We start from the raw sequence: 114,535 nt of genomic DNA on the forward strand, positions 1-114,535 counted from the left end.
GGATCTTCTGCACATCGGCGCTAAAGCCCATGTCGAGGATGCGGTCCGCTTCGTCCAGCACCAGGGTCTCGACCCCGGAGAGGCTCAGGTTGCAAGCGGTGAGGTGTTCGAGCAGACGGCCCGGGGTCGCCACGATAATGTGAGCGCCCGCTTTCAACCGCTTGGCCTGCACGTCCTGCTTGCCGCCACCAACGATGGTGAGGGTGGTGATATCCAGATACTTGGCGAAGTCATTGATGTTGCTCGCCACCTGGGCCGCCAGCTCGCGGGTCGGGGTCAGGATCAGCACCCGGGCGTTGGAAGGCTGTACCGGCGCCGGATTGTCCACCAGTCGCTGCAGGATCGGCAGGGCAAAGGCGGCGGTCTTGCCGGTGCCGGTCTGGGCGCTGGCCAGCAGGTCGCGGCCACGGCGCACGGCCGGGATGGCCTGGCTCTGCACAGGGGTCATCTCCTGATAACCGCACTCTGAGATGGCGCGCAAAATCTCGGGGGCAAAATCGAACGATTCAAATCTCATAATGGGTTCCTGTGTTCCAGCGGGACTGTGGCTGGCCTGGTTGGCTCGGCATGAGCAAGAAGTCGGCTATGACCACCGACGGCTGTGCCTGACATCAAGTCAGAGAGTGGCCGGAAAATGGCGGGCGCGAAGTGTAACAGATAGGCGGCGCAAATTCTGCCTCAAAAACGTCCCTTTTCACGGCGTCCCGGATCGCCCCCCATGGGCCGGTCCGGGCTGGCTCCAGCTTAGCCTTCCCGCCCGTTTCTGACCTGGAAATCGCGCTGAAACAGGCACATGCGGATGGCGGTACGGTAGTGACCATCGATGAAGAACTCCTCTTTGAGCTCCCCTTCCGGCTCGAATCCCAGCGCCTGATAGATGTGGATGGCCCGGACATTGTCCCGATCGACGATGAGATAGAGCTTGTGCAGGTTGAGCACGTTGAAGGCGTACGTCATCGCCTTTAGGGTTGCGCTCCTGGCATACCCCTTCCCCTGATGGGCGGGGGCGATGATGATCTGGAATTCGGCGCGGCGATGGATGCTGCGAATGTCCACTAGCTCCACCAGCCCCACCTGGCTGCCTGCCACCTCGAGGATGAAGCGGCGCTCATGCTGGTCGTGGATGTGCTTGTCATAGAGCTGGGCCAGCTCCATGTAAGCCTCGTAAGGCTCCTCGAACCAGTAGCGCATGATGCTGGCGTTGTTGTTGAGCTGATGAACGAACTTGAGATCCTCGCGCTCGAGGGGACGAAGGGTCAGGGTGTCGGGAGATGACATAAGGTACCTGCTTGCAGATTGGAAGGGCGCCGGCCAGCCAAAGGGGGCGGCGCCATGACATGAAGAGGGGGAGAAACGGGGACAAGGCCCCTGCCCCCTTAGCGGATGCGGTTGGTCGGTCGCTTGAGCAGACGGATGGCGATGGCCGCCATGGCAATAACGAAGAGGCCGAGCGAGGTTACCAGCAGGCACTTGGTCAGCAGCTCGTGGTGCTGGGCGAACACCGGGGTCGCCATCACGAACTTGCCCACCAGGCTCAATACCAGGGCCCAGAGGAAGGCGCTGGCGAAGCTGGCGATCATCACCCGTGGCAGATGCAGACGCGAGACCCCCATCAGCATGGGCGTCAACACCCGCACGAACGGCACGAAGCGGGAGGAGAACATGGCCCAGAAGCCGTAGTTGTGCAGCAGGCGCGAGGCTCGCGGCAGGCTGCCATCCGGTATCATTCGCTCCACGTGGCCCATGAAGGAGGTGCCGTGCAGCGCCTGGCCCTGCACGTAGGCGATGAGGCTGCCAAGCCCGGCGGCAAGCGGCATGTAGAGCAGCGTCACCTCGGGGCCGAGCACCCCCATGCCCACCAAGCCACCGGCCAGCAGCACCAGGCTGTCGCCGGGCAGGGGCAGGAACACGAAACTCGATTCAAGAAACAGGATCACCACCAGGCAGGTGACGAGCAGGCCCACGGCCTGCATCTGGATCAATTGGTCAAAGTCCTGTTGCCATATGGCAAGCAGCATCTCCTGCATCTGGTGACTCCCATCAACTTCATGAGGTGGCCCGACGGCCTCCGGTGCGGCAGACCCTCCCCTGTCGCCAACCCCTCTCTTCCCTGAGGGTGGCCCGTTATACACCCGGCCAAGTGAACAAGAAATTAATACAGGTCACGGATAGACGAGATAATCGGCTGCGGGCCCTAAAAAAATGAGGCCCGCATCTGTCGTGCGGGCCCCGGCCATCCAGCCACTCAGCTGTATTTGAGCCGCTGCAGCTTGGTGAGGGTGAGCAGGGTCTGGGCCGAGAGATCGCACACCGACAGCACGAAGGCAAGCTCGTCCGGGTGCCAGACCTCCTCCAGCCTGGCCCGCTCGGCGATGATGAAACCGAGCAGCTCATCCCCGTGCTTGAGGGGCGCCATCAGGATGGTGCCAGAGAGCCCCTCCAGCCCGAGCTGGGCCAGCATGGCGCCAAAGCGGGTCAGATCGTAAGGCTCGCGCAGGATGAGGCAGGGCTCGTGCTCGGGCTTGGAGGATTCGTAGCGCCCCTGGATCAGCGCATAGGGCAGGTGAAACCCCTGCTGATGGTGGAGCTTGGGCAGGAAGAAGAGATCCTGGCAGTACATGGATTGCCTGTCTTCGGCGCTGAACCAGACGCTGGCCCGCACCGCCCCGGTGCCGGCGCAGATCGCCTCGTTGATGTGACGGGCGGCCTGGCCCGGATCCTCGCCGGTCAGCAGATCGCTCTTGGCCAGGTGAATGAGGGCGCCGTGCTGCAGCTTCTGGCGGGCTTCGCTGTCGGCCTGCTGCTGGCGCAGGCTATCGAGGTGATCGAGCATCCGATTGCAGTCGACGGCCACCTGGGAGATCTCGTCACTGCCCTCCACCAGCAGGCGGCGCACCGCACCGTCCTCGCCGATGAGCCGCAGGTTGGCACTCAACCGCTGCAGGCGGGCGGCGATATAGCCGTTGAGGATCAGCAGCACCAGGCCGCCAAACAGCAACACCCCCAGGCTCAGCAGCCAGAAGATGCGCCGCTCGACGGCCTTGCCCTCCAGCATCAGATCCCGTGGCAGGGTGAAGCGAAAGATCAGGGGGTCTTCCTCTCGCAGGGTATCGATCTGGGCCAGGGTGAGCAGCCGCTCCTCCTGCGGCAGGATCAGGCTGTCATTGGCCCTGAGCCTGGCCAGGGTGGTGACCCCCAGGCTGGTGGCCAACTGCTGCGAACTGAGAAACGAGAGCGACAGATTGGTGCGCTTTTGCAGCTGATGAACCAGCCGGGTGTTGAAAGCCTTGAGCAGCAGCAGGGTGCCGCGGCTCGGCCCCTCCCCCTCGCTGGTCAGGATCTGGGTGGCAGCCAGCAGGTAGTAGCGCTCCCCGTCGAACCAGATGCCGCCATTGGGCTTGAGGCTGCCGTAGCGCACCAGATAGTCGGTGAGCGGCGCGAGCTCGTCCGGTGTCTGCGCCAGCAGCTTGCCACCGTGGTAGGCAAAGGCCACCTGCGGCTGCTTGTCGGCGTCATAAAGAGCCACCAGATCCACCGCCAGGGTCTCGAAGGTGCGGGCGTTGAGGTTGGCCGCCAGATAGGCGGGATCCCGGCTCGCCATGTAGGCGTAAGTGTCATCCCACTCGGACCAGTCCTGCCCCAGGATGGTGAGCTGATCCAGTTCGGCCTGCACCACGGCCCTGACCCGCTCGCGGTTGCGCTCCACGCTCAGGCGCTCCAGCTCGCCGAACTTGTTGCCTACCACATAATGAAGGCCGACATAACCGACCCCCAGCAACAGCAGCAGCGTCAGCACTATGGTCAGCGTAATCTTGCGGCTGATCTTCATCTTTACCCACACTCCCGGACAGGTGACCCATTGAGTTTAATGGATTTTGCCTCGCCATCCGCCTTGTGTGCGAAAAACCTCGCCAGGGCGCTCAGCCCTTCGCTGCGGGGAGACAACGTCGCCTGGAAAGGTTCATTCGACTCGGCATATGAGCTGCCAAGCCAGCCAAAAATCGCTACAGTGTAACCGTGCCTCAGCGCAAGAGGCGTCACGGAGCCCGCCATGCTCACACCACTCGTTCACCCGCTGCGCAGCGCCCTGCTGCTCACCCCGCTGCTTGGCCTCGGCCAGCCGGCCATGGCCGAGGAGGAGTCGCGGGTGCAACAACGCGCCAATGCGGTGGTCTCCCTGATGACCTTTACCGTGGTGCCCGACATCACCGCCAGCAACATCAACATCGGCAGCGGCACCAATCAATCCTCGGCCCTCAACATGACCCAGGTCGGCGGCGGCGCCACCATGAGCGAGAGCGTACCGGTTTATCTGGAAGGGACCCTGGGATTCAGCCGCTACGATCCCCAGTTCGTGATCAGCAACGGCAGCGAGAGCCGCACCCTCCCCACCAAGTGGAACAGCCTGACGGCCACCGGCGGGATCGGCTGGGACATAGGGCTGCACCGGGACAGACACGGCGGCAACCTGGTGCTGCGCCCCATCGGCAACGTGACCCTTGGCACGGTGGCGAGCGATCTGCGCATCGGCAACTGGCTGCTGGGTCAGTACACCGGCAAGAACCTCGACTTTCTCGATGGCGGCCGGCTCGACGTCTATGGCCTCGGCGGCGCCATGATGCTGGACTACGAGCTCTTCTCCCCCGCTCAGGACATCGACGCCGAGCTGCGCTACTCCTATCAGCACCTGCAGAGTTTTGGCGGCACCGCCGCCAGCGTGACCGGCCAGGCCAACGCCGAAAACCTCGGCCTCTATCTGCGCCGCCGCGCCCCCATCGGCAGTCTGACGCTGCTGGGCAAACCCGTGCGCTACGTGCTGGAGGGGGCTCGCACCGAATACCTGGGCGAGCAGCGCGGCCTGCTCGGCTTCAACTCCCTCAACTCCCTCGGCCTCGGGCTGGAGCTCGACAGCAGCAAGTACGATATCTTCGTCACCCGCACCCGGCTGGTGGCCCGCTATATGTTCAGCCACAACACCAGCGGCTACGGTGTCGGGCTGGCGATGAGCTTCTAGGCCAACCCCTGCACTTATTTGCCTGCGCCGCTGACTCAGGGCGTTGTGCCACCTTCCTCGTCAAAGGTGGCGGCCAGGGACACCAAATAGACCGTCATGCCCCGCTGGCTATCAGACACACCGCCTATCACTTTTGCCGGCCCCGGAGAGAGGAAGACCTGGTTGCTGAGCTCGCGCCGCTCGCCACTCTTGCCCAGCTGCAAGATGGTGATGTGGTAGACACCCGCGTCCTGACTATCGCGTGCCACCTTCACCCGCTCCCCCTCTCTTTCGAACTGCCACACGGGGCCACCCTGGGCAGGGATCTCGATGTAACGGCTTTGCGCTGACAGTGGCTGCACGGTCAATTCCGTCGCACTCGCGGCAGAGCCAGCGAGCAGCAGGCTAAAGAGTATGGCGTTTGTCATGATGACTTCCTTCCCGGTTCATATGGTATTGCCGTGGCACAAGGTAAACGGGTTGCCAGCAGGCAACCCGCTCTTGCTTTACAAAGGGTGGCAATCCTAACCAGTTTTCATCGCATAGCACAGGGGGCCTCCCTCAACGCGGTTCCCACGCCAGGCTATCACTACCAACCGCTTGATCCCGCTCGCACTTTTTCATCATTGAGTGATTTAACATTGCCAGATGACCCTGTATAAAAAGAGAACGCCCTTGTCTGCTGCACCAACCATGGATATCAGGGGTTCCCCAGACGGAAGAGATCGACAAGGACATCACCATGGCCAAGTTCCTCAATAGCAGTGCAACCAATTACTTTCTTGAAGAACTGATCAAGGACGCCAAGGAGCGACTGATCCTGATCAGCCCCTTCCTCAAGCTCAATGACAGGATCAAGGAGCTGCTGACCGACAAGAACCGCCTCAAGATTGATGTGCGGATCGTCTATGGCAAAAGTGAGCTTCAGCCGGAAGAGATCAGCTGGCTCAAGGAGCTCACCTATATCCGCACCAGCTTTTGCAAGAACCTCCATGCCAAGTGCTACCTCAATGAAGAGATGTGCATCATCACCAGCCTGAATCTCTATGAGTTCAGCCAGGTGAATAACAACGAGATGGGGGTATTGATCCAGCGTTCGGAAGACAGCGACCTGTATCGCGATGCCTACGATGAAGCCCAGCGCATTATCCGGGTGAGCGAGGAGGTGCGCATCACGTTGGAGCGCGTCGCAAGCGACAGTGACCAGCAGGACACCATGGCCGCCCATGCAGGTCCCGCGCCGGTTTGTCCCAAATGCGGTACAACCATGGTACTGAGGACCAGCAAACGGGGAGATACCAAGGGCAACAGCTTCTGGGGCTGCCCCAGCTATCCCAAATGCCGCAGCATCATCCCAATCGAGACACATCCTTGACCCAGGTCTGTGAAGGCTAAATCACATGGATATCACTGCGGCCATAGCGCCGCTGCTGACTCAGCTCTGGTTTCTCCTGCCACTGCTGTTGATTGCCACCCTGATCAAAACACCCTGGTTCAAGGGGATGAGCGGGGAGTGGTTTATCAATCTCAGCCTCCATCTCTTTCTCGACAAGCAGGAATATCACCTGCTCAAGGACGTGACTCTGCCCACCCCGCAGGGCACGACCCAGATTGACCATGTGCTGGTGTCACGCTTCGGGGTCTTCGTGATAGAGACCAAAAACATAAAGGGGTGGATATTCGGCAATCCTGCCCATAAGAGCTGGACCCAGCAGATCTATCGCCGCAGGCACAGTTTTCAAAATCCCCTGCGCCAGAACTATCTGCATGTGATGACCCTCAGATCCCTGCTGGGGCTGGCGGATCACCAGCTTCACTCCGTCATCTTCTTTATCGGCGACTGCACTTTCAAAACCCCTGTGCCAGACAACGTGATGAACCGCGGGCTCATTCGCTACGTCAAGGGGATGACCACACCGGTATTGGCCGAGAGCGAGGTCGCTCGCGTTGTCGATACCATAGAGCAGGGCCGCCTCGCCGCCAACTGGCAGACCCACAGACAACATGTGGCGCAGCTCAAGGCCCGCCACGGGGAAGCCCTGGCCAAGCCTGTGCCCACCAGCCCCCCGACCGCTTACAACCCTGCTCCGCCAACGGCCATCCATCAGGCGAACATCCAGAGCCCCATGTGCCCCAACTGCGGCAACCTCATGGTGCTGCGCACCGCCAGTCGAGGTGACAACAAGGGAAACCAGTTCTGGGGATGCAGTGACTTCCCGAAATGCAGGGGGGTCAGAGTGCTGATGAAGTAGAGGGGGAAACAAAACGACGGGGGCATAAGACAAAGGCGGCCAATTGGCCGCCTTTGTTGTTGAAAGGTATCAACGGATCGTCGCCATCTTCTGCACGCAGCGCTGCTCGCGCTCATCCACCCGCTTGGCAAACCAGGCGGTAGTGAGGTTGCGGGTGATCTTGGGGCTTTTCAGCTGGATGCCGGGCAGGATGGCGCGCGGCAGCCGTTTGCCCACTTTCTGGTCTGCCAGCGTGAACACGCGATGATAGAGGTCGCTCTGGCCAAATTCGGCAGTATCGCCGAGCTTGAGGCTCTGGTGGATGGCCTGCTTGCTCATGCTGAGCTGGCCGGCGATGGCATGAACCGCGAGCTCGGTCTTGCCCGGCAGATCGGAGTCGTAGCGAATAAGATCCCCGTCCAGCGCCAGGTTCTTGCCACTCAGCCGGCTCACTGCGGCCTGGAAGGCGGCATTGCGGCTCGCATACCAGCCCGCATTGAAGTCGGCGAAGCGGTAGAGGGTATCGGGGTAGTCAGCCGGGTAGCCGAAGATATGTTTGGTACCAAACCAGATGCCACCGCGGCGGGTGAACACCTCGTGGCGAATGGAATCCTTGACCGGATAGGGGTAGCCGCGGGTGTTGGCCTCGGCAAAGGCGACGCTCACCTGCATGGGGCCGCCGGTACGCACCGGGTTCATGTTGCCAAAGAGCTGCTTGCCCATCGGCACCTCCCCGATCATGTCTTCAAAGATCTCGCTCATCTCCCGCTCGGTACGCAACTTGTCGATGCGCTCAGCGTAGGTTTTGCCGGTGGGGGATTTGATAGAGAGCGCGGTGCGCACCATGAACTCGGGAATGAGCAGCTTGCCAGCGCGGGCGTTGATCTCCTTCCAGGCTATCTTGCCAAGACCCGGCACCACGGGGTCGGCCTGGTAGGTGGCCTCCTGCTCGGCCACCGCCAGCACGGTACAGACGTTGTGATCGCTCACCGTCAGCCCCTGGCTGGTGAGCGCCGTCACCACGTCGTTGGCCCAGCCCGGCTTGTCCACCACATTGCGCGGCAAGAAGGTGACGATGCGGCTCTTCATGTCGGCCGGCTTTTGCGGCTGCATCGCCTTGGGAATGGGACGCCCCGCCGGGGTCACCGAGGTCGACGGCGTGGCCGGTACAGGCGGCTCGCTGGCACAACCGGCGAGCAGCAAGGTGACGAGCAGCGGCAACCCGCGCACGACCACAGAAGGAGAGAATAGAGACATGATCATCAAGGCATCCGGTACAGAGACTGTGCCCGACCTGTATCAGGCGAGCAAATGGTCGCTCATTGTAGAGGATTGATCCACAAGGCTAAAGCCTGATGGCCGCGGCGTTCTATTGTGCCTGACAGCCCCTGCCGTCATCCCCTCGCAAACCAGGATGACAAAGGCCCATTGATAAGCTTTTATCGAGAGTGATTTACATTTAGAATGCCGCCGCCCGGACGCTCACGGTATGGACCCCATGGACAGACTGACCCTTCTCTTTGACCCCGTGCAGCGGTGGCTGATCACGCCGCTCTGGCACTGCCTCACCGGATTGCTCGATTTCAATGGGCGCCTGGGTGTCCCCTTCTTGCTGATCTCGGGCACGATCGCCTACCTGCTCTATCGCTATCGACGCCGCCAGGGAGATCCCGGCGCCCGCAGCTTTAGCAGTTTCCTCGGGGGCCGGGCCGTCTGGCTGCACCCCTCGGCTCTGCTCGACTACCAATACTATCTGGTGCGGGCGCTGCTCCATGTGGCGCTGATCCTGCCGATCCTGGCCCTGCTCCACCCCTGGCTGCTGCAGGCTGAGGATGTCCAGTCTGCCCTGACCCGGCTGTGGGGGGAGCGTCCCCGGCTGGCCGAGGCGAGCTGGCTGATGATGCTCTACGGTCTGGGCGTCTTTCTCATCAGCGATCTGGTGCATTACTGGCTGCACCGCGCCTTCCACAGTCGCTGGCTCTGGGAGTTTCACAAGGTACACCACAGCGCGACCGTCATGGTGCCGCCGACAGCGAGCCGCATCCATCTGGTGGAGAAGCTGTGCGAGATGCTGGCCAAGGGGAGCTGTCTTGCCCTCTACGCCGGCGCCTTCCACTGGCTGTGTGGCGGCACAGTGCGCCCCTACACCCTGTTCGGGGTGAGCTACCTGGTGCTGCTGTTTAACTCCCTGGCTGCCAACCTGCGCCACACCCATGTCTGGCTCTCGTTTGGCCCGCGGCTCGAACATGTCTTCAACAGCCCGGCCCAGCACCAGATCCACCACAGCCGTGATCCCCGCCACTTCAACCACAACTTCGGCACCAACCTCTCGCTCTGGGACTGGTGGTTCGGCACCCTCTATGTGACCAACAGCCAACCCGAGCCACTCTCTTTCGGGGTCGGTCCCAGGGACAACGAGCGCTACAGCCACCTGAGCGCGCTCATCCTGCGCCCCTTCCTAGTCACCGCACTCAAGCTGTGGCGCACCCTGCCGCGCCCGCGCGGGCGTAATGCGATGGCCGATTGAGCCTGGCAGCCATAAAAAACGCCACCTTGCAGTGGCGTTTTTTATTGGCGAAGAAGCGTGCTGGCTCAGGCGCTCTGGCGCAGCGCCTCTATCTGGGCGGCGCCATTGATCACCGCCTGCAGGGAGGCGCTGACCACGTCGCGGCCGATGGCCACCCCGCAGGTGCGGGTCCCGTCGACGCTCAGCAGCACATAGGCCGCCGCGCGGGACTCGGTACCGGCGGTGAGGGCGTGCTCGGAGTAGTCGAGCACGTCGATGTGCATCCCGGTCTGGCGCTGCCAGCCGTTGACCAGCGCCGTGATGGCCCCCTCCCCTTCACCACTCAATTGCAGCGAGCCGGTCGGGGTCTGCAGCTCGAGGCGCAAACTCTCCTGGCTGTCGCGACCAAGCTGGAAGCGGCCGATGCGATAGCCGTGGGCAGGCTCGAGGTAGTGGCGCTCGAACAGGGTGCGGATCTGCTCCGGGCTGATTTCGCTGCTGCTGGCTTCGGCCTCGGCCTGTACCCGGCGGCTGAAGTCAATTTGCAGCCAGCGCGGCAGCTGCAGGCCGAGGTCGCGCTCCAGCAGATAGGTAACCCCGCCCTTGCCGGACTGGCTGTTGATGCGGATCACCGCCTCGTAGCTGCGCCCCAAGTCTGCGGGGTCTATGGGCAGGTAAGCCACGTCCCAGTAGTGGTCCGGTTTTTCTGCCGCGAGAGACTTGCGGATGGCATCCTGGTGGCTGCCGGAAAACGCGGTGTAGACCAGCTCGCCGGCATAGGGGTGGCGCGGGTGCAGGGCAATCTGGGTGCAGGCCCCTACGGTGGCGACGATGGCATCCATGTCGGAGAGGTTGAGCTCGGGGTCGATCCCCTGGCTGTAGAGGTTCATGGCCATGGTGACGATGTCCATGTTGCCGGTGCGCTCGCCGTTGCCGAGCAGGGTGCCCTCGATGCGATCCGCCCCCGCCAGCACCGCCAGCTCGGCAGCGGCCACCCCACAGCCCCGATCGTTGTGGGTGTGAATGGAGATGCTCACCTCGGGGCGCGCCTTGAGATTTCGGCAGAACCACTCCACCTGATCCGCAAACACGTTGGGGGTGCTCACCTCCACCGTGGCCGGCAGGTTCAGGATCATGGGGCGAGCCGCCGGGCGCCACTCGTCGATGACGGCGTCACATACCTCGACGGCAAACTCCACCTCTGTGCTGCTGAAGCTCTCCGGCGAATACTGGAAGCTCCACTCGGTGCCCGGGTTGCGGGCCGCGTACTCCCGTACCCAGCGCGCTCCCTGCACGGCGATCGCCTTGACCCCGTCGCGACCTGTGTTGAACACATAGTTGCGCTGGGTCGGGTTGACCGAGTTGTAGACGTGGACGATGGCCCGCTTCGCTCCCTTGAGGGCCTCGAAGGTGCGGGCTATCAGATCTTCGCGCGCCTGCACCAGCACCTGGATGGTGACATCGTCCGGAATCAGGTTGCGCTCGATAAGCTCGCGCACGAAGTCGAAATCGGGCTGGGAGGCGGCCGGGAAGCCCACCTCGATGTGCTTGAAGCCGATGTGCACCATCAGCGCCCACATCTGCAGCTTCTGGGCCACCGTCATGGGCTCGACCAGCGCCTGGTTGCCGTCGCGCAGATCCACGGCGCACCAGAGCGGCGCCCGCTCCAGTACCCGGTTGGGCCACTGGCGATCCGCCAGATTGATGACGGGGGCACGGCGGTATTTGCGATGATCGAAGCTCATATTCTGATTCCCTTGGCTGATAGACGAACGGCTGACTGGCGGCTGACAGAGGGACGAAGAGAGGGAAGCGGGGCGGCGCGGTAATGCCGGCCCTGACGAGTCGCGAGGCGGTAACCCCACGCCCGGTATCCTGTGGCCCTTCCCGGTAAGAAGGGTCGGCCGCACAACCCGATAAGGCTGCGGGCCCGATCTGTTCGCCCCTGCATCGGCAGGCGCAGACGATCTGATCCGTTGACTCCTGTGACGAGAACCCAGTATAGAGAGGCGACGCGGGTGAGAGATTGCAAAGAGCGCTGTCAAATACATCTATTGCACAATCATTGTGATGTTTTATCTGATTATTGAGTGACTATCTCCCTCAGGTTCCCTGACCAGGCATTTTCCCCTCTGTCCCGCAGCCTTCGGCCAATAAAAAACCCCGCCATCGCTGGCAGGGTTTTATCGGGTCACGAAGGAGGCGTCCCTCCTTCATCACGCGCTCTTAGCGGCTCTTCAGCTGGCTCTCGACCTTCTGGTGCAGCTCCTGCACCGAGCTCACGTTGGCGGTAGCATCGACTGTGATGGCCATGCAGGTGGCGAACGCCGCGTGCAGCGTGGTGGTGTACGCCACCTTGTGCTGCAGGGCGCCACGGCGCAGCTGCTTGGAGTCCTCGATGGCGCGGCGGCCCTCGGCGGTGTTGACGATGTAGGTGTACTCGCCATTCTTGATGCGATCCAGAATGTGCGGGCGACCCTCGTGCACCTTGTTGACCAGGCGCGGGTTGATGCTCGCCTCACCCAGGGTCACCGCAGTGCCGTGGGTGGCGTCGAGGTCATAGCCCAGCTCCAGCAGCTTGGCGGCCAGGTTCACCACCCGCTCCTTGTCGCCGTGGCGCACGGAGAGCAGGGCGCGACCTTCGCGCGGCACCTGGTGACCGGCGCCCAGCTGCGCCTTGGCATACGCCTCGGCGAAGCTGCTGCCCACCCCCATCACTTCACCGGTAGAGCGCATCTCCGGGCCCAGCAGCGGGTCGACACCCGGGAACTTGGCGAACGGCAGCACCACTTCCTTCACCGAGTAGTAAGGCGGGATGATTTCAGTGGTGAAGCCCTGTTCTTTCAGGCTCTGACCGGCCATGACGCGGGCGGCGATCTTGGCCAGCGGCGCACCGGTGGCCTTGGAGACGAACGGCACGGTACGGGCGGCACGGGGGTTCACCTCGATGAGGTAGATCTCGTTGTCTTTCACCGCGAACTGCACGTTCATCAGGCCCACTACGCCAAGCTCCAGCGCCAGTTTGCGTACCTGCTCGCGCATCTCGTCCTGAATGGCCTTGGACAAGGTGTAGGGCGGCAGGGAGCAGGCGGAGTCACCGGAGTGGATACCGGCCTGTTCGATGTGCTCCATGATGCCGCCGATGACCACATCCACGCCGTCGCAGATGGCGTCCACGTCCACCTCGGTGGCGTCGTCCAGGAAGCGGTCCAGCAGCACCGGCGATTCGTTGGAGACGCTCACCGCCTCGGCGAAGTAGCGACGCAGGTCCTGCTCGTCATAGACGATCTCCATGGCGCGGCCACCCAGTACGTAGGAGGGGCGAACCACCAGCGGGTAGGTGATGCGCTCGGCGGTCAGCACCGCCTGCTCCAGCGCGGTGACGGTGCCGTTTTCCGGCTGCTTGAGCCCCAGGCGCTCGACGGCGGACTGGAAGCGCTCGCGGTCTTCGGCGCGGTCGATGGCATCGGGGCTGGTGCCGATGACCGGCACGCCGTTGGCCTCCAGGGCGCGAGCCAGTTTGAGCGGAGTCTGGCCGCCGTACTGGACGATGACGCCCTTGGGCTGCTCGACACGCACGATCTCCAGCACGTCTTCCAGGGTGACCGGCTCGAAGTAGAGGCGGTCCGAGGTGTCGTAGTCGGTGGAGACGGTTTCCGGGTTGCAGTTGACCATGATGGTCTCGTAACCGTCTTCGCGCAGGGCCAGCGCCGCGTGTACGCAGCAGTAGTCAAACTCGATGCCCTGACCGATGCGGTTCGGGCCGCCACCGATGACCATGATCTTGTCGCGGTCGGTGGGGTTGGCCTCGCACTCCTCGTCATAGCTGGAGTACATGTAGGCGGTGTTGGTGGCGAACTCGGCGGCGCAGGTATCGACCCGCTTGTAGACCGGGAAGATGTTGTGGCGGGCACGCAGCTTGCGCACTTCCCCTTCGGCCACACCGAGGATCTTGGCCAGACGCGCATCGGCAAAGCCCTTGCGCTTGAGGGCGCGCAGGAAGTCGGCATCGAGACCGGCCATGCCGCGCTCTTTCACCTCTTCTTCCAGCTTCACCAGCTCTTCAATCTGCACCAGGAACCAGGGGTCAATCTTGGTCAGCTTGAAGATGCCGTCCATGGAGAGGCCGGCGCGGAAGGCGTCGGCGATGTAGAAGATACGCTCGGCACCGGCATCCTGCAGCTCGTGACGGATGCGGGTCAGGGAGTCCGGGGCGTTCAGATCCACCATGGGGTCGAAGCCCGCCTTGCCGGTCTCGAGCCCGCGCAGTGCCTTGTGCAGGGACTCCTGGAAGTTGCGGCCGATGGCCATCACTTCGCCGACGGACTTCATCTGGGTCGTCAGACGGTCGTTGGCACCGGCGAACTTTTCAAAGTTGAAGCGCGGCACCTTGGTCACCACGTAGTCGATGGCCGGCTCGAAGGAGGCCGGAGTACGACCGCCGGTGATGTCGTTCATCAGCTCGTCCAGGGTGTAACCGATGGCGAGCTTGGCGGCGATCTTGGCGATGGGGAAACCGGTCGCCTTGGAGGCCAGCGCGGAGGAGCGCGACACCCGCGGGTTCATCTCGATGATGACCATGCGGCCATCTTTCGGGTTGATACCGAACTGGACGTTGGAGCCGCCGGTCTCGACGCCGATCTCGCGCAGTACCGCCATGGAGGCGTTGCGCATCAGCTGGTACTCCTTGTCGGTCAGCGTCTGGGCTGGCGCGACCGTGATGGAGTCACCGGTGTGGATACCCATGGGGTCAAAGTTTTCGATGGCGCAGACGATGATGCAGTTGTCGTTACGATCCCGCACCACCTCCATCTCGTACTCTTTCCAGCCAATCAGCGACTCGTCGATGAGCAGCTCTTTGGTCGGGGAGAGATCCAGACCGCGCTCGCAGATCTCGACGAACTCTTCGGTGTTGTAGGCGATGCCGCCGCCGGAGCCGCCCATGGTAAAGGAGGGGCGGATGATGCAGGGGAAGCCGACCATCTGCTGCACGCCCCACGCCTCTTCCATGTTGTGGGCGATGCCGGCACGCGGGCACTCGAGGCCAATGCTGCGCATCGCCTTGTCAAAGCGGGAGCGATCTTCGGCCTTGTCGATGGCATCGGCAGTGGCGCCGATCATCTCGACACCGAACTCGGCCAGCACGCCGTGCTTCTCCAGCGCCAGTGCGCAGTTGAGTGCAGTCTGGCCGCCCATGGTGGGCAGGATGGCATCCGGGCGCTCTTTCTTGATGATTTCGCGCACTACTTCCCAGCTGATGGGCTCGATGTAGGTGGCGTCCGCCATCTCCGGGTCGGTCATGATGGTGGCCGGGTTGGAGTTGACCAGAATGACGCGGTAGCCCTCCTCGCGCAGGGCTTTGCACGCCTGGGCGCCGGAGTAGTCAAATTCGCAGGCCTGGCCGATGACGATGGGGCCGGCGCCGAGGATCAGGATGCTCTGAAGGTCATTACGTTTTGGCATGAAACTCTTTCCTCTTTTCCTTAGGCGCGATACTGCTTAATCAATTCAATAAAGTGGTCAAAGAGACCGGCACAATCGTGCGGGCCCGGGCTCGCTTCGGGGTGACCCTGGAAGCTGAAGGCCGGACGGTCGGTGCGATGGATGCCTTGCAGGGAGCCATCGAACAGGGAGACGTGGGTGGCGCGCAGGCAATCCGGCAGGCTGTTCTCATCTACCGCAAAACCGTGGTTCTGGGCGGTGATCATCACAGTGTTGTCGTCCAGACTCTTGACCGGGTGGTTGGCACCGTGGTGGCCAAACTTCATCTTGACGGTCTTGGCGCCGGAGGCCAGACCCAGCAGCTGGTGTCCCAGACAGATGCCGAACACCGGCGTGTTGGTATTAAGGAAAGCCTTGATGGCCTCGATGGCGTAGTCGCACGGCTCGGGGTCGCCGGGGCCATTGGAGAGGAAGATGCCATCCGGGTTCAGCGCCAGTACCTCGGCAGCCGGGGTCTTGGCCGGGACTACGGTCAGGCGGCAACCACGGTCAACCAGCATCCGCAGGATGTTGCGCTTGACGCCGAAGTCGTAGGCCACCACGTGGTATTTAAGCTGGTCGGCAGCCGGGGTGACGTGCCCCTTGCCGAGCTGCCAGCTGCCCTCGGTCCAGTTGTACGCCTCACCAACCGTCACCTCTTTGGCCAGATCCATCCCCTTCAGGCCGGGGAAGGCGCGGGCCTGTTCGAGGGCATAGGCCTCATCAACCTGTTTCCCGGCCAGAATGCAGCCAGCCTGGGCGCCTTTCTCGCGCAGTATGCGGGTCAGTTTGCGGGTGTCGATGTCGGCGATGCCAACGATATTGTGAGACTTGAGGTATTCGGAGAGGGATTGCTGATTGCGGAAATTGGAGGCAAGTATCGGAAGGTCCCGGATGATCAATCCCTGAGCATGGATTTGACTGGACTCTTCATCTTCGCTGTTGGTGCCGGTGTTGCCTATATGGGGGTAAGTGAGGGTGACTATCTGACGGGAATAAGAGGGATCGGTGAGGATTTCCTGATAGCCCGTCATCGACGTATTGAAAACCACTTCACCAACGGAACATCCCTCGGCGCCTATCGACACGCCTTTGAATACAGTTCCATCTTCCAGCACTAGCAATGCAGTGTGATTCAAGACAACCTCCAGTTATTTAGCTTTAAATTCAGCAATTTACCTGGGTGTTGCGGGCTCGGTTCCGGCCTTGGACAGGACTCGAACCCGGCAGATTTCTGGCAAATTGGGCGCATTCTACTTAAAAAAAGTGGCATTTCAACGTCTTTTCTCAGACGAAATGCATCTAAATTCAATAAACAAGCAACATTACCCATTATCTATGCACTTCATTGCTTTGCAAGCCCCTCCCTGAAAAGAAAAGGCAAAAGTTGCTACCAATCCAGACAAAGAGACCATTATTGATACAAAAACCAATTTTTAATCCTTAAAAAACAATACAATGAAGTTTCACATAAAAAATCTCAACGCCTGCAATCAGCTTTTTTAGGGAGGATGAGTGGCCTTGAAAAATGGAAAACGTTTTTCCGCGTTTGAATTTTTAGTCTGTTTTGGTGGATGTAAAGAAATGCCCTGAAAGGGGCTATTGAGGCCCATTTTCGTTACCAGCCGATGACATTCATGCAATGCAGGATCAGGTAAAACAGCGGAGAGAGGAGATTTATCTCATTTCGCGCAAAAATCACCGTGTAAGTGCCATTTATACAAAATCACCAATAAAAAACCCCGCATGAGCGGGGTTTTGAGCAGACAAGCGGGCCGGGCCGCCCTTCGTGCACATCACGGGTGCCGTGATGTCAGTGGATGTGGTTACTTGAGGCCGAGCACGTCCTGCATGTCATAGAGGCCGGCGCCCTGCCCCTTAAGCCATTTGCCGGCGCGCACCGCACCGTTGGCGAAAGTGAGACGGCTGGAGGCCTTGTGGCTGATCTCCACCCGCTCGCCGATGTCGGCAAACATGACGGTGTGCTCCCCCACCAGATCGCCGGCACGAATGGTGGCAAAGCCGATGGTGTTGCGATCCCGCTCGCCGGTGATCCCCTCGCGGCCGTAGACGGCGCACTCTTTCAAGTCACGTCCCAGCGTCTTGGCCACCACCTCCCCCATGGAGAGGGCGGTGCCGGACGGGGCATCCACCTTGTGTCTGTGGTGCCCCTCGATGATCTCGATGTCGGTGTAATCCCCCATCACCTTGGCAGCCTGCTCCAGCAGTTTGAACACCAGGTTGACGCCCACCGAGTAGTTGGAGGCGAAGACGATGCCGATCTCGCCGGCGGCGGCCCTGAGCGCCGCCTTGCCCGCGTCGTCAAAGCCGGTGGTACCGATCACCATCTGCTTGTGATGGGCCCGGGCGAAGGCCAGGTTGGCCAGGGTCACCTCGGGGCGGGTGAAGTCGATGATGAGATCAAACTCGTCCCGTACCTTGTCCAGGCTGTCGCTGATGATGACACCGAGCCGACCCAGCCCGTTGAGTTCGCCGGCATCCAGCCCGATCACGGCGGAGCCCGGTCGCTCCAGCGCCGCCCCGACCACCACGCCCTCGGCATGGCTGATCGCCTCCAGCAGCACCTTGCCCATACGACCATTACAGCCCATCACGGCCACACGGATCGGATTGTCCATCTCCACCCTCTCAAATCTCTATTAAGGAAAGAGACCGTTTTACCAGCCTGCGCCCGCTTTGAAAAGCCCGCCGTGGCCGTCGTTGGCAACCCGAAAAATCAACAACATATTTACTGAAATCCGAATATTTAACGGATTTAATCAATTAAGCAAAATCACCAGACAAAAAGCAGCATCCATCTGGACGTCTATCTTGACCGGGCGGGCGCGACTCACTACTGTAGGCACCCCATAGCGGCAGGATGCCCGCCACGCTCACCCCACTGCGGGCTGGCTGAGACAGGGAGGTCATGTACAACCATCGAGGAACACATGATCCAGACTCAACCCAGCGCCAGAGCCCTGCTGCCTCTGCTGGTCTTTCTTGCTCTCTTTATCGGTACCGGCACCTGGCTGACCCTGCAGGGGGTCGAGTTCGCCTTCTATCAGCTGCCCGCCCCCGTCGCCGCCCTCCCCGCCGTCATGCTGGCGCTGGTGCTGGGCAAGGAGGGGTTCAACAAGAACCTCGAGACCTTCTTCAAGGGGGTTGGTGACAGCAACATCATGGCGATGTGCCTCATCTATCTGCTGGCAGGCGCCTTCGCCACCGTGGCCAAGGCCACCGGCGGGGTGGATGCCACGGTCGCCCTTGGCCTCTCCCTCATCCCCGGCTGGTTCCTGCTGCCTGGGCTGTTCCTCATCTCCGCCTTCATCGCTACCGCCATGGGCACCTCCATGGGCACCATAGGCGCCGTGGCACCAGTGGCGCTGGGCGTGGCCCAGGCCGCCGGCATCGATCCTGTGCTGATGGCGGGCACCATCCTCTCCGGCGCCATGTTTGGCGACAACCTCTCCATCATCTCCGACACCACCATTGCGGCCACCCGCAGCCAGGGCTGCGAGATGAAGGACAAGTTTCGCGAGAACTTCAAGATTGCCGCCCCGGCCGCCATCGGCGTGATCCTGCTCTATCTGACCCTGGGGTCGGTCGGGGATGCCCCCGCCACCGAGGCCCATATCGAGCTGCTCAAGGTGATGCCCTACCTGCTGATCCTGGTGCTGGCCCTCTCTGGCATGAACGTCTTCATGGTGCTGGGGCTCGGCATTGTGGCCGCTGGCGGGGTCGGTCTGCTGGGGGATTACCCCCTCGGCCAGTTCAGCAAGGACATCTATCAGGGCTTCACCGGCATGCAGGAGATCTTCCTGCTCTCCATGCTGATCGGCGGCCTCGGCGCCCTGATGGAACGCCAGGGGGGACTGGCCTGGATCAGCACCCGCATCAGCGCCCTCATCGCCCGCTTCACCCGTCAGCACGACGGCGAGCAGAACGAGAAGGCGGCCGAGCTCGGCATCGCCGGGGTAGTGAGCCTCACCAACCTCTGCACCGCCAACAACACGGTGGCCATCATAGTCGCCAGCAAGGTGGCCAAGGAGCTGGCGGATCATCACGGGGTCACCCCGCGCCGCGCCGCTTCCATGCTCGACATCTTCTCCTGCGTGGTGCAGGGGCTCATCCCCTGGGGTGCCCAGGCACTGCTGCTGGGCTCCATCTTCGCCCTCTCGCCGCTGGCGGTGGTGAGCATGAGCTTCTATCCCATGGCGCTGGCGCTGGCCGCCCTGGTGGCGGTGTTCGTCAAGCACCAGATGCGCAAAGCCGCCCACGCCTGATAGTGCGGCTGCCGGGCCCCACCCGGCGGCCGAGCCGCGCTGTTCAACCCGGCGCGGCCTTGTTAAGGTGATCGCCTGCCAGCGCGATCCACGTATCGTCCCGTCGCCCGTTCATCAGAGGAGCCCCCATGCCGGATACCCAGCCTGAAAGACAATCCCTGCGCCAGCTCATCCGCCAGCGCAGAAAGAGCCTGACCCAGGCCGAGCAGCAGCAGGCGGCCCAGCAGCTGGTTGCCCAGTTCAAGCAGCATCCCGAGATCCTGGCGGCCAAACGTATCGCCCTCTATCTGGCCAACGACGGCGAGCTCAATCCCCTGCCCGCCATCCACTGGCTGTGGGCCCAGCAAAAAGAGGTCTACCTGCCGGTGTTGCACCCCTTCACCCCGGGCCACCTGCTCTTCTTGCGCTACACCGCCACCAGCCCCATGACCCGCAACCGTTACGGCATCGCCGAACCTGAGCTCGACATGCAGCAGGTGGTGCCCCACAGCACCCTTGATCTGATTTGTACCCCCCTGGTGGCGTTCGACGCGGCAGGCAACCGGCTCGGCATGGGCGGCGGCTACTATGATCGCACCCTCGCCTGCTGGCACGAACACAGGCTCGGCCCCAAGCCGCTGGGGATTGCCCACGACTGCCAGCAGGTGGACGCGGTGCCGCAGGAGGAGTGGGACGTGCCGCTGCCCCAGATCATCACCCCCAGCCGCTGCTGGCACTTTCCCGACTGAGGCCGGAAGCGCCCTTGCCGCACTGATCCGCTCTTGCTGACACAGCCATGACGCAATGACATGGCGCAATAAACAGGCAAACGATTTACATCTTGCGGGTTTTTGGCTCGGAACGTGAGCTGGGTGGTCGCTCTGGAGGGGCGGCTTGGATATAATGCGGCCGCTTTTTTCCAAAGGATCGATCATGACTCAAGATGAAATGAAGAAGGCGGCCGGTTGGGCTGCGCTCAAGTATGTGGTTCCCGGCACCATCGTCGGGGTAGGCACCGGCTCTACCGTCAACCACTTCATCGATGCACTGGCGACCATGAAGGACGAGATCAAGGGGGCGGTATCCAGCTCCGTGGCCTCCACCGAACGCCTCAAGGGTTTCGGCATCCCCGTGTATGACCTCAACGAGATCGACGCCCTCTCCGTCTACGTGGACGGTGCCGACGAGATCAACGGCACCCGCGACATGATCAAGGGCGGTGGTGCGGCCCTGACCCGCGAGAAGATCGTCGCCGCCGTGGCCGACAAGTTCATCTGCATCATCGACAACACCAAGACGGTCGACGTGCTGGGCACCTTCCCGCTGCCGGTGGAAGTGATCCCCATGGCCCGCGAATACGTGGCCCGCGAGATCAAGAAGCTGGGCGGCAACCCGGTCTGGCGTGAAGGGGTGGTCACCGACAACGGCAACCACATCCTGGACGTGAAAGGCATGGCCATCACCGATGCCAAGGGGCTGGAAGTGCAGCTCAATGCCATTGTCGGCACCGTCACCAACGGCCTGTTCGCCCACCGCGGGGCAGACGTGGTGGTGATTGGTACTCCCGACGGGGTCATCACCCAATAAGGTTGTCTGCCAAAACGCAGCTCAACGGCATCATGGTCGGCACCGTCACCAACGGTCTGTTTGCCCACCGCGGGGCAGACGTGGTGGTGATCGGCACCCCGGACGGCGTGATCATCAGCTGACCTCCGATGGACAGGATCAGGTCACCCATGATCCCTTCGCAATGCAAGACGGCGCCCCATGGCGCCGTTTTTATTTGTTGCTCAATGAGTTGCAAACCCTCGTTTACAACTATCGTTGAAAACTTCAAAGAATTTGACTTTCGTCACAAATATTCCCTCTCCCCAACGTTTTTGCTACTTTACGGTTTTCTTCACACACCATATCTGCACTCACTTTTGCAAACATAGAGGGATCGTCATGACCGCCAAGTTTTCACTGGACAAGGATAAAATCAAGGTGCTGCTGCTGGAGGGGGTTCACCCCAATACAGTGGAAACCTTTCGTGCCGCAGGTTACACCAGTGTGGAGTATCTGAAGACCTCTCTCTCCGAAGAAGAGCTGATCGAGCGTATTCGTGACGTGCATTTCGTAGGGCTGCGCTCGCGCACCCAGATCACCGAGAAGGTGCTGGATGCCGCCAACAAGCTGGTGGCCATCGGCTGCTTCTGCATCGGCACCAACCAGGTCTCCCTGGATGCCGCCCACCTGCGCGGCATCCCGGTGTTCAACGCCCCCTTCTCCAACACCCGCTCGGTGGCCGAACTGGTGCTGGGGGAGATCCTGCTGCTGCTGCGCGGCATCCCGGAGAAGAACGCCAAGTGCCATCGCGGTGTGTGGGAAAAGCTGGCCAACCGTTCGGTGGAAGCCCGTGGCAAGAAGCTCGGCATCATCGGCTACGGCCACATCGGCACCCAGCTTGGAATCATCGCCGAGAGCATCGGCATGAAGGTCTACTACTACGACATCGAGAACAAGCTCTCGCTCGGCAACGCCATCCAGGTGCCGAGCATGGTCGAGCTGCTCAACATGTCCGACGTCATCAGCCTGCACGTGCCTGAGACCGCCTCCACCAAGGATCTCATCGGTGCCGAGCAACTGCGCATGATGAAACCGGGCGCCATCTTCATCAACGCCTCCCGCGGCACAGTGGTGGACATCGATGCCCTGGCCGACGTCATCAAGAGCGGCCACCTCGCCGGCGCAGCCATCGACGTTTTCCCGGTCGAGCCCAAGTCCAACGACGAGGAGTTCCTCACCCCGCTGCGCGGCCTGGACAACGTGATCCTGACCCCGCACATCGGCGGCTCCACCCAGGAGGCCCAGGAGAACATCGGCCTGGAAGTGGCCAACAAGCTGGTCAAATACTCCGACAACGGCTCCACCCTCTCCGCCGTCAACTTCCCCGAGGTCTCCCTGCCGGGTCACAAGGGCTCCAGCCGCCTGCTGCACATTCACCGCAACCAGCCCGGCGTGATGAACCAGATCAACCAGATCTTCGCCGACGAGGGGATCAACATCGCCGGTCAATACCTGCAGACCAGCAGCCACATCGGCTACGTGGTGATCGACGTGGAGACCGAGCACAGCGAGAAGGCGCTGGCCAAGCTCAAGGAGATCGGCGGCACCATCCGTGCCCGCATCCTCCACTGATAGACCCGTTTTTCAGAACAGCAAAAAGCCCGTCGCAACGACGGGCTTTTTTATGCTGCGATGCGCAGCGCAGATCCGCATCCTTGCGCCTTTGCCCCCTTCTCCCCTCGCGGGAGAAGGGTTGGGGATGAGGGGGAGATGAAACCTCCCTCATCCTCCCTCTTGCAAAGAGAGCGGGAAAAAACGCGACAGACAATGAGGCCCGGCTTACCACCAACCCAGCAGGTTGCGGCCCACCAAAGCGCCCCACACCAGGGCGTTGAGGGCCAGCGCGATGAAGACGGCGGCGGAGCCCAGATCCTTGGCGCGACCGGAGAGCTCGTGATGTTCGGAGCCGATGCGATCCACCACCGCCTCGACCGCGGAGTTGAGCACCTCGACGATCACCACCAGCCAGCTGATGCAGATGAGCAGCAGGATTTGATCGAGGGTATCGCCGATCCAGAACGCCAGCGGCATCAGCAGCAGGATCAGCATCAGCTCCTGCCGGAAGGCGGCCTCGTTGATCCAGGCTGACTTGAGCCCCTTCATGCTGTAACCGGTTGCATTGATGATGCGGGTGACCCCGGTTGCCCCTGGCTTTGCCACGCTATCTACCTCATTTGGAATCGTTTTGGGGCTCACATCCTATCAGAGCCCCTCGAGGTTTCCATCAGGGGTTTTTTGCTTTATTTTATCCCTTTGCCTTTTCTGGCACTCAGTCATTGCTACTGCCCACGCCACCCATTTCGAGAATCGAGTCGTATGTCCATTCACACCGATGAATTGCGCACCCGTCGCCTGGAGTCCCTGATCACTCCCAGCGAGCTGGCGCACGCCTTCCCGTTAAGCGACACCGTAGCCCAGAACCTGCTGGATGCCCGCCGCGAAGTGGAAGCGATCCTGGCCGGTGAGGATCAGCGCCTGCTGGTCATCGTCGGTCCCTGTTCCATTCACGACCCGGCCGCCGCCCACGAGTATGCCCTGCGCCTCAATGCCCTGCGCGAGCAGTATAAAGAGAGCCTGTGCATCGTGATGCGCACCTATTTCGAGAAGCCGCGCACCATCGTCGGCTGGAAAGGCCTCATCAATGATCCGCGCCTCGATGGCAGCTTCGACGTCAACGAAGGGCTGAAACTGGCCCGCAAGCTGCTGGTGGACATCAACGCCCTTGGCATGCCCACCGCCACCGAGTTTCTCGACATGGTGACCGGCCAGTACATCAGCGACCTCATCACCTGGGGTGCCATCGGCGCGCGCACCACCGAATCCCAGGTGCACCGCGAGATGGCCTCCGCCCTCTCCTGCCCGGTCGGCTTCAAGAATGGCACCGACGGCAACACCCGCATCGCCATCGATGCGGTGCGTGCCGCCCGTCACAGCCACATCTTCTACTCCCCGGACAAGGACGGCAAGATGACCATCTACCGCACCGCCGGCAACCCCTATGGCCACGTGATCCTGCGCGGCGGCCACAGACCCAACTACGATACCGCCAGCATCGATGAAGCGTGCGAAGCGCTGGCCGACGTCGGCCTGCCCGAGCGGCTGGTGGTGGATTTCAGCCACGGCAACAGCATGAAGGATCACCGTCGCCAGCTGCTGGTGGCGCAGGACATCTGCGATCAGCTGCGCCGCGGCCGCACCGGCATCGCCGGTATCATGGCCGAGAGCTTCCTGGTGGAAGGGCGGCAGGATGTGGAGAACGGCTGCGCCGCCACCTTCGGCCAGAGCATCACCGATGCCTGCCTCTCCTGGAGCGACACCGAAACCCTGCTGGCCATGCTGGCCGAGGCCGCCCAGGTGCGCCTGCACAAGCTGGGCTGAACAGCCAACAAGCAAAGGGGCCAGTATGTTCGATACTGGCCCCTTTTTCTTGGGCGGCCGACTAGGCCGCGCCCCGCTCCTACAAACTGGGCATAAACCAGACCCGGCCGCCCGCCTCGATGCGATCGGTCTTGATCTGGAATACCTCTGCCAGCAGCGCCTCGTCCACCAGCTCGACGCCCCCCTCCCGCACCACCCGGCCCTGTTGCAGACAGAGCAGGCGATCGGCCCAGTCGATGGCCAGGTTGATGTCGTGAATGGCGAGCACCACCAGCAGCCCCTGCCCGGCCAGCTGCTTGAGCAGCCGCAGCAGCGCCAGTTGATGGTGCAGATCCAGCCCGGCCAGCGGCTCGTCCAGCAGCAATACCCGTCCGCCCGGGTTGAGGCTCGGCCACACCTGCAACAGGGTGCGGGCGATCAGTACCCGCTGCTGCTCCCCCCCAGACAGCCGGCTGAAGTCCCGCGCCAGCAAGGCTTCCAGCTCCAGCGCCTGACACAGCGCCTGAATAGCCTCGTTCTGCCTGGCCGCGGGCTGCGTCTCATCGAGCCCCAGGCTCAGCACCTGAAACACCGGGATATGGAACAGCTGGGGCTGGCGCTGGGGCAGCATGGCGCGCCGCTGTGCCAGCGCCGGCCAGCTCAAGTCCGCCAGCGACTCCCCGCCGATGTGCACCTCCCCTTGCCCCGACAAGAGGCCGGCCAGGGCGCCGAGCAGGGTCGACTTGCCGCTGCCGTTGGGGCCGAGCAGGGCCACCAGCTGGCCCCCCTGCCAGGCAAGGTCGAGGGGCGTGAGCCGGTTGGCGACGGCGAGGGCGCGGGCCGCCAGCAAGGGAGGCTGGCCCCCGAGGTGATCAGGTGCTGGCATGGGCATCTTGCCTCAACAACAGATAGATGAAGAGCGGGGCACCGACCGAGGCGGTGATGACCCCGATGGGCAGCTCCCCCGCCTGCAGGGCGGAGCGGGCGATGAGATCGGCCGCCAGCAGCAGGGCGCCGCCCCCCAGCGCCGAGGCGGGCAGCAGGAAGCGCTGATCGCTGCCGCCGCACAGGCGCAGCAGATGGGGCACCACCAGCCCGACGAAGCCGATGACGCCGCACAGCGCCACCGCCATGCCGGTGAGCAGGCAGACCGCCAGCACCAGCCGCACCCGCATCTTGTCCACATCGAGCCCCATCAGGCGGGCCTGGGTCTCTCCCAGCAGCAGTTGCTGCAGCGCCTTGCCCTGCCAGCCGAGCCAACCGAGAGCGAGCGGGAACAGCAGCCACCACCAGGCGAATTGCTGGCTGCCATAGGCGAGGCTCCCCATCATCCAGAACATGAATTCACGCAAGGAGCCGTCATCGGCAAAGTACATCAGCCAGGTCATGGCGGCGTTGCTGAGGATGCCGATGGCGACCCCAAACAGCAGCAGCCTGGCATGACCGAGCCGGGCCCGGCGCGCCAGCCGGATAAGCAGCATGGTCACCAGCAGGGCGCCGCCAAAGGCCGCCAGCGACAACCCCCAGCCCGGCAGATAGACGCCGAGGGCCTTGGCCACCGCCATCGCCACCATGGCGGCCAGTCCCGCCCCGCTCGAGACGCCGAGCAGGCCGGGTTCGGCCACAGGGTTGTGCAACATCACCTGCAGCACGGCGCCACCGCAGGCGAGCGCAGCCCCCGCCAACAGGGCCAGCAGGGCGCGCGGCAGACGCAGCTCCAGCAGAATGCGCTGCTCGAGCTCCCCCAAGGGGTGCCAGGGCAACAGCAGGAATTCGCCCCAGATCAGGGAGAAGAGGAACAGCGCCAGGGTCAGCAGCAGCAGGCCGAGCAACCAGCGCCGCTGCCAGCGCTGCTGGCGGGCGAGCAAAGAGAGATACACAGAGGCTCCCCGAAGGTGAGAGTGACCCGTGCCCGGGCGGCGTCAGCCACCGGGCACCAGCATGAAAATGTCATGATAACAGCGTGTTACCACCCAAGGTCAAGGCTGGTAAGGCTTGGCGAGGGTGGCGATGTCACCGCTTGCCACCAGCTCCTGCAGGGCCAGCGCCAGCGGTTGCTGCAGCGCCTGGTGGGGAGAGCGCTTGCTCATGCCCAGATAGAGCACCACGGGCTGGGATGGCTGGTAGGCCGCCTTGCGCAGCCCCGCCTCCTTGCCCCGACTCAAGGCATAGTCCACCTGGCAGTCGGTGCCGATCATCAACGGCAAATGGCCGCGCTGCACCATGCGCAGCAGTTGCTCCTCGGTGGGCACCCCGTGCTTGTCGAGCCGGCTGTCGGAATCGAACGGTTCGAAATAGGCCGAATTGAGCACATAACCCACCCTGTGCCCCTGCAGATCGGCATAGCTGCGCAGGGTCGAGACCTCAGTTCCCTTGCCATAGAAGGCGGGCCGGCACTGGTAATAGGCCGGCTGCAGATAGTCGATGAAGGTCGCCCGCTCCGCCGTCATGGCCAGCCCGATCATCAGGTCCACCTGGCCGGTCTGCATCTGTTTGAGCGCCCTCCCCCAGGGGACCTGCTTCACTTCGAAGTGGATGCCGCTGCGCCGCTGCAACTGCTGCAAGATATCCATGTCCAGTCCGCCCAGCCGGCCGTCCGGCATTTCAATTCGAAACGGTGGCCAGACATCGGTGGCTACCGTCAGGGTCGGCGCACCGTGCACCTGGCAGGCAAACAGCAGACCAAGCACACCCCAGCTTGTCTTGCCCATCTCGTACAACCCTCTGTCTCTTCATCCTTGATGGATTAAAAATACCCTGCCGCCCCACTTATGAGAACCCATGGTTCGGCGATAAAATGCGATTGATTTTAAAGGAGAACCTAATGAACCCTATCTTTACCAGCATCGGCCTGCTGCTATGCAGCAACGTTTTTATGACCTTCGCCTGGTACGCCCACCTCAAGAGTATGAATCACAAACCCTGGATCATCGCCGCCCTGGTGAGCTGGGGAATAGCGCTGTTCGAATACCTGCTGCAGGTACCCGCCAACCGCATCGGCCATACCGTGCTCTCCGTCGGCCAGCTCAAGATCCTGCAGGAGGTGATCACCCTCACCGTGTTCGTCCCCTTCTCCATCTTCTATCTGAAAGAGGATCTGAAATGGGATTACCTGTGGGCGGGCCTCTGCATCCTGGGCGCGGTCTTTTTTGTCTTTCGCGAGAAACTCACCGGCGCCTGACGCTGTACACTCAATAACATCCCCAGCAAGGCATCTCCTTGATAGACGAGGCAAAAACCATGGAATTGCGAGACATGCTACAGATCCTGGCCAAGCAGGACGGCTCAGACCTCTATCTGTCGACCGGCGCGCCCCCCTGTGCCAAGTTCAACGGCGGCCTGCGCCCCTTGAGCGAGACGCCGCTCGAGCCCGGCGAGGTGGCCAGCATAGCCGACGCCATCATGGACGGCGAGCAGAAGCAGCAGTTTGAGAAGGAGCTGGAGATGAACCTCGCCATCTCCCTGCCCCAGATAGGGCGCTTTCGGATCAACATCTTCAAGCAGCGCAACGAAGTCTCTCTGGTGGCGCGCAACATCAAGACCGAGATCCCTCGCTTCGAGGACTTGAAACTGCCCACCGTGCTGCTCGACACCATCATGGAGAAACGGGGGCTGGTGCTGTTCGTCGGCGGCACCGGTTCGGGCAAATCCACCTCGCTCGCAGCCCTTATCGACCATCGCAACCGCAACAGCGGCGGCCACATCATCACCATCGAGGATCCGGTGGAGTTCGTGCACCGCCACCGCAAGAGCATCATCAACCAGCGGGAGGTGGGGGTGGATACCCGCAGCTTCCACGCCGCCCTGAAAAACACCCTGCGCCAGGCGCCGGACGTGATCCTTATCGGCGAAATTCGCGATCGCGAAACCATGGAGCACGCGCTGGCCTTCTCGGAAACCGGCCACCTGGCCATCTCCACCCTGCACGCCAACAACGCCAACCAGGCGCTGGACCGCATCATCAACTTCTTCCCGGAAGAGCGGCGGCCCCAGCTGCTCAACGATCTTGGCAACAACCTCAAGGCGTTTGTCTCCCAGCGGCTGGTGAAAACCACTGATGGCGGCCGCCGGGCGGCGGTGGAGATCATGCTGGGCACCCACACCATCCGCGACATGGTCAAGCGCGGCGAGTTTGGCGGCCTCAAGGAGGTGATGGAGAAGTCCAAGGCCCTCGGCATGGTCACCTTCGACAGTGCCCTGTTCGATCTGGTGGTGGAAGGGGTGATAGACGAGGAGGAGGCAGTGAAGAACGCCGATTCGGCCAACAACCTGCGCCTCAAGATCAAGCTGTGGAAGGAGAAGGGCCAGATCGCCAGCAGCAGCGATGCCACCGGCTGGAGCCTGGAACCCACCAAGGACGAAAAGGACGATCTGTTCTGACCCACCTCCCCCCTTGTGCCTGCAAACACCCGCCCCGGCGGGTGTTTGCATATCCCGGCTGCCTCCCCCCTCCTCGCTCGCCCGTAGCAGACAGTGACATCTGGTGAACGAACGGCCCATCTGCGACAAAATCTGTCACCAAAAATGATAAAACCATCACTTGACCGAAAAACCATGCGAGAAGTGTGAGTGAAAGCTCTTTCATACCGGCTTCAAAGGAGGCACTATCAAAGGGTTCTATCAATAAAGGGGTATTAAATGTCGTTACAACCTGCCAATACAGCACAGTCAAGACAGTTGCTGAACGAGACCATGGCCTTGGTTCTCGCAGGAGGGCGGGGCAGTCGCCTCAAACAGTTGACGGACAACAGGGCGAAACCGGCAGTACACTTCGGCGGCAAGTTCCGCATCATCGACTTCGTACTCTCCAACTGCATCAACTCCGGCATTCGCCGGGTCGGGGTGGTGACCCAGTACAAATCCCACAGCCTGCTGCGCCACCTGCAGTCCGGCTGGTCCTTTTTGCGCTACCAGATGAACGAGTTCATCGACCTGCTGCCCGCCCAGCAACGGGTGGACGAGGTCACCTGGTATCGCGGCACCGCCGATGCGGTCTACCAGAACCTGGACATCATTCGCGATCACGGCCCCAGGTATGTGGTGGTGCTGGCGGGGGATCACATCTACAAGATGGATTACGCCGCCATGCTGCTCGATCACGTCAACATGGGGGCCAGGGTCACGGTGGCCTGCATCGAGGTGCCGCGCCAGGAGGCGAGCGCCTTCGGGGTGATGGCGGTGGACGGGGATCGCAAGATCAACGCCTTCGTCGAAAAACCCGCCAACCCACCCGCCATGCCGGGCAAGCCCGATACCGCGCTCGCCTCCATGGGGATCTACATCTTCGAGGCGGACTACCTCTACCAGTTGCTGGAAGAGGATCTCGCCAACCCGGCCTCCCACCACGATTTCGGCATGGACGTGATCCCCCGGGTGGTGCAAGAGGGCACCGCCTACGCTCACCCGTTCGGCATGTCCTGCGTCGGCTGCTGCCCGCAAAAGCGCCCCTACTGGCGCGACGTGGGCACGGTGGATTCGTTCTGGGAGGCCAACATGGATCTCGCCTCCGTCACCCCCGAGCTCGACATCTACGATCAGGACTGGCCCATCTGGACCAGCCAGAACATGACCCCGCCCGCCAAGTTCGTGCAGGACAGAAACGGCCAGCACGGCATGACCATCAACTCCATGTTTGCCGGCGGCACCATCGTCAGCGGCTCCTTCATCGTGAGCTCGGTGCTGTTTACCAATGTGCGGGTCGACTCCTTCTGCACCCTGGATCAGGCGGTGATCTTCCCCGGAGTCGAGATAGGCCCGGGCTGCCGGCTGCGCCGGGTGGTGATCGACAAGGGCTGCAAGCTGCCGGAAGGGCTGGTGGTGGGGGAAAACGCCAGCGAGGATGCCCGTCGCTTCTACCGCTCCGAACAGGGGATAGTGCTGGTCACCCAGGAGATGCTGGCCAGGCTGTGATGCCGCCGCGCCGGCAAGCGGGAGCCCTGTCGGCTCCCTTTTTACATTTGCTTACCGCTCGCGCCTTGTCCGGCCGCCCCCGGTGCGTGCTACTCTGCCCTCGGCCCTTGCCTTCGTCCCACCATGGAATCGCATATGAAAAAACTGGATGTTGCCCGCCTTGCCAGCCTCGCCGACGAGGCCGCCCACTCCCCGCGCCTGCGCATGAACCACAACCTGCACCAGGAGCTGGCCGACCCCATCCAGCGCCTGGCCATCGCCATGGAGCCGGGTACCTATATCCGCCCCCATCGCCACCTGCAGACCTGGGAGCTGCTCACCGCGCTGCAAGGCCGCTTCGTGGTGCTCAATTTCAATGACGAAGGCACCGTCGTTGCTCGCGCCGTGCTGGGGGAAGAGACCTCGGTGCTGGAGACCCCCGTCGCCAGCTGGCATGCGGTGCTATCTCTGGATCCCGGCGCCGTCATCTTCGAGGTGAAACACGGCCCCTACGCCCCCTTTCGGGAAGAGGACTTCGCCCCCTGGTCACCGGCGGTGGACGACATCCAGGGCCAGCAGGCGCTGATGGCCTGGTATCGCCACGCCGAGGTGGGCCAGCGCTGGCCGGGGCGCTGATCTGCCCCCCCCTTCTACGCCAATCCAGCGAACAGGGCGAACACGCGCCAATAAAAAGACCCGCCAGCGGCGGGTCTTTTTATATCTGAATGCGGAGTATCGAACACAAGCAGGCGCGCTGGCTCACCCCTTCTGTACCAGGCCAATCTGGCCCGGCTCGCACCACTCGAACATCACCTCCTGGCTCTTGCCGCAGCAGGAGCCGCCGCACACCTGAGTCTCCCGCTTGGCGACCCGCCCCTTGCGCATCCAGACGCCAAGCATGGCCTCCACCGCATCTTCCGAGGTGTGGAAGTGGCGGGCCAGCTCGCGCCGGCTCGCCTTCTGCTGCGCGGCGAGGTACTCCCCCAGCTCGCGCAGGATCATAGGGCCACCACCTTGCGAGCGACGATGTCGCCGTGGCGACGGCCCAGCCACCAGAGCAGCAGCAGGGAGAGACCGTAGCTCGCCACCCAGAACAGGCTCTGCTCGGGGTGGGCGGCGAAGGTGGCCAGCTGATAGAAGACGGTGGCACACATGAAGGCCATGTAGTTGCACCAGGCGGCGGTCAGCAGGGCCCACTGGCGGCCGGTCTCCCGCACCAGGGCGCCCATGGCGGCGGCGCAGGGCATGTAGAGCAGCACGAACAACAGGTAGGCGAAGGCACCGGCCGCCCCGTCGAAGTGACTCTGCATGTTGCCGTAGGTGGAGACGTCCACCTCCTGCGCCTCGGCGGCGGCCTGCTGGTCATCCAGGTTGCCCACCGCCAGCCCCATGGGGTCGGTCGGGTCGATGTCGGCCAGATTGGTGGCCACTGCGGCGATCGCCTCCTGGAAGCTGCTTACCAGGGAGAACTCGCTCGCCTCCTCTTCCCCGTCGCCGCTGCCGGCGTAGAGGCTGTTGAGGGTACCGACCACCGCCTCTTTGGCGAAGATGCCGGTGACGATGCCGACCGTGGCCTGCCAGTTGTCATCGCGCACGCCGATGGGGTGCAGCACAGGGGTCACCGCCTGGCTGATTTTGCTCAGCACCGAGCTCTCCTGATCCTGGTGGCCGAAGCTGCCATCGGTGCCGAGCGAATTGAGTACGCTCAGCACGGCGACCACCAGTACGATGGTTTTACCGGCGCCAAACACGAAGGACTTGAGCTTCTGCCAGGTCTTGATGCCGACGTTGACCGGGCGCGGCCACTCGTAGTCCGGCATCTCCATCAGCATGGAGTCGCTCTTGCCCGGCAACAGGGTGCTGCGCAGCAACAGGCCGGTGAGCACCGCCACCAGAATGCCGATGAGGTAGAGACCGAACACCAGGTTCTGGCCCGACTCGGGGAAGAAGGCCACCGCGAACAGGGCGTAGACCGGCAGGCGAGCACCGCACGACATGAAGGGGGCCATGGCCGAGGTCATCAGCCGCTCGCGCTCGGAGTTGAGGGTGCGGGTCGCCATCACCGAGGGCACTGTGCAGCCAAAGCCCATCAGCATGGGAACGAACGCCTTGCCCGGCAGGCCGAGGCGGCGCATCAGGGCATCCACCACAAAGGCGGCGCGGGCCAGGTAGCCGGAGCTCTCCAGCACCGCCAGGAACAGATAGAGGCAGCCGATCACCGGGATGAAGGTGGCGACGGTCTGCAAGCCCACCCCGAAGCCGTCCGCCAGGATGGCCCCCAGCCAGTCCGGCGCATGGACCAGCCCCAGCAGGTGGTGCACCCCGTCGACAAACAGGGCGCCGCCCATGATGTCGAAGAAGTCGATGAAGGCGCTGCCCACCTTGATGGCGAACATGAACATCAGGTACATCACCAGCAGGAAGAAGGGGATGCCGAACCAGCGGTTGAGCAGCACCCGATCGAGCCGCTCGCTCTGGGCCGCGGTGAGCTTGCCCTTCTGCTGGCACGCCTGGGCGGCCCACTGGTGGATGTGGCCGTAGCGGATGTCCGCCAGTTGCAGATCCACGTCCTGCCCGTGATGAGCGCGGGCCACCACGTTGGCGGCGGCGGCCTGCTGGCCGGGCAGCAGGGTCTCCTGCATCACCGCATCCTCTTCCAGCAGGCGCAGGGCGCGGCCGCGGGCGGTGAGGTGGTGCGGGGCAAGCAGGGTCTCCAGCTCCGCCAGATCTTTTTCAAGATCTGTGCCGTAGTCCAGCAACAGCGCCGGTTGCGGCTGGCCGATGAACTGCTGGATCTGGTTCTTGAAGGCGGCGACCTGCTGGCGATTGTGGGCCGAGAGGGCCACCACCGGGCAGCCGAGGGTCTTGGCGAGCTTGCTCTCGTCGATGGTGATGCGCCGCTTTTGCAGGATGTCCATCTTGTTGAGCACCACCACCATGGGCAGCCCCAGCTCGCGCAGTTGCAGCGTGAGGTAGAGGGAGCGCTCCAGGTTGGCGGCGTCGATGACGTTGAGCAGCAGATCCGGCTGCTGGCCCTCCACGAAACGGCTGGCGATCTGCTCGTCCAGGCTCCCCTCCTGGTTGGCCAGGCTGTAGATGCCGGGCAGGTCCATCAGTTTGTAGTCGTGGCCCTGAGCACTGAATTCGCCCATCTTCTTGTCGACGGTGACGCCGCTCCAGTTGCCCACCTGCTGGCGGGCCCCGGTCAGGGCGTTGAACAGGGAGGTCTTGCCGCTATTGGGATTGCCGACGGTTACCAGGGAGTAGTTCATACCGGCTCGACCTCGATTTGCTGGGCAAGGCTTTTTTGCATGGAGAGGCAGATCCCCTGACACTGGATCTGCAGCGGATCCCCGAGCGGGGCCGCGCGCAAATAGATGACTTCAGTCTGGGGCAGCAAGCCCATCACCATCAGCTTGCGCCGCAGGGGACGGGTCAATTGATTCATGTTCTTGATGCGAGCACTCTGTCCCGGTGACAACTGCGCGAGTACCATGACTGACTCCTGAAGTTAAACAATAATAATTCTCTTTTACTTGGGGCATTATAATCCGTGTTTTCAACGCTTATTTGAGTAAAATCAAACTCCGCTTAGCTAACCCACAAATAACTGCCATGAGTCACGACAACAACAGCCGTCTGGTTTACAGCACGGACGGCGGCATCATCAAAGAACAGAGCCAGCCGCAATCCGCCTCCCCCTTCCCCACCGATGGGGTGGTGCGCATCCGCCGCGAAACCAAGGGGCGCAAGGGCGCCGGGGTCATCACCATCCACGGCGTACCGGCCGACCAGCAAAAGAGCATCGCCACCCTGCTCAAGAAAAAGTGCGGCACCGGCGGCGGCCTCAAAGAGGGGGTGATCGAGATCCAGGGGGACAAACGGGATCTGATCAAGGCCGAGCTCGAGAAGGCCGGTTTCAGCGTCAAGCTGGTGGGCGGCTGATCCCGACTCCGCCCGGCTTGCGTCACTTTCGCTTTTTCCCTAGAATGCCCGCTCCCATCGAGGGGGAGTAGTCTCGCCAGCCGGCCCCAAACCGGTTCGCGACCCTGATCAACATACTTGGTGCCAACTCACCATGGTCAGGGTGATCCACGCCAGCCGCGGATTTGACAAGACCTTTGACGGGCCAGTGCCAATACCGGGGACGGATGGCGCAGGCTTGTCTCAGGTATAACAATTCCGTCCCCCGGTCATTTTTATGGAAGCCTTGTTAACCTCAACCCTCAGCGTGGCCATCGCCGAAATCGGCGACAAGACCCAGCTGCTGGCGCTGTTGCTCATCTGTCGTTTTCGCAAGCCCTGGCCCATCATCGCCGGCATGCTGGCGGCCACCCTGCTCAACCACGCCGGCGCCGCCTGGCTTGGCGAGTTCATCAGCCGCTGGCTCGATCCCAAGGTGATGACCTACCTGGTGGCCGGTGCCTTCATCGCCATGGCCGCCTGGATCCTGGTGCCGGACAAGATGGACGACGAGGAGAGCCCGCTCGACAAATATGGCCCCTTCATGGCCACCTTCGTGCTGTTCTTCATCGCCGAAATCGGCGACAAGACCCAGATCGCCACCGTGCTGCTGGCAGCCAAGTACGACTCCCTGACTCAGGTCATCACCGGCACCACCCTCGGCATGATGCTGGCCAACGTGCCTGTGGTGCTGCTTGGCAAGCTGGGGGCCGATCGCCTGCCCCTCAAGGGGATCCGCATCGCCTGCGCCATCCTGTTCGTGGGCCTCGGGGTGAGCACCCTGCTGTTCGCCTGACCCGGCCGGATCAGAAGGTGGCGAGGCAAGGGTGAGCACTTGCCTACGCCACTCCCGCGCCCATGTCGTCTCCTTACAAGCAAGCCCCGTCCTCTGGTGGGGCTTTTTGCTGCCCGCGAGCCAGGCCGGCTGCCCGCAGACGGGGGCTGCCAACCGGCGCCATGGCCGTGGCATAATGCGGCAAACCTGATGGAGCATCCCATGCACTTCACCTCAAGACAGACGCTGCTCGACTGGGTCAGGCGCGGGCGTCTCGACCGGGCCCAGTTGCCCGCCGCCCTCACCCTGTGCGAGCTGCCCCCCGGCCCTGCCCGCTGGCAGTGGCTGTTTGATCGGCTGCTGCTCTGGCTCGGCAGCCTGTGTCTGGGCGCCGGTCTGGTGTTCTTCGTCGCCTTCAACTGGCAGGAGCTCGGCCGCCTCTCGCGCCTCGCCCTGCTGGAGCTGCCACTGCTCGCCATGCTGCTGTTGCTGTGGCGCAAGCCCCTCGCCGACAGCCAGCGCCAGGCGCTGCTGCTCGCCATCGCCCTCAACATCGGCGCCCTGCTGGCGCTGGTGGGCCAGACCTACCAGACCGGCGCCGATCCCTGGCAGCTGTTCGCCACCTGGGCGCTGATGCTGCTGCCGCTGGCGGCGCTCGGCCAGAGCCCGCTGCTGTGGACCCTGAGCTGGCTGCTCGGCCAGCTGGCGCTGGTGCTCTACTGGCGGCTCGGCCTGTTCAACTTCTTCTTCGCCTTCGACGAGGAGGCCCTCGGCTGGAGCCTGACCCTGTTCAACGCCGCCCTCTGGGGCATACTTCTGCTGGTGCCCGCCCGCTACCGGCTGATGCCCTCCTGGCTGGCGGGGCTGGCCGCCGGGCTCGGCGTCACCCTGCTGACCCTGCTGGCGCTGTTCGATGCCGCCTCCCCCTGGGTCTGGCCGGCCTGGCTCGGCTGGCTGGCGGCCGCCTACCTGCGCTGGCACCACAGGTTCATCGCCGGGCTCGCCATGGGCTGCCTGAGCCTCATCGTGGTGCTGCTGACCGCGCTCGGCAAATGGATGGAGCCGGACGTCGACGGCTTCCTGCTGCTCTGCCTCATCGCCATCGGCCTGTCGGTGGCCGCCAGCCGCTGGCTGCAACAACAACGGAGGTCCCATGAGTGATCTGACCCCCTGGCAGCGACTGCAACAGGCCCGGCTGGTGGAAGGGGATGCCCCCCGCGACGACCAGCCCCACTGGTCGAGCCGCTTTCTGCTCGGCATGGTGGGCTGGATTGCCGCCCTGTTCCTGCTGTTCTTCCTGTTCATGTCGTTCTCCCAGCTCACCCGGGATGCCGACAGCGCCCTGCTGATGGGCGCCGTGCTGATGGCCATCGCCTTTTGCCTCAATCGCTTCGCCACCCGCAGCGATCTGTGGGATCAGTTCGTGCTGGCGCTGGCGCTGGCCGGCGACGCCTGGCTGCTCTACGGCCTGCTCGATCGGCTGGATCTGCACTCGGCCCCACTCTGGCTCGGCCTCGCCCTGCTGTCGCTGGCCATCGCAGCCCTGTTCGAGCACTGGCTGATCCGGCTGTTCCACAGCTTCGCCGCCGCCATCCTGCTCACCCTTGGACTGGCCTGCCTCGGCCTGCAACTGCTGGCCCTGCCGCTGGTGATGACGGCCCTTACCCTCTGCTGGCTGCAGGCAGAACGCGATCCAGCGCGCCATCAGCTCTTTGAATCCCTCACCCTGGGGCTGGCGCTCTCCCTGCTGGTGCTGGGGCGCCTGCACCACCCGCTGTGGGAGGGCGGCGCCAGCATGCTCGACGAGCTCGGCCACTCCCGCCTGCCGCTCTGGCTCAACCCGCTGCTCTGCGCCGCTCTGTTGCTGGGGCTGATGATCCGGCTGAAACTGCCGCTGCTGTACGGGCTGCCACTGGTGCTGCTCAGCGCCCTCATCCCCGGCATGGGGGCCGGCGCCCTGGTGCTGGTGCTCGGCTTCTATGCCGGCAGCGTCGGCCTGATGACCCTGGCCGGCCTGCTGCTGGTCGGCTTTGGCTCCCTCTATTACTACGATCTGGGGCTGACCCTGATGACCAAATCCTGGCTGCTGCTGGGCTCGGGCGCCCTGCTGCTCGGCGCCCGCCAGCTGCTCAAACGGCTGAGCCTGCGGAGCCCCTCATGAGACGACTCGCCCTGCTGCTGACCGGCCTCGCCATCCTGGCGGCCATCAATGTCACCGTCTGGCGCTACGAGCACGCCATGAGCAGTGGCGAGGTGGTGCTGTTGCGCCTCGCCCCGGTCGACCCGCGCTCCCTGATGCAGGGGGATTACATGCGCCTCAACTACGAGCTGGCCCGCCAGCTCGGCAACCGGCGCCACGACGAGGCCCCCGCCGATACCCTGGTGATCCGTCTCGACGAGCAGCAGGTCGCCAGCTGGGTGGAAGGGGGCAAGCCGGAACAGCTGGCCCGGGATGAGCGGCGGCTGCAGGTGCGCCAAAGCGATGGCCAGTGGCGCATCGGCCCCGACGCCTACTTCTTCGAAGAGGGCACCGGCGAGCAGTACGAGGCGGCGCGCTACGGCGAATTTCGCCTGCAAGAGAGCGGCAAGGCCCTGCTGGTGGGGCTGCGCGATGAGCAGCTAAAACCGCTGGGCAACCCCAGAGCGCGCTGGTAACTGCTGGCAATATCAGGCTTTTTTGCCCACACTTGGGCAAGATGATCGCCCGCGCTACGCCAAGGATTGCCCATGAGGAGAGGTTTTTTCGGTTGTCTGCTGCTGTTGTCATGCCTTGGCACGGCGCAGGCCGAACTCGGCAAGCTGGAGTACCTGACCGAGGAGTATCCCCCCTACAACTTCACCGATGCCGCCGGCCAGCCCGCTGGCCTCGCGGTGGAGCTGCTGCAGCGCATCTGGCAAAACACCCAGACGCCCCCCCAGCCCATCCGCATCCTGCCCTGGGCGCGGGGTTACTACCTGCTCACCCAGAAACCCAACGTGGTGCTCTTCTCCACCGCCCGCACCGACACCCGCGATCCCCTGTTCAAATGGGCCTGCCCCATCGGCCACGCCGAGTACGTGCTGCTGGCCTACAAGCGTCGCCCCATTACCCTGAGTACGGTCGAGCAGATCAACGACTACCGCATCAGTGCCGTGCGCTCCGATGCCTCCGAGCAGTTGCTGCTCAACCGCGGCATGGACGAGAACCGCATCATCCCCGCCAACCGGCTGAGCCAGGGGCTGAAGATGCTGGTGTCGGGCCGCGCCGATCTGCTGGCGACCGGCAAGCTGGCGGGCTACGACGCCATCAAGGAGCTGCAGCTCGATACCAAAGCGTTCACTGTGGCCTTCGTACTGGATGCCGAAGAGCTCTGCTACGCCTTCAGCCGCCAGGTGGATGACGGGGTGATCAAGCAGTTTCAGCGCGCCCTCAACCAGGCGCTCGCCTCGCCGGACTATCAGGCCCTGCGGCGCCAATACATGCCGTGAGCCGTGCCACGGCTGGCGATTTGGCCGGCTTTGATAACACTTGAGAGTGACGCAACACCCCACCAGGATGGCCAAAATGAAAAAATGGACCGGATTCGCCGCACTCGTGTTTGCCACCCTGGCCCAGGCCAGTCCCGAGCTTGGCAAGCTGCACTACCTCAGCGAAGAGTACAAACCCTACAACTTCTCCAACGAGGCGGGTGCCCCCACCGGGCTCGCCGTCGAGCTGCTGCAACAGGTGTGGAAGAAGACCAACACCCCGCCGCAGACCGTCACCATCATGCCCTGGGCGCGGGGTTACTACCTGCTGACCCAGAAACCCAACGTGGTGCTCTTCTCCACCGCCCGCACCGAGGCGCGGGATCCCCTGTTCAAGTGGGCCTGCCCCATCGGCTACGCCGAGATCGTGCTGATGGGGCTGGCCAAGAACCCGGTCAAGATAGCCAGGCTGGAAGATGCCCAGCAGTACAACATAGGGGCGGTGCGGGCCGACGTGGGGGAGCAGCTGCTGCTCAACAACGGCTTCGACGAGCAGAAGATCCTGCCGGCCAACCGCCTGCCCCAGGCGCTCAAGATGCTCACCTCGGGCCGGGTCGATCTCATCTCCACCAACAAGACCACCATGCTGGATCTGATCGCCTCCCAGCAGCTGGATCCCGCCCAGTTCAAGGTGTTCTGGATGTTGAGCTCGGAGCAGTTCTGCTTCGCCTTCAGCCACCCGGTGAGCGACGAGCTGGTCAAGGAGTTCCAGAGCGGCCTGACCCAGGTGCTGGCCAGCAGCGAATTCCAGCAGATCCAGAGCAAGTACTTCCCCGCCCGCTGAGGGGTGGCATGAAGAAGGGCCCCAGCGGGGCCCCTTTTGTTTGCCTGTCTCACCTGCCCGTCAGCTCGGCCGGCGACGCTGGCGCTTGACCTCGTACATGCAGGCATCGGCCAGCCTCAGCGCCTCATCCACCGTGCTGAGGGCCGGATCGGTGGCCACCACCCCCACGCTGGCACCGGCATAATGGAGCACTCCGGTGGGCAGCTCGAGCGACACCAGGCTCGCTTCGAACAGCCGGCGCTGGAAGCCCTGCACCGCCGCCTCCCGCGTCTCCTCGCCACACGGCGGCCCCATCCCCACCGCCACGAACTCATCGCCCCCCACCCGCGCCAGCAGATCGCCGCCGCGCAGCACGCAGGAGAGCGCCGCCGCCACCCGTTGCAGCAGCAGGTCGCCCGCATCGTGGCCGTGGGTGTCGTTGATGGCCTTGAAGCCGTCGAGATCGATAAAACCTATCAACAGCGGATGCTCGACCCGCTCCGCCAGCGAAAAGAGGCGGTTGAGCTCGTGCATCAGTGCCCGCCGGTTGGGCAGCCCGGTCAGCGGGTCGCTCAGCGCCTGGCGCGACAGCTCGTTGTTGGCCTGCTGCAGTTGCTGCAGCAACTGTTCACGCTCCACCTGCTCGGCGATGAGCCGGGCGAAGAAGGCGATCAGGTGATCCGAGCCCGCCAGCAGCGGCTTGTGCTCGGCGCTGGCGGCGCACAGGGTGCCATAGAGGGAGCCGGAGGGGGTGCGCACCGGGCAACTCAGATAGGTGCGAATGCCAAGGGCCTGCGCCGCCTGGGAATCCCCCCAGCAGAGCGCCACATCGTCGGTGTAAAAACGCCCCTCGTCGAGGGCCCGCCGGCAGAGGGTATCGCCCCAGGCCACCGAGGCCCCCTCGGGGATCTGCAGGTCGGCGGCGTTACGGGCATAGCGGATATGTTGGGTGTCGTGACCAAGGTCGATTTCGGTCAGATAGGTGGATTCGAGCCCGGTGACCGTCTCGAGCATCTCCAGCAGCGGGCGGGTCAGGCTCTCCAGATCCCGCGCCCCGGTCACTTGCAGCGACAACGCCTGCAATATTCTGTCCATGCACACCTCCCTGCTTGCATGTCTATTCCTGAAACCATAGCCCCTTCACCCGTCGCCCGCCCCCATCGCGGCGCTATCTCTGCGCTTTTGCCGCCCTTTGTCGCCGAACGACCCTCGATTGTCCGGCAACGCGCTCCGTTTGCAGCCAACGCGAGATAACCCCATCTGAGGGGTAATCAGCGCCCACTGCCGAAGCAAGCGGCGCCTGTCGTGCGAAGCCATTGGCTGCGGCAGCTTGCCGGTGGCGCTCAAGCGGGCGAGCTCGGTATCCTGATGGCCCCTGTCGCTGACCACCTTTATTCGTGGCGCTCCCCTGCCATTCCCCTCACTCGGCTCGCCACTCGGTTCAGCTCTCGGCTTGCCACTCTCCCCTGTCTCGACTCGGCTACCAGGTCAGCTCGGGGCTTGGGGCTTGGGGCTTGGGGCTTGGGGCTTGGGGCTTGGGGCTTGGGGCTTGGGGCTTGGGGCTCACCTTCCATCACACCCCGAACCTGGGTCAACCGCCGGTTGCCACTCTGCAGCAAAGGAGAAAAACCATTTAATTCTGATGGTTGCATCACTAATTTCATGGATTTGGATGGCCCCGCCGAGGCGGGTTCCGTAAGATGACCATTGGCCCCCGTTGGCCCCGAGTATTCATGGATGGTCAAGGGCGCAAGGTGACGGCGACAGTCAGGGGCGGCAGCGTCTTTCACGGAGACCAACCGGTCTCCCGCGCCTGCGGCAAGGTGCGAGGGTTGCACCCTCGACGAATGCCCCCGTCGGCCCCGGGGCTTTGCCCATGCCCCATGTGGATGCGACGCGTGGGGCAATCTGTAAAAGTCGAGTAGGGTGCAATAAGCATGTAGGGTCGATTAGCGAAGCGTAATCGTCCGCGGTAATCATCCCCTCTCCCCTTGTGGGAGAGGGCTAGGGTGAGGGGTCACTAGCCTGATTGGCATGGCTGCGCCGTGCAGGACACGAGGACTCCGTCCTCGACGGGGTTTCGCCACCGCTGCGCGGCTTGGCGAGTGACTTTGGAAAGACCCAAAGTCACCAAAGGTCTAATCCCCCGCTTGTTCGCCCTCCTGCGTCGGGTTCCCTAGGTTCACCCGTTTGTCCCACGGCACGCGCCGATGGGCTTTGACCTTCGCCATCCCTGGCGTCGGTCAAAGTCCGCTACGGACATCCTTGTCCTTGCGCCAAACCGGGCCGAGCCTTGCTCGTCCAATTCCGGTTTGGCCCCTGGCGCAGCGGCGCTCGCTCGGCATCCTGCCTCGCGGCCTGGACAAACGGGCTCACCTCGGCGAACAACAGGGGGCAACACCCAACCCATAGCCCCGAGGAAAATATCAGATACAGGATTCATGCCGATCTGAGATAGAGGTGTAATTCACTTCGTTCATTACACCCTACGATATACACCGATTTCTATTGCATTATTTCCTATCAGACAAGATACATTTTCGAGATTTATATGAGTAACAGCCTAATTGATAACTTGAAATCATTTAACCGCAAAGAGCGGTTTTACCTAATTGGTCAAATGCTGGGAAACCCAGAGTTTCGCATGGATGACAACCAGCTTGATAAGATATCAAAGCTAATCGGTCTCACCATCCCCAGAAAATATTTTGCTGCAATGGATTACCACCTTGACTGGATCTATGCCAGCTTGTACCTGACTCAAAAAAACCCTACGGGCCGCGTAGAACGAAATTTCATAGAAGAAAATGAAATTGCAATAGACTATCAAATATCAGGCACTCAAGAGGATGTCGACTTTCTTCTTGCCTTTGTTGACCATGAAAACACAACCCATATTGTGATGATTGAAGCTAAAGGCGATAACTACTTTAGCAATAGTCAGTTAGACAGTAAAAACAAACGATTCAAGGCTATTTTTGGTAACAAAGATACATGGCCAAATGTAAAACCTCACTTTTTAATTTGCAGCCCCAAAGAGCCACAAAACGTAAGCATTGAAGAACCCGCCTACTTCATATTTAAAAGTTCTAAGTTACTTTGGCTTGAACTCAATATGGGTGATGGCAAAAACAAGGTTACGCGATGGGGAAAAGATGATAAACCATGTAGCGATGGTATATATTGGATAGTGGGAAGTCGCTCTTAACATTAAGCTACGTTAGCTTACGAAATAGCCTTGATTTATATCCAAACTCACAACCAAATAGTTAGACTATCACACCAATTAAAAATATTTTACTGTACAAATCATAGTGCTTTGGAACATAGGTGATATGCCTGATATTGAAAACCCGACAGTGATATTCTCGCCGTGATAACACCTTGTTTTTCGAACGTCCAATTGTGCTTCACTAATCTAACCTACGGCCCTGTACTGAATTTTATATTAAATAAACCTTCTTATATAAGAAGGGGTTGATTGAAAATCATATTGATGTAGAAAAGGATATTAATAATGATACATAGAAAAGAAATTAAAAGACAACGCCGACGATTTACAAGCAAGTTAAAAAAAATACTATCAAATACATGGGGGAGTGGCTTATCAGAAGACATAGAGAAAAACAGACTTCAGCTAAAAAAAAGGAAGTATATAAAATCAAATAAATCTATACCAAAAACCTCTCGAACAGAAATGAGAGAAAAACTAATGGCCCCAACTTATATAGACTATTACAATGACTATAATTACGACAAAACAAATGCTTTTTTAAACAAATTGCGAAAAATAACGTGCGAAAAAATGAGGAAAGTATCAATAGATTTCGAAAACACCCAAAAAATAACAGCTTCAGCAATGATTTCATTTCTGGCCGAAGTCGACACCATTATCTCCCGAAGTCCATTAGGGCGTAATGTTATTACTTTTACTCATCCCAAGATTGAAAAGGTTGAAAGCGTATTAAAGCAAATCGGCTTCTATGACCTTTTGAACAAAAAGTCAAGGGATACTCCAGAGTTTGAAGATGTATCATATTGGAATTATGCATCTGGAGTTTATACAGATACTCAGCAAGCTTCAGAAGCCATGACTGAAATAGAAGCTAAAATCAGTCAAAAAGCCCAACGAAAACTTTATAAAGGTTTCAGTGAAGCTATGGCCAACTGCGTTGAACATGCATATCATGGCTGCCCTAGAAGTAATGACGATACAACAAGATGGTGGGCATTCGCTGGTGTAAAAGAAAACGTTCTTGTCGTTGTTATCTGTGACAAAGGGATTGGAATCCCTAAATCACTACCATTAACCCGTACTGATGAATTAATTGAATCACTTCGAAGCTTCCTTAAATTAACAAAACTTAATGACTCAGCAATGATAAAAATTGCTTCCAGAATGGGAAGAACAAGAACTAATCAAGGAAACCGAGGTAAAGGATTAAAAGACATCAGGGCAATTATTGACTCACTTAATGAAGGAAGCTTATCTATTTATAGTAACAAAGGGTATTATCGATACTATCGACATAATAAAAAACTAAATGACAGAATGAAAGAGCACAAATCAAGTATTTGTGGTACAATTGTCGAATGGTCTATCCCTTTATCAGCAGATATGCGAGAAGTTTAAGATGATCAAAATAATCAAGGTTGCAGATAAATTTCCATATCCAGGGCCAAGATTCAGAAGACTTGGACCTCAATCTGGAGAGGAGTTTAAAAATTATCTACATAAAGTATTGACAGATTTTTACGGCTCTGGATTTAATAACAATATAAACACTCGCATCTTAATAGACCTAGATGGGACCAGAGGCTATGGCTCTTCATTTCTTGAAGAAGGGTTTGGGGGATTAATAAGAATGGGCATACCTGACTCAATAATAAAATTAATAACTATTAAAACCGATGAAGAACCAGAACTTGAAGATGAAATAAATAGTTATATTGATGATGCTCGCAACTCAAGAGCATAACTGGGTGATGTGATTATGGCAGAAGAACACATAACATTCTCTCAATATATAACGTGGTCACTGGCAATTATTGGGTGGTTAATAACTTTATTCGTTGCATGGATAGTGCTCAGGAAAAATGCTAGAAACGCATGGATTGGTGATATAAAAAAGGCGCTAATTGAACTTGAAGATGAATCGATTACCTTTTGGATGGGACCTAATAGCGACATTGATTTACTTGAGCTAAAAAAGTTACGAAGAAAGATAAAAGAAATAACAGCATTGGCAATGGAGATAAAAGAGTATGGGGGGCCAGACTATCCAAAGCACCTATACCTACAATTACGTCAATCGGTAACCACAGAAAAATACCATCAGGACAATATAGATATGCTAAAAAGAGAGCTATCGTCAAGTGATGATAGGATCAATAGCATTTCTGATATTTGCTCTGACCTAAGGGTTCACTACAAAAGAGAGCGGTAATATAACCAAGTAAAATTATCGCCCTTCCCAAAAAACACTAACTTCATTTACATTTCCCAATAGAACCACCCAATGGTAAGAAACTCTATTTGGTTTATCTAATTCATAATTCAGCAGATAGATTCTTATCCATCATAAAGACTAGAGTACAACTGATTAGGATCACCATCAGAGATGGTGCAGCTGCGAAGCCATGCCATTAAGGCGTTGGACGGCATTCCGCTGATGAATGACGTTAGCTCCCCTCACCCTGGCCCTCTCCCACAAGGGGAGAGGGGATCACAGCGCAGACCACCGCGGCTTAAGCAGAGCGCAGAGGCTTAAGAGGTGTCTAGGGAAAAGCCACAAACAAAAACCGCAGCCCCAAGGCTGCGGTTTTTTTATTGGGTCAACCTGTTGGCATCAGGCACCAACAGGGCCACCGGCCTTAGGCACGGCGCCAGCTGGTCTTGCCGGCGCTGTCTTCCAGCACGATACCCATCTCGGTGAGACGGTTGCGGGCGGCATCGGCCGCGGCCCAGTTCTTGTCGGCACGGGCCTGATTGCGCTCGGCGATCAGGCGCTCGATTTCGGCAACCTCTTCGTCCGCTTCGTCACCCTTGAGGAAGGCATCCGGATCCTGCTGCAGGATGCCGAGCACGGCGCCGAGTTCCCGCAGACGGGCACCGAGGCCGGCGGCCACGGCCATGTCTTCACCCTTCTGGCGGTTGATCTCGCGCACCAGATCGAACAGGGCGGAGTAGGCTTCCGGGGTGTTGAAGTCATCGTCCATGGCATCTTTGAAGCGAGCCACCTGCTCGTCGCCACCGGTAGCAGCAGCAGCCGGCAGATCACGCAGGGCGGTGTACATGCGCTCCAGTGCGGCGCGGGCTTGCTTGAGGTTATCTTCCGAATAGTTGAGCTGGCTGCGGTAGTGGCCGGACATCAGGAAGTAACGGACGGTTTCGGCATCGTAGTGGGCCAGCACGTCACGGATGGTGAAGAAGTTGCCAAGGGACTTGGACATCTTCTCTTTATCCACCATCACCATGCCGCTGTGCATCCAGGTGTTGACGTAGTCGCCACCGTGGGCGCAGCAGGACTGGGCGATCTCGTTCTCGTGGTGCGGGAACTGCAGATCGGAGCCGCCGCCGTGGATGTCGAAGTGGTTGCCAAGGTGCTTGGAGTTCATGGCGGAGCACTCGATGTGCCAGCCAGGGCGACCCGGGCCCCAGGGGCTGTCCCAGGTCGGCTCGCCGGGCTTGGACATTTTCCACAGCACGAAGTCGAGCGGATTGCGCTTGGCATCCACCACGTCGACGCGGGCGCCGGCCTGCAGTTGCTCCAGATCCTGGCCGGAGAGCTTGCCGTAGTCGGCGTAGGATTCGACGATGAACATCACATCGCCGTTGTCCGCCACGTAGGCGTGCTCTTTATCCAGCAGGGATTGCACCAGCTCGATGATCTCGCCGATGTGCTGGGTGGCGCGCGGCTCGACGTCCGGGCGCACCATGCCGAGGGCGTCGAAGTCGGCGTGCATGTCGCCGATCAGACGCTCGGTCAGGTCGTCACAGGTGACGCCGGTTTCGGCGGCGCGCTTGATGATCTTGTCGTCCACGTCGGTGACGTTGCGCACGTAGTTGAGCTGATAGCCGCTGTAGCGCAGGTAACGGGCCACTACGTCGAAGGCGACGAAGGTGCGGCCGTGGCCGATATGACAGTGATCGTAGATAGTGACGCCACACACATACATGCCCACCTTGCCCGGGTGGATAGGTTTGAATTCTTCTTTTTGACGAGTGAGTGTGTTGTATATCTTCAGCATCTTATGACCACTGCCTGTGAGTAAAATGGCCTGCCATTCTACCCGCATCGCGCGTAGAAAACGAGGCAGAAAACGTGCCGGATCCGGCGCACCATCTATGCCGCAGGGCCCTGATGGGCTAGAATTGCCACCACTTTATGCCATACACCTGCGGGCACCTCGTCGCCCGCATCAAATGAAAGGACATATCATGGTCACTCTGCACACCAATCACGGCGACATCACCCTCACCCTGAACGCTGAAAAAGCCCCGGAAACCGTGGCCAACTTCCTGCAATACTGCCGTGACGGTCACTACGACAACACCATCTTCCACCGCGTCATCGACGGCTTCATGATCCAGGGCGGCGGCTATGCCCCTGGCTTCGAAGAGAAAGACACCCGCGCCCCCATCAAGAACGAAGCGGCCAACGGCCTGTCCAACAAGGTCGGCACCATCGCCATGGCCCGCACCATGGAGCCGCACTCTGCCAGCGCCCAGTTCTTCATCAACGTGAACAACAACGACTTCCTCGACTTCAAATCCGCCACCACCCAGGGTTTTGGCTACTGCGTGTTCGGTGAAGTGACCGCCGGCATGGACGTGGTCAACAAGATCAAGGGCGTCAAGACCGGCAACTACGGCCGCATCCACCAGGACGTGCCGACCGAAGACGTCGTGATCACCAAGGTGACCCTTGCCGAGTGATCTCTGCCTTCTGCGAGATGAACTGACTGCGGCCCCGGCCGCAGTTTTTCCATCTGCGAAGGCCGGCCCCATCGACTGGCGCCGTCTCGACTACCTGGCCCACGGCAACCCGCGCCAACGCTCGGCCCATGCCCTGCTCACAATCAGGGTGTGGGATAAGCTGGCAGCGCAGTGCAGCGACCTGGCGCTGGTGAGCACGGTCGCCATCGGGCTCGACCGCCCCGGCAGCGATCTCGACATCGTCTGCCAGCATCCGGACCCGGCCACGTTTGCCGCAGCGCTGGCCACCCAAGGCTGGCGGGTTGCGCAAAAGGGCGATGCCATCTGGCTGGCTGAGCAGACCGTCACCGGCGCCGATGGCCACCCTTGGCCCCTTGAACTCTACCTCACCCCGGATCCCCTCGAGCACCTCAACGGCTGGCGCCACCTCAGCCTGATGGCTGCACTGCTTGAGCAGTTCGGCGCGGTGTTTTATCACCAAGTGCTGCGCCTGCGCCTCGAGCAAGGATTGAAAGGGGAAGCGGCCATGTGCCACTTGCTGAGCCTTGCCGGCGATCCTTATGCCGCGCTGCTCACCCTGGAGGGCGGCGAGCTGGCCCCACTGGCGTGGCAGCCGAAGGCGACGGGCCCCCTTTCTACCTCCACTTCCAGCCACCTCGACAGGGCCCAGCGCACTTTCTCATGAGCACCCTCTTTATCAGCGACATTCACCTGTGTGCCCAACGGTCCGACATGACCGCCGCCCTGGTACGCTTTCTGGCGCACGATGCCCCCGGCGCCGATGCCCTCTACGTGTTGGGCGATCTGTTTGAATTCTGGATTGGCGACGACGATCCCAATCCCCTCCACGGCGAGGTGGCCGACGCCTTTGCGGCCCTGAGCCAGCAGGGGGTGCCCCTCTACTTCATTCACGGCAACCGCGACTTCTTGCTGGGCCAGGCCTTTGCCAAGCGCGCCGGCATGACATTGCTGGGGGACCCGTGCGTCATCGAGCTCTACGGCGAGCGGGTGTTGCTGAGCCACGGCGATCTGCTCTGCACCCTGGATGAGGGCTACCAGAAGTTTCGCCGCATCACCCAGCTCAAGTGGCTGCGCTGGCTGTTCCTGCGCCTGCCGCTCGCACGCCGCCAGGCCATCGCCCACAAGATGCGCGGCCAGAGCCAGATGGAAAATGCCCACAAGAGCCAGACCATCATGGACGTGACCCCGGCGGCGGTGGACGAGATGCTGCGCCAGCACGACTGCCGGATGATGATCCACGGCCACACCCACAGACCCGCCATCCACGACTTCCAACTCGACGGCGCGCCTGCCCGGCGCATCGTGCTGGGGGACTGGTTCGAGCAGGGTTCGGTGTTGGTCTGCCGCCCCGGCGAGCAGCGCCTCGAGCAGCGGGCGCTGATCTGACCAAGCAGGCTGGCGGCAATAAAAAAGGCGGGAAGATCCCGCCTTTTGTTTGCCTGCAATTTGCCTGCGCAGTGGCTACACACCAGCTACATCACCGTCATCTGCCCCGCGTAGAGGATGAAGTAGCGCAGCAGCAATATCCCCACCAGGCTCAGGCTGCAGATAAGTGCCAGCCGGGCCGGTTGATGGGCCTTGGCCTGACTGCCTACCAGCCCCAGCAGCTGGGGCAGCAGGATCCCCAGCCCGATGACCCCGAACCAGAACACCTGGGACCAGAAGCCGCCGCCGATGGCCGCCCACATGGCCGCTTCCCGCTGGCCGCCACCAAAGTAGAGGCCGGTGAAAAAACAGATCAGCAGGAACAGCTCGATGGCGACGATGGGCCGCTCGAAGCGGTGCACGAAGCTCACCCCGCGGCTGTGGCCATCCTCCCGAAACAGGGTGACCGCCAGCAAGATGGTGGAGGCCACCCCCGAGCTGATGCCGGAGACCAGAAACAGCGCCGGCAGGATCGGGTTGTTGAGCATGGGGTAGGTCTTGAGGGCGGAGAGCAGAAAGCCGGTGTAGGCCCCGAGCAGCACGGCCAGCAGCAACAGCAGTGGCGCCAGCAGCCGCTCGAGGCGGGCGAGCCAGCCGATCAGCCCATCCACTAAGGCGAACCTGTCGCTCAGCAGACGTCGGCGCAGGGCCTCGATCTCGGCCCGAAACACCACCGCCAGCCAGGCGAACAGCACCGCCATGTAGACCTGAAACAGCATGACCCCCATCGACATCACGGAGTCGAACTGGTAGTGGAACATCAGCTTCCAGAAGGTCCAGGGACGGGCCAGGTGGAAGATGAGGATAAGCAGCCCCAATACGACGCTCACCGGCGCCAGAATGGCGGTCGCCTTGATGATACCGCTTTCGCTGCCGGCCCCCTGCCGGCGCAGCAGCACCGAGAGGGTGGCCGAGCCTGCCGAGATGCCGAGCAGAAACAGGTAGATGGCGATGGGGCCATCCCATACCAGGGAGTCGAAGTGAAACGCATCATGCCACATGGTGCTTCCCTCCCCTCAGCAGGTTCACGTCATACAGATGAGACGGGCTCATGACTTCACCTCCCCTTTCGGCACCCGGTACATCTTGGGCGAGGTCCCCAGGAACTGCTTGTAGCGATAGGTGGTCTCCTGCACCAGCCGTTTGGCGATGGGACTGCTTGGATCGTCCAGATTGCCGAACACCAGCGCCTTGGTCGGACAGGCCTCCACACAGGCCGGTTGCTTGCCCGCCGCCAGATTGGTCTTGCGGCAGAAGTCGCACTTGTCGGCAACCCGGGTGACCGGGTTGATGAAGCGTACCTGATAGGGGCAGGCGGCCAGGCAATAGCGACAGCCGACACAGAGGTCGGGGTTGATGTCGACGATGCCATCCTCCGTCCGGATGTGGGAGGCGCCGGTCGGGCAGACGTGCACGCAGGGGGCGTTGTCGCAGTGCTGGCAGGATTTGCGAAAGAAGCGGTACTCCTGCGCCGGATACTCCCCCACCGGGCCGCTGCGCAGGATCTGCAGGCGGGCCACTCCTTGTGGCACCTGATTCACCTCGCGGCAGGCATCCATGCAGGCGGTGCAGCCAATGCAGGCCGTCTCGTCGTGGATCATGCCGTAGCGCACGCCCTTGATGGTCATGCTGTTGGCCAGGGCGCGCGGGGCCCCCGTCAGCAGGATCAGGGCGCCGGCGCTCATGCCCACCATGAAGTCGCGGCGGGTCGTGTTCATGAGCCCTCCTTGACGGCGCCGCCGAGACCAGCCTCATGCTGCTTGCGGTGACAGTCGACGCACAGCTTGATGCGGGACTTCTCGGGGATCCCCACCATGGGCTCCTTGGCCGGGTGCAGCTGGTGACAGCTGGTGCAGCTGATCCGGGTGGCGTGCACGTCGTGGGCCCAGAGGGCCTTGCGCAAATCGTCCGGCTCATGGCAACTCATGCAGACGCCGTTCTGCTGGCTCAGCGGGAAGGCATCGTCGCCAAAACGCATCACATCGACGATGCCGCCGCGCTGCTTACGGTGATCGGCCGACGCATTGCCGTGGCAGTTGGTGCAGGTTACCTGCTCCCCCGTGTTGGGGTTGGTGACCTGGCCATGCTTGCCGTGCATCCCCTCAGCCCCATCGTGGCACTTCTCGCACTTGGCAAAACGGGCCGCGGCCTTTTTGGCGGCCGCCTTCTTCTTCTCCGCCTTGGCCTGCTTTTCGGCCAGGGTGGGTTGCTCTGTCTGCTCGGCACTGGATGTGGCACTCGGCGCAGCTGACGTGGCATCGGCTGCCTGCGCGCGGGCCAGCGCCAGCTGACCCGCCCCCAAGGTGAGGGAGGCGAGCAGCAGCCACTTGATGATTTTTTTCATAGGAAACTCCGAAACGGTGGCACCCGGGGTGCCGTCTACCCGCCTGGCAACAAAAAGGAGCCGATGAGAGCTCCTTTGACGGTCGTGAACACGAGACCACACCCCGCCAGCGGCGGGGTGGCTGCGTCAGCGGGAGGGGCTGCGACGTTACTGCTGGCTTGCGTAGTACTCGGCCAGTGCCTTGAGGTCGTCATCGCTCATGGCGATGATGGCCTTGTTCATCTTCTCGTCGTTGCTGCGCTTGCCGGCCTTGAACTCCTGCAAGGAGGTCAGCAGGTAGCCCTTGGGCTGGCCGGCGAGGATGGAGGCCTCGTCTTCCGCCACCGAGCCGCCTTCGGAGTGGCACTTCTTGCAGCCGGAGTCGTCGTGCAGTTTCTGCCCCGCCTTGGCCAGCGCCGCATCGAACGGCTGCTTCATCGGCTGGTAGGGCAGCTCTGCGTAGTGCGCCGCCAACTCGTCGATCTGCTCGTCGCTAAGGCCCTTAACAATGTCGGTCATGTTCCCCTTCTTGCTGGTATCACCGGTGACATGATTAACGGTCTTGGCCGGCCGGCCGTCGAGGTAGGTGCGCATCTGCTCGGCAAGATTTGATTCTGCCAATCCTGCAATGGTCGGAATATCGTTCTGGGTGCTGATCCCCTGATTTCCATGACATGAGTTACATGTATCCACCAATGAGTCCAGGCTGGCATGTGCGGTGCCAATAGAGCCCAAAAGCAGCGACAGACCCACTATTTCCAGATTCATACTGCGTTTCATTTCTCATCCCTCTTCCAGAAAAGGTCTATAAACCCCAGTTAAAAAAGACATTTTTATAATCCAGGTTGATTTTCGATCCGTTTTTGAGACTTAGATCAACGCTCTCTAATATATAAACCTTACAATTAAGATGGAAATGATTTATACCGTATTCAGTCCTCTTTTGACCCTTAAGTAGTATCTTTTTGGGAATTTTTTGAGCTGGCTCATATATGGAACAATAAGTCCGATAAAAAAGGATAAAAGAATGAAATACTGGAAAGTATTGGTGGCTGCAGCAATGGTGTTCACCCTCTCCTCCTGCGGGGGCGGCGGTGATGGCAACGACAAGACGGATCCACCACCCCCTCCGCCGGGCACCCCGGATTCGCTGGTGATCTCGGCCTCCACCCCGCAACTTGGCGAGAGCGGTCAGCTCTCGGTGCAGTTCAAGGTCACCGACAAGCAAGGCAAGGGGTATGACCTGGGTAGCACCCTCCCCTCCTTCACTCTGGCCAAGGTGATCCCCGGCCGTGACGCCACGCGGGAAGACCCCGTGATCTGGAAGAGCTTCATCTACAGCACCCGCAACAACCGCCCTACCGGCGAGAACAGCGGCAAGCTGGAAGCCCTCGGCAATGGCCAGTACCGCTACACCTTCTCCTTCAATGCCACCACGGTGCGCGACCCTTATCCGAGCGATTCGCAGGACAACAACGGTTTGATCCGCTGGGATGAGGCAGCGACTCACCGCCTCGGCATCTACTTTGGCGGCAGCAACGACATTCCGGTCACCGACTATGTGCTGGACTGGGTGCCGGCCGGCACGCCCCCGCTGCTGACCCGCGACATCCTGGAGCAGCAGAGCTGCGACAGCTGCCACATGAAGCAGCCTATTCACCACAGCAACCGGGCCGATCCCAAGCTCTGCGTCACCTGCCACAACGAGAGCGTGCCCGGCAGCGGACGGGGCGATCTGACCACCCTGGTGCACAAGCTGCACGGCAACCTGGATGCCACCGCCACCAAGCTGGTGAGCCACTTCCCGCAGGATCCGCGCAACTGCGACACCTGCCACAAGGGCGTCACCCCGACCACCCCGGATGCCAACAACTGGCAGCACGCCCAGGAGAAACCCTGCGGCGCCTGCCACGCGGACTCCACCACCACGACCGGCTACATCAGCCACATCAACGGCAAGATCAGCAGCGGCACCCTCTGTACCCAGTGCCACGCCGAGACACCCGGCAACACCAAGTCCCCCAGCAGCGTGCACATGGGCTACCTCGCCAACGAGGCTGCCGGTCGCGACAAGCTGGTGTTCAAGTTTGACGACGTGCGCTACGCCGCCCCCAACATCGAAGTCGAACTGACCGTGACCGCCAACGGCACGCCGGTCGAGACCATGGACGGGGTGCTCAAGTACATCAAGTACGGCGATCTGGCCAAGGCTCCCTACGTGCTGGTCAACTGGGATCAGGGCAGCGGCTTCGAGCTGGGCTACACCAACCCGCAGACCTTCGTCGCCGGCAACAAGATTGACTTCACCCAGTGCGAAAGCCAGGGCGGCGGCAGCTTCCTGTGCCGCAAAGAGGTGGGTAACGCGGTGACCGGCACCCTGGCGGCCACGGTCGCCGAACTGCAGGTGTGCGTGGCCCGCAAGGCGGATCGCAACGGTGCCTTCGCCGCTGGGGATCTGCTCCCCTGCAGCAGCACCGCCAGCGCCCTCTCCTACGTGGCCATCAACCCGGTCAAGGCCTACTTCCGGGTCGAAGGCGGGGTCGACGGCAGCTATGTGCTCAAGGCAGGGGCGGATCTGGCCTCTTGCAACGGCTGTCACAAGGACCTGGCAGTCCACACCGAGGGCAACGCGGGCTCGGCCCACGCCTCCAAGGACTTCGCCCAGTGCACCAGCTGTCACAACGCCACCCGCACCTCCTTCTATGCGGGTGTGCCGGGGGATCTGAAGTACCACGTGCACTCCTTCCACGCCTTCGGCTCCCATCGCAGCGGTGATGCCACCTTCCCGGGCAAGCTGAACAACTGCGAGTCCTGCCACACCAAGGGTCAGTACAACCTGCCCAACCAGCAGAACGAACGACCCTCGCTGGTGGCGACCACGGCAGACAACAAGCAGCCCAGGTTCTTCAGTCCGACCCTGGTGGTCTGCGCCAGCTGCCACCTCAAGTCGCCGCTGGGGCTGGTCAAGCCGGACAGCCCGGTCGCCGGGGATGAGTGGGCCACCCACATGAAGAACAACGGCGCCATCTTTGGTGCAGAGACGATAGAGGCCGCCACCGGGGTTGAACAGTGCGCGTCCTGCCATGCCGTCGGGCAGGAGCAGGGCGTCGACAAGGTTCACAAGGTGTATGACTTCCGTTGAGACCACCAGGCCGGGGGCATGCCTCCCCCCGGCCCTTTGCCGTTGAAGGACACGATATGAAAAGAATCACCCCGCAGTGGCTCCTGGCGGGTTTGCTGGCACTCGGTTGCCTGCCGGTCTGGGCCAAGAGCGATGCCCAGCCGGCGGCCGATGCCGATCCGCGCCTGCAGGTCGAGGCCACCCTCGACCAGAAATTCGACCAGGGCAAATACTCCCCCAAGGGGGCCGATACCTGCCTCAAGTGCCACGATGCCGACTCGCGCAAGCCTGCTACCGGCATCTTCCACAATGTGCACGGCAACCTCGGCAACCAGAACGGGCCGATGGCCGACAAACAGTGTGAAGCCTGCCACGGCCCCGCCGGCAACCACCCGCGCAATCCCCGCAAGGGGCAGCAGCGGGAACCCATGATCACCTTCGGCCCCGACTCGCCGGTACCGGTGGAGAAGCAGAACAGCGTCTGCCTCTCCTGCCACACCGATACCCAGCGGATGGGCTGGCATACCAGTGCTCACGCGGTGGAGGATCTCTCCTGCACCAGCTGCCACAGCCTGCACCAGGCCAAGGATCCGGTGATGGACAGCAAGCTGCAGGTGGAGACCTGTACCAGCTGCCACGCCCAGCAAAAAGCCGATCTGCACAAGCGCACCAGCCACCCCATTCTCAATGGCGAGCTGCCCTGCTCCAGCTGTCACAACCCGCACCAGTCGCAGAACGAGGCCAGCCTCAAGCAGCCCAGCCTCAACGAGAGCTGCTACGAGTGCCACGCCGAGAAACGGGGCCCCTTCCTGTGGGAACACGAGCCGGTGACCGAGGATTGCTCCCTCTGTCACAGCCCGCACGGCTCCATCAACCAGGCGCTGCTCAACAAGCGGGTGCCCCAGCTGTGCCAGGAGTGCCACAGCGTGCCCCATGCCAACGTCTCCATCCCCGAGGGGGATCTCAAGGTGCGTGGCGGCAGTTGCCTGAACTGTCATAACCAGATCCACGGGACCAACCATCCCAACGGTCAATCACTGCAGCGCTGAGGAGAGAAGTCATGAAATACTCAACACTTTGGCTCTCCCTGCTGGCGGTCTGCTCGGCCCAGGCGGCCGAGGAGCCGCTGGCAGTCGGGGATTACGCCCTGCAGCAGAGCAAACCGGCCAAGACCGAACGCTGGAGCTGCAAGTCTTGCGAGCGCGATGAGGGCTGGTTTGGCGAGGTGGGGCTGGGTGCCGGCTATGCCAACGACGATGGCGCCACCCGCTTTCGCAACTGGGTTCCCAGCCAGCAGGACAGCGGCATGCTCGGCATCTTCAACGCCGACCTGCAATACCGGGGAGAAGGCTCCCGCTACGGCAGCTTGGAGGTGAAAAACCTCGGCATGGAGCGCTTCAGCCTGGCGACCGAACAGGGCCACTACGACGGCATGCGCGCCCGGCTGGGCTACTCGGAATCCCCCTTCTACTGGAACAGCCACGGCCGCAGCGTCTATCAGCCGGGCGAGAGCCCGCTGACCCAGGGGTCGCTGGCCGAGTTCGACAAGGAGGTGGTGCGCAAGAAGCTGACCGCCGGGCTCGCCTATACCCCGAAGAGCCCGTGGCGCCCCTACGCCGATTTTTCTCATGAGAAAAAAGAGGCCACCCTAGCCTACTACCAGTCGAGCGTGCCCGGCATCGGCAGCGGGCCAGGCCTCTTGCCCAAGCCCGTCGACGGCAGCTCGACCACCCTGGTCAAGAGCGGCGTCAGCTACCTGGGAGAAGGCTGGCTGGTCGATCTCGCCTACCACGGCTCCCTCTACCGTACCGATGACACGGCGCTCTACTATGGCAGCGTCGCCGCTCCTTACGCCAACGAGCGCGCCTACGAGCCGGACAACAACTTCCACCAGCTGAGCCTTTCCGGCCAGTACAACTGGGACCGGCAGAGCCTGAGCGGCCGCGTGCTCACCAGCCAGGCCACCACCAACGGCAGCCTGACCGCGTTTCGCAACGCCCCCATCACCCAGGATGACTTCCACGGCGAGGTAAGCACCCTGCAGGCCGATGCCAAGTGGGTAGGCCGTTTTGGCCGGGATCTCACCCTGCGCGCCGGCGGCGAGTATCGGGACCGCAAGGACAAGTCCGATGAATACGCGGTGGTCGGCAAGCAGCGCGGCAAGAGCGATCGCACCCGCAGCAAGGCGGATCTGGCGGCCGACTACCGGCTCAGCCGCTCGGTCAAGCTCACTACCGGCTATCAGTACAAGGCGGATCAGCGCGAGCAGGCCGACCGACAGGACACCGACGAGCACACCCTGTTCCTCAAGGGGAGCTACCGCCCGGCCGGGGCGCTGCAACTGGGTGGCAAGCTCGCCTGGAGCACCCGCAACGGCTCGGACTGGCGCCACGACAGCGCCGGTGGCAACGGCAGCCCGACCTTGCGCCAGTTCTATCTGGCGGACAGGGACAGGGTCGAACTCAGGGGGGATCTCGGCTATCAGTTCAGCGAGGGGATGGATGCCCGCCTCGAAGGGTGGTGGGCCAGGGATGACTACAAGGAGCCGGACATAGGGCGCAGCGAGGGCAAGGATTATGGCATCGACCTGACCCTCAACCAGCAGTTCGACGACAACCTGAGCGGCCACCTGTTCAGCAACCTGCAGTGGATCACCTCCAGCCAGAACCACGCCTACACAGGTGCACCGGACTGGGATCCCTACAGCACGGCGGTGCGCGACGAGATCACCACCCTCGGGCTCGGGCTCACCCAGAAGAAGGCGTTTGACCGGGATCTCGAGCTCGGGCTCGATTACAGCTTCGCCTATGGCCGCGGCAAGACCGACGCCAGCAAGGGCTATGACTACCCGGATCTCACCAGCAAGCAGCACCGGCTGGAAGGCTACGCCCTCTATCAGCTCACCAAGCAGCATTCGCTGCGCTGGGATGTGCGCTACGAATACTTCCAGGACGTGGATTACCTCTACACCGGCGAAGAGCGCAACCTCGGCAACCTGAACCAGGACTACAACGGCTACTTCACCGCCGTCTCCTGGCTCTACAAGTTCTAAAGGACGGCCACGCGCCGGATAAGGACCGCCCCCCGGGATTGTCAGCCCAACAATAAAGAGGGGAGCCCAGGCTCCCCTCTTTGATTGTCAAACCCGCCAGCCTGCGTGACAGGCCATCAATGACATGATGTGAACACCAATACCATGTCAACACTTCCCCAGCCAAGCCAAATCACATGTGAACATTGATGAAAAAACATTTATATAAATATCAACTAGTTAAAAACGGCCAGTAGCGTCCAATGACCATAAATTGAAATTTTTATCGCCACTCTCCGTCATTACTTTTATTCCTTTTCGACCAGCAGCACCGACAGCCTGCGCCACTCTTCGGCAAACCGTTGCCTCAGATAAAACTGCCTGAGCATGATGGACAGTTTCTTGGCAAACCCGGCCTTGGCCTCTCTTGTCAGCAAGCACTGGATCTCCGCCCAAAGTGAATCACGTTCAAAGCCGGTCCAGATCGGTGGCACGGGCGTCAGGGTGTTGGTGTAACAAACCGGCGCCACCCATTCGAACAAGACCATCTCGACGTGGGCAACGGGAAAGCCCCGTGCCACCTGAGCGATCAACTCGAAATCGACCTCATTATCGACAAAGAGATCGGACAGCGCTTCACACAGATCAGTGTCTGCCAATGACTGGGCCACTCGCCAACGCCTCCCAAGACGGTATCTAATCAAGTTACACCACAGACACCAAGGAGGTTCAAGCTAATCGATGCACCGGGTCATCCACTGCCCCCCTAACCGGTGGCGCTCTCCCCCTGGCAAGTCGGGGTAACATGAGCCAAACCAAGACGAGGGCTCTGGTCGAGGGAGGCCGACTGCGCCGGGCGGTTGCCGGCGAGCTGCAACACCTGGAGGCACCCCGTTCGTGGATGGGGACCGAGAGCGCGAACATCTTCCAACTGCTGCTACAGCTGATGAACGTGGTGGAGCAGTTGGCCGGCCAGCTATCCCCCATCATCGAATAAAACAAAGGGCCTTTAAGGCCCCCTTTCATTTTTGCTCAAACATCTCTTTGTTTAACTTCTCTTTCAGTGCTTCCAAAGAGAGTCTGTCTAACGCATGGTCCAGTTTCATAAGTCCATGTGCTTCACAATTTTGAGAATAGATCTCCTTGCCAAATCGCCAGCTCGTCTGTTTGACGTAGCACTGCTCCCATCCCAAACGTTCAATATTCGACATGCTGACTTTTTGTGTCAGCAGTCCCAAACCAGCAGCTATAACAATCAAGGAGACGACGAAGATCACCCGCCTCTTAACCGCTTTTGAGGAAAGGTCTGGCTCAGGCATAGCCCGAGAAAGTATCAGCTTTCCACCGGCATATAGCATGAAAGGGGCCGCTAGTAGGCTAACGAAGATAGCGAACCATCCCCGCCAGTCATTCATTCGCAACGGATCTGCCGGTGTAAGTGCTTGCAGGTCCATGAATTCAGAACCAAACACTATGGCCATCCAAAGGCCACCTATTCCGAGTAATGCGACAACCAATCCACTGGCTCGCATCTGCCATGAGATCTGCCCAGTCATTCAAACTTTGCCTTAACCGCTTGTTTCATCATTTCTGAAAGCTCTGCTTCTTCGTCAACAAAGTCGATAATCTTACCAGCAGCAATCGTTGCCAGGGCAAAAACCGTCCCGGTTAACAAGATCCCGGGGCCGAACACAGTCGCAACAACTCCCGCAGCAATAATTCCAACTCCATTAGCAAGTGTGCCTTTGACAAGGTCTATGCCCACATTGCTGAAAAGATCTACCATCGTCGTCTCATCCCGTAAGATGTAGTCGATGACGTTTACCGAAACGGAGAAGACAAAATCAGCCAAGAATCCCATCTTTACCAAATGGGTATTCGCCTTTGCGCCTATACCCAACCTGAGAATCTTGGGGTTGCTGGCTTTCCAGATATTCCCAGGGATCGTTTTGTGAACCTGCTTATAGTTCTTGATGATCGTATAGGGTTCACCATCGATAACCTTGGTGTACGCAATTACCCCCATACCACCTAGCGCTTTCGCTGTGGATTGGGCGAGACGAATCCTTTCACCGGCATCTTTGATCGACTTGGCATCACCCAGACGGTCTTTGGCATTCAGCTCTTTCCAAAGCGATTGGAGTTCTTCAAAGGTCAGTACAGCGACAGTTTGAGCTGGTTGTGTATAGACGACGTCAAGGTACTCACCCGAAATAGGATTATATGGAGGCCAATAACCTGGTGATGAGGCCGGAATTTCCACGGTGCTGGACGCCGATGCCATAGCCGCGGCGCGGGCGGAGGGTGCACCATCACCCACAGTGACAGTTCCCCCACCAATGATGACCCCACCACAAGAAACCCCCTTCCCTGTAAACGCTAGCGGCTGACCATTCACAAAGACGGTTGATGAACCCGCAGCGATAGACCTGGGATGTGGTGGATTATTGGGTTTGTCATGAGGCTCGAGAGGGTCACCGACACGAGCGGCCGGGAGACCATCAATAAATACATCTGGAGAGCCGGAGATAATCTTGGTTGGTGGGAACCCATCATGGTCAGTTCCAATATCGCCAACCTTTGCTGCATTACCCATAGCAAGTTCCCGTTCTGTGATTCAAGAACAGAGCACTGTAAGGAGTCACTAGAAACTTGGTCAAAGTTCTAAACCGAAAGTTAAGAACCGAGTCTCAAAATGAACAGCTATACGACAAAGGGTGACCGAATGGACAGGCTGCCTGACAGCCCAAAGATGGCCAGGGAAAGGCGCCGCATCTAGAGGACCATCAGGCAGGGCATGCATCATACGTGGAGCCAACATAAGCTCACAGCCTCCCGTGCACACCAGCGACGCCCGCCGCCGCGTCTGCCTCAAAGAATCCGCGCTCATCCGCTCCCGCCTGCGGGCTTCACCAGGAAAAATTTTTGCAAAAGTGAATTACCGCAAAAACATATGCCCAGACCGCGCCAGATAAAGGATCTGCAGAGCGTTGAGGATCTGAGCTTTTTTGCAGGGCTTTACAGTTTGAAGGCAGTGTGGGTAGCCACAATGAACGCCTAAATCATTGAATAAATTAGGATGGTCGTATTTTCCGTGGGGATCGGACCTATAGGAAAGGATCCGGTTTGCCGCAGGGAAACAGCTTGAAGGCTTTTTGTTTCAGAGGGTTAGCTACCAGAAGTGGTTCTTTGAGAACTGAAATTTTGAAGGAGCTCTGTACCATTGGTAAGCCTATAGCCATACCCACGGAAAAAAAATTTTCCGACGACCACAACCACTACACGGCGGGATGATAGAGTCGGCAGAAATCGATCACCGAAATTTCTGTCGCCACTTTGGTGCCATTTGCCAAAAACAAAAAGGCCGCTATTGCTAGCGGCCTTTCGTAAGTCTTTGATTGCTTTATTCAATAACTGGTGCCCGAGGCCGGAATCGAACCGGCACGACGCGAACGTCGAGGGATTTTAAATCCCTTGTGTCTACCGATTTCACCACTCGGGCACCGCAATCGGTATCAAGCTCGCGTGGCGGGCTTGTCAATATGGAGGCACGTTCCGGAGTCGAACCGGACTAAACGGATTTGCAATCCGCTGCATAACCGCTTTGCTAACGCGCCATGCAAAAGAGAGAAACTCTCTATTGTCTGAATTTGGAGCGGGAAACGAGACTCGAACTCGCGACCCCGACCTTGGCAAGGTCGTGCTCTACCAACTGAGCTATTCCCGCATTGGTCTGGCTGACTGCCTGACTACGAGGACGCATTCTAGCGATGTTCCTCGCCCAGTCAACCAAAAATGTTTAATACCCTGATCGTTCGAGTGTTTTTTGCCCTTTTCCTGCCTTTTCAGCGCTCACGACCGTTTCCCAGCCCCAAGAACGGGGAAACGGTTCTTTGTGTCGGCAGCTCAGAACCGGGAGTGATAGCTGAGATCGCCCCAGGCGGCCTTCATGTACTGGAACATGGACCAGAAGGTAAGCACGGTGGCCACGTAGAGCAGCACATAGGCCAGCCACACCATCCAGATGTCGTACTGCCAGATGAGGCCGGTGAGCGAGACCATCTGGATCATGGTCTTCCACTTGCCGATCCAGCTGACCGCCACCGAGGAGCGCTTGCCAAGCTCGGCCATCCATTCGCGCAGGGCGGAGATGATGATCTCGCGGCCAATCATGGTCATGGCGGGAATGGTCACCCAGATGGTGTTGTAGTGCTCGACGATCACCACCAGCGCCGCCGCCACCATGATCTTGTCGGCGACCGGATCGAGGAAGGCACCGAAGGCGGTGGATTGATTCAGCTTGCGGGCCAGGTAGCCGTCAAACCAGTCGGTCGCCGCCGCCAGGATGAAGACGATGGCCGCCGCCAGATAGGACCACTGGTAGGGAAGGTAGAACAGGATGACGAAGACGGGGATGAGCAAGATCCGAAAAAACGTCAGCAGATTAGGAATATTTGTCATTATTTTCAGCCACTTCTTGTATGCCGCTACATGGTAGCCCCAAGCCGATCACGGATGCAACCGGACAGGCGCCCGCCTTGGTCTATTAATCCATCAACAACCTCAGGATGCGGGCCATTATGGCATTTGCGGCCCCCCGGCGTCACGGCTCTTGTGTGCCTGGACCCTGAAGGAGATGAACCCGGGGTGAATGGTGTGACTCACCTCGCCTCTTGTCGATACCCGGGGCGACAGCCCCTGCTCGCCGTCTGGGCAAACAGGGGCAACACGAAGGCGCATCCCCCCTTCTCGGCGACCAATGGCTAGAGCGAGTGCAGGGCATCGTGGATGGCTTGGGCCAGCTCCTGGCTGATACCGGGCACTTTGGCAAGCTCCTCCACCCCGGCTTTTTTCACCTCCTGCAGACCGCCCAGGTACTTGAGCAGCGCCTGCCGCCGTTTCGGCCCCACCCCCGGAATATCCTCCAGGGTACTGGTGGTGCGGGCCTTCGCCCGTCTGGCGCGGTGGCCCGTGATGGCAAAACGGTGGGATTCATCGCGGATGTGCTGGATGAGGTGCAGGGCGGGCATATCTGCCGGTAAATGCAGCTCTTCGTGACTCTCCCCCAGGATCAGGGTCTCCAGCCCCGCCTTGCGGGTCACCCCCTTGGCAATGCCCACCAGCAGCGGATATTTGCCCCCCAGAAACTCCAGCTGGCGGGCCAGGATCTCCTCGGCGCGGCGCAGCTGGCCGAGCCCGCCGTCGATAAACAGCACATCCGGCACCTTGTCCGGCTCCTGCTGCTTGCCAAAGCGCCGCTCCAGCGCCTGCTCCATGGCCGCGTAGTCATCGCCGCCGGTGATGCCGTCGATGTTGAAGCGACGATATTCCGATGAGAGCGGCCCCTCCCGGTTGAACACCACGCAGGAGGCCACGGTGCGCTCCCCCATGGTGTGGGAGATATCGAAGCACTCCATGCGGGCGATGGGGCGCTCCAGCTCCAGCAGCTCCTCCAGCTGATCGTAGCGGGCGGTGATGGTGCTCTTGTGGGCAAGGCGCGAGCGCAGCGCGGTCTGGGCGTTGATGGAGGCAAGCTTGATGAAGCGGGCCCGCTCGGCGCGGGTACGGCTCACCACCCGCACCTTGTAGCCGGCGGTCTGGCTCAGGGTCTGCGCGATCACGTCCTCGTCTTCCAGCGCCACATCGAGCAGCACCTCGCTCGGGATCTGCCGCCCCCCCTGCCCCGACAGATAGAACTGCAGCAGGAAGGATTGCACCACCTCGTCGAGCTGGGTATCGGCCGGCACTTTCGGGAAGTAGCTGCGCGAGCCCAGCACCTTGCCCTGGCGGATGAAAAGCACGTGGATGCAGGCGGTCCCCTGCTCGAAGGCCACCCCCACCACGTCGAGCTCGTCCAGTACGTTGCCGCTCACCGACTGCTGTTCGGTCACCCGGCGCAGCGCCTGGATCTGATCCCGATAGCGGGCCGCCTCCTCGAAGCGCAGATCGCCGCTGGCGGATTCCATCTTGCCCACCAGCTCGCCTATCACCTGCTGGTTCTTGCCCGCGAGGAACAGCTTGGCCAGCTCCACCTGCTGGGCATACTCGGCCTCGCTCACCAGCCCGGCCACGCAGGGGCCGGCGCAGCGCTTGAGCTGGTAGAGCAGGCAGGGGCGGGTGCGGTTGGCATAGACTGCATCCTCGCACTGACGCACCGGGAAGATCTTCTGCATCAGGTGCAGGCTCTCGCGCACCGCACCGCCGGAGGGGTACGGGCCGAAGTACTCCCCCTTCACCTTGCGGGCACCGCGATGGACGCCGATACGCGGGTGCTGATGGGCGGTGATGATGATCCAGGGGTAGGACTTGTCATCCCGCAACAGCACGTTGTAGCGGGGCTGGTACTGCTTGATCAGGTTGTGCTCGAGGATCAGCGCCTCGGTCTCGGTATGGGTGACCGTCACCTGCACGTCGGCGATCTGGCGCACCAGGGTGCGGGTCTTGATGCTGTCGACGTTGGCCCGAAAGTAGGAGGCGAGCCGTTTCTTCAGATCCTTGGCCTTGCCCACGTAGATGACGGTGCCGCCGCTGTCGTACATGCGATAGACACCGCTCTGATGGGTGACGGCACTGAGAAACGCCTTGCTGTCGAAGAGAGGTTCAGAGGAGGTCATGCTGGCTCCGGCAACGGGGATTGAGGTGTTGGGTCTGGGATATCGCGGCAAGCGGAAGAACGAAAGAGAGGCTCATCGGCAACTCGGCTCAACGGATGAAAGCAGAAGACGGCACAGAGCATACTGCGCCAGACCGGCAAAAAGCAAAAAGGCGGCACAGGCCGCCTTTGATGGCTACACGCCGCCCGTTACAGGGTATCGGCATCCAGCATGCCATAGCGAATGGCCAGATGGGTCAGCTCCACATCGCCATTGATATTGAGCTTGCTGAACAGCCGGTAGCGGTAACTGTTGACCGTCTTCGGGCTCAGGTTGAGCTGCTCGGAAATATCGGTCACCTTCTGCCCCTTGGTGATCATCATCATGATCTGCAGCTCGCGCTCGGAGAGGGACTTGAAGGGGTTCTCGTCGGCCGAGGCAAACTGGCTCAGGGCCATCTGCTGGGCGATCTCCGGGGAGATGTAACGCTGACCGGAGTGGACCAGGCGAATGGCGTGGATCATCTCGTCCGGTGCGGCGCCCTTGGTGAGATAGCCGGCGGCCCCCGCCTGCATCACCTTGGTCGGGAACGGATTTTCTGAATGAATGGTCAGCACTATGATGCGCACATCGGGTCGGATCCGCAGGATCTTGCGGGTTGCCTCCAGGCCGCCGATGCCCGGCATGTTCATGTCCATCAGGATCACGTCGGGATGGTTCTGACGACAGAAAGTGACTGCGGTTTCCCCGCTCTGTGCCTCACCCACCACCTTGATCCCGCGGACATCTTCCAGAATGCGTCTTATCCCTGTACGCACCAACTCATGATCATCGACCAGGAATACATTAATCACCCAAACACCCCGTTTTTTATCTCGTTATATGCCAGTTAGGGTTAACACGGCGTCTTGCATCATAACCAAACTCGTCGATTTGGCAAACCATGGCCGGGAAAAGTTTGAAAGTGCTCATAAATGACGTTTGTAATCAAATAATTATGTAAAGATTAAACACAAAAAACGGCGCCCGCAGGCACCGTTCAGAGTCATTTTTGCTGTTGTCGGCATCAGTTCGCCAGCAGCGCACGCACCTTGTCCAGATCGGCCTGGGTGTCCACCCCGACCGGCGGCGCCTCGAGGGCCTGGGCCACGTGGATCTTCTCCCCATACCAGAGCACCCGCAACTGCTCCAGCGCCTCTACTTGCTCGAGCGCGCTCGGCGCCCAGTCCACATAACGCTGGATGAAGCCGGCGCGATAGGCGTAGATACCGATGTGACGCTGGTAGTGATCGCCAATCTGCTCGCGGCTTGCGGCAAAACGATCACGATCCCACGGAATGGAGGCACGGCTGAAGTAGAGGGCGTAGCCATCCTGGTCGGTCACCACCTTGACGGCGTTCGGGTTGAACGCCTCTTCGGCGTCCTGAATTGGCACAGACAGAGTCGCCATGGGCGCGCTGGCGGCGGCCAGGTTGTCCGCCACCTGACGGATGATGACCGGCGGAATGAGCGGCTCGTCCCCCTGCACGTTGACCACTATGGTGTCGGCGGCAAAACCATAGTGACGGCACACCTCGGCCAGCCGCTCGGTACCGGACTGGTGATCCTTCGAGGTCATGCACACTTCGAACCCGGTCTGGCCGGCCAGCGCCTGCTGCACCCGCTCATCGTCGGTGGCGACGATCACCCGATCGGCGCCCGACTGCAGGGCCTTTTCCACCACGTGCTGTACCATGGGCTTGCCATGGATGTCGGCCAGCGGCTTGCCCGGCAGCCGGGTGGAGGCGTAGCGGGCCGGAATGACGACGACGAAGCTCATGACGACAGCTCGTCGCTATTGAGCGGACGGGCGCGGTTCTCCAGCAGCACCGGGATCCCCTCCTCCAGCGGATAGGCCAGCTTGTCGAAGCGGCAGACCAGCTCATGCACGGACTTGTTGGATTGCGGATGATAGTGCAGCTTACCCTTGCAGACCGGGCAGGCAATGATGTCGAGCAACTTGATGTCCAAAGCCAAAACGATACTCCTTCAACGATGTCGCGCCAGCGGCTTAATCACGCCGGCGATGGGTGTCGAACCAACCAGATGTTTCATGCGGGGCATGACAAGCCCCCTTCTCTCCCGCGCTGGCGAGCGAGATCAACCTTGTGCCTTGGTTGCGCCCTGCCCCTTCCAGCTCGCACCCAGCTTGTGCAGCAGGGTATCGAGCAGGGAGGCGGGCAACTCGGCGCTGACCGGCAGATACCACCAGTTGTCGAGGGCAAAGGCGCGGCACTTGACCGCATCCTTCTCGGTCATCAGCAGCGGCTTGCCGGCAAAGCGGCCCACCAGCTCGTCCCGATCGAAGGGATGGTGATCCCCGTAGGCCACCCGCTGATCCAGCTGGTAACCAAGCCCCTCGAGGGTGGCGAAGAAACGGGGCGGATGACCAATCCCCGCCAACGCGTCGACCGGACCGGCCAGCGGCGTGGTCAGCGGGGCCTCATCGCGTACCCGACGCGGGGAATCGGCCACCAACCTCATGGGATACTCTCCCCGCCCCGGCTCGCCGCCGTTGCAGATGATGGCGTCCACCCGCTTGAGCCGGGTGACCGGCTCGCGCAGCGGCCCCATGGGCAGCAGGCAGGCGTTGCCAAAACGGCGCGCCCCGTCCACCACCACCAGCTCGATGTCGCGGGCCAGCGCATAGTGCTGCAGGCCGTCGTCGGTGATGATGATGTCCACCTCACCGCTCTGCTCCAGCAGACGCACCGCATCGGCCCGCCTGGGCGCCACCACCACAGGGCAGCCACAGCGCCTAGCGATCAGTACCGGCTCATCCCCCGCCTGCGCCGTGGTGCTGGCGGCATCAAGCCGGTAGGGGTAATGGGGCGCCTTGCCGCCATAGCCGCGGCTCACCACCCCGGGGCGATAGCCGCGGGCCTGCAACTGCTCCACCAGCCAGACCACGACCGGGGTCTTGCCGTTGCCACCCACCGAGATGTTGCCCACCACTATGACTGGCAAGGAGGCACGATAGCCCTTGCGCCAGCCGTGCCGATAGGCGTAGCGGCGGGTGCCGCTGATGACGGCAAACAGCAGGGCAAAGGGGGCCAGCAACCAACGCCAGCCACTCTTTGCATACCAGAGCCGCTCCAGCATCAGGCGTTGCCACCTGCAGCATGGCCGAACTGGATGGCGCGCAGCTGGGCATAGGTGCCCTGCTGGGCCATCAGAGCCGCGTGGTTGCCACGCTCGACGATATGGCCTTCATCGATCACCAGGATCTCGTCCGCCTTCTCGATGGTGGAGAGGCGGTGAGCGATCACCAGCGAGGTGCGCGCCTTGCACAGCTCGTCGATGGCCGCCTGGATGTGGCGCTCGGACTCGGTATCCAGCGCCGAGGTGGCCTCGTCCAGCAGCAGCACGGGGGCATCGCGCAGCAGGGCACGGGCGATGGCGATGCGCTGACGCTGACCGCCGGAGAGCGACGCGCCGTTCTCGCCGACCACGGTGTCATACCCGTTGCTCATCTTGCTGACGAACTCGTCGGCGTGGGCGATGCGGGCCGCCTGCTTGATCTCGTCGAGGCTGTATTGCTCTTCCGCGGCGTAGGCGATGTTGCTCGCCACCGTGTCGTTGAACAGGTGCACGTGCTGGGAGACCAGGGCGTACTGCTTGCGGAGCTCGCTCAGGCGGTATTCACGGATGTTGACGCCGTCCAGCAGGATCTCCCCCTGCTCGATATCGTAGAAGCGGGTCAGCAGGCTGGCGATGGTGCTCTTGCCAGAGCCTGAGCGCCCCACCAGGGCCACCGATTTGCCTGCCTCCACCTTGAAGCTGACGTTGTGCAGCGCCGGGGTGTCCTTGGTCGGGTAGGTGAAGGTGACGTTGCGAAACTCGATCTCGCCGCGGGCGCGCTCCAGGGTACGGGTGCCGGTATCCTGTTCCGGCTCGGTATCGAGCAGGCCGAACAGGCTGTGGCAGGCGGTGATGGCGCGCTGGAACTGGTTGTTGACGTCGGTCAGGCTTTTCAGCGGCTTGAGCAGCATCATCATGGAGGTGATCATGACGGTGAAGGTACCGGCAGTCAGCTCGCTGCGCACGCTGTCGATGGTGGCCACATAGAGGAAGGCCGCCAGCGCGATGGAGGCAACCATCTGCACCACCGGGCTGCCGATGGCATCGGCGGCGACCATCTTCATGGTTTGCTGGCGCATGTTGTTGCTGACCTTGAAGAAGCGCTTCTCTTCCACCTTTTGGCCACCGAACATCAGCACCTCTTTGTGCCCCTTGAGCATCTGCTCGGTGGAGGTGGTGATGTCCCCCACCGCCTGCTGGATGTGGCGGCTGATCTGACGGAAACGGCGGCTGATGAGGCCAATGATGATGCCCACCACGGGCCCCACCACCAGGAAGATCACCGACAGCTGCCAAGAGTGCCAGAACATCAGGCCGAGCAGACCGATGACCGTCGCTCCTTCCCGCACCAGGGTGACCAGGGTGGTACTGGCGGCCGAGGAGACCTGACTCGCGTCATAGGTCACCTTGGAGAGCAGGTGGCCGGTATTCTGGCGGTCGAAGAAGCTCATCGGCATCGCCACCATGTGGTTGAATACCTGCTGCTGCAGGCGCATCACCACGTGGTTGCCGACCCAGGCCATGCAGTAGTTGGAGAGGAAGTTGGCGACGCCGCGTAGTGCCACGATACCCAGCACGAAGAAGGGCATCCACTTGAGCACGGTCGGATCGTTGCCGTTGATCCCCTTGTCGATCAGCGGCTTGATGGAATAGACGAAGGTGGTATCCACGGCGGCGTAGCCCAGCATGCCGATGATGCCGCCAATCAGGCCAAGCTTGCGGTCACGGACATAGCCGAGCAGACGCTTGAAGACAGGCCAGCTGTCTTGTGAGGTTTCTTGTTGCATGAATAGCCGTTAATAAGGGAAATGACGGGCTATTCTAGCCAAAGCGCAGGATTACACCAAGCATCGCCAGCGCATGCCCCTCGCCAAGACGGCAAATGACGGCCGTTATCCCAGCCAAAGCGCAGGATTACACCAAGCATCGCCAGCGCATGTCCCTCGCCAAGGCAGGAAATGAAGACCGTTATGCCAGCCACAGCCGGGTTTACGCTCAGCGCTCAGGCTAAAATGCAGGCCGCCACCAGTCACCATTGCGACGAAACCAGGGGCCCTGCTCCCGCTCGGCACTGATCCGCAGCCCGTCCGCCGCAGGCTCGACCAGGATCTCCCCGTCCAGCCCGGTGACCCATTGCTGCGCCTCCCTGTAGCGAGCCACCACCTCGGGGCGGGGAAAGCCCCACTGGTTCATGAAGCCGGCGCTGTGTACCACATAGCGGGGGGCCACAGCCGCCACGAAGGGGGCCGTGGAGGAGGTGCGGCTGCCGTGATGGGGGCTTACCAGCAAGGTGCTGGCAAGCCCCTCCCCTTCCAGCGCCAGCAGCCGCTGCTCCGCCTGCCGCTCGATGTCGGCACTGAGCAGGATGCGCCGTTCCCCGTCGCGGATCTGCAGCACACAGCCGTCGTTGTTGTGACCGCCTCCCGGTTGCTGTGGCCAGAGCACCGCCATCTCGAGCCCCTGCCAGCGCCACTGCTGGCCACGCCGGCACAGGGTCGTGAAGCGGCCGAAGTCGAAGGAAGAGAGCTCGTGGCGTACCGGCAGAGCCTGCAGGATGGCACGCCGGTTGCCGGCGTGATCCCGGTCCTTGTGGCTGATGACCAGATAATCCAGCACCCGCACATCGAGCCGGTTGAGCAGCGGCAGGATCACGGCATCCGCCATGTTGTAGCCGCCTGGGTAGCGATCGCCGGTGTCAAACAGGATGCCGCGCTCACCCCGGGTGATCAGCACCGCCAACCCCTGCCCCACGTCCAATACCCTCAGTTGCCAGTGGGTCGGCGCCGGCCAGGCCGCCAGCAGCAGGGCCACGCCCCCCGGCAACAGCAAGGGACGACCGCCCGGCACATGCCAGGCGCACCAGAGCAGGGTCAGCAGCGCTGTGAGCGGCAGCACCCAGCCCGGCACCGGCCACCAGAGCTGCCACTGGCTGGCCAACCTCTCCAGCGCCCACAATATCCACTGCAGGCCGACATCGGCCAGCCAGAACAGCAGGTGGGCCAGCTCCCCCGAAAGCGGCGCCAGCAACACCCCGACCAGCGCCAGCGGTATGATGCCGATGCAAAAGAGCGGCAATGCCAGCAGATTGAGCAGCAGCGACAACGGCGCTATCCCCTCGAACAGCGCCAGTTGCAACGGCAGCAGCCCCAACAGCAACAAGCCCTGCAGACGGACGAGCCCGGGTTTGGCCTCCAGCAAGCTCGCCACCAGCAGCAGAGCCACCGCCAGGAAGGAGAGCCAGAATCCGGCCGAATAGAGGGCAAAGGGATCCCAGAGCGTCAGCACCACGAAGGCCCACAACCAGACGCGATGGGCCGGCCACTCCCGCCGTCGCCAGCGCAGCAGGCTCCACACCAGCACCATGATGAGGGCCCGTTCGGTGGCCACCGCAAACCCGGCCAGCCAGCTGTAGAGGGCGGCAAACAGCAGGGCGAGCAGAATCGCCCCCCGCAGTCCGAACAGCCGCCCCAGCCACCAGCCGAGCACCGCCACCAGCGCGATGTGCTGCCCCGAGATGGCGATGATGTGGGTCAGCCCGCTGCCGCGAAACAGGCTCCACTGCTCAGTCGTGATGCCGCCCTGCTCACCGAAGGTAAGCGCCGCCAGCAGCGGCCCCTGGTTCAGATCCTGCCAGTTGGCAGCGGCCCGGGCCAGCCAGCGCTCGCGCAGCCCCGCCGGCACCGCTTCAATCAGGATCACCCGGCGCAAGTTGCCGGTGGCGGTGATCCCCTTGCCGAGCAGCAGGCGCCGCCCGTCCATCCCCGCCTCGTTGGCCAGGCCGTGGGCCGGCTTGAGGGAGACCTCCAGGGTCAGGCGACTGCCTGCCGTCATGGTGGGCAGCGCCTGGTAGGCATTGATGCGCACCAGGGGCGCCGGGGTGAGCGCCTGCTCATCGAGCCTGTTCACCCGCAGCACCAGCCGGACAAATTTCTCGCCCTCGGGTTCTGCACTTTGCAGTTGTGCGGTTATGATGTGGCTCGTTTTTTTGCCAAGCTGATCCAGCCAGGCAAGCCGGTGGTGCAAATTCCCCTGCATCCAGAGGATGCCGCCCAGCAAGAACAGCAGCCGCCAGCAGCGGCAACCGGCGAGGGGGAACGCGAGCAGCAGCATCAGGCCACCCCATTCCCATGAAGGCAACCATGGCCAAAGCAGTGAGGAGCTTGCCCCGAGGGCAAACGACAGCAGGCGCAGATCCATGGTGCAAGTATTTAGCAAGGTTTCAATATGCCCAAACGACTCATACAACGCTGGCTGCCTGATCCGGCGACCCTCAAGGAACACAAGCACTTGCGGCTGTTTGGCAAGCTGCTGCTGGACGCCAACCTGTGGCACCTCAATCGGCGCTCGGCAGCTGGTGCCTTCGCGGTGGGGCTGTTCATGGCCTGGGTGCCGCTCCCCTGCCAGATGCTGCTGGCGGCCGGCGGCGCCATCGCCTGCCGGGTCAACCTGCCGCTCTCGGTAGCCCTGGTCTGGCTCTCCAACCCCTTCACCATGCCGCCGCTGTTCTACGGTGCCTACCTGACCGGCTGTCAGCTGCTGGGGCAATCCTCCCAGCACATCGAGATCGAGTTCACCTGGGCCTGGCTGGTGTCGGTGTTCGAGACCGTGGCCCCGCCGCTGCTGCTGGGTTCGCTGGTGCTGGCCCTGCTCAGCTCCCTCATCGGCTACGCCCTCATTCGCACCTGCTGGCGCATCAGCACCGTGCGTCAGTGGCAGAAACGCAAGGTGGCACGCGCATGCTGAATCACTGGTTTGCCCGCTTCAAGATAGACCCCGATACCCTGCGCCAGCAGAAGTGGTTCGCCCTGTTTGGCGAGCGCCTGCTCGCCCCCGCCCTCTGGCAAGGGGGGCCGCGCGCCCTGAGCGGGGCGGTGGCGGCCGGCATCTTCGCCTGCTGGTTTCCCATCCCCATGCATTCACTCATCGCGGTCGGGCTGGCGCTGGCGTTCAGCCTCAACCTGCCGCTGGCACTGCTGGCGGTCTGGTTCAACAACCCGCTGACCCTGCCCTTCATGTACCTCTACGCCTATCGCACCGGTTGTCTGGTGCTGCACAAGACGCCGGAACCATTTCACCTCAGCTGGACCCTGCACTGGCTGGAGCACGAGGCGGCTACCCTGGTGCCTCCCTTCCTGCTCGGCAGCCTGCTGCTGGCGGTGCTGACCGCCGCCAGCGGCGGCCTCCTCACCCTGCTGCTGTTGCGCCTCGGCAAGCTGGTCCGCCCCCGCTGATCCCCCGCCTCGTCAGCCTCTGGCGCGCTGACGAGGCACTGCCTTGCCATCCCCTGGTCCCGCTACCACACTCCTTGTAACCCGTTGTTTTTCGTCCCCCATTTGCCACAAGGAGCCCACCATGGCCGAACCGCTCACGCTGGCCCATGCCAATGGCCATCCCCTCGCCCTGCTGCCAGCCATGGCCAATCGTCACGGCCTCATCACAGGGGCCACCGGCACCGGCAAGACAGTCACCCTGCAGGTGCTGGCGGAGGGGTTCTCCCGCCTCGGCGTGCCGGTATTTCTGGCGGATGTGAAGGGGGATCTGAGCGGCCTTGGCGCCGCCGGGGCAGGCTCGGCCAAGCTGGATGCCAGACTGGCCCAGCTCGGCATTGCGGCACCCGCCTTTGCCGCCAGCCCCACCCTGTTCTGGGATCTGTTTGCCGAACAGGGCCACCCGGTGCGAGCCACCGTCTCCGACATGGGACCCCTGCTGCTCGCCCGCCTGCTCGGCCTCAACGATACCCAGAGCGGGGTGCTGGAGCTGGTGTTCAAGGTGGCGGACGACGAGGGGCTGCTGCTGCTCGATCTCAAAGACCTGCGCGCCATGGTGCAGTTTGCCGGTGACAACGCCAAGTCCCTCACCACCCGTTACGGCAACGTCTCCACCGCCTCCATCGGCGCCATCCTGCGCAACCTGCTCACCCTGGAGAGTGCGGGCGGCGATCACTTCTTCGGCGAACCCATGCTGGACATCCAGGATCTGCTGCAGACAGATGAGTCTGGCCACGGTCATATCAATGTGCTGGCCGCCAGCAAGCTGACCCAATCCAGCCGCCTCTATGCCTGCTTCCTGCTCTGGCTGCTCTCCGAGCTGTTCGAGCAGTTGCCGGAGGTGGGAGATCCGGACAAACCTGTGCTGGTGTTCTTCTTCGACGAGGCGCACCTGCTGTTCAACGACGCTCCCAAGGCGCTGCTGGAGAAGATTGAACTGGTGGTGCGCCTCATCCGCTCGAAAGGGGTGGGTGTCTACTTCGTGACCCAGAGCCCGGCCGACATCCCCGACAGCGTGCTGGGGCAGCTTGGCAACCGGGTGCAACACGCCCTGCGCGCCTTTACCCCGAGCGATCAGAAGGCGGTGCGGATCGCCGCCAACACCCTGCGGGCCAACCCCGCCTTCGATGCCGCCGGCGTCATCACCGAACTCGGGGTCGGCGAGGCGCTAGTCTCTCTGCTCGACGAGAAGGGACGACCCAGCATGGTGGAGCGCGCCTTCATCGCCCCGCCGGCCAGCCGCATCGGCCCCTTGAGCGACGCCGAGCGGCAGGCGCTCATTCAGGGCTCATTGCTGCACGGCCGCTACGAGACGCCGGAGGATCGCGAGTCTGCTTTCGAGCGGCTCAACGGCGGCAAGCTGACAACCACTGGCGAGCAAGGCAGCGAGCCGTCATCCAACGGGGAAGGCGGCCTGCTCGATACCCTCAATGGCATCCTGTTTGGCCGCACCGGCCCCCGTGGCGGCCAGCACGACGGGGTGGTGCAAACCGCCGCCAAGAGCGTGGCCCGCACCATCGGCAGCGAGGTGGGTCGCCAGCTGGTACGCGGCGTGCTCGGCTCCCTGTTGGGGGGTAGCAAGCGCCGCCGTTAAGGCCTAAGCCGAAAAATAAAAAAGCCCGCCGGGGAGACCCGGCGGGCTTGTTACTGAGCGGATGGCGATGACTCGCTTACAACACCTTGGCGATGGCGTCGCACAGCGGATCTATGTTGGCACGGGTGATACCGGCCACGCTGATCCGGCCGGAGCCGACGATGTAGATGGCGAACTCGCTCTTGAGGCGCTCCACCTGATCCTTGGAAAGACCGGAGAAGGAAAACATGCCGTTCTGCTCGCGGATAAAGCTGAAGTCCTGGTTCACGCCGCGCGCGGCCAGTTTTTCCACCAGCAGCTCGCGCATCTCGCGAATGCGCACCCGCATGGCCGCCACCTCTTCCACCCACTCGGCATAGAGGGCCGGATCGCTCACCACGGCGGTGACGACGGCAGCGCCATGTGACGGCGGGTTGGAATAGTTGGCACGAATGACGGTCTTGACCTGGGTGAATGCCACATCAGCGATCGCCTTGGTCGCGCTGACCAGGGTGAAGGCACCGACCCGCTCGTTGTAAAGACCGAAGTTCTTGGAGAAGGAGCTCGCCACCAGCAGCTCGTCGTGGCACTCGGCGAAGATGCGCAGACCTTCGGCATCCTCTTGGATACCGCGGGCAAAGCCCTGATAGGCGAAGTCAAACAGCGGCAGCCAGCCGGCGGCGGCACTCTGCCTGGCCAGGGCACGCCACTGATCAGCGGTCGGATCGATACCGGTCGGGTTGTGGCAGCAGCCGTGCAGCAGCACCAGTTCGCCCGCCTGCGCCTCGGCCAGAGACGCCTGCATGGCGGCAAAGTCGAGCCCCTTGGTGGCGGCGTCGTAGTACTTGTACCACTTGACGGTCAGACCCGCGGCCTGGAACACGCTGACGTGGTTGGCCCAGGTGGGATCGGAGATCCAGATGGTCTTGGCGAGGTTGTTGCGTACCACGAACTCGGCGGCGATGCGCAGGGCACCAGTACCACCCGGCGCTTGCGCCGTCTTGGCGCGGCCGCTGTTGACCAGCGCGGAATTCTGTCCGAACAGCAGTTGCTGCACGATGCGGCCGTATTCGATATTGCCTTCGATACCGAGATAGTTCTTGGTCTTCTCGTCGGTCAAGAGCTTCTGTTCGGCTTTCTTGACGCAGTGAAGAATGGGGGTGGCGCCGGTCTCGTCCTTGTAGATCCCGACCCCCAGGTTGATCTTGTGGCTGCGAGAGTCGGCGCGGAAGGCTTCGGTCAGGCCCAGGATCGGATCCGCTGGGGCGGCAACAACCTTTTCAAACATGGTATTCCCTGTATTCCGTTGAGTTCGTTGGCTGGCAAAGCGTGTTGGCACACCGTCCGTGACACGCAAAACACGTGGCAAACAAAAGCGCCCACTGGCGAGCGCTTCGTCAACTCTTTATATCACCGTGCAGGATGGGGGAAAACCGCTTTTTCGGCCGGATCTGCGGCAATCTCAACCGATGGCATGCCACTGTGGCGCCAACGCGCACACCTCGGCAGACAAGCCACCATTGGACTCAACCAAACCGCTACAAACTGCTAACAATGACTTGGGGATCCGGCTCGGCTCCCAGGGGCGGGAGTCAGTCAGTGGCAGGGCATAGGCCGTCATGATGGGAGCCAGCACGGTGGGCAGCCACCAGCTGGCTGGACGACCCAAACGCTGGGCCAGAGTCAGCACCCGATCCACCCCGCTCGGGTCGAGGGAGGTGAGATGACTCCACTGCACCTGAGGCGGCAGCGCGGCGATCACTTGCTGCAGCGCCTGCTGCGCCGAGGCGGGAGCCCAGATCAGCAAGCTCCCTGCCGGCAGCACCAGCTCGGCAAAGGCACCGACGCTGTCGGTGGTGATCACCCGCAGCAGCTCCCCCTCCCCCCACAGGATCTTGCCGAGACTGGCCAGGGTACGCTCCGGCAACGCCACCTCGCCAAGCGCCTGCAACCAAGGGGACGCATCGAGCAGGGTGCCGCCGCTGAAAAACAGGCTGAACGGCTCGGGGGCACGCAGGCGCACCTGTTGATCCGAACAGAGCCGGATCCCCTTGTCTTCGAAGTCGATCTGCTCGTTGGGGGTAAAGCTCACCTCGCTCTTGCGATAGAGCGCGGCCAGCACCCGCTCGTTGACCTGTTCCGCCAGCTGCCAACCCTGCCCATGGAGCCACTCCTCCGGGGTTGGCGGCGCCGTGGCGATCTCGGCCAGTGTCAGTTCACGGGTCAGGTAGCGGCGGCCGGCGGGGGTGAGCTCATAGTGGTGATTGCCCAGCGCCAGCAGCAGCTGGTTGTCCTTGAGCAGGCCCAGCAGGGGTTGCCACTGGCGGGCGCGGACCACCGAGGTGGGGTTGTCCAGCAGCTGGCGGGCCAGCTCCCGCCACTGCGGGTGACTAAAGTCAATCAAGCGTCATCCTTCCCTGTCTGCCGAACATCCTGCAACGAGCTGAATAATCTAGCGATTCGCTGACCGGGAGCCAAGTACAGAAAAGAGACAACGTGAACTGGCGCAAGCCAAACAGGAGCAGGAGAGGATCATCAACAGAGGAGAAGAGAGGCAATCAGGTGGGAAGCAGATAAAACAAAACGGCCAAGCAAGCTTGGCCGTTCATCAACTAAATCAGCGCAGAGGCTAGATTAGAAGTTGTATTGCAGGGCAACGGTCCACTCGTCGTCCATCTTGTCGATACCCTGGATCTTGTACTCGGTGTAGGCTTTCAGCTTGGAAGTGAAAGCGTACTGTACGCCCAGCAGGGTTTCGTCAACGATGTCTTTGTACTCAGCACCAGCGGTGTTGGAAGCAGCTTTACCTTCAGTGAAGTTGTAGCCGGCCAGGAAGGTCCAGGCATCAACGTTGTAGGAAGCAGCCAGCTCGTAACCACGGCCCTTGTCCTTGTCACCACCGGTGGTGTGGTCATAGCTCAGGTCAGCTTGAGTGTAGACACCAGCGAAGTAGAATCCGTTGATGGCGTAGTGTGCGCCCAAGGCCCACTCTTTCTTGTCGCCAGAAGCGCTGGAAGTGGTGCTTTCCAGGTCGGAGTAAGAGTAACCAGCGTTCAGGCCCAGACCGAAGTCGAAGTCATAACCGGCAGCAGCGGCATAACCGTAGTTACGCTTTACATTCGGACCATAAACAGCAGTTTCTTTGATACCCTGACCTACGTCAGTAACCTTGACGGCCTTGTCGTCGTTGGTCTGATAGGACAGTTTGCCTTTGAAGCCACCGTAGGTGTTGGAGTAGATGATCTGACCTTCTTGACGACCGTCATAGAAGTTACCTACGTCACCCCACTCGTTGAAGATATCGGTCGGTTCCAGCACGTCGTAGAACGCGGTATCGGTCTGACCGAAGATGATCTTACCGTACTGGGTGCCGTCGAAACCAACGTAGATGTGGCGGGAATCGAACTTGTTGGCGGAGTTTTCAGCAGAAACTTGCCACTCGGTCTTGGCGATACCGGACCAGGTGTTGTTCAGGGCAATCTTGCCGGACCAACCCAGACGGGAAGAACCAACCAGCTCACCATCGACATCTTGGTAGCTAGCAGCAGTGCCGGGAACGAAAACTGATTGACCAGTTTTAGTATCGAATTTATAGGCGTCGTCAGTTGCACCAACAGCCTTGTTGTGGTCACCGTAGTAGTTAGCCTGAACACGGCCGTATACGTCAAAAGTGGTACCGTCTTTGTCGTAAACCACTGCAGCGTTAGCGGCGGATGCAAACAGAGCCGGGATAGCAATAGCCAGAATTGTCTTTTTCATAGTTTCCAATGCCTACTGTAATTAAACACTAAGTCGTTGTTATTCCCTGTGTTAGCGATGTACTTTGCATCACTATGGCGCCGAGACTAGCACCGGGTTTTCCAATCCGCAATGAAAAAACTTGGAACTTTTTACGAAAAGCATAGTCACAGCGGAAAAATTGTGACCTGAATCCCACATTGTTTGCACACCATGGGAAAACGTTTACAGCGATAACCGCTGGCAAAATTCGTCCGAATTGGTGATTTATCACACAATAACGACGACTCGCATTATAAATAGAAGAAGAGGTCGGATCTGTGCGTTGCCACACACCTCGACCCAGGTTGCCGGTTGCAGGTATCCTGTCTTCCTTCACCCTGTGCAACGGTCATTTTCTTCATGCTGTCTACCCGTCTCAAAACCACCATTCGCAATACCTATCGGCAAATAGCCGATGGTTTACCCGGTTTTGTGCCGCGCAAGGAGCAGAATTTTCTGGTGGCCGAGATAGCCAAGACGCTGACCGGGGAGTATGACAAACAGCGTCGCATCCTGGTGGCCGAAGCCGGCACCGGTATCGGCAAGTCCCTCTCCTATGCTCAGGGGGCCATCCCGGTGGCTCGCCTTACTCAAAAGAAGCTGGTGATCTCCACCGCCACCGTGGCACTGCAGGAGCAGCTGATCCACAAAGACCTCCCCTTCTATCACCGCCACAGCGAGCTGCCGTTTCGTTTCATGCTGGTCAAGGGGCGCCAGCGCTACTGCTGCGAACACCTGCTGGAGCAGGCCGCCAGTGGCAGCGAGATGGCCAACTTCGAGTTTGACTTCGGAGCCCTCAGCAAACACAAGCCGTCAGACGCCGACAAGGATTGCTATCAGGCGTTGTGGCAGGCCTACACGGAAGGCAAGTGGGACGGTGATCGGGACAACTGGCCCAAACCCATCAACGATAACTGCTGGGATCGTATCGCCGCCGACCGCCACACCTGCAACAAGGCGCTGACTCATCATCAGCACTGCCCCTTCCACCGCGCCCGCAACGACATGGATACGGCCGATGTGCTGGTGGTCAACCACGCCCTGCTGCTCTCCGACCTCACCATGGGTGGCGGCATCATACTGCCGCCACCGGACGAGTGTCTCTATGTGCTGGACGAGGCCCATCACCTGCCCACCATAGCCCGGGATCACGGCGCCGCCTCGGCCAGCGTCAAGGGTTCACGCCGCTGGCTGGAAAAACTGGCACAGGGGGCGGGCAAGCTGGCCAGAACCCTCAACAAGGAGAGCCTGCTCGATCCCCAGCTCAAGCTGCAGGACGCGCTGGCCTCCCTGCAGCCGGATCTGAAGGCGCTGGAGCAGTGGCTCGCCGCCAACGACCGCTTGTTCAATGAAGAAAAACAGTACCGCTTCGCCGATGGTGTCTTGCCCGACCCCCTGCCCATGCTGGCGGAGAACCTCAAGGAGGCGAGCAAGAAGGCACTGCGAGCGCTGGACAGGATGCAGGGCGCCATCGGCGAGGCGCTGAAGGATGGCGAGATCCGTCGCAAGGAGGCCGAGCCCCTGCTGGCGGAGAGCGGCTTCTATCTGCAGCGGCTGGAGGGTTTCTGCGCCCTGTGGGAGATGCTGGGGCGGCACGTGGCAGAAGGCAAGACGCCGCTGGCCCGCTGGATGGTCAAGAGCGATGACGGCGACATCTGGCTGCACGCCTCCCCCATCGAAGTGGGCTACCTGCTGGAGGAGTGGCTCTGGTCCAGATGTCTTGGCGCCGTGCTGGTATCGGCGACCCTGACCGCCCTCTCCTCCTTCAGCTATTTCCGCCACCAGGTGGGGCTCAAAGAGCACGATGGTACCCGCTATCTGCGCCTGCGCTCCCCCTTCGATTACCAGAAGGCCGAACTCTATCTGCCCAGGATGGAGCACGAGCCCAGTGCCCCCGCCTTCACCCAGGAGCTCGTCAGCATCCTGCCCCGTCTGCTGGCCGGCAAGGAGGCGAGCCTGGTGCTCTTCTCCTCCTACCGGCAGATGAACGAGGTGGCGGTGGGGCTGCGGGCCAAGGGGCTCTCCCTGCTGGTGCAAGGGGAAGCCTCCCGCAACGCCCTGCTCACCCTGCACAAACAAAAATGCGATGGCGGCCAGGCCAGCATACTGTTTGGCACCGGCAGCTTCTCGGAAGGGCTGGATCTGCCCGGTCACTACCTCACCAACCTGGTGATCACCAAGTTGCCGTTCGCGGTCCCCAACTCGCCGGTGGAAGAGGCTACCGCCGAGTGGGTCGAGAAACGGGGCGGTAATCCCTTCTTGCAGCTGACGGTGCCAGAGGCGTCGCGCAAGCTCATCCAGGCCTGTGGTCGCCTCATTCGCAAAGAGGCGGATAGAGGCCGGGTCACCATTCTCGATCGCCGTCTGCTGACCAAACGCTACGGCAAGGGGCTGCTCGATGCCCTGCCGCCATTTCGACGCCGGATTGAGTAGGGCCGAGGTTGACCAAGGTAGCCAACACCACTGGCCCGATGAGTTTGCATCGGGAAAGCACGAGCCCAGACGCGACAGGGGCGCCATAAACGCCTATTGCCGCCCTCTGGCAAACCTGCAAAAATGAGCCCCTGTTTTTCAGTGGGCACTCGCCTGACTGTTCAAGGAGATGAAATGAAACTGACTGTTCTGGTGCCAGCCCTGGCTGGTCTGTTGTGGGCAGGTAGTGCCCTGGCCGATGCCCAACTGGAAGTGAACAACCCCTATGTGGTGCAGCTGATCGATGGCCAATCCATCAATCCCAAACTGCTCGACAAGACGAGTACCTATCCTATCAAAGCCGGCAAGCACCAACTGGTCGTCGCCTTCGAAGGCAACTACTCCAGCCGCAGCGACACCAAGCTGGTCACCGCCGAGCCGCTGGTGATCAACTTCACCGCCGCCGACAACCAGAAACTGGTGCTGGACTACAAGAAGCCGCGCAACGAATCCGAAGCCAACCAGTTCGTCAAGGAACAGAAAGTCGCGCTCAAAGACAAGAGCAGCGGCCAGGTCGTCACCACCGAGCAGTTCGTGCTGCCGAAGGTAGAAGGCTTCCAGCTGACCCGTGACTATCAGCAGGAGCTGATCAACATGGGCAAGGCGTTCAACCAGCCCAAGACTGTCGCTGTCTCTACCGCTGCCGTCATGGCCGCCAACAGCGCCCCGGTTCAGGTCGCCCCGAGCAAGGCCCAGAGCAATCCGGAAGCCCTGACCCAGCTGCAAAACTGGTACAACAAGGCCGATGCGGAGACCCGCAAAGCCTTCCAGATCTGGGTGATCCAGCAGCAGTAATTGCATCTGTTCGTCCCGAATTATCGGGCATGACAAGGGGAGCCTGGCTCCCCTTTTTCATATCTACCCATTTGCCAAGGCCCAGCCTTCATGTCACTGTGCATCTTCCATCATCCCCTCTACTCCGCCCTGACCCTGCCAGCGCGCCATCGTTTTCCGCTGGCTAAATACCAGGCGCTGTTCGAACAGCTGGGAAACCTGGGTTATCCGCTGGCAGAGGCCGCGCCCGCCAGTCGCGCCCAGATAGAGAGAGTGCACGATGCGGCCTATGTGGAAGCGGCCCTCACCGGCACCCTGGATGCGGGCGCCATTCGCCAGCTGGGGTTTCCCTGGTCCCCCGTGCTGATTGAACGTACCCTGCGCTCGGTGGGGGCCACCCTTGCCGCCAGCCGCCACGCCCTCGTGCAAGGCTGCGGCCTGCAGATCTCCGGTGGCTATCACCACGCCCACCGGGACGTTGGCAGCGGCTTTTGCCTGTTCAACGATCTGGTGATCGCCGCACAGACCTGTCTGGACGAAGGGCGCTGCGAACAGGTACTGATCGTCGATCTCGATGTCCATCAGGGGGATGGCAGTGCCGCCCTGTGCCAGGATCGGCGCGACATCATCACCCTCTCCCTGCACGGGGAGCACAACTTTCCCCGCCACAAGCCCGCCTCCCACATGGATTTCCCCCTGCCAAGCGGCATGGAGGACGATGCCTACCTCACCACGCTGGCAGAGGCGCTCAATCTGGCGTTGCGGCTCTACGCCCCCGACCTCATCCTCTATCAGGCCGGGGTGGACGTGCATCATGCCGACGAACTTGGCTATCTCTCCTTGAGTAATGAGGGGGTGCGCCAGCGCGATGCCATGGTCTTTGACTGCGCACAACGGCACGGGCTGCCCATTGCCGCCGTACCGGGCGGCGGCTACCGCCGTGACTGGCAACAGCTGATCCCGCTGCATATGTCCTTGTTTGAAGAGGCGCACAGGCGCTACGGCTAGCCATTGATCTCTGCCTGGTCACCGTTGCAAACAACAAGGCGGCCCCTGGGCCGCCTCTGCTTTATATGCGTGCCATCCAGCCCCCTATCGAGAAGCGAGGATGGTGTCCTGCCACCGACCACAGTTCAGGCGTGGGCCACCGGTGTCGAGTGTTTCCCCATGGGGCGCAGCAACATCAGCAGGTAGAGCAAGGCCACACCGGCGATCATGATGAACAGCAGATTGTCCGAAAGGTGCTGCATCAGGAGTGCGGTATAGGCCGGGCCGAGCAGACTGCCGATGGTGTAGCTCAGCAGCAGCGCCTGGTTCATGGCCACCAGCTGATGGTGCTCGACCTTCTCGCAGGCCCACGCCATGGCCACCGGATAGAGGGTAAACCCGGCGGCGCCCAGGATGAACAACGCCGGCCCCATCGCCACGCCGCCGAGCATGGCCCCGCACCCCAGGATCACCACCAGCACCTGCACCCGCAGCACCGGCAGGCGACCGAACCTGTCCGCCAGCCGACCCACCGGCCACTGCCCCAGGATGCCGGCACTCACCATCACCGCCATCCAGTAACCAATGCCGGCATCGCTCACCCCCTGATGATTCAGGTAGAGCGGCATCAGGCCGTAGAGGGAGCCCAGCACGATGCCGGAGATGATGCAGCCATCGACCCCGAGCCGTGCCTGACGCAACCGCAACATGGACCAGATCCGGGTTGAGCCCTGCGCTTCGCTACGCTCACTGACGATGCGGGTGAACAACAGCGGCAGGATAGCCGCCAGGATCAGCCCACTCGCCCAGGGCAGTACCTCCATCAGGCCGGTCGGCAACTTGCTGACCAAGAGCTGGCCGAGCACTGTGCCCAGGTAGTAGACCATCATGTAGGCGGCCAGCAGGCGCCCCCGATTGTGCGCGTTGCCGCTGCACATCAGCGCACTCTCCACCACCACCCAGATCATGGCGCAGCCGATACCGGCGATAAATCGCCAGCCGAGCCAGCTCCAGAAATCAAGGGTAATGCCGAGCCCGACACAACCGGCGGCAAAGAGGGCGGAGGCCAGGTAATAGCTGCGGTTGAAGCCGCAACGCCTGATCAAGGTGCCCGCCAGCAGGGTGCCCAGCAGGTTGCCGCTGAAATAGGAGGAGCCGACCATGCCCACCTGCCAGGTCGGCAGCTGTTCATGGGCAAGCCAGAGCGGTACCAGGGTATTGAGCACCGCGATGGAGAGGGTCAGCAGCAACAGGCCACAGAGCAATAACAGCACTGGCCGGGTGTATATGGTCATGGGTAAAACCGTGAGGAGAGTCAAAAATGCGAGCGCATCATGCCACCGCCAATGCCATTGTCAATCGGCACTGAAAGCAGGATCGCAAGGTTTTATCGAATACTGCTGGTACGGTGCAGCATGGCACCGTTCGGCGCCTGGCTTATCCCCTTGATTCACGGACTCTTTGGCCATGATGACGGGCAGATGCCGGTTGCCTGTCGGCCTCTTCTCAATCCTGGGGGCCATAACGAGAAGAGGCGACCCCGGGCCGCCTCTTCTTTATATACCTGGCACAAGGCCGGTCAGCGCTGACGCTTCTTGGCGTACTTGCGGCGGGCCCGCGCCTGGCGCTCCTCTTCCCGCTCCGCCTTCTCCTTGGCCTTCTGTTCGGCCTCGGCATCGGCCTCCACGATTTCGCTGCTCACCATCTGCGGAGTCTCCAGCGAGATGCGGCCCAGCAGGCCAGAGCGGAACTCGTTGACCAGGATCTCGGACGCCTTGTGCAGATCCGACAGCCCCCCCTTGCGCATGAAGCCGCGCTGACGGGCAATGAGATCCAGCAGTTCGATCTCGGTCTCGGGCAGCGCGTCAATCTGATAGCGCGCCTGGATCCGCTCCGGATAGGCCTTGAGGAAGTAGTCCGCGGCGAACATGGCGATGTCCGCATAGTCATAGACGGTGTCCTTGATGGCGGCCGTGATGGCTAGCCGATAACCGCAGGAGGGCGGGTTGAGTTTGGGCCACAAGAAGCCCGGGGTGTCGGTCAGGATGACGTTGTTGTCGAGCTTGATCCGCTGCTGGGACTTGGTCACCCCCGCCTCGTTGCCGGTGCGGGCGATGATGCGCCCCGCCAGGGTGTTGATCAGGGTGGATTTTCCCACGTTGGGAATGCCCATGATCATGGCGCGCACGCCGCGCAGCTCCAGATTGCGCTCCGGCAGCATCTCGTGGCAGAGGGTCAGCAGCTGCTTGATCTTCTCCGGCTCCTGCTGGGTCAGGGGCAGCGCCTTGATCCCCTTTTCCTGTTCCATGTGGGCCACCCACAGCGCGGTGATCTCGGGGTCGGCGAGATCCGCCTTGTTGAGCACCTTGATCACCGGAGTATCGCCGCGCAGCTCGGGCACCAGCGGGTTTTCGCTGGAGAAGGGAATGCGGGCGTCGAGCATCTCTATGATGACATCGACCTGGGGCATGACCTCGGCAATCTCTTTGCGGGCCTTGTGCATGTGGCCGGGGAACCAGTTGATGGACATATCCGTTACTCTCATCTAGGGACTGCGGGCGCGGGCTTGCGGTGGCGCGAGCGGCGGGCGATGGCGGACGCAGGGCGTCGCAAGGGGGCGCATTTTACCTGCACCCGCCCCGATTTGACAGGCCATTCTAGCCGCCAGCCGGCAAACCGGCCAGATTTTCGCCCACCCCCTCCCCTCGTCAGCCGATGTGACCGGCCCCGGCTACTGATAGATAAGTGATTGATACAACATAACATTCACGCAACACCTTCATCGGATTGTCATCCAGTTTCACTAAAAGTGTCATCTGCGACCTCTAGGCTGCGCTCAGGTTTTACAAGGAGCGAACCCCAATGAGAAAGATGGCAGGACTTGCATTGATGATCGGCGCCGCCCTGGCCGCCGGCTGCAACTCCAACAACGACAGCAGTGCGCCCGCCCCCGGCGCCAAGAACGTGATCTTCTTCCTCGGCGACGGCATGGGTCTCAACACCCTGACCGCCGCCCGCATCTACGGCGTCGGTGAAGAGGGCAGCCTCACCATCGATACCCTGCCGGAGACGGCCTTCATCAAGACCTTCTCCCACGACGCCCAGGTGACCGACTCGGCCCCCTCCATGTCCGCCTACATGACCGGGGTCAAGAGCAACAACGGTGTCATCAGCATGGACGGCGATGCCACCCAGGAGAACGACTGCAGCAAGAGCGCCGGCAAGCCGGTCACCACCTTGCTGGAGCTGGCCAAGGCCGCCGGTCGCGGCACCGGCGTGGTCACCACAACCCGGGTGACCCACGCCACCCCGGCCGCCACCTATGCCCACCTCTGCAACCGGGATCTGGAAGCGGACATCGCCGCCCAGCTGGTACCCGGCGGCTCTGGTTACAACAGCGCCCTCAAAGAGGGAGTGGACGTGGTACTCGGCGGTGGCAGCAGCTTCTTCCTGCCCAAGGCCGACAAGGGCAAGCGCGAGGATGGCCGCAACCTCATCGACGAGATGAAGGCCAAGGGCTATCAGTTTGCCGCAACCCTGGACGAGCTGAACCAGGCCGATGCGAGCAAGCCGCTGCTGGGGCTGTTTGGCTCAAGCCACATGAAATATGACCTGGACCGACCCGCCAGCGAGCCCTCCCTGACCCAGATGACCCTGGCCGCCATCAAGCAGCTCAAGGACAAGAAACAGGGCTACTTCCTGATGGTGGAAGGGGGGCGCATCGACCATGCCCTGCACGACACCAACGCCAAGCGTGCCCTGCAGGACACCCTCGCCTTCGACAACGCCATCAAGGCGACCATCGACGAGGTGAAGAAAACCGATCCCGAGCTGAAAAACACCCTGATCGTGGTCACCGCTGACCATGACCACACGCTGGTGCTCAACGGCTACGCCAAGCGGACCGGCAAGACCACCGTCGACAACCCAGGCGTACTCGGGCTGGTGAAGAACTACGAAACCGGCGAACCGAGCAAGGATGCCGACGGCATGCCCTACACCATCATCGGCTTTGGCAACGGCTACAACCGGGTGGATGGTCCGCGCAGCAGCGTGGCACCGCTGGACGACGCCACCGTCTCTGCCAACGACTATCACCAGGAGGTGGTGGTCAAAGTAGGCGAGATAGGCAACGAGACCCACGGCGGCACCGACGTCTTCCTCGGCGCCATCGGCCAGGGAGCGGAGAGCTTCCACGGCTCACTCGACAACACCGCCGTGTTCGGCAAGGTCAAGGCTGCGGCCGGGCTGTAAGGAGCATTCCCATGAAAAGCGCCATGAAACAAAAACTGCATAAAACCCTCATCAGCACGGCCCTGCTGGCCGCCCTCGGCGGCGCGGCCCAAGCACAGGCCAGCGACGCCAAGAACGTCATCCTGTTTATCGGTGACGGCATGGGCCCCACCGTGCTCACCGCCACCCGCCTCTACAAGGTGGGGGAAGAGGGCAATCTGGAGATAATGAAGCTGGCCCGCAGCGCCCGCATCAAGACCTTCTCCAACGATGCCCAGACCACCGATTCGGCCCCCTCCATGGCGGCCTACACAACCGGGGTCAAAATGAACAACGAGGTGATCGCCATGAGCAGCGACACCAAGGCCGTCGCGCCCGGCAAGGACCTCAACGGCAACAAGGGCATCAACAACTGCACCAGCGACAACGGCAAGCCGGTGCCCACCATTCTCGAGCTGGCCAAGGCGGCCGGCAAGTCGGTGGGAGCCGTCACCACCACCGAGCTGACCCATGCCACCCCGGCCGCCACCTACTCCCACATCTGCCACCGGGATGCCTCCTACGCCATCGCCGAGCAGGCGGTACCGGGCGGCGCCGGCTTCAACACCGCGCTGGGGGATGGAGTCGATGTGCTGATGGGGGGCGGCGCCAACCACTGGACGCCCTACAACAGCACCAGTAACAAGGGGGGCCGTGCCGACGGACGAGATCTCACCGCCGAGCTGACTGCCCAGGGCTACCGCTACGTCACCACCAAAGAGGAGCTCTCTGGCGTCAACTCGGGCAAGGTGCTTGGGCTGTTCAGCGCCAAGTCCCACCTCGACTACGAGCTGGACCGGGTCGCCAAGGGGGCGGCAAGTACCCAGCCCTCCCTCTCTGAGATGACCGCCAAGGCGATCGATCTGCTCAGCCAGAACAGTCAGGGTTACTTCCTGATGGTGGAAGGGGGTCGCATCGATCACGCCCTGCACGGCACCAATGCCAAGCGATCGCTCACCGACGCGGTGGCGCTCGACGAGGCGGTCAAGACGGCGCTCGGCAAGGTGGATCTGAAAGATACCCTGATCGTGGTCACCGCCGACCATGACCACACCATGACCATCAACGGCTACTCCGCCAAGGGCAACAAGGTGCTGGATCTGGTGAAAAACGGCGACGGCTCGACCCAGAACGACGTGGATGGCAAACCCTTCACCACGCTAGTGTTCGGCAACGGCCCCAACCGCGCCGACGTGCGCCCCACCCTCACCAGCGATCAGGTGATGGCGGACGACTACCTGCAAGAGACCGGGGTCAAGCTGGGCTCCGAAACCCACGGCGGCGGCGATGTGATGCTGTTTGCCGACGGCGCCGGCAGCAGCCGCTTCAAGGGCACCCTCGACAACACCAAGGTGTTCGGCAAGCTCAAGGAGGCGCTCGGTCTGTAAACGGCAGGGCCCGGCCAGGTGCCGGGCCCTGCTCGCTCGAGCGAGACGGCATGATGCGATATTTATTACCCTTGTGGCTGCTCACCAGCAGCCTCTCTTTTTCCCTCCTTGCCGAGGAAGTCCCCGATCTGGCCGCCCGCATCCGCTATCAGGACAGGGTGACCAGCAGCGACGGCATCAGCAAGGAGAGCCAGTGGCAAGAGAAGTGGCTGCGGGTTGGCAATCAGGTGTGGAGCCAGCGGCTCATCCCGCTGCAGCTTGCCCGCGCCTACCACGCCGCCCACGATGCCCCCCCGGGCCACAAGCACTTTACCCACCAGATGGCGGCGCGCTGGGTGACCCACAACCAGCAGGATGAGCTGCAGCTGCGCTACGCCGACAACTGGCACAACCAGCTGGTGGAGGTACCGGAGGAGGAGTATGGCCAGGTGGCCTTCAAGCCCGACTGGCCCAGGATCCGCCACCTCATCAACCCGGCCCTGCTGCAGGAGATGACCCCCCTCGATGAGGCTGCCCCCGAGCAGGCCCGCTGGTATGAGAAGCGCGAGGGCAAGCAGCGCACCCGCATCCTCTGGTCGAGCCGCTGGCAGCTGCCGCTGGTGGTGGAATCGGCGAGCCTCGACGGCTATCGTAGCTACCGGATGGAGGTGACCCTCAAAACCCTGCCCAAAACCCTGCCCTGGCAGCAGCTGGAGGGCTACCAGACTCTGGATCTGCGAGATTTCTTCGACTGACGGGACGCCCCGAACAGGGTGGGCTGACTTGTGCCGACGGGGTGGTACACTCTGGGTACTCATCCCGGATCAGGTCTGCCATGCGAATTTCCGCTCTCCTCTTGCTGTTTTGCTCCCTGCTTTTTTCCGCCCTGCCGGCCCGGGCCGTGGTGGTCATCGCCGCCGAGATCCCCCCTTATGTGATCCGCTCCAATCAGGGCGCCCCGAGCGGCATGGTCATCGAGGTGCTGGAAGAGGCCGCCCGCCGGCTCAAGGAGCCGCTGACCATCGAGCTGATGCCGCTGGCCCGCGCCCTCAGCCAGGCCCGCTATCGCCGGAATGTCTTGCTGGTGCCGCCGGTGCGCAGCCCCCAGCGCGACCCTCAGTTTCTCTGGATTGTCCCCCTGATGGACGAGGCCTTCGTGCTGGTCAGCCATCGCCAATACCACCCGACCCCTCTCACCATCAATGCCCTGCCCGGCCTCACCGTCGGCGTGATGCGCGGCTCCTTTGGCCAGAGTCTGCTGCGACCCTATCCGCAGGTGAAACAGGCGCTGGTGGCCGAGGAGATCCACAACGCCGACAAGCTGGCACTGGGCCGCATCCAGGGCTGGGCGGTGGCCTGGAACAGCGCCCGCTACAACCAGCAACAAGCCGGCCTGCCGCTGGCGGATCTGGTGCGCGGCGAAACCCTGCAACACTCTCCCCTGTACCTGGCTGCCAGCCCCCATTTTCCAACCGCCGAGGCGACCCGCTGGTACCAGACCATCACCGCCATGCGCGACGACGGCAGCCTGGCGCGCATCATCAAGCAGTACGATTACCAGGCGCCCTGACAAGCTTGTCAGGAGAATTGCCAAAGCAGTTCAGAATGGTTATGGTATCCCCATGAAAGCGCTCATGATTTTGTCAAGTCTGCTCACACCCCGTTGAGCCCCCGCCCTCGCCCCTGACAGCGAGTCGTTGGGGGCATCGCATTCCCGATCTGTTTTTTCGTATCGCACACTCTTTTTTCGGCCAGCTTGCCCGTCATCCTGGCCATCAGACCCATTGATAAGGAATATCTTATGAAACAGCCACATCTCGTGATTTCCAGCCTGGATCTCGATCGCATCGAGCAGTTGCTCGGCAACCATCCCCAGCACCTGGCCCTGCAGGAGGAGCTGGACCGCGCCGAGATCCGCGAACCGGCCGACATGCCGCCGGACGTGGTGACCATGAACAGCACGGTGCGCTTCAAGATGCAGAGCAGCGGCAACGAATTCTGCCTGACCCTGGTCTACCCGCGGGACGTACAGGGAGACGAGTCGAAGATCTCCGTGCTGGCCCCGGTCGGCAGCGCCCTGCTCGGCCTGAAAGTAGGCGACAGCATTGCCTGGCCGGGCCCGGCCGGTCGCACCATCCAGGTGGAGATCCTGGAGGTGGTCTACCAGCCGGAGCGTGCCGGCGAGCTGCACCGCTAGCCACCCCGGGCACGCGCCGGCCTGCATGACGGCGCCTGGCGTGCCCCTGCAGCTGATCCCGATCAAGCTTTGCCGCAGAAGTAGCGCCGATCCTGCCCTCCAGCCCCGCTTTCACTTGAGCCGGGGCGAGGGGGCAGGTATCTTGTTGGCCGCGCCAGCACCCTGGCCGCAGATTTCAGGCTGACATCATGATTAAGATTGCCCTCATCGACGATCACCAGATCGTCCGCTCCGGTTTTGCCCAACTGCTCAATCTCGAACCCGACCTGCGGGTGGTGGCCGAATTCGGCTCCGCCGCCGAGGCGCTGGCGGGTCTGCCCGGCAGCGGGGTACAGCTGTGCGTGTGCGACATCTCCATGCCGGATCAATCCGGGCTGGATCTGCTCAAGCGCCTCCCCTCGGGGCTGGCCGTGGTGATGCTGTCGGTGCACGACAGCCCGGCCCTCATCGAGCAGGCCCTGCAGGCCGGCGCCAAGGGGTTCCTCTCCAAGCGCTGCAGCCCGGACGAGCTGATCGCCGCGGTGCGCACCGCCGCCCACGGCGGCTGCTACCTCACCCCTGACATCGCCCAAAAGCTCGCCTGCAACAGCCAGGATCCCCTCACCAATCGGGAGCGGGAAGTGGCCCAGCTGCTGGCGCGGGGACTGGAGGTGAAGGCCATCGCCGAGCAGCTCGGCCTCTCCCCCAAGACGGTGCACGTGCACCGCGCCAACCTGATGGACAAGCTCAAGGTCAGCAACAACGTGGAACTGGCCCACCGCATGCTGGACAGCTGGTGATCGCTCGTCTGGCCAGCTATGTCGCCATCTCGCTGGCGGCCTGCTTCATCTTTGCCGCCGGCTGGTTTTGCCTCTGGAGCATTGGCCTGCACCTGGCGGGCTCCCCCATGCTGGCGGCCCTGCTGTTCCCCTTCGGCCTGCGGCTGGGGCTGCTCTTGCAAAGCCCGCTCGCCTACTGGCCGCCGCTGCTGCTGTGCGAATCCCTGCTGCTCTACTGGCTCAACCAGGAGGTGGGGCTGCCGCTGTGGCCGCTCATTCAGGCGGGCAGCCTGCTCACCCTGCTGCCGCTGCTCATCGCCCGCCGCCAGCCGGTGCGCAACGACTGGCAGCAGCTGCTGGTGCTGCTGGCCACCGTCACGGTGGCGGCCGGGCTGCAATCCCTGCTCTGGCACCTGGCCGGCGAGGATGGCCTCACTGCCCTGCTGCTCACCCTCACCGGCGGGCTGACCCTCACCTCCACCTGCATGCTGATCTGGCACTACCTCACCCGCGCCACCTGGGTGCCGCTCGGCCCTGCGCTGGTGGATCAACCGGTGGACTGGCGCTTTCGCCACCTGGTCTGGTATCTGCTGCTGTTCGTGCTGAGCCTCTGGCTGCAGCTCGGCCTGCCGGACTCGCTGGTGCGCTTCACCCCGTTTTGCCTGGCCATTCCCATCATCGCCATGGCCTGGCGCTACGGCTGGCAGGGGGCCCTGCTCGCCACCCTGATGAACACGGTGGCGCTGATGGCCGGCCAGGCCTGGCACGATCATCCGCTCGATCTGCTGCTCTCCCTGCTGGCCCAGAGCCTCACCGGCCTGCTGCTCGGCGCCGGCATCCAGCGCCAGCGCGAACTCAACCAGGCGCTGACCCGCCAGCTCGCCCACAACCGCCAGCTCACCGAGCGGCTGCTGGAGACCGAAGAGAGCATCCGCAAGGAGGTGGCGCGCGAGCTGCACGACGACATCGGCCAGACCATCACCGCCATCCGCACCCAAGCCGGCATAGCGCGCCGCCTCGCCCCTGACAACGCCGGGGTGGGCCAGAGCAGCGCCCTCATCGAAACCCTGTCGCTTGGCATCTACGACGCGGTGCGCGGCCTGCTCGGCCGGCTGCGCCCCCGCCAGCTCGACGACATGAGCCTGGAGCAGGCGGTGCGCGCCCTGCTGCGCGAGCTTGAGCTGGAGCGCCGTGGCATCGTTACCCGTCTCGAGTGGCAGCTGGCGGACGCCGGGCTCTCCGATGCCCAGCGGGTCACCCTGTTTCGGGTCTGTCAGGAGGGGCTCAACAACGTGGTCAAACACGCCAACGCCAGCTCGATCACCATCCGGGCCCAGCGTCAGGGGGAGCGTTTGACCCTTCAGCTGGAAGACGATGGCTGCGGCCTGCCCGAACACCGCACGCCCCAGGGCTACGGCCTGCTCGGCATTCGCGAGCGGGTGCAGGCACTGGGGGGCTCGCTGCAACTCTCCTGCGTACACGGCACCCAGCTGACCGTGACCCTGCCCGATCGCAAGCGAGAGGAGAGCCATGAGTAAGTTAGCCCCCAAGCCGGGAGACCTGTCATGCTGAGCTTTATGCGCAGTGCGCCGCCCCAGCCCCTCATCCGCGATCAGGCCGAGATCGACGCCTGTTATCGCCACTGGCGGCTGCACATACTGCTGACCATGTACCTGGGCTACGCGGTCTTCTACTTCACCCGCAAGAGCTTCAACTTCGCCATGCCGGACATGCTGGCCAGCGGCATGCTGGCCAAGGCCGACATCGGCATGCTGTGGACCCTGTTCTACATCACCTACGGCTGCTCCAAGTTCTTCTCCGGCATCATCAGCGACCGCGCCAACCCGCGCTACTTCATGGGCCTCGGGCTGATGGCGACCGGGGTCATCAATATCCTGTTCGGGCTCTCGTCGTCGCTGTGGCTGTTCGCCGCACTTTGGGTTGCCAACGCCTTCTTCCAGGGCTGGGGCTGGCCCCCCTGCTCCAAGCTGCTCACCAGCTGGTATTCGCGCAGCGAACGCGGCTTCTGGTGGTCGGCCTGGAACACGGCCCACAACGTGGGCGGGGCGCTCATCCCCCTCATCGTCAGCACCCTCGCCCTGCAGCACGGCTGGCGCTACGGCATGATAGTGCCCGGCCTTATCGCCATCCTTGCCGGGCTGTTTCTCTGCTGGCGGCTGCGGGATACCCCGAGCGCCATGGGGTTGCCCACGGTGGGCGAGTGGCGCAGCGATGCGCTGGAGCTGGCCCAGCAGACTCAGGATGCGGGGCTCTCCCATCGCCAGATCCTGCGCAAATACGTGCTCGGCAACCCCTATATCTGGCTGCTGGCCTGCTGCTACGTGCTGGTCTACGTGGTGCGCACCGCCATCAACGACTGGGGCAACCTCTACATGACCGAGCAGCGCGGCTTCAATCTGATGAGTGCCAACTCGGCCATCTCCATGTTCGAGGTGGGGGGCTTTATCGGTGCCCTGGTGGCGGGCTGGGGATCGGACAAGCTGTTCAACGGCAACCGTGGGCCCATGAACCTCATCTTCGCGGTGGGGATATTGCTCTCGGTGGGGTCGCTGTGGCTGATGCCCTTCTTCAGTTACGTGATGCAGGCGGCCTGTTTCTTCACCATCGGCTTCTTCGTGTTCGGCCCCCAGATGCTGATTGGCATGGCGGCGGCGGAGTGCTCCCACAAGAACTCGGCGGGGGCCGCCACCGGCTTCGTCGGCCTGTTCGCCTACATGGGGGCGGCGCTGTCGGGCTATCCGCTGGCCAAGGTGATGGAGATCTGGCACTGGCAGGGCTTCTTCGTGGTGATCTCGGTGGCGGCCGGCGTCTCCGCCCTGTTGCTGCTCCCCTTCCTCAAGGCGCAGGCCCCCCGCCCTCGCGAGGCGGCCTGACTCACCCCGGCCGGCAGGCCTCTTGCCCCCCCCCCTTGATTTGCTCGCGGGTGCCGTCGGTCTGCGCCTGCCACCCACACCTCGCCCCTCCCCTTTACCACTCATATGAAGCTGATTGTGGGCGCACGCCAGCCGGCTGAGCAGCAATTGACACTGCTGACGGCGGGTCCCCTTGTAACAAAATGTGCTGGATACATTTTGGGCTTGAACCCGCCCCATTAGATAGATATGTTGTTTTCGTGTGATTTTATGAGTGTCGCCACGGGAAAAATGCGCCACTAACCTATTGAGTCATCTGGCACAATCGGCATTTGGTACATTTTTCACTCAGATGGTGGCGAATAGAATCCCATATGGGGCTTTCGCCTCAATCAAGACAATAATCCTGTCTTGCCCTGTTGCCGGATGCAGCAGTCTCTTGTGCCACGGAGTCGCACGGGATCAGGTTCAAGGCTGAACACACTTTTGACAGAGACGTCACTTATGATCAAAAAACTCATTCTCTCTACCCTGCTGCTGTGCGGGCTGGCCAACGCGGCCCCCAGTTCCACCCTGGATGCCGTGCTGGAGCGCGGCGTGCTGCGGGTCGGTTTCGACGCCGGCTATCAACCCTTCGAGATGACCAACAAGCAGGGCCAGTACATCGGCTTTGACGTGGATCTGGCCAAGATGGTCGCCAAGGAGATGGGCGTGAAGGTGGAGTTCGTCAACACCGCCTGGGATGGCATCATCCCCGCGCTCTTGACCGACAAGTTCGACGTCATCATGGGCGGCATGACCGTCACCCCCCAGCGCAACCTGCGCGTCAACTTTGCCGACCCCTACATCGTGGTCGGGCAGACCATCGTCCTGCGCAAGGACAAGGCTGGCGAGATCAAGTCCTTCACCGACCTCAACGACCCCAAGTACAAGATTGCGGTCAAGCTCGGCACCACCGGCGAGCAGGCGGTCAAGCGCCTGATCCCCAAAGCCACCCTGCTGCAGTTTGAAACCCAGGATGACGCCAAGCTGGAAGTGATCAACGGCAAGGTCGACGCCTTCGTCTACGACCTGCCCTACAACGCCATCTTCGCCACCCAGAACAAGGGCGCCGTGGTGCATCTGGACAAGCCGTTCACCTTCGAACCGCTGGCCTGGGCCATCCGCAAGGGGGATCAGGACACCCTCAACTGGTTCAACAACTACCTGCGCCAGATCAAGGGCGACGGCAGCTACGACCGCCTCTACAAGAAGTGGTTCGAATCCACCGCCTGGCTTGATCAGCTCAAGTAACCTCGCAAGGGGCGGCCCGCCGCCCCTTCACGCAGATCCCCACACAATAACTACAACGAGGTTGCGACAGTGCACAACCCAACAAGACAGATGGAAAAACAACCCAATCAACTGCTCTGGCACGGCGTCTTTCTGCTGATCGTGCTGGCCGCCCTGTTCGGCATCTACAAGGCCGTGCAATCGGTGGATTACACCTGGCGCTGGGAGCGGATCCCCCAATACATCGCCTATCAGGCGGAGCAGAAAAATTACGCCGAGTTCGACGGCACCGTGGTCGCCGGCACCACCGAGGCCGACAAGGGCAAGCTGTTCCTGCAAAACGATCTCGATCCCAACCAGCGCCAGCCCATCGCCGTCAGCGGTGGTCAGGTGGCGCAGGGGGATACCGTCTTTCGCGGCGATACCCTCGACACCCAGCTGAGCTGGACCGCCGGCCCCATCGCCTGGGGCGTCTGGATGACCATCAAGCTCTCGCTGGTAGCGGGCATCTTTGCCATCCTGCTCGGCACCCTGGCGGGGCTGGCACGGCTCTCCCCCAATCCGGCCCTGCGCAACCTGGCGATCACCTATGTGGAGCTCATCCGCGGCACCCCACTGCTGGTACAGATCTTCATTGTCTACTTCTTTATCGGCACTGTACTCAATCTGGATCGCTTCACCGCCGGGGTGGCGGCACTGGCGGTCTTCACCGGCGCCTACGTGGCGGAAATCGTCCGTGCCGGCATCAGCTCCATCCACAAGGGGCAGATGGAAGCGGGCAGAAGCCTTGGCATGACCTCGGCCCAGACCATGCGCTACGTGATCCTGCCGCAAGCTTTCAAGCGGGTACTGCCGCCGCTGGCGGGCCAGTTCATCAACCTCATCAAGGACTCTTCGCTGGTGTCTGTCATCTCCATCACGGATCTCACCAAGGCGGGACGGGAGGTGGTGAGCTCCACCTTCAGCCCGTTCGAGGTGTGGTTCACCGTGGCCCTGCTCTATCTGGTGCTGACCGGCACTCTCTCCTTCCTTGTACGCCGTCTGGAGGTGAAATATGCGCGCAGCAACTGATCCGATTATCAAGGCAAGCTCAGTGGAGAAGTTCTACGGCAGCGAGGTGCACGCCCTGAAAAACGTCAGCACCCAGGTGGCCGAAGGGGAAGTGGTGGTGATCGTGGGCCCCAGCGGTTCTGGCAAATCCACCTTCCTGCGCACTCTCAACCAACTGGAGACCATCAACGATGGCAATATCGTGGTGGATGGCATCAGTCTCACCGAGCCTGGCGACGTCAACAAGCTGCGAGAAGAGGTGGGCATGGTGTTCCAGTCTTTCAACCTCTTCCCCCATCTGAGCGTGCTGGACAACATCTGCCTTGCACCGCAAAAGGTGCGCGGGCTGTCGCGCAAGGACGCCGAGGACAGAGCCAAGGCCCTGCTGCTCAAGGTGGGGCTCTCCAACAAGGCCCAGAGCTACCCCTCCCAGCTCTCCGGCGGCCAGCAGCAGCGGGTGGCCATCGCCCGGGCGCTCGCCATGCAGCCGCGCATCATGCTGTTTGATGAGCCCACCAGCGCACTCGACCCCGAGATGGTGGGCGAGGTGCTGGACGTGATGAAGGGGCTGGCCCGCGAGGGGATGACCATGGTGGTGGTCACCCACGAGATGGGTTTTGCCCGGGAAGTGGCGGATCGGGTGCTGTTCATGGAGAGCGGCGAGCTGCTGGTGGACGAGAAACCGGCGGACTTTTTCGACAATCCCCCCTCCCCGCGCCTACGCCAGTTCCTGAGCCAGGTGCTCTAAGGGATAACGCACAAAAAGAAAGAGGGAGCCCATGGCTCCCTCTTTGCGTTGATACCCTGCCGACTGCGTCTATTTTGTCGCTTTGCGCTTTGCTTCATCCAGCATGGTTTGCAGTGCCGGCATGTTGCGCTCGGCCAGGGATTTACCCACCAGCGAGCTCTCTTGAAAGATGGCGGGCATGGTATCCAGGGATTTTTTCCCGACCGGGCTCTGATAGAAGGCGATCAGCTCCTTGAGCTCGGCTTCGGTGAAATGTTTGCGGTAGATGGCGGCCACCTCGGCACTCATGGCCGGCCAGGAGAGATAACGGGCAAACCAGGCCTCCAGTACATCGCGGTGCTGGGCCAGCTCCTGTGCATGTTCACCGGCGCCCCGGATGATCAGCGGGATCATCTGTGCCTGCATCTGAGCCTGCAGCTGCTCCGCCTGCTGCTCGCTGTTGAGCAGACTGACCAGCTCCTGAGCGGGATCGGCCCACACTCCGCCACTCCACAACAGGGCGATCACAGCCCCTCTCTTCACCCACTGCATAACTGCCTCATCAACCATTTGAAAACAACAGGTTACATTGAATTTTCAAACAGACCAGTCGCCAGATGGTGGTGAGGGATGAGGGAGTACGGTTGTCATATGGGCAAGATCAGGCTGACTATAAAAGCAACAGAGGGACTGATTGTCCCTCTGTTGCTTGGCCGACACGACGGGAAGGCTGAATCTGACCGGCTCCATCATCAGTTCAGCGTGGGGACTTTCCCAGATAATGCTCCACTATGGTCCGGATCCCGTCCCGCTTCTTGAGTTCGTAGAGATGCTTGTCGAACTGCTCGACAAAGTCCTCCTTGAAGTCGAACTCCCCCTTGCGGCTGTAGCCGAGAAACCCCTGCTCCCGGCTGAGCACAGGCCCCTGCTTGAGCTGGGACATGTCGGCCACCGCCAGCTGGTTGCCCTTGATCATGCTGAGCAGTTCATAGAGCAGCGAGAGCCGGTCGTTGACGGTGCAGTCCACCCGGCCGCGCACTATCTTGAGCAGGTTTTCCCGGTTGCTCTTCACCTCCTCTAGCCCGATCTTCTGCTCTTTGATCGCCTGCCAGAAGGGGGCGCCGCCGATGGTAAAACCGGCATTCATGCCAAAGCGCAAGCCGTAGTAGTCGGTCGGGAACTGCGCCTGCGGGGTGTTGACGGCCACCCCGGCGCCGCACATCACCACCAGCTCTTCGTCGAGCAGGGGCTGGGAGTAGGGCCACATCCAGGGGCGACCGTCTGGCTGGTAGTAGGGCGGGAAGATGGCGAAGGCGCTACCCTGCTCCACCATGCTCAGACCCCGTCGCCAGGGCATGGCCTTGATCACCACCTCGTAGCCATCCATGGAGGCCGTCACGCTGCGCACTATGTCGGCATAGATCCCCTTGACCTCCTCTCCCTCCTGCCAGGAATAGGGGGGATAGTTGGCATCGGCCAGGATCTCGACCCGGGTCTTGGCCTGCGCCAGCAGGCAGACCCCCATCAACAAACAACACCACAGCCGCATCATCTGCCACTCCAGAGGTAGAAAGCCTCATCAAGCATAGTCACTGCACCCGCCGCTCAGGGGGTCGTCACACCAATTGATGGGCCGCCGCTGGCCACATGCCTCATAAAGCTCCAGATGAACACACCCACTGCAGCAAAATGTTAATGAAAGTTTGCATTCATCCTTTATGCTGGAGAGCAATTGCTCTGACTGGATACCCGACATGGATGTGCAACTGCTCCTGCTCTACCTCTCGCCGATCTTTGTGGCCTTTATCGGCTGGGAGATGCTCTACCTGCGCAAGCATGGCGCCGCCTTTCCCAGCGCCGGCTACCAATGGAGGGATCTCTTCGCCAACGCCACCCTGGCGCTGATGCATCAGGGGGGTGATGCCCTGGCGGCCATCGCCATCGCCTACCTCTACGACGCCCTCTGGGGCTGGCGGCTGCTGGACATAGAGCTGAACGTCTGGAGCCTGTTGCTGCTCTTCCTGTTGCAGGATCTCTGCTACTGGCTGTTCCACTTCGCCAGCCACCATGTGCGCTGGCTGTGGGCCTCCCACGTGGTGCACCACAGCTCGGAGCGGCTCAACCTCTCCACCGCCTTTCGCCAGAGCCTGATGTACCCGGTCTCCGGCATGTGGCTGTTCTGGATCCCCATGATCCTCATCGGTTTCCCGCCCGAGGCGGTGGTGGCCACCGTGCTCTTGAGCCTGGGCTTTCAGTTCTTCGTCCACACCCAGGTGGTGGGCAAGCTTGGCTGGCTGGAGTGGATCTTCAACACCCCCTCCCACCACAGGGTGCACCACGCCAGCAACGCCAAATATATCGATCGCAACTTCGCCGGGGTGCTCATCATCTGGGACCGGCTGTTCGGTACCTTCGTGGAAGAAGACTTAGACGAGCCGTGTCGCTTCGGCATCACCAAGCCCATCCACAGCTTCAACCCCCTCACCCTCACCTTCCACGAGTGGCGCGACATGCTGCAAGAGGCCCAGGGCCTCCCCTGGCGACAGAAGCTCGCGGTGCTGTTTGGCAAGCCGGCCGGCCCCGCCAGCCGCTAGGCACAACGTCGCAGACAAAAAGAGAGCGCCCCCTTGGGCGCTCTCTTGCATTGACGGTCACTCCTGTCAGACGTGGGCAAAGGACCAGACGGCGGGAATGAGGCTCAGCAGCGTTACCCCGGCCAGCAACCGCTCGCGTCCGCTCAGGGGCTGCTCGGCCCCCAGCTGGCGCCGGCTGTAGAGGAACAGCAGCAGACCCGGCCCGTAGAGCAGAAGCGACAGCAGCAGGTACTCCACCCCGGCGGCGTAGAGCAACCAGAGACCATAGCCGCTCGACACCAGCGCCACCGCTCGCATCAGGAGGTTCCCCTGCCCGCTGAAGGCGAGCTTTAGCAGGAACAGGCCGATCAGCAGGTAGGGCACCAGGATCATGGAGGTGGAGACGAGCAGCAGGTTGGTGTAGCCCTTGCCAAGCAGCCACACCAGCAGCAGACACCCCTGCACCGTCAGGCTGGTAAGCCAGAGCGAGGCAATGGGGGTGCCGTTGTGGTTCTGGCGCCGGAAGATGGCCGGGAAGGCGCCATGGCGCGCCGCACTGAACGGCACCTCGGCCGAGAAGAGGGTCCAGCTCACGTAGGAGGCGAGCACCGAGACGATAAGGCCGGCGCTGATGAGCAGCTTGCCCCAGGAGCCCGTCATCTGGGCCATCAGCCCCGCCATGGAAGGGTTGGGCAGGGCCGCGAGCTCGGGGCGGCTCAATATCCCGAGCGCCAGCACCGAGATGAGCACATAGAGCAGCAGCGCCAGCACCACCCCGAGCACGGTGGCCGTGCCCACGTCCCGCCTGTTTCTGGCACGGGCCGACAGCACAGCCGCCCCCTCGATGCCGGTGAAGACCCAGAGGGTGATCAGCATGGTGTTGCGCACCTGCTCGGAGACCGGCGTTGCCAGAGTGCTGCCCTGCTGATCCGCCGCGAAGGTGACCGGGTCGAACCAGTAGCAGGCAAACAGGATGAACAACAGCAGCGGCAGGCTCTTGGCCAAGGTCGCCATCAGGTTGAACAGGGCCGCCTGCTGCACGCCGCGGGCCACCAGCAGGTGCACCGCCCAGAGGATGCAGGACTCGCCGATGAAGGCCGCCAAGGTGTTGCCCTCGCCAAACCAGACCCGCTCCGGGGTGTCGACGAAGCTGCCCAGCGCCGCGAAGGCGATCACCAGATAGCCCACCACGCCGATGGTGGCGCACAGCCAATAGCCCCAAGCGGAGAAGAAGCCCACCAGATCGCCGAAACCGGCCCGGGCATAGCTGTAGATGCCGCCATCTAGCTCCGGCCTTAAGCGCGACAGATAGAGAAAACTCATGGCGAGCGCCAGGATGCCGACCCCGGTGACGGCCCAGCCGATCAGCACGGCGCGAGCGCCCGCCACCTCGGCCATGTTCTGGGGCAGGCTGAAGATGCCGGCCCCTACCATGGAGCTGAACACCAGTGCAGTGAGGGACCAGAGCCCGATCTTGCTCTCTTTCATGGGCGCTCCTTAACGCAGCCGGCTGGCCAGCGCCTCAATGTGTTCCGGGCCGATGCCGCAGCAACCGCCGATGAGGCTTGCCCCGGCAGCGCGCCAGCGCTCGGCCCAGCCGAGGTAATCCAGCGATCCCAGATCGGTGCGGATCTCGTCCAGCCCGTCGTTGGCGGTCGCCTCCTTCGGTTGGGGCGGGAAGGCGTTGGCATAGGCGCCGAGCCGTATGTCGGTGCGCCCCAGCGCCTGTAGGCCGGCCCTGGCCACCTTGAGCGCGGCGTCGATCACCTCGGGCTGGCAGCAGTTGAACAGGATGGCATCCACCCCGGCTGATGACAGTGCGGCGACGGCGTCCGCCACCCGCTCACCGGAACGCAGGGTCGGTTCGCTGCCCGGCGCCTCGTCTTCCAGGGTGAAGGAGACCCAGAACGGCTTGCCATCCTCGGGCAGCAAGGCCTTGAGGGCCAGCGGCTCGGCGATGAGGCTCATGGTCTCCGCCAGCCAGATATCCACCCGGGGGGAGAGCGCCCGGATCAGCGGGGTCGCCAGCTCGCTCACCCGGCCTGCGTCGAACAGGTCGGCGCGGTAGGATCCAAAGAGCGGCGGCAAGGAGCCGGCCACCTGCACGCGGCCCGGCTGCTCATCGACCACCTCGCGGGCCAGCTGGCCGGCCAGGGTCGCCAGCCGCTCCCCCTCTGCCGAAAAGCGCGCCTCACCGATATGAAACGGCACCAGCGCATAGCTGTTGGTGGTGATGATTTGGGCCCCGCTCGCCACATAGGCCTCGTGCACCTCGCGCACCGTCTCGGGGGCCTCCATCAGAGCCAGTGCCGACCACTCCGGCTGGCGAAACGGCGCGCCCCGCCGTGCCAGCTCGCGCCCCATGCCGCCATCCAGTATCCACAATGCCTGCGTATCCATCTGTCTCGTCTCTTGTTGTGTTGTTGTCTTGTTGTGCGGGTCTGTGCGCTTTATCCGTTGCGCCTGCCCCGGCGGCGCGGCAACCCGTCGCCATCGTCACCCTGAATAAATCAGCCATAAAAACATATAGATGTTTAGATGGCCAAAACAAGATAAAGCAAAGCCCGCCCGACGGCAACCGGCATCACCGCAAAACCACAAACGCAGAAGGCAGAAGGCAGAAAAGCAAGAGGCCACCCTAAGGTGGCCTCTTGTGGCAACAGATGAACTGGTGGCTCAACGCCCGGCCAGTACCCGCTTGGTCTGTTTGACCCAGTCGGAGACCCGACCCTGCTGGGGATACCCCTGCCAGATCTGCTCCCACTGGGCGGGGCTGAGCGGGCGGCCCAACCGGCGCTGCACCCCGGCATAGAGGTAGTCGTGGGCCGTGGTACGGGCCTGGGCCGAGGTGAGGAACTTGGCCACCGGGTCGGTCAGGCGCACGTCCCGCATGCCCAGCAGCGGGTAGTCGCTGTGCACCGCCGCCAACATGGTCTCGCGCATGGCCGACTCGATGTAGCCGCGGGCAAACAGGGCGGTCACCGACTCGAGCGAACCTTGATCCGGGCCGTGATACTCCTCGTCGAACACCGGGCTCGGCTCCGCCACGGCGCTTTGCACCACCGCATCGGGATCCGGCTGCGGCATGACCACGGCAGCCTTGGGGGCGGCCGGCTTGGCGACGGGAGTGGCCTTGCGCGGTGCGCTCTGGCTGCAGGCACCGAGTGCCAGGGCGAGCGCTACACAGGCCAGCGCACGGGAATGAGACTGCATCTTCATGATTGCTAACGAGCTCCTTTTACTATTCCTGAGCGGGCTTGTCGGCCGGCGTGGCCTCGACCCGGGTGACCAGCAGCTGGTCAATCTTGTAGCTGTCGATGTCCACCACTTCAAACTTGTAACCGGCGTATTTGACCGAGTCGGTTCGCTTGGGGATCTTGCGCAGCATGTACATGATGAAGCCGGCGATGGTTTCATAATTCTGGTTTTCCGGGAACTCCTCGATGTCGAAGGCACGCATCACGTCGGAGATGGGGGTCACCCCATCCACCAGCCAGGAGTTCTCATCCCGCTGCACTATCTGCTCTTCCACCACGTGGGTGGCCCACTCGCCCATGACGGTACTCATCAGGTCGTTCATGGTGACGATACCCACCACCAGCGCGTACTCGTTCATCACCACCGCGAAGTCGCCGCGATGGTTCTTGAAGTACTCCATCGCCTCGTAGAGGTTGAGGGTGTCGGGGATGATGATGACGTTCTGCACCAGGGAGCCGCTGTTGAGATCGATGCTCTGGCCGCTGATGACCCGGATCAGCAGCTCCTTGGAGTCGACGAAGCCCTTGATGCTGTCGAGGTTGTGGTCGCACACCAGGAACTTGTTGTGGGGATGTTCGGCGATCTTGGCCTTGATGCTCTCCTCCCCCTCTTGCAGGGTGAAGTAGATGAGGCTCTCGCGCGCCGTCATGGCGGAGGTGACGCCGAGGGACTGCAGCTCGAACACGTTCTCGATGAGCTGATGCTCCTCGCGCTGGATGACGCCGGCCTCGGCCCCCGCATCCATCACCGCATAGATGTCGTCGGAGGTGATCTCGTCGTTGCGCACCATGGAGATGCGCAGCAGCCGGAACAGGCCGTTGGCCATGCCATTGAACAGCCACACCAGCGGCATCAGCAGGGTGACGCACAGCAGCATGGGGCGCACCACCACCACGGCGATCCGCTCCGGCATGGTCATGGCGAGGCGCTTGGGCATCAGATCGGCGATGAGAATGAACATGCCGGTGACGAACACGAAGGAGGCCGCCGAGCTGATTTCACTCAGCCAGGGCCCCTGATAGAACTCGGAGACCAGCTCCTTGATGGCCGGGTTCAGGGCGGATTCGCCCAGGATACCGCCCAGGATGGCGACGGTATTGAGCCCGATCTGCACCACGGTGAAGAAGTTGCCCGGCTGGGCCTGCAGTGCCAGTACCTTTTCGGCATGGCGGTTGCCCTCATCGGCCATCACCTGCAACTTGATCTTGCGGGAGGCGGCGAGGGATATCTCGGAGAGAGAGAAGAACACGCTGCCGGCAACCAGCAGCATCAGGAAAAATAAACTATCGGCAAAACTCATGATTAACCTATTGCTACACCCGCCTTAGCACAAGACGGCAAACTGGGTCCGGGAGACCGGACCGTGAGTCGATCCGGGACTCACACAGGGGGCATATTCTAGCAGAAAAGCGCCAGTCGGGTGGCGATATCTTGCACTGACTGAAAAGGCAACAAAAAAGGCGCTCAAAGCGCCTTTTTATTCATTTCAGACTCACCCTTTCCCCAGCAGGGTGCCCAGGTCGTCTGCCTTGGTGTGGCGCACGTCCTTGCCTTTCACGTAGTAGACGATGTATTCGCAGATGTGCTGGCAGCGATCGCCCACCCGCTCGATGGCCCGCGCCGCCCACAGCACGTTGAGCACCTGCGGTATGGTGCGCGGATCTTCCATCATGTAGGTCATCAGCTCGCGGATGATGGACTCGTACTCCCGGTCCACCTTGTCATCTTCCTTGTAGACCGCCAGCGCAGCATCGAGATCCATGCGAGCGAAGGCGTCCAGCACGTCGTGCAGCATCTTGATGGTGCGGCGGCCCATGTTCTCCAGCGACACCAGCGGCGGCTGCGGCTTGTTGGCGTTGTCGGTCAGCATGCGGGCGATCTTGTCCGCCACATCGCCAATGCGCTCCAAGTCGGTGATGGTCTTGATGATGGCCATCACCAGCCGCAGGTCGGAGGCGGTGGGCTGGCGCTTGGCGATGATGCGGGTGCACTCCTCGTCGATCGCCACTTCCATGGCGTTGACGTTATGGTCGTTGGCCACGATCTTGCGCGCCGCGTCCAGATCCTGATCGTGGATCGCCGCGATGGCGTCGGTCAGCTGCTGCTCCACCAGCCCGCCCATCACCAGCACCTGGTTGCGCACGCTCTCGAGCTCGGCATTGAACTGACCGGAGATGTGTTTGTTGAGGTTCATATTGTCCATACCAATAATCCTTGATGCTCCGAGTATGCCTTAGTCGTTGAACTGACGGGTAATCTGTTTGTTGATGCTCATCTTGCTCATCCCCATAACCCTTGTTGCACCAACACGCCCTAGTCGTTGAACTGACCGGTAATCTGTTTGTTGATGCTCATCTTGCTCATCTCCATCGCCAGCATCTCTTAGCCGTAACGACCGGTGATGTAATCTTCGGTCTTCTTCTTGGCCGGGGTGGTGAAGATGGTGTTGGTGTCCGAGTACTCGATGAGCTCGCCCATGTACATGAAGGCGGTCTGATCCGAGACCCGCGCCGCCTGCTGCATGTTGTGGGTGACGATCACCACGGTGAACTGGCTCTTGAGCTCGTTGATCAGCTCCTCGATGGTGAGGGTGGAGATGGGGTCGAGCGCCGAGGTCGGTTCATCGAGCAGCAACACTTCCGGCTCGATGGCGATGGCGCGGGCAATCACCAGCCGCTGCTGCTGACCACCGGAGAGGCCGAAGGCGTTGTCGTGCAGGCGATCCTTCACCTCGTCCCACAGGGCTGCGCCGCGCAGGGAGCGCTCGGCCGCCTCGTCCAGGGTGCGTCTGTCGTTGATGCCCTGCAGGCGCAGGCCATAGACCACGTTCTCGTAGATGGACTTGGGGAAGGGGTTCGGGCGCTGGAACACCATGCCCACCTGACGGCGCAGAGCGGAGACATCGACGCTCTTGTCGTAGATGTTGTGACCATGCAGCTGAATTTCGCCCTCGATGCGGCAGATCTCCACCAGGTCGTTCATCCGGTTGATGCAGCGCAGCAGGGTGGACTTGCCGCAGCCGGAGGGGCCGATAAAGGCAGTGACCTGGCCCTTGGGGATCTTCATGTTGACGTTGAACAGCGCCTGCTTGTTGCCGTAGTACAGGTTGAGATCCTTCACCTCCAGCGCGGTCTGCTCCGGGCTCAGGTTGAGCAGGTCGGTCGCGGTATGCTGGGTCGCTGCGGTCGTTACGTTGATCATCTGTTACCTCAAAATCTGTCGGTGGCGGCGGGCACTCTCATTGCCCGCGGCCGGAACGCTTGGCTGGCAGGGAACCCTGTTCCCTGCCCGTCTCTGTGGTGCTGGTCTATCAATGTTCCAGCGACCGGAATTTTTCACGCAAGTGGTTACGGATACCGATGGCCGTCAGGTTGAGGCCGACGATCACCGTCACCAGCAGGAAGGAGGTGGCGTAGACCAAGGGACGCGCCGCCTCGACGTTGGGGCTCTGGAAGCCGACGTCATAGATGTGGAAGCCCAGGTGCATGAACTTGCGCTCCACGTGCAGATACGGGAAGTTGCCGTCCATCGGCAGGGTCGGCGCCAGTTTCACCACCCCCACCAGCATCAGCGGCGCCACTTCACCGGCCGCGCGGGCGATGGCCAGAATGAGGCCGGTCATGATGGCCGGGCTTGCCATGGGCAGCACGATGCGCCACAGGGTCTCGGCCTGGGTGGCCCCCAGCGCGAGAGACCCCTGGCGGATGGTGCTCGGGATCCGGGCCAGCCCCTCTTCGGTGGAGACGATCACCACCGGCAGGGTCAGGATGGCCAAGGTCAGCGCAGACCAGATGACGCCGGGGGAGCCGAAGGTCGGGCTCGGCAGCGCTTCCGGATAGAACAGCTGGTCCAGCGAACCACCGAGGGTGTAGACGAAGAAGCCCAGACCGAACACGCCGTACACGATGGAGGGCACGCCCGCCAGGTTAATCACTGCGATGCGGATGATCTTGGTCAGGCTGTTCTTGCCCGCGTACTCGTGCAGGTAGACCGCAGCGATGACCCCCAGCGGAGTCACGATGATCGCCATCAGGAACACCATGAAGACGGTCCCGAAGATGGCCGGGAACACCCCGCCCTCGGTGTTGGCCTCGCGCGGATCGTCGGAGACGAACTTGCCGATCTGGTGGAACCAGTAACCCACCTTGGCCGGCAGGCTCATGTCGTTGGGCCACACCACGTCCAGCACCTTGGACATGGGCATGGTCACCAGTTCGCCGCGCATGTCCTTGACCGTGATGCTGTCTCTGTCCGCCTGGGCACGCAGGGAGAAGAGCTCCTTCTCCAGCACCTGATAACGATCGTTGAGGGCCTGACGCTCGCTCGCCAGCTCGGCTTTAAGCTGATCGGTCAACTTGTCGTCCAGCTCGGCCTTGCGCTCTTTCAGGCGCAGCCGCTCCAGCTGATAGTTGATGCTGCCGATGTCCCCTTTTTGCAGATCGTCAGCCTGCTCGGAGAGGCCGTTGGCCCGCGCCAGCACCCGCTGCAGGGCGGGATGCAGATCCGAGGTGAGCTCGCGGCCATCCTCTTTCACCGCGACGATATAGCCGTAGAAGTTGCCGTTGGTAGCGCGTTCCACCATGGCCAGCTCCGCCGGCAGGCTCTGGGACTTGATGTCGGTCTCCAGCACCCAGCGGAAGTCCAGGTCGACGAACTCGCGGTTGCCGGTCTTGACCAGATAACGGGTCAGCAGCTCGCGCTCCTCCCCTGCCAGCGGCAGGCCGGCGGCCCGCAGCCGCTCGACCGGCACCAGCTCGCGGTCGTTGATTTCGCCGATCAGCACGCTCTTGTTGCCCTGGGCGTCTTCCAGTTGCCACTCATAGATGGGGTGGGGCCAGAAGTAGACCAGACCACGCCAGCCGATCAGCAGCAGCAGACCCAGTACAGCTACCAGACTCAGGCTGACGGCGCCGCCGGTCATCCAGATCCAGGGGGCCCCCGATTTAAACCACTTACCCATTGTCGATTCCTCGATCCTTACAGAGCAGCCCATCACAGGGAGCTGTATTTTTCACGCAACCGCTGACGGATGAACTCGGCCAGGGTATTGAACAAGAAGGTGAACACGAACAGCACGAAGGCGGCGAGGAACAGTACCCGATAGTGAGAGCTGCCCACTTCCGATTCCGGCATCTCCACCGCGATGTTGGCGGCCAGAGTGCGCAGCCCCTGGAACATGGAGAAGTCCATGATGGGGGTATTGCCGGTGGCCATCAGCACTATCATGGTCTCGCCCACGGCGCGGCCAAGGCCCATCATCACCGCCGAGAAGATGCCCGGGCTGGCGGTGAGGATCACCACCCGGCTCAGGGTCTGCCACGGTGTGGCACCCAGGGCCAGGGAGCCCTGGGTGAGGTGCTTGGGCACCGAGAAGACAGCGTCTTCGGCGATGGAGAAGATGGTGGGAATGACCGCAAAGCCCATGGCGATGCCGACCACCAGGGAGTTGCGCTGGTCAAACTTGATGCCCATGTCGTGGGTCAGCCAGATGCGCGAGTCACCGTGCATGAAGGCGTTCTCGATGAGCGGGCTCACCGCGAAAGCGCCCCAGCCAATCAGCAGCAGCACCGGGATCAGCAGGATGGCGTGCCACCCTTCTGGCAGCCAGGATTTGCCACGCTCCGGCAGGTAGTTCCAGACCAGGGCGGTCAACAGCATCCCCATCGGCAGCAGGATCAGCAGCAGCACCACGCCGGGCAGCGCCCCCTCTATGATGGGTGCGAGCCACAGACCGGCCAGGAAGCCGAGGATAACGGTCGGCAGGGCTGCCATGATCTCCACCGTCGGCTTGACGTATTTGCGCAGCCCCGCCGACATGAAGTAGGCGGTGTAGATGGCGCCGGCGACGCCGAGCGGCACCGCAAACACCATGGCATAGAAGGAGGCCTTGAGGGTGCCGAACACCAGCGGCACCAGGCTCAGCTTGGCCTCGAAGTCGTTGCTGGCGGAGGTGGACTGCCACACGTACTGGGGCTCGGGGTAGCCTTCATACCACACCTGTTGCCAGAGCGCCGACCAGGTCACCTCGGGGTGCTCGTTCTCCACCGCAAACAGCTTGAAGGCGTCTCCCTGCTGCATCAGCAGCACGTTGTGACGGGGGGAGATGGCCAGCGCCGACAGGGCGCCGCCCTCCACCTTCTCGCTCAGCAGCTTGGTTTCGCCGGTGGCGTGGAAGAAGCTGATGGTGCCACTCTTGTCGGCACTGATGAAGCCCTTGCGAAAATGTTCGGGGGTCAGCTGCGCCACGGCGCCATCGCCCTTGAAGTCGCGGATCTGGGTGAACTGGCGCTTGCCATCCCGGGCCACTTCGAACCACTGGGAGATGACACCATTGTCGTTGCCCACCAGCAGGGAGGAGGCGCCGGAGAGCAGCTCGACCCGGGTCACGTTGGCATCGGGGGCGTTGATCTCCAGCACGTTGCGCAGGGAGATGTCGTTCAGGTTGTGGATGTCATAGACCGAGAGGCGGTTGCCATCGCGCACGAACAGGATGCGCAGGTTGGGGGTCAGCAACATCTGATCCACGTGGCGCGGCAGGGAGGGGATGGTGTAGTTCTGGGCGCTCCACTCGACTTCGCCGGAGAGGAAGTTCTCCTCGCCGCTCATCACCATCATGACGCCGCGACCATCGGCGGTCACGGCCGCGGTGGCCATCTTGTCCTTGGTGGCTTCAAATACCATCAGCGACAGCGCCTTGCCCGCAGGGTCCACCACGACCGGCTCTTCGCCGAAGGGGTACTGCAGACTGGGTTCGATGACCCGCACGTCGTTGGGATAGGAGACCTTGAAAGCGGGCTGCACCACCTGGGCCTTGCCGTCGGCAAAACCGTAGGCCATCAGCTTCTGGCCCGGCGACGGCGGCGCGACGGCAGTGATGTCACCCTTTACCTGTGCCTGACCGAGCGACTGGCCCACCTTGACCTTGCCATCATTCTGGACGGCAAAGAAGTTGACCTGGCCCTGGTCGCTGAAGCGATAGCCGATCTCGTTCTGCTCCTCCACCCCGAGCCAGGCGGTCTTGCCCTGAATGGGCAGGGTAAACGATGCAGTCGGCTCCATGGAGGCGCCATTGAAGATGGGTTTCACCACATAGAGCAGATAGAAGAAAATAAGCAACAGGGCGACCAGTACCAGGGCTCCGCCCGTGGTCACCCCGTACTTGGCCAACTTATCCTTGATACGGCGCTTTCTGCTCCCCGCCATAACCAGGTGCAACGATTCCGATGACATGCAAAACCTCAATGTGAGCTAGGCTTGGCGGCATTATATGGCGGTTGCATGACAGTTTTGTTACATGAAGGTCCCGTGAACCGGGCTTATTTGCAGGCAAGAAAGCGGCATCAAAGATGCCATGGAGAAGATGATAACCAACTGTTTTATAAAGTTAAAAATGTAGTGCAAGCGCCGCTGGAGCGCGCCGCTTGCACCGATGCGCCTCAATCGTCGGCGGCCAGGGTTTGTTGCAGTGCCAATCTGGCGGCCTTTTTCTCGGCGCGGCGACGCCTGAAGAAATCCGACAGCTGGGCCGAGCAGGCCTCTGCCAGCACGCCACCGGTCAGCTCGACCCTGTGATTGTGACGCGGGTCCTGCAGGATCTCGAACACTGAGCCGGCCGCGCCGGTCTTCAAGTCCCGCGCGCCATAGACCACCCGCTTGACTCGGCTGTGGATCAGGGCACCGGCACACATGCAGCAGGGCTCCAGGGTCACATAGAGGGTGGTGTCGAGCAGACGGTAGTTTTGCAGCCGCTCGCCGGCCGCCCGGAGCGCCATCACCTCGGCATGGGCGCAGGCGTCGTGTTCGCTGATGGAGCGGTTCCAACCCTCTGCGACAATCTCATCCCCCTGCACCAGCACGGCGCCCACCGGGATCTCGCCGATCCCCTCGGCCCTGGCGGCCAGCGCCATGGCATGGCGCATCCAGCGTTCGTCCTGCTCGTGCTGGCTCGCCTGTGCTGCAACGTCCGATGGTTTCACGCCCTGCTCCTCTCTGACTGGTTGATGACGACAGATCATGCTGTCGGCGAAAGACGGTATTACGGCCCCGTGCCTCCGATCGCTATGGCATAGGTCCCGCCATCCATGCCCGCGGCGGGGCGGCGATTATGCCAAATCCCGCTGGCACCCCCAAGTTCCATCTGCGCTGAGCAATAAAGAAGCAGTCAGCATCTCTATGATAAAAAAGGAGTTGCGTCCAAAGGTGCGGAACATTAGACTTCCTCCCCGTCAGCACAGACTGACCTTGTCGGCGTGTAGCGCAGCCAGGTAGCGCACTGTCATGGGGTGTCAGGGGTCGGAGGTTCAAATCCTCTCACGCCGACCATCATTCCCCGAAAATAGCCCAGTCCAGCGACTGGGCTATTTTTTTATCCGTCATCCCGATCTTCACCCGCCGCTCGCCGTTAGCCTCTCGTGTCACGCCCTCTCCTTCAAAGAGTCACCAATCAGTTGCGGTACGGATTTTATTCAGAACCGCTTGAAACCTTTCGAGAGTATCGCTAGGATACGCGACTTTTCCGCCGGCATTTCGTACAGGGAGGTGGAAACCCGGGTGATGGAGTCACCAACCGGCTTGCAATCCAGTGAGGCAAGCACCCATGACGCAAGCAGTTGAAGCACAACCCGAACACTCTCCCCTGCCCCAGCCGGCCACCGAAATCGGTGCCAACCAGTATGTGGCCGAACATGGCCCCGTCGTACGGCTCGACATCGTCGATCTGGCGGCGCCGGACGATGACTACTGAACCGTCAACCCTGGCGTCAACCCTTCCTGTCACAGGAGATCAGGGTCGCGACACTCGGGATCATCTCCCCTTGATACCTCCTTTGAGGGCCAGGATGGCCCGCTGATACAAATAACAACAATATCCTGCGTAACGAAATAGCGGCAGTCATATCTGCTACCAGCGTTCCTCCCCTCACCTGCACACGCCATCCCCTGAGGTGATACAAACCTACGTTATTGCCCATCACTTTCTCACTCGGCTGCCACCGGACCCCATTTGGTCCCATTGAGCGACTTGAGTTTTAAACAACCGTTCTCCAGCCAATGCCAGAAGGCACCAAGCGCTTGCTGGGTTGCTCAAACGCATTTCATACGGACGTTTTTTGAAAGCTTGGAGTGAGGTCGGGATTTGTTTTTGCATTTGTAATTTTATTACGTAATAAGTTACATCCCGTCGACTGTTCTCCCCCCGATATGGGGCCACCGCGAAGGGGTGGAAAACAAGAGCATAACCATCTGCATAGAGTTTTTGCGCTAATCAAACAAATCCATTTAAAACATATAGTTAACATCATGACCAAAACGGGCGTTTTAAAAAAGCTGTTGACGAATAGAGCAATATTTCGCACCTTATGAATCGTGTTATCCCGTTGTTACGGGAAGATTGAAAAAACAGGGATCGACTTTAGTCGTAGTTAATTAGTTCAAAATGTAATTCTCAAAGGAGTGAACACTATGTCGGCACCGGCCCAGACCCACTGTAGCGCCCGTCTGCGCATCCAGGGCGAAATGCATCCCGATTACGCGCAAATTCTGACGCCGGACGCGGTGGCCCTGGTATCCGAACTGGTGGAACGCTTTGCTCCCCAACGGGACGAATTGTTGAAACAACGTGTGGCACGCCAGGCCCGTATCGATGGCGGCGAGCTGCCGGACTTCCTGCCTGAGACTGCCCACATCCGCGCCGGCGACTGGACAGTACGCGGCATTCCTGCCGACCTGCAGGATCGCCGTGTTGAGATCACCGGCCCGGTCGAGCGCAAGATGGTGATCAACGCCCTCAACGCCAACGTCAAGGTGTTCATGGCGGACTTCGAAGATTCGCTGGCCCCCGCCTGGAACAAGGTGATCGAGGGTCAGATCAACCTGCGCGATGCGGTCAATGGCACCATTGCCTACCAGAGCCCGGAGGGGAAATCCTATACCCTCAATGCCGATCCGGCCGTGCTCATCTGCCGGGTACGCGGTCTGCACCTGCCGGAGAAACACGTCACCTTTGATGGTGCCCCCATTCCCGGCGGCCTGTTCGACTTCGCCCTCTATTTCCTGCACAACCACAAGGCGCTGCTGGCCAAGGGATCCGGCCCCTACTTCTACGTGCCCAAGCTGCAGAGTCACCTGGAAGGACGCTGGTGGAGCGAGGTGTTCGCCTGGACCGAAGACAAGTTCGGCCTGCCCCGCGGCACCATCAAGGCCACCGTGCTGATCGAAACCCTGCCAGCGGTGTTCGAGATGGACGAGCTGCTCTATCAGATGAAGGATCACATCGTGGCCCTCAACTGCGGTCGTTGGGACTACATCTTCAGCTACATCAAGACGCTCAAGAATCACCCGGATCGCGTCCTGCCGGACCGCCAGGTGGTGACCATGGACAAACCGTTCCTCTCCGCCTACTCGCGGCTGCTGATCAAGACCTGTCACAAGCGCGGCGCGCTGGCGATGGGGGGCATGGCCGCCTTCATTCCGGCCAAGGATGCCGCCGTCAACGAGCAGGTCTTCGCCAAGGTACATGCCGACAAACAGCGTGAAGCCGACAACGGCCACGATGGTACCTGGGTGGCCCACCCAGGCCTGGCCGACACCGCCATGGCCGTGTTCAACGCCACCATCCCGGCCGGCGCCAAGAACCAGATCGGCGTGCTGCGCGAGCAGGATGCCCCCATCACAGCCGCCGACCTGCTGGCACCCTGCGAGGGCGAGCGCACCGAGGCAGGCATGCGCACCAACATCCGGGTTGCCCTGCAGTATCTGGAGGCCTGGATCAATGGCAATGGCTGCGTGCCCATCTACGGTCTGATGGAAGATGCGGCTACCGCCGAGATCTCCCGCACCTCCATCTGGCAGTGGATCCGCCACGGCAAGTCCCTGTCAAACGGCCAGGTGGTGACCAAGGATCTGTTCCGCCAGATGCTGGCCGAGGAGCAGGAGGTGGTCAAACGCGAGGTGGGCGAAGCCCGCTGGCAGTCGGGCCGTTTCGCCGAGGCGAGCGCCCTGATGGAAGAGATCACCTGCGCCGATACCCTGATCGATTTTCTGACGCTGCCCGGTTACGAGCGGCTCTGAATCACGGGCTCCGCAAGGGGCTCGCCAATAACAAGTCAATGGAAACGTGAAATCAATGAAAGAGGGAACTGATATGGCACTGACCCGTGAGCAACAGATCCAGGCTATCGAGAAAGACTGGGCACAGAACCCCCGCTGGAAAGGGATCAAGCGCGGCTACAGCGCCGAGGACGTGGTCAACCTGCGCGGCAGCCTGCAGCCGCAGCACACCCTGGCCCAACGTGGCGCCGACAAGCTGTGGGAGCTGATCCACGGCGGCGCCAAGAAGGGCTACGTCAACTGTCTCGGCGCCCTGACCGGCGGCCAGGCGGTGCAACAGGCCAAGGCGGGGATCGAGGCGATTTACCTCTCCGGCTGGCAGGTAGCGGCTGACAACAACCTCTCCTCCACCATGTATCCGGATCAGTCCCTCTATCCGGCCAACTCGGTGCCGTCGGTGGTGGAGCGCATCAACAACTCCTTCGCCCGTGCCGACCAGATCCAGTGGGCCAACAAGGTAGGGCCGCAGGATGAGGGCTTTATCGACTACTTCCTGCCCATCGTCGCGGATGCGGAAGCCGGCTTCGGCGGCGTGCTGAACGCCTTCGAGCTGATGAAGGGGATGATTGAGGCAGGTGCCGCCGGCGTGCACTTCGAAGATCAGCTGGCCTCGGTGAAAAAATGCGGCCATATGGGCGGCAAGGTGCTGGTTCCGACCCAGGAAGCGGTGCAGAAGCTCGTCGCGGCTCGTCTGGCGGCCGACGTGTGCGGCACCAGCACCCTGGTGATCGCCCGTACCGACGCCAACGCGGCAGACCTGCTGACCACGGATGCGGATCCTTACGATGCGGACTTCCTGACCGGTGAGCGCACCGCCGAAGGTTTCTACAAGGTGCGAGCCGGCATCGATCAGGCCATCGCCCGCGGTCTGGCCTACGCCCCCTACGCCGACATGGTGTGGTGCGAAACAGCCAAGCCGGATCTGGACGAGGCGCGCAAGTTTGCCGAAGCGATCAAGGCCCAGTTCCCGGATCGCATCCTGGCCTACAACTGCTCCCCGAGCTTCAACTGGAAGAAGAACCTGGACGATGCCACCATCGCCCGCTTCCAGCAGGAGCTGTCCGACATGGGCTACAAGTACCAGTTCATCACCCTGGCAGGGATCCACAACATGTGGTTCCACATGTACGAGTTGGCCTACCAGTACGCCCGTGGCGAAGGGATGAAGCACTATGTCGAGATGGTGCAGCAGCCCGAGTTCGCCGCTGCCGAGCGGGGCTACACCTTCGTGGCACACCAGCAAGAGGTGGGCACCGGTTACTTCGACAAGGTGACCACCGTCATCCAGGGCGGCCAATCCTCGGTGACCGCTTTAACG

Annotated in this window: 103 protein-coding genes and 4 tRNA genes (2 of these 107 cut by a window edge); 54 read left to right on the forward strand and 53 right to left on the reverse strand. The window is 61.7% G+C overall.

Annotated features, from left to right (window positions below; genetic code table 11):
• The 4 genes from I6L33_RS18180 to I6L33_RS18195 all read right to left on the reverse strand — a co-directional run.
• Window positions 1-517 carry the start of a DEAD/DEAH box helicase gene (locus I6L33_RS18180; RefSeq protein WP_005302574.1) on the reverse strand. It extends 779 nt beyond the left edge of the window, so the window shows 517 of its 1,296 coding nt (coding positions 1-517); its start codon is at window positions 515-517; its stop codon lies beyond the left edge, outside the window.
• Between the two features lie 227 nt (window positions 518-744).
• Window positions 745-1,278 (reverse strand): spermidine N1-acetyltransferase, encoded by a 534-nt coding sequence (gene speG / locus I6L33_RS18185; protein ID WP_017786184.1) that lies wholly within the window; start codon window positions 1,276-1,278, stop codon window positions 745-747.
• Between the two features lie 98 nt (window positions 1,279-1,376).
• Complete coding sequence (locus I6L33_RS18190; RefSeq protein WP_010633561.1) at window positions 1,377-2,027, reverse strand: DedA family protein; 651 nt, start codon at window positions 2,025-2,027, stop codon at window positions 1,377-1,379.
• Between the two features lie 218 nt (window positions 2,028-2,245).
• Window positions 2,246-3,829, reverse strand: coding sequence for a CHASE4 domain-containing protein (locus I6L33_RS18195; RefSeq protein ID WP_216973064.1), 1,584 nt, complete (start codon window positions 3,827-3,829; stop codon window positions 2,246-2,248).
• Between the two features lie 222 nt (window positions 3,830-4,051).
• Between I6L33_RS18195 and I6L33_RS18200 the strand changes: the two genes are divergently transcribed.
• A complete protein-coding gene (locus tag I6L33_RS18200) occupies window positions 4,052-5,014 on the forward strand; it encodes an autotransporter domain-containing protein (protein ID WP_017766685.1) in 963 nt (320 codons plus the stop codon).
• Window positions 5,015-5,049: 35 nt separating this feature from the next.
• Here the strand turns inward: I6L33_RS18200 and I6L33_RS18205 are convergent, their stop codons facing one another.
• Window positions 5,050-5,421 carry a hypothetical protein gene (locus tag I6L33_RS18205; protein WP_017766686.1) on the reverse strand — a complete coding sequence of 124 codons (372 nt, stop codon included), beginning with the start codon at window positions 5,419-5,421 and terminating at the stop codon, window positions 5,050-5,052.
• 314 nt (window positions 5,422-5,735) lie between these two features.
• Between I6L33_RS18205 and I6L33_RS18210 the strand changes: the two genes are divergently transcribed.
• Together I6L33_RS18210 and I6L33_RS18215 are read left to right on the forward strand one after the other, a co-directional pair.
• Window positions 5,736-6,368, forward strand: a complete 633-nt coding sequence (locus I6L33_RS18210) for a phospholipase D family protein (RefSeq protein ID WP_216973065.1) — start codon at window positions 5,736-5,738, stop codon at window positions 6,366-6,368.
• Window positions 6,369-6,393: 25 nt separating this feature from the next.
• The gene (locus I6L33_RS18215; RefSeq protein ID WP_216973066.1) at window positions 6,394-7,245 is read left to right on the forward strand and encodes a nuclease-related domain-containing protein; all 852 of its coding nucleotides are present in this window, start codon (window positions 6,394-6,396) and stop codon (window positions 7,243-7,245) included.
• Between the two features lie 69 nt (window positions 7,246-7,314).
• Here the strand turns inward: I6L33_RS18215 and I6L33_RS18220 are convergent, their stop codons facing one another.
• Window positions 7,315-8,487, reverse strand: a complete 1,173-nt coding sequence (locus I6L33_RS18220) for a DUF1615 domain-containing protein (RefSeq protein WP_048018441.1) — start codon at window positions 8,485-8,487, stop codon at window positions 7,315-7,317.
• Window positions 8,488-8,722: 235 nt separating this feature from the next.
• Here I6L33_RS18220 and I6L33_RS18225 point away from each other — a divergent pair, with 235 nt between their 5' ends.
• Window positions 8,723-9,751 (forward strand): sterol desaturase family protein, encoded by a 1,029-nt coding sequence (locus I6L33_RS18225; protein ID WP_010633551.1) that lies wholly within the window; start codon window positions 8,723-8,725, stop codon window positions 9,749-9,751.
• Window positions 9,752-9,816: 65 nt separating this feature from the next.
• On the opposite strand, the gene leuA is transcribed toward I6L33_RS18225, so the two are convergent.
• From leuA to dapB, 4 genes are all read right to left on the reverse strand, one after another.
• Window positions 9,817-11,475, reverse strand: a complete 1,659-nt coding sequence (gene leuA / locus I6L33_RS18230) for a 2-isopropylmalate synthase (protein WP_017766691.1) — start codon at window positions 11,473-11,475, stop codon at window positions 9,817-9,819.
• A 481-nt stretch (window positions 11,476-11,956) separates the two neighbouring features.
• Entirely contained in the window at window positions 11,957-15,193 is a 3,237-nt protein-coding gene (gene carB / locus I6L33_RS18235) for a carbamoyl-phosphate synthase large subunit (RefSeq protein ID WP_216973067.1), read from the reverse strand.
• Window positions 15,194-15,213: 20 nt separating this feature from the next.
• Window positions 15,214-16,350 carry a glutamine-hydrolyzing carbamoyl-phosphate synthase small subunit gene (gene carA, locus I6L33_RS18240; RefSeq protein ID WP_042031214.1) on the reverse strand — a complete coding sequence of 379 codons (1,137 nt, stop codon included), beginning with the start codon at window positions 16,348-16,350 and terminating at the stop codon, window positions 15,214-15,216.
• A 687-nt stretch (window positions 16,351-17,037) separates the two neighbouring features.
• Window positions 17,038-17,850: a 4-hydroxy-tetrahydrodipicolinate reductase gene (gene dapB, locus I6L33_RS18245; protein ID WP_017766694.1), complete on the reverse strand. Its 813-nt coding sequence runs from the start codon at window positions 17,848-17,850 to the stop codon at window positions 17,038-17,040.
• Window positions 17,851-18,162: 312 nt separating this feature from the next.
• Here dapB and I6L33_RS18250 point away from each other — a divergent pair, with 312 nt between their 5' ends.
• The 4 genes from I6L33_RS18250 (at window position 18,163) to serA (ending at window position 22,656) form a co-directional block, all read left to right on the forward strand.
• Entirely contained in the window at window positions 18,163-19,497 is a 1,335-nt protein-coding gene (locus tag I6L33_RS18250) for a Na+/H+ antiporter NhaC family protein (RefSeq protein ID WP_017766695.1), read from the forward strand.
• Between the two features lie 128 nt (window positions 19,498-19,625).
• Window positions 19,626-20,225, forward strand: coding sequence for a 5-formyltetrahydrofolate cyclo-ligase (locus I6L33_RS18255; protein ID WP_005302612.1), 600 nt, complete (start codon window positions 19,626-19,628; stop codon window positions 20,223-20,225).
• Window positions 20,226-20,409: 184 nt separating this feature from the next.
• On the forward strand, window positions 20,410-21,063 hold the full coding sequence (rpiA, locus tag I6L33_RS18260) for a ribose-5-phosphate isomerase RpiA (protein ID WP_017766696.1): 654 nt from the start codon (window positions 20,410-20,412) through the stop codon (window positions 21,061-21,063).
• Between the two features lie 360 nt (window positions 21,064-21,423).
• Window positions 21,424-22,656: a phosphoglycerate dehydrogenase gene (gene serA, locus I6L33_RS18265; protein WP_005302616.1), complete on the forward strand. Its 1,233-nt coding sequence runs from the start codon at window positions 21,424-21,426 to the stop codon at window positions 22,654-22,656.
• A 207-nt stretch (window positions 22,657-22,863) separates the two neighbouring features.
• Here the strand turns inward: serA and I6L33_RS18270 are convergent, their stop codons facing one another.
• Window positions 22,864-23,244, reverse strand: coding sequence for a diacylglycerol kinase (locus tag I6L33_RS18270; protein WP_005302618.1), 381 nt, complete (start codon window positions 23,242-23,244; stop codon window positions 22,864-22,866).
• A 156-nt stretch (window positions 23,245-23,400) separates the two neighbouring features.
• Here I6L33_RS18270 and I6L33_RS18275 point away from each other — a divergent pair, with 156 nt between their 5' ends.
• Window positions 23,401-24,462 carry a 3-deoxy-7-phosphoheptulonate synthase gene (locus tag I6L33_RS18275; RefSeq protein ID WP_017766699.1) on the forward strand — a complete coding sequence of 354 codons (1,062 nt, stop codon included), beginning with the start codon at window positions 23,401-23,403 and terminating at the stop codon, window positions 24,460-24,462.
• A 79-nt stretch (window positions 24,463-24,541) separates the two neighbouring features.
• On the opposite strand, the gene I6L33_RS18280 is transcribed toward I6L33_RS18275, so the two are convergent.
• The 3 genes from I6L33_RS18280 to I6L33_RS18290 form a co-directional block, all read right to left on the reverse strand.
• Window positions 24,542-25,327, reverse strand: a complete 786-nt coding sequence (locus I6L33_RS18280) for an ATP-binding cassette domain-containing protein (RefSeq protein WP_216973068.1) — start codon at window positions 25,325-25,327, stop codon at window positions 24,542-24,544.
• The gene (btuC, locus tag I6L33_RS18285) at window positions 25,314-26,321 is read right to left on the reverse strand and encodes a vitamin B12 ABC transporter permease BtuC (protein ID WP_017785953.1); all 1,008 of its coding nucleotides are present in this window, start codon (window positions 26,319-26,321) and stop codon (window positions 25,314-25,316) included. The genes I6L33_RS18280 and btuC overlap by 14 nt, the downstream gene beginning before the upstream one ends.
• Window positions 26,322-26,420: 99 nt before the next feature.
• On the reverse strand, window positions 26,421-27,152 hold the full coding sequence (locus tag I6L33_RS18290) for an ABC transporter substrate-binding protein (protein ID WP_025201472.1): 732 nt from the start codon (window positions 27,150-27,152) through the stop codon (window positions 26,421-26,423).
• Window positions 27,153-27,265: 113 nt separating this feature from the next.
• On the opposite strand from I6L33_RS18290, the gene I6L33_RS18295 reads away from it, so the two are divergent.
• The 4 genes from I6L33_RS18295 (at window position 27,266) to I6L33_RS18310 (ending at window position 30,966) form a co-directional block, all read left to right on the forward strand.
• Complete coding sequence (locus I6L33_RS18295; protein ID WP_005302630.1) at window positions 27,266-27,622, forward strand: DMT family protein; 357 nt, start codon at window positions 27,266-27,268, stop codon at window positions 27,620-27,622.
• A gap of 59 nt (window positions 27,623-27,681) precedes the next feature.
• Window positions 27,682-28,821, forward strand: a complete 1,140-nt coding sequence (gene tapW / locus I6L33_RS18300) for a type IVa pilus ATPase TapW (RefSeq protein ID WP_017766703.1) — start codon at window positions 27,682-27,684, stop codon at window positions 28,819-28,821.
• 258 nt (window positions 28,822-29,079) lie between these two features.
• Window positions 29,080-30,351: a glucose-1-phosphate adenylyltransferase gene (glgC, locus tag I6L33_RS18305; RefSeq protein WP_005302634.1), complete on the forward strand. Its 1,272-nt coding sequence runs from the start codon at window positions 29,080-29,082 to the stop codon at window positions 30,349-30,351.
• A gap of 135 nt (window positions 30,352-30,486) precedes the next feature.
• Complete coding sequence (locus I6L33_RS18310; protein WP_216973069.1) at window positions 30,487-30,966, forward strand: WbuC family cupin fold metalloprotein; 480 nt, start codon at window positions 30,487-30,489, stop codon at window positions 30,964-30,966.
• 123 nt (window positions 30,967-31,089) lie between these two features.
• Here I6L33_RS18310 and I6L33_RS18315 read toward each other — a convergent pair whose 3' ends face one another.
• Genes I6L33_RS18315 through I6L33_RS18325 form a run of 3 tightly spaced genes read right to left on the reverse strand, consistent with a single transcriptional unit; the run spans window position 31,090 to window position 33,826 of the window.
• Entirely contained in the window at window positions 31,090-31,332 is a 243-nt protein-coding gene (locus I6L33_RS18315; protein WP_005302637.1) for a FeoC-like transcriptional regulator, read from the reverse strand.
• Window positions 31,329-33,602, reverse strand: a complete 2,274-nt coding sequence (gene feoB, locus I6L33_RS18320) for a Fe(2+) transporter permease subunit FeoB (RefSeq protein WP_216973070.1) — start codon at window positions 33,600-33,602, stop codon at window positions 31,329-31,331. The genes I6L33_RS18315 and feoB overlap by 4 nt, the downstream gene beginning before the upstream one ends.
• Window positions 33,599-33,826, reverse strand: coding sequence for a FeoA family protein (locus I6L33_RS18325; RefSeq protein ID WP_005302641.1), 228 nt, complete (start codon window positions 33,824-33,826; stop codon window positions 33,599-33,601). The genes feoB and I6L33_RS18325 overlap by 4 nt, the downstream gene beginning before the upstream one ends.
• A gap of 119 nt (window positions 33,827-33,945) precedes the next feature.
• Here I6L33_RS18325 and I6L33_RS18330 point away from each other — a divergent pair, with 119 nt between their 5' ends.
• From I6L33_RS18330 to I6L33_RS18360, 7 genes are all read left to right on the forward strand, one after another.
• A complete protein-coding gene (locus I6L33_RS18330; RefSeq protein ID WP_010633535.1) occupies window positions 33,946-34,275 on the forward strand; it encodes a translation initiation factor in 330 nt (109 codons plus the stop codon).
• Between the two features lie 256 nt (window positions 34,276-34,531).
• Window positions 34,532-35,089: a TMEM165/GDT1 family protein gene (locus tag I6L33_RS18335; RefSeq protein WP_010633534.1), complete on the forward strand. Its 558-nt coding sequence runs from the start codon at window positions 34,532-34,534 to the stop codon at window positions 35,087-35,089.
• A gap of 201 nt (window positions 35,090-35,290) precedes the next feature.
• On the forward strand, window positions 35,291-36,229 hold the full coding sequence (locus tag I6L33_RS18340; RefSeq protein ID WP_216973071.1) for a DUF2157 domain-containing protein: 939 nt from the start codon (window positions 35,291-35,293) through the stop codon (window positions 36,227-36,229).
• Window positions 36,222-37,229 (forward strand): DUF4401 domain-containing protein, encoded by a 1,008-nt coding sequence (locus I6L33_RS18345; RefSeq protein ID WP_216973072.1) that lies wholly within the window; start codon window positions 36,222-36,224, stop codon window positions 37,227-37,229. Before I6L33_RS18340 ends, I6L33_RS18345 begins: the two co-directional genes overlap by 8 nt.
• A complete protein-coding gene (locus tag I6L33_RS18350) occupies window positions 37,226-37,723 on the forward strand; it encodes a GDYXXLXY domain-containing protein (RefSeq protein ID WP_123247212.1) in 498 nt (165 codons plus the stop codon). Before I6L33_RS18345 ends, I6L33_RS18350 begins: the two co-directional genes overlap by 4 nt.
• A 72-nt stretch (window positions 37,724-37,795) precedes the next feature.
• Entirely contained in the window at window positions 37,796-38,536 is a 741-nt protein-coding gene (locus I6L33_RS18355) for an ABC transporter substrate-binding protein (protein WP_216973073.1), read from the forward strand.
• Window positions 38,537-38,612: 76 nt separating this feature from the next.
• Entirely contained in the window at window positions 38,613-39,359 is a 747-nt protein-coding gene (locus tag I6L33_RS18360) for an ABC transporter substrate-binding protein (RefSeq protein WP_005302657.1), read from the forward strand.
• Window positions 39,360-39,419: 60 nt separating this feature from the next.
• On the opposite strand, the gene I6L33_RS18365 is transcribed toward I6L33_RS18360, so the two are convergent.
• Window positions 39,420-40,433, reverse strand: coding sequence for a diguanylate cyclase (locus I6L33_RS18365; RefSeq protein ID WP_216973074.1), 1,014 nt, complete (start codon window positions 40,431-40,433; stop codon window positions 39,420-39,422).
• Between the two features lie 1,456 nt (window positions 40,434-41,889).
• Here I6L33_RS18365 and I6L33_RS18370 point away from each other — a divergent pair.
• The 4 genes from I6L33_RS18370 (at window position 41,890) to I6L33_RS18385 (ending at window position 44,785) form a co-directional block, all read left to right on the forward strand.
• Window positions 41,890-42,546: a hypothetical protein gene (locus I6L33_RS18370; RefSeq protein ID WP_216973075.1), complete on the forward strand. Its 657-nt coding sequence runs from the start codon at window positions 41,890-41,892 to the stop codon at window positions 42,544-42,546.
• A 309-nt stretch (window positions 42,547-42,855) separates the two neighbouring features.
• Window positions 42,856-43,971: an ATP-binding protein gene (locus I6L33_RS18375; RefSeq protein ID WP_216973076.1), complete on the forward strand. Its 1,116-nt coding sequence runs from the start codon at window positions 42,856-42,858 to the stop codon at window positions 43,969-43,971.
• 1 nt (window position 43,972) lies between these two features.
• Entirely contained in the window at window positions 43,973-44,317 is a 345-nt protein-coding gene (locus tag I6L33_RS18380; protein ID WP_201940034.1) for an STAS-like domain-containing protein, read from the forward strand.
• Window positions 44,318-44,332: 15 nt separating this feature from the next.
• Window positions 44,333-44,785 (forward strand): hypothetical protein, encoded by a 453-nt coding sequence (locus tag I6L33_RS18385; protein ID WP_201940037.1) that lies wholly within the window; start codon window positions 44,333-44,335, stop codon window positions 44,783-44,785.
• A 427-nt stretch (window positions 44,786-45,212) separates the two neighbouring features.
• Here the strand turns inward: I6L33_RS18385 and cysS are convergent, their stop codons facing one another.
• Complete coding sequence (gene cysS / locus I6L33_RS18390) at window positions 45,213-46,589, reverse strand: cysteine--tRNA ligase (protein WP_216973077.1); 1,377 nt, start codon at window positions 46,587-46,589, stop codon at window positions 45,213-45,215.
• A gap of 190 nt (window positions 46,590-46,779) precedes the next feature.
• On the opposite strand from cysS, the gene I6L33_RS18395 reads away from it, so the two are divergent.
• From I6L33_RS18395 to lpxH, 3 genes are read left to right on the forward strand one after another with little or no spacing between them, the layout of a single operon-like run.
• Window positions 46,780-47,277 carry a peptidylprolyl isomerase gene (locus I6L33_RS18395; protein ID WP_005302674.1) on the forward strand — a complete coding sequence of 166 codons (498 nt, stop codon included), beginning with the start codon at window positions 46,780-46,782 and terminating at the stop codon, window positions 47,275-47,277.
• On the forward strand, window positions 47,267-47,962 hold the full coding sequence (locus I6L33_RS18400; protein ID WP_216973078.1) for a DUF4269 domain-containing protein: 696 nt from the start codon (window positions 47,267-47,269) through the stop codon (window positions 47,960-47,962). The genes I6L33_RS18395 and I6L33_RS18400 overlap by 11 nt, the downstream gene beginning before the upstream one ends.
• Complete coding sequence (gene lpxH, locus I6L33_RS18405; RefSeq protein ID WP_216973079.1) at window positions 47,959-48,684, forward strand: UDP-2,3-diacylglucosamine diphosphatase; 726 nt, start codon at window positions 47,959-47,961, stop codon at window positions 48,682-48,684. The genes I6L33_RS18400 and lpxH overlap by 4 nt, the downstream gene beginning before the upstream one ends.
• 86 nt (window positions 48,685-48,770) lie before the next feature.
• Here the strand turns inward: lpxH and nrfD are convergent, their stop codons facing one another.
• From nrfD to I6L33_RS18425, 4 genes are all read right to left on the reverse strand, one after another.
• Window positions 48,771-49,724: a cytochrome c nitrite reductase subunit NrfD gene (gene nrfD, locus I6L33_RS18410; protein ID WP_216973080.1), complete on the reverse strand. Its 954-nt coding sequence runs from the start codon at window positions 49,722-49,724 to the stop codon at window positions 48,771-48,773.
• 48 nt (window positions 49,725-49,772) lie between these two features.
• Entirely contained in the window at window positions 49,773-50,441 is a 669-nt protein-coding gene (locus I6L33_RS18415) for a 4Fe-4S dicluster domain-containing protein (RefSeq protein ID WP_123247407.1), read from the reverse strand.
• On the reverse strand, window positions 50,438-51,067 hold the full coding sequence (gene nrfB, locus I6L33_RS18420; RefSeq protein WP_216973081.1) for a cytochrome c nitrite reductase pentaheme subunit: 630 nt from the start codon (window positions 51,065-51,067) through the stop codon (window positions 50,438-50,440). The genes I6L33_RS18415 and nrfB overlap by 4 nt, the downstream gene beginning before the upstream one ends.
• A 147-nt stretch (window positions 51,068-51,214) precedes the next feature.
• The gene (locus I6L33_RS18425; RefSeq protein WP_216973082.1) at window positions 51,215-51,826 is read right to left on the reverse strand and encodes a c-type cytochrome; all 612 of its coding nucleotides are present in this window, start codon (window positions 51,824-51,826) and stop codon (window positions 51,215-51,217) included.
• Between the two features lie 247 nt (window positions 51,827-52,073).
• Here I6L33_RS18425 and I6L33_RS18430 point away from each other — a divergent pair, with 247 nt between their 5' ends.
• From I6L33_RS18430 to I6L33_RS18440, 3 genes are read left to right on the forward strand one after another with little or no spacing between them, the layout of a single operon-like run.
• On the forward strand, window positions 52,074-54,188 hold the full coding sequence (locus I6L33_RS18430) for an OmcA/MtrC family decaheme c-type cytochrome (protein ID WP_010633520.1): 2,115 nt from the start codon (window positions 52,074-52,076) through the stop codon (window positions 54,186-54,188).
• A gap of 56 nt (window positions 54,189-54,244) precedes the next feature.
• The gene (locus tag I6L33_RS18435) at window positions 54,245-55,216 is read left to right on the forward strand and encodes a DmsE family decaheme c-type cytochrome (protein ID WP_216973083.1); all 972 of its coding nucleotides are present in this window, start codon (window positions 54,245-54,247) and stop codon (window positions 55,214-55,216) included.
• A gap of 11 nt (window positions 55,217-55,227) precedes the next feature.
• Complete coding sequence (locus tag I6L33_RS18440; RefSeq protein WP_216973084.1) at window positions 55,228-57,219, forward strand: MtrB/PioB family decaheme-associated outer membrane protein; 1,992 nt, start codon at window positions 55,228-55,230, stop codon at window positions 57,217-57,219.
• A gap of 287 nt (window positions 57,220-57,506) precedes the next feature.
• Here I6L33_RS18440 and I6L33_RS18445 read toward each other — a convergent pair whose 3' ends face one another.
• A complete protein-coding gene (locus tag I6L33_RS18445) occupies window positions 57,507-57,869 on the reverse strand; it encodes a hypothetical protein (RefSeq protein ID WP_216973085.1) in 363 nt (120 codons plus the stop codon).
• Window positions 57,870-58,003: 134 nt separating this feature from the next.
• Between I6L33_RS18445 and I6L33_RS18450 the strand changes: the two genes are divergently transcribed.
• On the forward strand, window positions 58,004-58,195 hold the full coding sequence (locus tag I6L33_RS18450) for a hypothetical protein (RefSeq protein ID WP_095592433.1): 192 nt from the start codon (window positions 58,004-58,006) through the stop codon (window positions 58,193-58,195).
• Between the two features lie 25 nt (window positions 58,196-58,220).
• On the opposite strand, the gene I6L33_RS18455 is transcribed toward I6L33_RS18450, so the two are convergent.
• From I6L33_RS18455 to msbA, 12 genes are all read right to left on the reverse strand, one after another.
• Window positions 58,221-58,754: a hypothetical protein gene (locus tag I6L33_RS18455; protein WP_213343920.1), complete on the reverse strand. Its 534-nt coding sequence runs from the start codon at window positions 58,752-58,754 to the stop codon at window positions 58,221-58,223.
• Window positions 58,751-59,794, reverse strand: coding sequence for a type VI secretion system PAAR protein (locus I6L33_RS22080; protein WP_254204946.1), 1,044 nt, complete (start codon window positions 59,792-59,794; stop codon window positions 58,751-58,753). Before I6L33_RS22080 ends, I6L33_RS18455 begins: the two co-directional genes overlap by 4 nt.
• Window positions 59,795-60,613: 819 nt before the next feature.
• Window positions 60,614-60,700 (reverse strand) — tRNA-Leu (locus tag I6L33_RS18465).
• A gap of 41 nt (window positions 60,701-60,741) precedes the next feature.
• Window positions 60,742-60,815, reverse strand: a tRNA-Cys gene (locus tag I6L33_RS18470).
• A gap of 34 nt (window positions 60,816-60,849) precedes the next feature.
• A tRNA-Gly gene (locus tag I6L33_RS18475) sits at window positions 60,850-60,925 on the reverse strand.
• Between the two features lie 179 nt (window positions 60,926-61,104).
• Window positions 61,105-61,659: a CDP-diacylglycerol--glycerol-3-phosphate 3-phosphatidyltransferase gene (pgsA, locus tag I6L33_RS18480; protein WP_010633516.1), complete on the reverse strand. Its 555-nt coding sequence runs from the start codon at window positions 61,657-61,659 to the stop codon at window positions 61,105-61,107.
• A 302-nt stretch (window positions 61,660-61,961) separates the two neighbouring features.
• Window positions 61,962-63,812: an excinuclease ABC subunit UvrC gene (gene uvrC / locus I6L33_RS18485; protein WP_024942413.1), complete on the reverse strand. Its 1,851-nt coding sequence runs from the start codon at window positions 63,810-63,812 to the stop codon at window positions 61,962-61,964.
• Between the two features lie 188 nt (window positions 63,813-64,000).
• Window positions 64,001-64,645, reverse strand: a complete 645-nt coding sequence (gene uvrY, locus I6L33_RS18490) for a UvrY/SirA/GacA family response regulator transcription factor (protein WP_005302696.1) — start codon at window positions 64,643-64,645, stop codon at window positions 64,001-64,003.
• A gap of 212 nt (window positions 64,646-64,857) precedes the next feature.
• Window positions 64,858-65,610, reverse strand: coding sequence for a 3-deoxy-manno-octulosonate cytidylyltransferase (gene kdsB, locus I6L33_RS18495; protein ID WP_010633514.1), 753 nt, complete (start codon window positions 65,608-65,610; stop codon window positions 64,858-64,860).
• Window positions 65,607-65,807, reverse strand: a complete 201-nt coding sequence (locus tag I6L33_RS18500) for a Trm112 family protein (protein WP_025201447.1) — start codon at window positions 65,805-65,807, stop codon at window positions 65,607-65,609. Before I6L33_RS18500 ends, kdsB begins: the two co-directional genes overlap by 4 nt.
• A gap of 123 nt (window positions 65,808-65,930) precedes the next feature.
• Window positions 65,931-66,932, reverse strand: a complete 1,002-nt coding sequence (gene lpxK, locus I6L33_RS18505; protein WP_010633512.1) for a tetraacyldisaccharide 4'-kinase — start codon at window positions 66,930-66,932, stop codon at window positions 65,931-65,933.
• Window positions 66,932-68,698, reverse strand: a complete 1,767-nt coding sequence (msbA, locus tag I6L33_RS18510; RefSeq protein WP_139397939.1) for a lipid A ABC transporter ATP-binding protein/permease MsbA — start codon at window positions 68,696-68,698, stop codon at window positions 66,932-66,934. The genes lpxK and msbA overlap by 1 nt, the downstream gene beginning before the upstream one ends.
• Window positions 68,699-68,793: 95 nt before the next feature.
• On the opposite strand from msbA, the gene I6L33_RS22155 reads away from it, so the two are divergent.
• On the forward strand, window positions 68,794-68,922 hold the full coding sequence (locus tag I6L33_RS22155; protein ID WP_302054583.1) for a hypothetical protein: 129 nt from the start codon (window positions 68,794-68,796) through the stop codon (window positions 68,920-68,922).
• Here I6L33_RS22155 and I6L33_RS18515 read toward each other — a convergent pair.
• Window positions 68,919-71,198 (reverse strand): DNA internalization-related competence protein ComEC/Rec2, encoded by a 2,280-nt coding sequence (locus tag I6L33_RS18515; protein ID WP_216973086.1) that lies wholly within the window; start codon window positions 71,196-71,198, stop codon window positions 68,919-68,921. The genes I6L33_RS22155 and I6L33_RS18515 overlap by 4 nt on opposite strands.
• Here I6L33_RS18515 and I6L33_RS18520 point away from each other — a divergent pair.
• The 3 genes from I6L33_RS18520 (at window position 71,136) to I6L33_RS18530 (ending at window position 73,772) form a co-directional block, all read left to right on the forward strand.
• Window positions 71,136-71,654 (forward strand): DUF2062 domain-containing protein, encoded by a 519-nt coding sequence (locus tag I6L33_RS18520; protein ID WP_011706585.1) that lies wholly within the window; start codon window positions 71,136-71,138, stop codon window positions 71,652-71,654. The genes I6L33_RS18515 and I6L33_RS18520 overlap by 63 nt on opposite strands.
• Window positions 71,648-72,142: a DUF2062 domain-containing protein gene (locus I6L33_RS18525; protein ID WP_216973087.1), complete on the forward strand. Its 495-nt coding sequence runs from the start codon at window positions 71,648-71,650 to the stop codon at window positions 72,140-72,142. The genes I6L33_RS18520 and I6L33_RS18525 overlap by 7 nt, the downstream gene beginning before the upstream one ends.
• A 121-nt stretch (window positions 72,143-72,263) precedes the next feature.
• Window positions 72,264-73,772, forward strand: a complete 1,509-nt coding sequence (locus I6L33_RS18530) for a helicase HerA-like domain-containing protein (RefSeq protein ID WP_216973088.1) — start codon at window positions 72,264-72,266, stop codon at window positions 73,770-73,772.
• Between the two features lie 76 nt (window positions 73,773-73,848).
• Here the strand turns inward: I6L33_RS18530 and I6L33_RS18535 are convergent, their stop codons facing one another.
• The 3 genes from I6L33_RS18535 to I6L33_RS18545 all read right to left on the reverse strand — a co-directional run bounded on the left by I6L33_RS18535 (window position 73,849) and on the right by I6L33_RS18545 (window position 77,510).
• On the reverse strand, window positions 73,849-75,039 hold the full coding sequence (locus I6L33_RS18535; RefSeq protein ID WP_216973089.1) for an amino acid aminotransferase: 1,191 nt from the start codon (window positions 75,037-75,039) through the stop codon (window positions 73,849-73,851).
• Between the two features lie 174 nt (window positions 75,040-75,213).
• On the reverse strand, window positions 75,214-76,155 hold the full coding sequence (locus I6L33_RS18540) for a hypothetical protein (RefSeq protein WP_024942421.1): 942 nt from the start codon (window positions 76,153-76,155) through the stop codon (window positions 75,214-75,216).
• A gap of 230 nt (window positions 76,156-76,385) precedes the next feature.
• Window positions 76,386-77,510, reverse strand: a complete 1,125-nt coding sequence (locus tag I6L33_RS18545; protein ID WP_017785743.1) for a porin — start codon at window positions 77,508-77,510, stop codon at window positions 76,386-76,388.
• A 381-nt stretch (window positions 77,511-77,891) separates the two neighbouring features.
• Here I6L33_RS18545 and dinG point away from each other — a divergent pair, with 381 nt between their 5' ends.
• The 3 genes from dinG (at window position 77,892) to I6L33_RS18560 (ending at window position 81,785) form a co-directional block, all read left to right on the forward strand.
• Window positions 77,892-79,964, forward strand: a complete 2,073-nt coding sequence (gene dinG, locus I6L33_RS18550) for an ATP-dependent DNA helicase DinG (protein ID WP_216973090.1) — start codon at window positions 77,892-77,894, stop codon at window positions 79,962-79,964.
• Between the two features lie 174 nt (window positions 79,965-80,138).
• Window positions 80,139-80,798: a DUF2057 domain-containing protein gene (locus I6L33_RS18555; protein WP_010633503.1), complete on the forward strand. Its 660-nt coding sequence runs from the start codon at window positions 80,139-80,141 to the stop codon at window positions 80,796-80,798.
• A gap of 90 nt (window positions 80,799-80,888) precedes the next feature.
• Window positions 80,889-81,785 (forward strand): histone deacetylase, encoded by an 897-nt coding sequence (locus I6L33_RS18560; RefSeq protein WP_216973091.1) that lies wholly within the window; start codon window positions 80,889-80,891, stop codon window positions 81,783-81,785.
• Window positions 81,786-81,910: 125 nt separating this feature from the next.
• Here I6L33_RS18560 and I6L33_RS18565 read toward each other — a convergent pair whose 3' ends face one another.
• On the reverse strand, window positions 81,911-83,059 hold the full coding sequence (locus I6L33_RS18565) for an MFS transporter (protein WP_216973092.1): 1,149 nt from the start codon (window positions 83,057-83,059) through the stop codon (window positions 81,911-81,913).
• A 284-nt stretch (window positions 83,060-83,343) separates the two neighbouring features.
• Window positions 83,344-84,294 carry a ribosome biogenesis GTPase YlqF gene (ylqF, locus tag I6L33_RS18570; protein ID WP_010633500.1) on the reverse strand — a complete coding sequence of 317 codons (951 nt, stop codon included), beginning with the start codon at window positions 84,292-84,294 and terminating at the stop codon, window positions 83,344-83,346.
• A 332-nt stretch (window positions 84,295-84,626) separates the two neighbouring features.
• Here ylqF and I6L33_RS18575 point away from each other — a divergent pair, with 332 nt between their 5' ends.
• The 11 genes from I6L33_RS18575 (at window position 84,627) to I6L33_RS18625 (ending at window position 96,301) form a co-directional block, all read left to right on the forward strand.
• The gene (locus I6L33_RS18575; RefSeq protein WP_216973093.1) at window positions 84,627-86,018 is read left to right on the forward strand and encodes an alkaline phosphatase; all 1,392 of its coding nucleotides are present in this window, start codon (window positions 84,627-84,629) and stop codon (window positions 86,016-86,018) included.
• Window positions 86,019-86,029: 11 nt separating this feature from the next.
• Entirely contained in the window at window positions 86,030-87,424 is a 1,395-nt protein-coding gene (locus tag I6L33_RS18580; protein ID WP_216973094.1) for an alkaline phosphatase, read from the forward strand.
• Between the two features lie 50 nt (window positions 87,425-87,474).
• Window positions 87,475-88,158 (forward strand): hypothetical protein, encoded by a 684-nt coding sequence (locus I6L33_RS18585; RefSeq protein WP_216973095.1) that lies wholly within the window; start codon window positions 87,475-87,477, stop codon window positions 88,156-88,158.
• An 80-nt stretch (window positions 88,159-88,238) separates the two neighbouring features.
• Window positions 88,239-88,973 carry an ABC transporter substrate-binding protein gene (locus I6L33_RS18590; protein ID WP_181969355.1) on the forward strand — a complete coding sequence of 245 codons (735 nt, stop codon included), beginning with the start codon at window positions 88,239-88,241 and terminating at the stop codon, window positions 88,971-88,973.
• A 231-nt stretch (window positions 88,974-89,204) separates the two neighbouring features.
• On the forward strand, window positions 89,205-89,600 hold the full coding sequence (gene rnk / locus I6L33_RS18595; protein ID WP_005302721.1) for a nucleoside diphosphate kinase regulator: 396 nt from the start codon (window positions 89,205-89,207) through the stop codon (window positions 89,598-89,600).
• A gap of 188 nt (window positions 89,601-89,788) precedes the next feature.
• A complete protein-coding gene (gene uhpA, locus I6L33_RS18600) occupies window positions 89,789-90,379 on the forward strand; it encodes a transcriptional regulator UhpA (protein ID WP_005302722.1) in 591 nt (196 codons plus the stop codon).
• Window positions 90,376-91,896, forward strand: a complete 1,521-nt coding sequence (gene uhpB, locus I6L33_RS18605) for a signal transduction histidine-protein kinase/phosphatase UhpB (RefSeq protein WP_216973096.1) — start codon at window positions 90,376-90,378, stop codon at window positions 91,894-91,896. Before uhpA ends, uhpB begins: the two co-directional genes overlap by 4 nt.
• Before the next feature lie 27 nt (window positions 91,897-91,923).
• Window positions 91,924-93,252 carry an MFS transporter gene (locus I6L33_RS18610; protein WP_043169673.1) on the forward strand — a complete coding sequence of 443 codons (1,329 nt, stop codon included), beginning with the start codon at window positions 91,924-91,926 and terminating at the stop codon, window positions 93,250-93,252.
• A gap of 483 nt (window positions 93,253-93,735) precedes the next feature.
• Window positions 93,736-94,524 carry a transporter substrate-binding domain-containing protein gene (locus I6L33_RS18615; protein WP_019838861.1) on the forward strand — a complete coding sequence of 263 codons (789 nt, stop codon included), beginning with the start codon at window positions 93,736-93,738 and terminating at the stop codon, window positions 94,522-94,524.
• Between the two features lie 90 nt (window positions 94,525-94,614).
• Window positions 94,615-95,574, forward strand: a complete 960-nt coding sequence (locus I6L33_RS18620; protein WP_041203158.1) for an amino acid ABC transporter permease — start codon at window positions 94,615-94,617, stop codon at window positions 95,572-95,574.
• Entirely contained in the window at window positions 95,558-96,301 is a 744-nt protein-coding gene (locus I6L33_RS18625; RefSeq protein ID WP_017782344.1) for an amino acid ABC transporter ATP-binding protein, read from the forward strand. Before I6L33_RS18620 ends, I6L33_RS18625 begins: the two co-directional genes overlap by 17 nt.
• 69 nt (window positions 96,302-96,370) lie before the next feature.
• On the opposite strand, the gene I6L33_RS18630 is transcribed toward I6L33_RS18625, so the two are convergent.
• On the reverse strand, window positions 96,371-96,808 hold the full coding sequence (locus I6L33_RS18630) for a DUF2059 domain-containing protein (protein WP_017765600.1): 438 nt from the start codon (window positions 96,806-96,808) through the stop codon (window positions 96,371-96,373).
• A gap of 229 nt (window positions 96,809-97,037) precedes the next feature.
• On the reverse strand, window positions 97,038-97,805 hold the full coding sequence (locus tag I6L33_RS18635; protein ID WP_017765601.1) for an ABC transporter substrate-binding protein: 768 nt from the start codon (window positions 97,803-97,805) through the stop codon (window positions 97,038-97,040).
• Between the two features lie 229 nt (window positions 97,806-98,034).
• On the opposite strand from I6L33_RS18635, the gene I6L33_RS18640 reads away from it, so the two are divergent.
• Window positions 98,035-98,874 (forward strand): sterol desaturase family protein, encoded by an 840-nt coding sequence (locus tag I6L33_RS18640; protein WP_162518675.1) that lies wholly within the window; start codon window positions 98,035-98,037, stop codon window positions 98,872-98,874.
• Between the two features lie 66 nt (window positions 98,875-98,940).
• Here I6L33_RS18640 and I6L33_RS18645 read toward each other — a convergent pair whose 3' ends face one another.
• From I6L33_RS18645 to tadA, 9 genes are all read right to left on the reverse strand, one after another.
• On the reverse strand, window positions 98,941-100,341 hold the full coding sequence (locus I6L33_RS18645; RefSeq protein WP_201883888.1) for a basic amino acid/polyamine antiporter: 1,401 nt from the start codon (window positions 100,339-100,341) through the stop codon (window positions 98,941-98,943).
• A gap of 9 nt (window positions 100,342-100,350) precedes the next feature.
• The gene (locus I6L33_RS18650) at window positions 100,351-101,253 is read right to left on the reverse strand and encodes a homocysteine S-methyltransferase family protein (protein ID WP_216973097.1); all 903 of its coding nucleotides are present in this window, start codon (window positions 101,251-101,253) and stop codon (window positions 100,351-100,353) included.
• Window positions 101,254-101,529: 276 nt separating this feature from the next.
• Window positions 101,530-102,072 (reverse strand): hypothetical protein, encoded by a 543-nt coding sequence (locus tag I6L33_RS18655; protein WP_005302733.1) that lies wholly within the window; start codon window positions 102,070-102,072, stop codon window positions 101,530-101,532.
• A 22-nt stretch (window positions 102,073-102,094) separates the two neighbouring features.
• On the reverse strand, window positions 102,095-103,411 hold the full coding sequence (locus I6L33_RS18660) for a hemolysin family protein (protein ID WP_206220375.1): 1,317 nt from the start codon (window positions 103,409-103,411) through the stop codon (window positions 102,095-102,097).
• A 192-nt stretch (window positions 103,412-103,603) separates the two neighbouring features.
• Window positions 103,604-104,314, reverse strand: coding sequence for a phosphate signaling complex protein PhoU (gene phoU, locus I6L33_RS18665; RefSeq protein ID WP_005302735.1), 711 nt, complete (start codon window positions 104,312-104,314; stop codon window positions 103,604-103,606).
• A 179-nt stretch (window positions 104,315-104,493) separates the two neighbouring features.
• Window positions 104,494-105,312 carry a phosphate ABC transporter ATP-binding protein PstB gene (gene pstB / locus I6L33_RS18670; RefSeq protein WP_005302736.1) on the reverse strand — a complete coding sequence of 273 codons (819 nt, stop codon included), beginning with the start codon at window positions 105,310-105,312 and terminating at the stop codon, window positions 104,494-104,496.
• A 109-nt stretch (window positions 105,313-105,421) separates the two neighbouring features.
• Window positions 105,422-107,071 (reverse strand): phosphate ABC transporter permease PstA, encoded by a 1,650-nt coding sequence (gene pstA / locus I6L33_RS18675; RefSeq protein ID WP_017782339.1) that lies wholly within the window; start codon window positions 107,069-107,071, stop codon window positions 105,422-105,424.
• 32 nt (window positions 107,072-107,103) lie between these two features.
• Window positions 107,104-109,341, reverse strand: coding sequence for an ABC transporter permease subunit (locus tag I6L33_RS18680; protein ID WP_216973098.1), 2,238 nt, complete (start codon window positions 109,339-109,341; stop codon window positions 107,104-107,106).
• A gap of 206 nt (window positions 109,342-109,547) precedes the next feature.
• Entirely contained in the window at window positions 109,548-110,087 is a 540-nt protein-coding gene (tadA, locus tag I6L33_RS18685) for a tRNA adenosine(34) deaminase TadA (RefSeq protein ID WP_216973099.1), read from the reverse strand.
• 269 nt (window positions 110,088-110,356) lie between these two features.
• Here tadA and I6L33_RS18690 point away from each other — a divergent pair.
• The 4 genes from I6L33_RS18690 to aceA all read left to right on the forward strand — a co-directional run.
• Window positions 110,357-110,433 (forward strand) — tRNA-Pro (locus I6L33_RS18690).
• Between the two features lie 274 nt (window positions 110,434-110,707).
• Window positions 110,708-110,854 (forward strand): hypothetical protein, encoded by a 147-nt coding sequence (locus I6L33_RS18695; RefSeq protein ID WP_017778551.1) that lies wholly within the window; start codon window positions 110,708-110,710, stop codon window positions 110,852-110,854.
• A gap of 716 nt (window positions 110,855-111,570) precedes the next feature.
• The gene (gene aceB, locus I6L33_RS18700) at window positions 111,571-113,178 is read left to right on the forward strand and encodes a malate synthase A (RefSeq protein ID WP_005302741.1); all 1,608 of its coding nucleotides are present in this window, start codon (window positions 111,571-111,573) and stop codon (window positions 113,176-113,178) included.
• Window positions 113,179-113,251: 73 nt separating this feature from the next.
• Window positions 113,252-114,535: the 5' portion of an isocitrate lyase gene (gene aceA / locus I6L33_RS18705; protein ID WP_005302742.1), read on the forward strand. It continues 30 nt past the right edge of the window; the window shows 1,284 of its 1,314 coding nt (coding positions 1-1,284); the start codon lies at window positions 113,252-113,254; its stop codon lies beyond the right edge, outside the window.

Origin of the sequence: Aeromonas sp. FDAARGOS 1403 (genome assembly GCF_019047325.1) — a bacterium.
Lineage (GTDB): Bacteria > Pseudomonadota > Gammaproteobacteria > Enterobacterales > Aeromonadaceae > Aeromonas > Aeromonas dhakensis.

Excerpts from the sequence above, each read along its gene's own strand:
- speG (WP_017786184.1), bottom strand. The coding sequence starts at position 1,278 with ATGTCATCTCCCGACACCCTGACCCTTCGTCCCCTCGAGCGCGAGGAT.
- I6L33_RS18190 (WP_010633561.1), bottom strand. The coding sequence starts at position 2,027 with ATGCAGGAGATGCTGCTTGCCATATGGCAACAGGACTTTGACCAATTG.
- I6L33_RS18195 (WP_216973064.1), bottom strand. The coding sequence starts at position 3,829 with ATGAAGATCAGCCGCAAGATTACGCTGACCATAGTGCTGACGCTGCTG.
- I6L33_RS18200 (WP_017766685.1), top strand. The coding sequence starts at position 4,052 with ATGCTCACACCACTCGTTCACCCGCTGCGCAGCGCCCTGCTGCTCACC.
- I6L33_RS18205 (WP_017766686.1), bottom strand. The coding sequence starts at position 5,421 with ATGACAAACGCCATACTCTTTAGCCTGCTGCTCGCTGGCTCTGCCGCG.
- I6L33_RS18210 (WP_216973065.1), top strand. The coding sequence starts at position 5,736 with ATGGCCAAGTTCCTCAATAGCAGTGCAACCAATTACTTTCTTGAAGAA.
- I6L33_RS18215 (WP_216973066.1), top strand. The coding sequence starts at position 6,394 with ATGGATATCACTGCGGCCATAGCGCCGCTGCTGACTCAGCTCTGGTTT.
- I6L33_RS18220 (WP_048018441.1), bottom strand. The coding sequence starts at position 8,487 with ATGATCATGTCTCTATTCTCTCCTTCTGTGGTCGTGCGCGGGTTGCCG.
- I6L33_RS18225 (WP_010633551.1), top strand. The coding sequence starts at position 8,723 with ATGGACAGACTGACCCTTCTCTTTGACCCCGTGCAGCGGTGGCTGATC.
- leuA (WP_017766691.1), bottom strand. The coding sequence starts at position 11,475 with ATGAGCTTCGATCATCGCAAATACCGCCGTGCCCCCGTCATCAATCTG.
- carB (WP_216973067.1), bottom strand. The coding sequence starts at position 15,193 with ATGCCAAAACGTAATGACCTTCAGAGCATCCTGATCCTCGGCGCCGGC.
- dapB (WP_017766694.1), bottom strand. The coding sequence starts at position 17,850 with ATGGACAATCCGATCCGTGTGGCCGTGATGGGCTGTAATGGTCGTATG.
- I6L33_RS18250 (WP_017766695.1), top strand. The coding sequence starts at position 18,163 with ATGATCCAGACTCAACCCAGCGCCAGAGCCCTGCTGCCTCTGCTGGTC.
- I6L33_RS18255 (WP_005302612.1), top strand. The coding sequence starts at position 19,626 with ATGCCGGATACCCAGCCTGAAAGACAATCCCTGCGCCAGCTCATCCGC.
- rpiA (WP_017766696.1), top strand. The coding sequence starts at position 20,410 with ATGACTCAAGATGAAATGAAGAAGGCGGCCGGTTGGGCTGCGCTCAAG.
- serA (WP_005302616.1), top strand. The coding sequence starts at position 21,424 with ATGACCGCCAAGTTTTCACTGGACAAGGATAAAATCAAGGTGCTGCTG.
- I6L33_RS18275 (WP_017766699.1), top strand. The coding sequence starts at position 23,401 with ATGTCCATTCACACCGATGAATTGCGCACCCGTCGCCTGGAGTCCCTG.
- I6L33_RS18280 (WP_216973068.1), bottom strand. The coding sequence starts at position 25,327 with ATGCCAGCACCTGATCACCTCGGGGGCCAGCCTCCCTTGCTGGCGGCC.
- I6L33_RS18290 (WP_025201472.1), bottom strand. The coding sequence starts at position 27,152 with ATGGGCAAGACAAGCTGGGGTGTGCTTGGTCTGCTGTTTGCCTGCCAG.
- I6L33_RS18295 (WP_005302630.1), top strand. The coding sequence starts at position 27,266 with ATGAACCCTATCTTTACCAGCATCGGCCTGCTGCTATGCAGCAACGTT.
- tapW (WP_017766703.1), top strand. The coding sequence starts at position 27,682 with ATGGAATTGCGAGACATGCTACAGATCCTGGCCAAGCAGGACGGCTCA.
- glgC (WP_005302634.1), top strand. The coding sequence starts at position 29,080 with ATGTCGTTACAACCTGCCAATACAGCACAGTCAAGACAGTTGCTGAAC.
- I6L33_RS18310 (WP_216973069.1), top strand. The coding sequence starts at position 30,487 with ATGAAAAAACTGGATGTTGCCCGCCTTGCCAGCCTCGCCGACGAGGCC.
- I6L33_RS18315 (WP_005302637.1), bottom strand. The coding sequence starts at position 31,332 with ATGATCCTGCGCGAGCTGGGGGAGTACCTCGCCGCGCAGCAGAAGGCG.
- feoB (WP_216973070.1), bottom strand. The coding sequence starts at position 33,602 with ATGAACTACTCCCTGGTAACCGTCGGCAATCCCAATAGCGGCAAGACC.
- I6L33_RS18325 (WP_005302641.1), bottom strand. The coding sequence starts at position 33,826 with ATGGTACTCGCGCAGTTGTCACCGGGACAGAGTGCTCGCATCAAGAAC.
- I6L33_RS18330 (WP_010633535.1), top strand. The coding sequence starts at position 33,946 with ATGAGTCACGACAACAACAGCCGTCTGGTTTACAGCACGGACGGCGGC.
- I6L33_RS18335 (WP_010633534.1), top strand. The coding sequence starts at position 34,532 with ATGGAAGCCTTGTTAACCTCAACCCTCAGCGTGGCCATCGCCGAAATC.
- I6L33_RS18340 (WP_216973071.1), top strand. The coding sequence starts at position 35,291 with ATGCACTTCACCTCAAGACAGACGCTGCTCGACTGGGTCAGGCGCGGG.
- I6L33_RS18345 (WP_216973072.1), top strand. The coding sequence starts at position 36,222 with ATGAGTGATCTGACCCCCTGGCAGCGACTGCAACAGGCCCGGCTGGTG.
- I6L33_RS18350 (WP_123247212.1), top strand. The coding sequence starts at position 37,226 with ATGAGACGACTCGCCCTGCTGCTGACCGGCCTCGCCATCCTGGCGGCC.
- I6L33_RS18355 (WP_216973073.1), top strand. The coding sequence starts at position 37,796 with ATGAGGAGAGGTTTTTTCGGTTGTCTGCTGCTGTTGTCATGCCTTGGC.
- I6L33_RS18360 (WP_005302657.1), top strand. The coding sequence starts at position 38,613 with ATGAAAAAATGGACCGGATTCGCCGCACTCGTGTTTGCCACCCTGGCC.
- I6L33_RS18365 (WP_216973074.1), bottom strand. The coding sequence starts at position 40,433 with ATGGACAGAATATTGCAGGCGTTGTCGCTGCAAGTGACCGGGGCGCGG.
- I6L33_RS18370 (WP_216973075.1), top strand. The coding sequence starts at position 41,890 with ATGAGTAACAGCCTAATTGATAACTTGAAATCATTTAACCGCAAAGAG.
- I6L33_RS18375 (WP_216973076.1), top strand. The coding sequence starts at position 42,856 with ATGATACATAGAAAAGAAATTAAAAGACAACGCCGACGATTTACAAGC.
- I6L33_RS18380 (WP_201940034.1), top strand. The coding sequence starts at position 43,973 with ATGATCAAAATAATCAAGGTTGCAGATAAATTTCCATATCCAGGGCCA.
- I6L33_RS18385 (WP_201940037.1), top strand. The coding sequence starts at position 44,333 with ATGGCAGAAGAACACATAACATTCTCTCAATATATAACGTGGTCACTG.
- cysS (WP_216973077.1), bottom strand. The coding sequence starts at position 46,589 with ATGCTGAAGATATACAACACACTCACTCGTCAAAAAGAAGAATTCAAA.
- I6L33_RS18395 (WP_005302674.1), top strand. The coding sequence starts at position 46,780 with ATGGTCACTCTGCACACCAATCACGGCGACATCACCCTCACCCTGAAC.
- lpxH (WP_216973079.1), top strand. The coding sequence starts at position 47,959 with ATGAGCACCCTCTTTATCAGCGACATTCACCTGTGTGCCCAACGGTCC.
- nrfD (WP_216973080.1), bottom strand. The coding sequence starts at position 49,724 with ATGTGGCATGATGCGTTTCACTTCGACTCCCTGGTATGGGATGGCCCC.
- I6L33_RS18415 (WP_123247407.1), bottom strand. The coding sequence starts at position 50,441 with ATGAACACGACCCGCCGCGACTTCATGGTGGGCATGAGCGCCGGCGCC.
- nrfB (WP_216973081.1), bottom strand. The coding sequence starts at position 51,067 with ATGAAAAAAATCATCAAGTGGCTGCTGCTCGCCTCCCTCACCTTGGGG.
- I6L33_RS18425 (WP_216973082.1), bottom strand. The coding sequence starts at position 51,826 with ATGAAACGCAGTATGAATCTGGAAATAGTGGGTCTGTCGCTGCTTTTG.
- I6L33_RS18430 (WP_010633520.1), top strand. The coding sequence starts at position 52,074 with ATGAAATACTGGAAAGTATTGGTGGCTGCAGCAATGGTGTTCACCCTC.
- I6L33_RS18435 (WP_216973083.1), top strand. The coding sequence starts at position 54,245 with ATGAAAAGAATCACCCCGCAGTGGCTCCTGGCGGGTTTGCTGGCACTC.
- I6L33_RS18440 (WP_216973084.1), top strand. The coding sequence starts at position 55,228 with ATGAAATACTCAACACTTTGGCTCTCCCTGCTGGCGGTCTGCTCGGCC.
- I6L33_RS18450 (WP_095592433.1), top strand. The coding sequence starts at position 58,004 with ATGAGCCAAACCAAGACGAGGGCTCTGGTCGAGGGAGGCCGACTGCGC.
- I6L33_RS18455 (WP_213343920.1), bottom strand. The coding sequence starts at position 58,754 with ATGACTGGGCAGATCTCATGGCAGATGCGAGCCAGTGGATTGGTTGTC.
- I6L33_RS22080 (WP_254204946.1), bottom strand. The coding sequence starts at position 59,794 with ATGGGTAATGCAGCAAAGGTTGGCGATATTGGAACTGACCATGATGGG.
- pgsA (WP_010633516.1), bottom strand. The coding sequence starts at position 61,659 with ATGACAAATATTCCTAATCTGCTGACGTTTTTTCGGATCTTGCTCATC.
- uvrC (WP_024942413.1), bottom strand. The coding sequence starts at position 63,812 with ATGACCTCCTCTGAACCTCTCTTCGACAGCAAGGCGTTTCTCAGTGCC.
- kdsB (WP_010633514.1), bottom strand. The coding sequence starts at position 65,610 with ATGAGCTTCGTCGTCGTCATTCCGGCCCGCTACGCCTCCACCCGGCTG.
- lpxK (WP_010633512.1), bottom strand. The coding sequence starts at position 66,932 with ATGCTGGAGCGGCTCTGGTATGCAAAGAGTGGCTGGCGTTGGTTGCTG.
- msbA (WP_139397939.1), bottom strand. The coding sequence starts at position 68,698 with ATGCAACAAGAAACCTCACAAGACAGCTGGCCTGTCTTCAAGCGTCTG.
- I6L33_RS22155 (WP_302054583.1), top strand. The coding sequence starts at position 68,794 with ATGACGGCCGTTATCCCAGCCAAAGCGCAGGATTACACCAAGCATCGC.
- I6L33_RS18520 (WP_011706585.1), top strand. The coding sequence starts at position 71,136 with ATGCCCAAACGACTCATACAACGCTGGCTGCCTGATCCGGCGACCCTC.
- I6L33_RS18525 (WP_216973087.1), top strand. The coding sequence starts at position 71,648 with ATGCTGAATCACTGGTTTGCCCGCTTCAAGATAGACCCCGATACCCTG.
- I6L33_RS18530 (WP_216973088.1), top strand. The coding sequence starts at position 72,264 with ATGGCCGAACCGCTCACGCTGGCCCATGCCAATGGCCATCCCCTCGCC.
- I6L33_RS18535 (WP_216973089.1), bottom strand. The coding sequence starts at position 75,039 with ATGTTTGAAAAGGTTGTTGCCGCCCCAGCGGATCCGATCCTGGGCCTG.
- I6L33_RS18545 (WP_017785743.1), bottom strand. The coding sequence starts at position 77,510 with ATGAAAAAGACAATTCTGGCTATTGCTATCCCGGCTCTGTTTGCATCC.
- dinG (WP_216973090.1), top strand. The coding sequence starts at position 77,892 with ATGCTGTCTACCCGTCTCAAAACCACCATTCGCAATACCTATCGGCAA.
- I6L33_RS18555 (WP_010633503.1), top strand. The coding sequence starts at position 80,139 with ATGAAACTGACTGTTCTGGTGCCAGCCCTGGCTGGTCTGTTGTGGGCA.
- I6L33_RS18560 (WP_216973091.1), top strand. The coding sequence starts at position 80,889 with ATGTCACTGTGCATCTTCCATCATCCCCTCTACTCCGCCCTGACCCTG.
- I6L33_RS18565 (WP_216973092.1), bottom strand. The coding sequence starts at position 83,059 with ATGACCATATACACCCGGCCAGTGCTGTTATTGCTCTGTGGCCTGTTG.
- ylqF (WP_010633500.1), bottom strand. The coding sequence starts at position 84,294 with ATGTCCATCAACTGGTTCCCCGGCCACATGCACAAGGCCCGCAAAGAG.
- I6L33_RS18575 (WP_216973093.1), top strand. The coding sequence starts at position 84,627 with ATGAGAAAGATGGCAGGACTTGCATTGATGATCGGCGCCGCCCTGGCC.
- I6L33_RS18580 (WP_216973094.1), top strand. The coding sequence starts at position 86,030 with ATGAAAAGCGCCATGAAACAAAAACTGCATAAAACCCTCATCAGCACG.
- I6L33_RS18585 (WP_216973095.1), top strand. The coding sequence starts at position 87,475 with ATGATGCGATATTTATTACCCTTGTGGCTGCTCACCAGCAGCCTCTCT.
- I6L33_RS18590 (WP_181969355.1), top strand. The coding sequence starts at position 88,239 with ATGCGAATTTCCGCTCTCCTCTTGCTGTTTTGCTCCCTGCTTTTTTCC.
- rnk (WP_005302721.1), top strand. The coding sequence starts at position 89,205 with ATGAAACAGCCACATCTCGTGATTTCCAGCCTGGATCTCGATCGCATC.
- uhpA (WP_005302722.1), top strand. The coding sequence starts at position 89,789 with ATGATTAAGATTGCCCTCATCGACGATCACCAGATCGTCCGCTCCGGT.
- I6L33_RS18610 (WP_043169673.1), top strand. The coding sequence starts at position 91,924 with ATGCTGAGCTTTATGCGCAGTGCGCCGCCCCAGCCCCTCATCCGCGAT.
- I6L33_RS18615 (WP_019838861.1), top strand. The coding sequence starts at position 93,736 with ATGATCAAAAAACTCATTCTCTCTACCCTGCTGCTGTGCGGGCTGGCC.
- I6L33_RS18620 (WP_041203158.1), top strand. The coding sequence starts at position 94,615 with ATGGAAAAACAACCCAATCAACTGCTCTGGCACGGCGTCTTTCTGCTG.
- I6L33_RS18625 (WP_017782344.1), top strand. The coding sequence starts at position 95,558 with ATGCGCGCAGCAACTGATCCGATTATCAAGGCAAGCTCAGTGGAGAAG.
- I6L33_RS18635 (WP_017765601.1), bottom strand. The coding sequence starts at position 97,805 with ATGGGGGTCTGCCTGCTGGCGCAGGCCAAGACCCGGGTCGAGATCCTG.
- I6L33_RS18640 (WP_162518675.1), top strand. The coding sequence starts at position 98,035 with ATGGATGTGCAACTGCTCCTGCTCTACCTCTCGCCGATCTTTGTGGCC.
- I6L33_RS18645 (WP_201883888.1), bottom strand. The coding sequence starts at position 100,341 with ATGAAAGAGAGCAAGATCGGGCTCTGGTCCCTCACTGCACTGGTGTTC.
- I6L33_RS18650 (WP_216973097.1), bottom strand. The coding sequence starts at position 101,253 with ATGGATACGCAGGCATTGTGGATACTGGATGGCGGCATGGGGCGCGAG.
- I6L33_RS18655 (WP_005302733.1), bottom strand. The coding sequence starts at position 102,072 with ATGAAGATGCAGTCTCATTCCCGTGCGCTGGCCTGTGTAGCGCTCGCC.
- I6L33_RS18660 (WP_206220375.1), bottom strand. The coding sequence starts at position 103,411 with ATGAGTTTTGCCGATAGTTTATTTTTCCTGATGCTGCTGGTTGCCGGC.
- phoU (WP_005302735.1), bottom strand. The coding sequence starts at position 104,314 with ATGGACAATATGAACCTCAACAAACACATCTCCGGTCAGTTCAATGCC.
- pstB (WP_005302736.1), bottom strand. The coding sequence starts at position 105,312 with ATGATCAACGTAACGACCGCAGCGACCCAGCATACCGCGACCGACCTG.
- pstA (WP_017782339.1), bottom strand. The coding sequence starts at position 107,071 with ATGGGTAAGTGGTTTAAATCGGGGGCCCCCTGGATCTGGATGACCGGC.
- I6L33_RS18680 (WP_216973098.1), bottom strand. The coding sequence starts at position 109,341 with ATGTCATCGGAATCGTTGCACCTGGTTATGGCGGGGAGCAGAAAGCGC.
- I6L33_RS18695 (WP_017778551.1), top strand. The coding sequence starts at position 110,708 with ATGACGCAAGCAGTTGAAGCACAACCCGAACACTCTCCCCTGCCCCAG.
- aceB (WP_005302741.1), top strand. The coding sequence starts at position 111,571 with ATGTCGGCACCGGCCCAGACCCACTGTAGCGCCCGTCTGCGCATCCAG.